Raw genomic sequence first — 114364 nt, forward strand, 5'->3', positions numbered from 1 at the left:
GTCGTGCACTGCGGGCACGGCGTCGAGCACATTGAAGAACTCGCGCAGCCGCGGAGCTTCCATGAACACGTTGTTGATGAAGCTGACCACCTGCTCGAGCTTCTGGATCAGCAGCGTCGCGAAGCTCACGAACATCACGATCTCGCCGACCGAGGTCAGGCCCTGGTCGTGCAACGCGATGCCGAGGGTGAAGATCGCGAGCACTGTGATGGTGGTGGAGGCGCGCGTGATCACCGTGACCAGCGCCCACCACGACAACACCGGCATCTGCGCGGCCAGCAGCTCGTCGGCGACCGAGCGCAGCCCTTTGACCTCGGATTCGACGCGCACGAAGCTCTGCACCAGCGCGACGTTGCCGAGCGCATCCGACGCGCGCGCGGAGAGCTCGCTGTAGTGCTCCTCGACCGCCATCTGCATGCCGAAGGTCCTGCGCACCACGAAGGTGGTCAGCGCCGTGAAGACGATGCAGAGCACGAACAAGAGGATCGCCAGCCGCCAGTTCAGGTAGAGCGACAACGGCAGCAGCACCAGGACCGAAAGGATCGCGGCAAAATGCTCGCGGAAAAAGCCGAGCCACAGCCGCCACAGCGCGTCCGTGCCGTTCAGCATGACCTTCATCAGCCGGCCGGAATGGGTGCCGGAGTGGAAGGTCAAGGGCAGCTGCAGGATGTGCTCGAAATAGTCGGTCAGCACCGCCTGGCGCTGGCGATGCGAGAGCCGGTCGGCCTGCAAGGCCACCAGCGCGCTGCAGACGATGGTGAACAGTCCGAACGCGACCCAGGCGACCAGGAACGGCCAGGCCGAGCTCGAGCCGGCCACGGTCTTGCCCGAGAGCACGTCGACGATCCGGCCGAACAGCACGGGCTCGGCGAACTGGGATGCCGCCAGCAGGAGGTTGGCGACCGCGAGCAGCCAGCCCAGCCGTGCCTCCTTGCCGAGCAACTCGAGAACGCGGGTGTAGAGTCGGAGGATGAACATGCGGGCGGGGGACTCGGTGACGGCGGAGCCCACATTCTAAGCAGGGACCGCCGCGAGATACAGCGCAAGCTTTCAGTTTTGCTCAGTTGATCAGCCGCTCTGGCAGCGGCGGCAGGAACTGGCCATCGAAGACGTCGCGAGCCGTCGGCCGTTTGCGGAATTTGAAGTCCTGCGCGATCTGATCGATCGAACGTTCCAGGCGCGCCGGCTCGACGCCGCCGAGGCCGTTGCGCTTGACCTCGTCGGTCAGGATGTTGTCGGCAAGGACCGCGTGCAGGCGCTTCAGCTCCAAATTGCGATCGCCGTCGTCGATGCGGCTCGCGGCCTCCTCCGCCGCACGCGCCGGCTCCCTGGCCGTCGCTGTGATGCCCGCGATCAAGGCGCGGATGAAGCCCTTCACGGCGTCCGGCTTCGCTGCGGCGAAGGCGGTGTTGGCCACTACGGCAAAGCCGTAGGCCTCACAGCCGTAGTCCGCATAGCGCAGCACCACGAGATCGGCTTCGGGCACGCCGCGATCGCGCAGGTTCACCGCCGAGAGGTAGCTGAGGCCGGCGACGGCATCGACCTGTCCCGCGGACAGGATCGGCTCGCGCACCGCGGCACTGATCTTGTGGAATTTGACGTGCGATGCCTTGATGCCGTTCTGCTGCGCCAGCGCCGGCCACAGCCGCATCGACAGATCGCCGTCGGCAACGCCGACGGTCTTGCCGTCGAGGTCGGGCAGGAGACGGATGCCGCGGCTCTTGCGCGCGACGATCGCGTAAGGCGCGCGGTCGAACAGCACGAACACGGCCTTGACCGGCGCCGCGGCGTCCTTGTCACGAAAGCGTATCAGCTCGTTGATGTCGACGAGCGCGAGCTCGCTGTCGCCTTTGGCGAGCCGTGTGAGCGCCTCCGGCGACCCGCTCGCGCCGTTGAAGGACACGTTGAGATGCTCGGCGCCGAACCTGCCGTCCTTCGCCGCAAGGAAGAATGGCGCCATGCTCGCATCGATGGGACGGTCGAAGGTGAAATGGATGGCAGTCGAGGGAGTGTCGCTCCCGGCCGCAATGGCTTCGCGCACCGTCGATACCGCGAACGCGATTGCAAGGGCCAGCAGGCACTGAAGGGCGATCGTCTTGAATCCGGACATCGGTCGCGCCGGCCCCGCATTGTTATGGTTTCGTGACGCTTGCAGCGCCGGCCTGCGACGAACGTGCGCGCGCGAACATGAACGGCGGATGAGCGGGCTTGCGGCATCGTTACGCAACCCCGTTCAGCTTGTGTTGGGGTTGGGGAACCTACTTAGGTGGTGAGTGTTTGACAGACATCAGCCTGTCGTCAGGCACAATCCGAGGTCCCAAGGAGGGTCCAGATCATGTTTGACAGCCTTTCGAAGTTCGTCGGCCGCAAGGCCGTTCTGGCCACGGCCGCCGTGGTGGCCCTGACTGCGGCTGCACCCAGCGCCTCTTACGCGGGCGGTCGTCATTGGCATGGCGGTGGTGGCGGCGCCGCTGCTGCCGCGATGTTCGGCCTCGCCGCGACCGGCCTCGCGATCGCAGCCAGCCGCAATGCCTACGCCTATGATCCGGGTCCGGTTTACTATTACGAGGGCGGCCCGGCCTATTACAGCGGCCCCGGCTATGGTTCCTATTATTACGACTCGGGCAACCGCTACACCTATGGCGGCTACAAGAACCCCTGTGCCCACGGCTATTCCGGCTACAGCTGCTATTGACCGATCGGCCATTCTGATCGACGAACAGGCCGTCGCTTGCCGCGGCGGCCTGTTTTTTGCTTATCTTGTCGCGTGTTAACACGCCGGCCATTTGTTTCGAGTAGTTTTGCGTACCATGAGTGATTCGCTTGAGCGGCTATATCTGGCTGTGCTCGCGGCCAGAGACCTTGATCCGGCAACATCGCGCACGGCCCGGCTGTTTCAGCGTGGGCCCTCAAAAATGGCAAAGAAGCTGGCCGAAGAGGCCATCGAAGTCGTCATCGATGCGGTCAATGGCGATAGCGAGGCCGTGATCCGGGAAAGCGCGGATCTGCTCTACAATCTCACCGTGCTGTGGGCTTCGGCCGGCGTACGCCCCGAGGACGTCTGGCGGGAAATGACGCGGCGGGAGGACATGCTCGGAATTGCCGAGAAACTGCCGAAGGCGCCGGCGAAATTGCCCAAAGTTGCGTCACCGCGCATGGCCTCGCGGCGGCCTATTGTCGCGCTCGACGGCCGCGCCGCGCGCAAGCGCCACTAGAAACGTCACAAATCGCTCAAAAACTGGCGATGGACAAATCCGTCCCATGGTGCTTCATCGCGGCGCCATGCTGAAACGTATCTACGACTGGTGCATCGACGCCGCCCACAAGCCCTACGCGCTCTGGATCATGGGCATCGTCTCCTTCGCCGAAAGCTCCTTCTTTCCGGTCCCGCCGGATGTGATGCTGATTCCGATGTCGCTGGCGCGTCCGCAGCGCGCCTGGCTCTACGCGGCGGTCTGCACCGTGACCTCGGTGCTCGGCGGCGTCGTCGGCTACGCCATCGGCGCGCTGCTGTTCGACTCGGTCGGCCAGTGGCTGATCCAGGTCTACGGCCTCGCCGACAAGGTCGACGCCTTCCGCGCCTCCTATGCGGAATGGGGTGCGGTCATCATCCTGCTCAAAGGACTGACGCCGATCCCCTACAAGCTCGTCACCATCACCTCGGGCTTTGCCGGCTACAACATCCTCCTGTTCGTCCTGTGCTCGATCGTCGCGCGCGGCGGACGCTTCTTCGTCGTCGCGATCCTGCTCAACCGCTACGGCGACTGGATCCGGGTCAGGATCGAGCGGCATCTCGGATTGTGGGTCGCGCTCGGCGCGATCGTGCTGGTGCTCGGCTTCGTTATCGCCATCAAGCTGATCTAGAGCCGCGGCGCTTTGCCGCCGCGCCGGCTTCGGCTACGGTTGTCGTCATGATGGTTCGATCCGGCAATCCGGCGGCGCGGCATGGGACGCTGATGTCGACAGCACTGCTGGTGCTGCTCGCTGCCGGAGGGACGGCCCGGCCGCAATCCGCCGCGCCGGCGCTCGGCCTTCAGCAGCAGGGGGCGCAGGCCGGCCCGTCGCCATCGACGCCCGCTCCCTCGGCGCCGCCCGCGCGCGAGGAGAATCCCGGGCTGATCAACGAAATGGGCAAGCTGTTCGACAAGCTGCCTTCGATCCTGCCGCCGATCAAAAGCCCCAGTGAAACCATGGACGACCTGTCGCGGCTGGCCAAGCCCTCGACCATGGTGTCGGGGCGCGTGATCTGTCCGGTCTCTGCGAACGGCGCGCCCGACTGCAAGCAGGCGGCCGACCAGCTCTGCCAGGGCAAGGGCTACAAGGAAGGCAAGAGCCTGAACGCCGACTCCGCGGAAAAATGCTCGGCCAAGGTCCTGATCCCGGGCCGGCAACGTAAACCGGACGACTGCCGCACCGACACTTTCGTGACCAGCGCGCTGTGCCAGAACTGAAGGCCGGCGCGCGAGAACCAAGGAGCGCCCATGAGCCGCACGGAGCAGGACTTCCTCGGACAGCGTGAGATCGCCGACGACATCTATTACGGTGTCCAGACCATCCGGGGTAAGGAGAACTTCCACATCACCGGCATTCCGATGAACCAGGAGCCTTACTTCGTGAAGGCGCTTGGTTACGTCAAGAAGGCCGCCGCGATGGCCAATCGCGACCTCGGCGCGATCGATGCCAAGGTCGCGGACGCCATCATCCTCGGCTGCGACCGCGTCATCGCGGGCGACATGATGGATCAGTTCGTCACCGATTTCATCCAGGGCGGTGCCGGCACGTCGACCAACATGAACGCCAACGAGGTGATCGCCAACCTCGCGCTGGAATCGCTCGGCTTTGCCAAGGGCGACTACCAGCACGTCAGTCCGAACGATCACGTCAACTACGGCCAGTCGACCAACGACACCTATCCGACCGCCTTTCGGCTGGCCCTGATCCTGCGGCTCGAGAGCTACATGACTGCGTTGCGCCAGCTCCAGGAAGCCTTCTTCGCCAAGGGGCGCGAGTTCGACCGGGTCCTGAAGATGGGCCGCACTCATCTGCAGGACGCGGTGCCGATGTCGCTCGGCGCCGAATTCCGGGGCTGGGGCACCACGATCGGCGAGGAGGTCGACCGCATCTCTGAAGCGCGCGCGCTGCTGCGCGAGATCAATCTCGGCGCCACCGCGATCGGCACCTCCGTCACGGCGGCGGTCGGTTATCCCAAGCTCGCCGTCCGGCACCTCAGTGCGCTCACCGGCGTCGATTTCATCCTCGCCGGCGATCTCGTCGAGGCGACCTCCGACACCGGCGCCTATGTGCAGCTCTCCGGCGTCCTCAAGCGCACGGCCAGCAAGCTGACGAAAATCTGCAACGACATCCGCCTGCTCGCCTCGGGCCCGCGCGCCGGCTTCAACGAGATCAACCTGCCGCAGCTTCAGCCGGGCTCCTCGATCATGCCCGGCAAGGTCAATCCGGTCATTCCCGAAGTCGTGAACCAGACCAGCTTCCTCGTCATCGGCCTCGATACCACGGTGACGCTGGCGGCAAGCGCCGGCCAGCTCCAGCTCAACGTGATGGAGCCGGTGATCTCGTTCGCGCTGTTCTTCTCGATCCGCACCATGGAGCGCGCGGTCAACAGCCTGCGCGAGAATTGCGTCGTCGGCATCACCGCCAACGAGGAGCACACCCGCAACATGGTGCTGAACTCGCTCGGCATCGTCACGGTGCTGAAGCCGCTGCTCGGCTACAAGCAATGCGCCGAGATCGCGCGCGAAGGCTACAAGAGCGGCAAGTCGCTGCACCAGATCGTCGTGGTCGAACGCAAGCTGTTGACGCAGGAGAAGTGGGACGAGATGTTCTCGTTCGAGCGGCTGATCAACCCGGATTTGATCGGGTAGGCGGTCGCTGTCATTCCGGGGCGCGCGAAGCGCGAGCCCGGAATCCATTTCGCCGCGCGTGCTGACGCCCGATGGTTTCCGGGCTCGACGCTCCGCCTCGCCCCGGAATGACGGGTGAGGAATTCCGCTGCTTGGAATTGCGGCAATGGCCTCCGCTGCGGCGCCAAAACGCAATACTTGACAGTGGAAAGATTGCCTTGTTGGTATGGCTCCCAACTTCAATTTGACCGGCTGAGAGGATCGTACCGCAATGTCCATGCCTGCCTTGTTCAAGGGGCGCCTGTCGATCCCCGTGATCGGCTCGCCGCTCTTCATCATCTCGGTGCCCGATCTCGTGATCGCGCAGTGCAAGGCGGGTGTGGTCGGCTCGTTTCCGGCGCTGAATGCGCGGCCGCCGGAGCTGCTGGACGAATGGCTGGCGCGGATCACCGAAGAGCTCGCGGCCTATGACCGCGCCCATCCCGACAGGCCGTCGGCGCCGTTTGCGGTGAACCAGATCGTGCACAAGTCGAACAACCGGCTCGACCACGACATGCAGCTCTGCGCCAAGTACAAGGTGCCGATGATCATCTCCTCGCTCGGCGCCCGCGAGGAGCTGAACCAGGCCGTGCACGGCTGGGGCGGCATCGTCTTCCACGACGTGATCAACCAGAAATTCGCGCACAAGGCGGTCGAGAAGGGCGCCGACGGCCTGATCCTGGTCGCGGCCGGCGCCGGCGGCCATGCCGGCACCATCTCGCCGCTGGCCTTCGTGGCCGAGACGCGAAAATGGTTCGACGGTCCGATCGCGCTGTCGGGTGCGATCGGCAACGGCAAGGCGATCCGCGCCGCGCGCATCCTGGGGGCAGACTTCGCCTATATCGGTTCGGCCTTCATCGCGACCAGGGAGGCCAATGCGGTCGAGAAGTACAAGGAGATGATCGCGGGCTCGAGCGCCGACGACATCGTCTATTCCAATCTCTTCACCGGCGTGCACGGCAATTATCTGAAGCCCTCGATCCTGGCCGCAGGCATGGATCCCGACGATCTGCCGACGTCCGATCCCTCCAAGATGAACTTCGGCACCGACGCCTCCGGCGAGCGCGCCAAGCCGAAGGCCTGGAAGGAGATCTGGGGAAGCGGCCAGGGCATCGGCAGCATCGACAAGGTCGTGCCGGCGGCCGAGCTGATCGCGCGCTTCAAGAAGGAATACGACGAAGCGATCGATCCGCCGTTGTGATCGCACCCAGATCGAGTGCTGCATGCCCCCCATCTACCGCGTCGACGGCAACGACGTCGTCACCAGCCCCGATGCAGCCGGCCCCTGGGATCGGCGCATGCAGCACGGCTCGGCACCGGCATCGCTGGTGACTTGGGCGGCTGAGCGCATCCCTGCGGCGGTGCCGATGGATGTCGCGCGCGTGACCATCGATCTGATGCGCCCGGTGCCGGTGGCGCCGCTCACGATCGCGACCGAGGTCTTGCGCGAGGGCCGCAAGATCCAGCTCTGCGGGATCAAGCTGCTCGCCGACGGCGTGCAGGTGGTCGGCGCCACCGTGCTCAAAATCAGGCGCCAGGCGCTGACGCTGCCCGACGAGGTCGAGGAACTTCCGGTCACGTTGCCTTCGCCGGAGGATTCGTTGGTCGAGGACGGTCACGCCGCCACCAGCCCGTTCGTGCGATCGGTCTCGATGCGAGCCGCGCGCGGCCGCTTCGGCCGGGCCGGCGCCGGCGCGATCTGGTTTCGCGTCGACCATCCGCTGATCGAAGGCGAGGCCGTCTCGCAGGCGATGCGCGCCGTGGTCGCCGCCGATTTCTCCAACGGCACCGCCTCGACGCTCGATTTTCGCGCCTGGACCTACATCAACGCCGACCTCACCGTGAGCTTTGCGCGCCAGCCGGTGGGCGAGTGGATTTTGCTCGACGGTGATTCCTGGATCGGCCCCGACGGCGCGGGCCTTGCGATGTCACGCCTCGCCGACCGTCAGGGCTATTTCGGCCGCGCAGTGCAGAGCCTCGTGATCGAGAAGCGGTGAGAGGCGCTATGTGCGATCAGCCGGGCGATGACACCGATCGTGTGAGAGTTCGCGCATCGCGGGATTGAACGGCAGACTTCCGCCGCCGCGGAAGGGATGCAAGGTCGTGTTCGACCAGGGCATCCTGCCAGTTCACACACTGTAGAAGATCTTGATCCCCCACAGCACCACGATGATGGCCGTGATCAACGTGATCGCGGCGACTGCACTTTCCAGGGAAGCGACTCTCATTTCACTCTCCGCTTCCCAGCCCCGTCAGCGGTCTAGTTGATTCCCTGATTCGCCGGCAATTGCGCGGGCATCGCCGTCGCAGACTCCGTTGCGGGCTGTGGTGCCGAAGCAACAACGACACCGTAGAATTCCGGGGTATTTACCCCACCATCCGGTCCCGCCCGCTCCAGAAGCCCGCACGCAGCGCCTTCTTGTCGACCTTGCCGACGCCGGTCATCGGCAATTGCTTGACGAACTGGATCTGCTTGGGCGCATGCGCCGAGCCCTTTCGCGTCTTGACCAGGTTGATCAGCTCGTCCGGATCGGGCTTCGTCCCTTCGCGCGGGACGACGATGGCGGTGACGGCTTCGCCCCACTTCTCGTCGGGAATGCCGACGACCGCGACCATCGCCACGTCCGCGTGCTGCGACAGCACGTCCTCGACCTCGCGCGGGAAGATGTTGAAGCCGCCCGTGACGATCATGTCCTTCTTGCGGTCGAGGATGAACATGTAGCCGCACTCGTCCTGGCGCGCGATGTCGCCGGTGTGGACCCAGCCGTTCTTCAGCGTCTCGGCGGTGATGTCGGGCCGCTTCCAGTACGCCGCCATCACATGCGGCGCGCGCACGCAGATCTCGCCGGCCTCGCCCGTCTTCACCTCCTGGTCGTTGTCGTCGAGGATCTTGACTTCGCAGGCCGCGATCGGGAAGCCGCAGGACAGGAACAGCTGCGGCCGCTTGGGATCGTGATCGGCCTTGCGCAGCACCGAGACGGGATAGCATTCGGTCTGTCCGTAGAGCTGCGAGAACACAGGGCCGATGCGTTCGATGCCCTCCAGCAGTCGGCTCGGCGACATCGCGGAGGCGCCATAGAGCACAAGCTCGAGCGAGGAGAGGTCGGTCTTGCCGAGCGCGGGCTGATCGAGCAGCACATAGATCATGGTCGGAACGAACAGCGTGAAGTTGATGCGCTCGCGTGCGATCGTTGACAGCACGGCTTCGGGATCGAAGCCTTTCAGCATGTGTACGGTGCCGCCGCGCATCAGGGTCGGCAGCACCTTCGTGCCCGCGACATGGCTGATCGGCGCGACCGTGAGGTAGCGCGCAGCCTCGGGGATCTCGAAGTCGGCCAGGATCGCGCCGGCGGCGCCGGCATTTTCGCGGTGATAGCGCAGCGCGCCCTTGGATTTTCCGGTGGTGCCGCCGGTGTAGTTCAGTGTGGCGAGATCGTCGGAGCCGGCGAGGCACTGTGCGCTGGCGTGGCCCGCACTCTCGACCGCGGCCAGCAGATCGACGCCGTAGCCGGCCGGTCCCATGGTGAAGACCGCCTTGAGCCGGCCGGCCCTCGCGGCGAGCTCGCCGCCGCGGTCGCGGAAGGCGGCCGCATCCACCACCAGCATCTCGGCTTCGGAATCCTCGAGCTGAAACAGCTGGTCCTCCAGCGAGCCCAGAGGGTGGAGCCAGGTGATGCAGAGGCGGGCCAATTGGGCGGCGACGCCGGCGCACCAGCTGTCGGCGCGGTTCGCGGTGAGGAAGGCTACGCGGGAGCCGGGCTGCAAGCCGAGCCGCATGAACACGCCCTGGATCCGTCCGATCAGGTCGATGGCCCCGCGATAGCTCAGCGATCCCTCGGGCCAGGCGAAAGCAATGCGGTCGGGATAGCGCGACAGCGCCCGTAGCGTCTGCGCACAAGCCGGGGATGATGCGTGGAGCGGATCAGGCATATGTTTCCTCGTTGCTTTGTCACCGGCTTGTGGCGTGCCAATGTTGCTGACGACGCTAGCACAGGGACTGCGGGAGGAAACCACAAAGCCCGCGCGAGGGAGGCATGCATGCCATCGGATAGACTGCAACGCTTCCGCGATCGTCTTGCTCTGCCGCTGATCGCGGCGCCGATGTTTCTGGTATCGGGCGTCGAGCTCATGATCGCAGCCTGCCGCAACGGAGTGATCGGCAGCTTTCCCACAGCGAATTGCCGTGGCGCGGAACAGCTCGATGAATGGCTCACCGAAATCAAGCTGCGGCTGCGGCAGCATGAAGATCAAACCGGGCGAAAGGCAGCGCCACTTTGCCCGAACTTGATCGTCCACCGCTCCAATGCGCGGCTGGAGCAGGATCTCGCCGTGCTGCTGCGGCACAAGCCGGAGATCGTCATTACGTCGGTCGGCTCGCCGGCGCCAGTCTTGAAGCCGCTGCACGACGCCGGCGCGCTGGTGCTGGCGGACGTGGCCTCGATCCGCCATGCCGAACGCGCCGCGGAAGCGGGGGCGGACGGGCTGGTCCTGCTCACTGCCGGTGCCGGCGGCCAGACCGGCTGGCTCAACCCGTTCGCCTTCGTCCGTGCGGTGCGCGCATTCTACGACGGCATCATCGTGCTCGCGGGCGGAATCAGCGACGGTCGCGCGCTGCGTGCCGCCGAAGTGCTCGGCTGCGATCTCGCCTATATGGGCACGAAGTTCATCGCGACGCGTGAGAGCATGGCGGACGAGCGTCACAAGCAGATGCTGGTCGAGAGCAGCGCCGACGACATCTTGCTCACCACCGCGTTCACGGGCTTGCAGACCAGCATGCTGAGGCCATCGATCGCGGCCGCCGGGCTCGATCCCGACAATCTGCCGGCGCGCGGCGCGATCAATATCACTGAGGATATCGACGTCGCCGCCCGCGACAGCCGCCCCAAGCGCTGGCGCGATATCTGGAGCGGCGGGCATTCGACCTCGGGTGTCACCGACGTGCTCGCGGTCGAGGATCTCGTTGCGCAGACCATCGCCGAATATCGGGAGGCGGGTGGGCGGTAGCGTCGTCGCCTCTCCCACAGGGGATCGGGCAGGGTTAATCCCGCATCCATCCGGCCCATCCCACTTAACGGCGGATTAACCATCGCCAGCCAAGAATCCCTCTTGTGGCCGCCAATCAGGACGAGAGGGACAGGCGATGGACTTCAATTATCTCAACGGCAAAACGGCTGCGACCCTGGACGAGATCCGCGTCCGCGTCGCCCATGCGCTGGCCCGCCACCCGCTGTGCCGCAACGTCCGGTTTGACATCGTCAGCGTCCCCCGGACCCGCCGCGGCGGCAATTGGACGGTGACGCTGCAATCGGTCGAGCCGCGCGCGGTCTGGGAAGCCTCGGAGATCGTCGCCGACATCCAGGATGCCTATGACCTTGCGGCAGCAGCCTGATTTCGTTGGGGGTTTCCGGGCGATGTCGCCTTAGTCCGCGCGATTGCCGCTGCAATGGCACGGTTCAGCCTTAATTATCGCCCAGTTTCCGAGCAGTGATCACGTGGACTTGAAGTCGGACGCGGAGAGACGTTTGTCCAAAGCCATCACCATCGTCGCGCTGACCTGTTTCCTCGTCCTCGGCGCCGCCACCACCGCCATCCTCGGCCGCGACAGCGTTCCCAGCGTCAGCGCCGAGATGATCGCCGAGACGCCCCCAGCCAAGCCGCTCGCAACCAACCGCGCCGCCAAGGCCGACCGTCTGGTTCCGACGCTCGCGCTGGCCTCGGCCGCGATCGAGCCGGTCCAGGTTGCCGCCGACAAGCTGGCGCAGGCACCGGTCTTGACCGAGCCGCTGCGTCAGGCCTTCGCCGCCGCCACGCCATCCGATTTCCCGATGCCGAAGCCGAGCGCGCACGAGGCGCCCGCCGCGACCGAGGTTCCGGCCATCGAAGTTCCAGCCAAGCCGAAAGTCGTCGCCAAGCCGCAGCCGCAAAAATCCTATTCGCTGCTGTCCGACGTGCAGATCGCGGGCATCAGGGATCGCCTGAAACTCTCCTCGTCCCAGGAATATTACTGGCCCTCGGTCGAGACAGCGCTGCGCAACGTCGCCCGCAAGATCCAGGCGAACAGGCTGTCGAATCCCAATGCGCCGCCCAGCGCGCAGATCGATCCGAATTGCGACGAGGTGCAGCAGCTGAAGTCGGCCGCGATGCCGCTGTTGTTCCAGCTTCGCGACGACCAGAAGGAAGAAGTGCGCAAGCTCGCCCGTCTCATCGGGCTCGAGAAGGTCGCGCAGCAGATCTGAATGAACGCGGTTCCTCGTCGAGGAGCCGCGGCTTGTCAGGAACATCCGGCAATCCCCACGCGTTGCCCGCTCCGAAAGGGAGTGGATGAATGCGCGCTTCGACAGCCTATTTTGTCGGTGCCGGAACCATCGTCGCGGCCATCGCCATTGGTCTCGGTGGCGGCATTGTTGCCGGCAACATCATGAATCCGGTTGCGTCCAAGCAGGGGCCCGATACCAGCAAGGTGGCGCAGCGCGCAGCAACTCCCACGCCGGCGCGCACCAATGCTCCCTCCGAGCGCGTGAACTATCTCACCGGCTCGCAAGCCTTTGGCGCGATGATCGCCGCGCCCGCGCAGGCCGAAGCAAAGCCTGAAGCGGCAAAGCCCGACACCCAAACCACGCAGGCGAATGTCGCACCGGCGCCGCAGCCCTCCCAAGCCGCTGCAGTCGAGCCGCCCAAGCCCGCCGCTGCGCAACAGGCCGCAAAGCCTGCCGAGCAGCAGGCCTCGACCGAGCCATCGGCCTCGTTGAACAACGCTTATGCCAAGGCGAGGGATTCCGATCTGAAGCGCGCCGCGTCCGAACGGCGCCGCGCCGAGCGTCGCGAACGGTGGGGCGAGCGCCGCCAATATTACGAGTCCCGCGAGCCGCGCGGCATGCGCGACCGCACCGATTGGGATGACGTCGCGCGCAACATCCGCGAGGATTCCGATGCGCGCGATGCCGGGAGCCGGCCGCGCGGCGGCTTCTCCCAGTTCAGGCTGTTCGGGCCTGACGACGATTAGCCTGACGCTGCGATCGTGGCTGCAAACGGAGCAGCCGCGCCGGCATCCTGGCGCGACCGTCACGCCAATCCGGCGCGCCGCAGCCCTTCGAGATAATGCGCAAGATCGTCTTCCCGCAGCATCGGCAGCTCGCGCGTGATCCAGGCAAGCGAGACCTCGGGCTGGGCGCGGCGCAGGCCTTCCAGGGCGGATGCCGCGAGGGCGGGATCGCCGAGCATGCCGGCGGCGGCCGTCAGCACGCGGTGGGCGCCGACGAAATCCCCGCGCTGGCGCATCGATTCCCGAGCCATCTGCACGGCGCCCGCGTAGTCGCGGCCGACGAACCGGGCATAAGCCGCAACCCCGCAATAGATTGCCGCGAGCGGGTCGCGCGGGCTCAGCCGCAGCGCGCGGCGGGCGGCGGCATCGCCGTCCTGCCATCGTCCGGCATAGCACAGCGTCACGCCGTGAAAGGCATGCGCCATCGCGAAATTCGGATTGAGCCGCAAGGCCAGCTCGAATTCAGCCAGCGCGTCGTCGAACCGACGGCGGAACAGGTAGGTGTAAGCAAGGCCGTGATGGGCCCAGGCATCCTCGCGATCGGCCTCCACCGCAGCGAGCGCCGCACGTTCGGCGACCGGCACGGTGGCAGCCATGTCGGCCCAGCCCATATGCGCGCCGAAGATATGGCTGGTGGCGAGCAGGCCGAGCGCCTTGCCATAGGCGGGATCGACCGCCACCGCTTCTTCCAGCAGCTTCTGCGCGGCGGCGTTGTCCTCGCGGGTGATGCGCCAATAATGCGACAGCGCGCGCATCACGAGGTCCCATGCATCCAGGCTGCCCGGCGGCTTCTGCTGGGCCCGGAAGCTTTCGGCGGCATAGAGCTGCGGCTCGATGGCGGCGACAATCGCTTCCGTGATCTCGTCCTGCACGGCGAAGATGTCGGCGAGCTCCCGGTCGTAGCGTTCGGCCCAGAGATGGCTGCCGGTCGAGACGTCGTTGAGCTGGGCCGAGATGCGCACCCGTTCGCCGCTCCGCCGCACGCTGCCCTCGACCACGTAGCGCACCCCGAGCTCACGCGCGACCTCGTGGATGTGCACGGCGCGGCCCTTGTAGACGAAGGAGGAGTTGCGCGCGATGACGAAGAACCAGCGCAGCTTCGACAGCGCCGTGATGATGTCCTCGCTGATACCGTCGGAGAAATAATCCTGCTGGACCTCGCCGCTCATATTGGTGAAGGGCAGCACGGCGATCGCGGGCCGCTCCGGCAGCGCGAAGGTGGCCTGGGACGGGCCGATCCGGACCGGCTCCGGCGCGACCGCGCCGATTTGTGTCTGGACGTCGCCGACGAAGCGAAAACCCTTGCGGGTGATGGTGCGGATCAGCGACTGACTCGCGCCATCGTCGCCTATCGCCTTGCGCGCCGCGTTGATCCGGCTGGTCAGGGTGGATTCGGAGACGCTGCGCCCGTGCCAGATCTTGTCGATCAGCTCGTCCTTGCTGACGACCCGGTCGCGGTTCTGCATGAGGTGGACGACGAGGTCGAAAACCTGCGGCTCCACGGCAATGGGAACCTGCTCGCGGCTCAGCTCGCGCCGGTCGGTATCGAGAAGGTGGTCCCGGAACAGAAACTGCACGTCGAAAACTCGGGCCTCATTGCGAAATCGGGCAAACAAACAAAATGAAATTTGGGTCGAAAGATCGTGTGTCTGCCGAAGGGGGCGTTTGGTTCATCGCAATCGCGTGATGGCAGCCATGTGGTTTTCCGAGGGGAATACATCCGCAGCTCGAATGTTGCAGTCGGGGCCGCCGAGATCTCCCACCGCGATCAACCCGTCATGCTGAGGTGCGAGGTGCAGGCTGTGAACCAGCCTCCGAGGCCTCCGCCTCGCTCCGGCACCTCAGGATCACGGGCGATGGCGCGCGCTTGCCGGGCAGGACGAATGTGTGGCGAAGCTGCGAATGTCCATTGCCGAGCTGCGCGGCCTGCGTAAGCTGTCGCCCACACAAAACACCAATCACAAAGAATCGCCCATGCCTGCTTTCCCTGCCGCCACCACTGTGATCGACTCCCTGCTGTTTCGCGACGCCTTCGGCGCGCCTGAGATGCGCGAGGTGTTCTCGGACGTCGCGACGGTCGCACGCTATGCCGAGGTCGAGGTGGCGCTGGCGAAGGCGGAGGCGAAGTGCGGTGTGATCCCACAGGAGGCGGCCGCAGCGATCGCGGCGCGAACCGACATCGGCGCGCTCGACTTCGATCTGCTCAGGCAGGAGACCGATGTCGTCGGCTACCCGATCCTGCCTTTGGTGCATCAGATGGTGAAGCAATGCGGCGAGGCGGGCCGCTACGTGCATTGGGGCGCCACCACGCAGGACATCATGGACACCGCCGTGGTGCTGCAACTGCGCGCCGCGCTCGAGATCGTCGAACGTGACATCGCCGAGCTGCGCAAGATCCTCGCCGATCTGTCGAAGCGTCATCGCGACACTGCGATGGCGGGTCGCACCCATCTGCAGCAGGCGCTGCCGGTGACCTTCGGCTACAAGACCGCGATCTGGCTCGCGATGTTCGATCGCCACGCCGAGCGGCTGGTGCAGCTAAAGCCGCGTGTGCTGGTCGGCCAGTTCGCCGGTGCGGCCGGTACGCTGGCTTCGCTCGGCGACCGGGGGTTCGAGGTGCAGGAGGCGCTCTGTGCCGAGCTGAAGCTCGGCGTTCCCGCCTCGACCTGGCACGTCGCGCGCGACGGCTTTGCCGAAGCCGTGAACTTCCTTGCTCTCGTCACCGGCTCTCTCGGCAAGATCGCGCTCGACATCATGATCATGGCCTCGACCGAATTCGCCGAGGTCTATGAGCCTTTCGTCAAGGGGCGCGGCGCCTCCTCGACCATGCCGCAGAAGCGCAATCCGATCTCCTCGGAGCTGATGCTTGCGGCCTCCAAGGCGGTGCGCCAGCACGCCGGCCTGATGCTCGACGCCATGGTGCAGGATTTCGAGCGTGCCACCGGCCCCTGGCACGCGGAATGGATGGCGATTCCCGAAAGCTTCGTGCTGGCCGCCGGCGCGCTGCACCAGGCGAAGTTCGCGCTCGCAGGCCTCATCGTGGACGAGGCGAAGATGAACGACAATCTCGCCATCAGCCGCGGCCTGATTGTGGCCGAAGCGGTCATGATGGGCCTCGCCCCGCAGATCGGCCGGCAGGAGGCGCACGACGTCGTTTACGACGCCTGCCGTCAGGCCAACGAGAAGGGAATGAGCCTTGCTGACGCGCTATCCGCAGATTCACGGATATCGAGCCGCATCGATCGTGCCACAATCGAGGTGCTCACTTCACCGAAAAATTACCTCGGCCTTGCGCCCGCCATGGTCGACCGGGTGCTGGCATCGGCAACGCGTTGAAAACCAAAATGCGTGAAACTGCGTATCTTTCCAAGGGCGCAAGACGCTCGCATACTTGTGCCCCGCGATGTTAGACTTAAATTGAATGAGCGACTTTCGGCAGAGGGCCCGGCATGACTGATCAACGCATTCCTTCCACCCCCATCGATCCGGCGAAGCTCGACCGGCTGGCCGAGGTGGCGGTGAAAGTGGGCCTGGGCTTGCGGCCGGGACAGGATCTGCTTCTGACGGCGCCCGCGATCGCGCTGCCGCTGGTGCGGCGGATCGCCGTGCATGCCTACAAGGCCGGCGCCGGCCTCGTGACGCCGATCCTGTCGGACGAGGAGATGACGCTGGCGCGCTACCGCCACGGCCACGACAACAGTTTCGATCGTGCCGCCGGCTGGCTCTACGAGGGCATGGCCAAGGCGTTCTCCGACAACACTGCACGGCTCGCCATCGTCGGCGACAACCCGATGTTGCTATCGGGCGAGGATCCTTCCAAGGTGGCGCGCGCCAGCAAGGCCAATTCGATGGCCTATCAGCCTGCGCTGGAGAAGATCGTCAATTTCGACACCAACTGGAATATCATCGCCTATCCGAGCGCGTCCTGGGCGAAGCTGGTGTTCCCGAACGATCCCGAGGACGTTGCGGTCGGCAAGCTCGCAGACGCGATTTTCGCCGCGTCCCGTGTCGATCGCGAGGACGCGATCAGCAATTGGGCGAGCCACAATGCGGTGTTGCGCGAGCGCACCAACTGGCTCAACGGCCAGCGTTTCCGCGCGCTTCAGTACTCGGGTCCCGGCACCGATCTCACCATCGGCCTTGCCGACGGCCACGAATGGGAAGGCGGCGCCTCGCTGTCCAAGAACGGCATCAGCTGCAACGCCAATATCCCGACCGAAGAGGTCTTCACCACGCCGCATTGCCGCCGCGTCTACGGCCACGTCGTGAGCTCGAAGCCGCTGTCCTATCAGGGCACGCTGATCGACAACATCGCGGTGCGGTTCGAGGACGGCAAGATCGTCGACGCCAAGGCCTCGCGCGGCGCCGAGGTGCTGAACAAGGTGCTCGATACCGATGAGGGCGCGCGGCGCCTCGGCGAGGTGGCCTTGGTGCCGCATTCCTCGCCGATCTCGCAGAGCGGGCTGTTGTTCTACAACACGCTGTTCGACGAGAACGCCGCCTCGCACATCGCGCTCGGCCAGTGCTATTCGAAATGCTTCATCAACGGTGCCCAGCTCACGCCACAGCAGATCGCGGCGCAAGGCGGCAACCAGAGCCTGATCCATATTGATTGGATGATCGGCTCGGCCGAGACCGACATCGACGGCATCTTGGCCGACGGCAGCAAGGTGCCCGTCTTCCGCAAGGGCGAATGGGCGAAGTCGTAATCTAGATTTTGGTCCAATAGGCAGCCCAGGATGTGGTCAACCTCTCCCCGCTGGGGAGAGGTGAACGTCTTCGCGACAGCCTTCCCCCTCACGCCGCCGCGGTGCGCAGGGTCGGGCTATGTCGATGCTGAAGCGGTTGAACAGCGTCGTGAACGGGCTGCCGTCGGTGGCCCGCACGATCGCGTCGGACGCCGCCACCGCCTCGTAGAGCGCGCCAACCGGATCGTCCGCCTCCGCCAGGGCGAGCGCGCCGCGGATCTGTTCGCGGGCCTCGCTGACGTCATCCTCGTCTTGGAGCCTTGCCTCCAGCGCATCCGCCGCACGGCGCATCTCTGCAAGGTCGCCGCCCCCGGAGAATTTGAGGATGTCGCGCCAGTAGGGACGGGCAGAGATAAGCTGGATCAATGCATCGAAACTTTCCGCGATGATGCCCGCGCGGCCCTCTGACGAGACATAGAGCACATTCTGCGACGGCAGCAGCACGAACGCGCTGCCGGAGCCGTCACTGCCGATGTGCCGCGGGCTTTCGATGCCGTCGATGGTGAACCAGGGCTCCTCGTCCGGTTCGAAGGAGACGTCGAGACTGCGGAGCCTGGCGACGACCTCGCTGTTGGCTGTCAGAATCTCCGGCGTGAGGGGCATCGGTGCGGCTCCTTCTCAAGACTTCGCGCACTTTGTCGCACCCCGGACAAGCTAGGTTCATGTGTGCGAATTCGCAGAGGAAATCGTGACGTTAACCGTAACGCATCCGCAACTCGGGGCCGATTGTCGAGTGCCATGTAAGAAAGAATTAAAAGCAGCCTACTAGCGTCCCAACTTCTTTCGAAGCAATCCGGGCCGAGACCCGGCCATTCATACTTATATCTTCTGGGGAAGCAGATGTCGCGCACATTGATTGAAATCGGTAGTTGCAATGTGGACCTCGAGCTGCGGCCGATCGAGCCGTCCTGGATCATCGAGGGCAATCCGGTATCCCGCTCCCGCGTCCTGTCGACCAGCGCCGACGGCACCGCGCAGACGATCATCTGGCACTGCACCGAAGGCCGCTTCAACTGGTACTACGACATCGACGAGACGATCATGATCATGGAAGGATCGATCGTGCTCGAGAGCGACGGCATGCCGCCCAAGCGCTACGGCCCCGGCGACGTCATTTTCTTCCGCGACGGCGCGCATGCCAAATGGCATGTCGAAGGCCATGTCAAGAAGATCGCCTTCTGCCGCAAGACCAATCCGGTGATCATCGGTTTCCTGATCCGCGTCGTCAACAAGCTGAAGAAGATGTTCGCCTCCACCGGCGAGCGCCGTCCGGCCTCGCTGATGGGCGCCGGCTAAGCGGACACCAGGGTTTCAAGGACGCTTCCCAGCGGCCACGACGAAGAGGGGTCGGGATCAAGGTCCCGGCCCCTCTTTTCATCATGACGGCAGCTCGAGCCGGTAGACGTCGATCGCGGTCTGCGAGAATAACGCCGTCTTGTCGGCCTCGCTCACCTTTGAGGTGATGCGCTTGAAGGCGTTGAAGATCACCTGGTAGCTGCACTGGCCCTTGTCCGGGGGGAAATTGCTTTCGAACATCGCGCGCTTCGGGCCGAACGCCTCGATGCAGGTCTCGACATAGGGCCGCCAGGCCGCGGCAAGCTCCTCGGATGTCGGCGGCCTCTCGCGCAAATGGAAGTCGTAGCCAAGCAGGCACATCGCGAGACCACCGAGCTTCACCACCACATTTTCGCATGTCGCGATCTCCCGGATCGAGGCGCGCCATTGCGCAAACACCTCCTCGCGCCGGCCCGCGAAGCGGCCGGTTCCGACCGGGCCGCCGCAATGGTCGAGCACAATCCTGGTGTCGGGGAAGGCGCGCGCCAGCGCCGTGAGCTCGCCGATCTGCGGATGGAACAGCCAGGCATCGAAGCTGAGCTTGAGGGGGGCGAGGCAGGCAAAGCCTTTGCGGAAGGTCGGGTCCTGCAACAATCCCTTCGGCCTGTTCGCATACATGCCGGCGACGACAGGATCTTCATCCCAGGCCGAGGAATGCCTGATGCCGCGAAAGCGGCCGTTGCCTGCGGCGATCTCGGCTTCCAGCACGCCCTTTGCAGCGTCGCCGAGCAGCAGATTGGCATGGCCGACGATGCCGGCGCAGATCGCGGCCTTGCCGTATCCACCGCTCGCACTCATGGCGGCGACGCCGTTGGCGAACTCGACCTCGCCCACGGGGCGGAATGATTCCGGCCCATGCGCGCGATACATTGAACGGCAGTCGACATAGACGGTGGCGATGACGTTGTGACCGGAGGCGATGTCGGCGGCCATCTCCTCGATCAGATAGCGGTGCCCGCGATTCCACAGATGATGATGGGGATCGACGATCGGCCGCAAGGGATCGATGATCTCCTCCCGATGCAGCGCGAGCCAGTCCTCACGTGGATCGACGAACAGCCCGCTCGTGTTGGCGGGCACACCGCTTGCTGCCATCGGCCTTCGCTCCCTGATGTTCTGTGTCGGGAGCCTAGCACCTCATTTCCGCATGCAGCAGCGCGCCTTGCGCAACCGCACCCATCATCACGAGCAATGCGGTATGTTCGTCAGCCCGTCCGCCGTCTCGCTCTCACTTCAACCATCAACCGCCAGTCCGCTGCCGCGGCCGGCTTGACCTCCCCACGCCAGAGGAAGGAGTCGCCGGTGATCTCCGTGAAGCTCCAGCGCGTCAGCTCGCCGGATTCGGTCGTGCCTTCCTGCACGATGTCCTCGCCGCGAGGACGGCCGATCTGCTGCCGGAACACGCGGCGGCCCGGATCGAACCAGGAAATCCGCCACGCATCCAAGGCCGGATCGTAGACGCGCAGCGTCGTGCCGTACCAATTTCCGGCGATTGGAAAGGCTGCGCTGCCCGCTGGCCGGGGAATGATCCAGACGTCCTGCACCGCACGGCCTTCCAGCACCCAGCCGAAATGGATTTCGCCCGGCGCGGTGTGGCTTCTGCCGTCCGGTCCAAAGGCGGTGATCTCGGCGTCCCAGTCGCCGACGAAACGGCCGTAGAGCCGGAGCGCGGCCGCGTGCTCGGGATGCGGTGCGCTGGCGTGAAGAAGTCTCGCAAAGTCGTTCATGTTGCTCTCCTGCTGCGGAGGATTCAGCACGGATGAGCCGCGGGCGACTTGGAGAAAATTGCCGTCGCTCGTCAGGTCTTGCTCAGCGACAGATGTCTCATGGGACGATCGGCCTCCGCCTGCGTCGACCGATTGCTCGAGCTCTCAGCACGCCAGATGGCGACAACGGCGACAATGACGAGACTCGCGCCCACCAGCATCATGCGAGAGAACGGCTCTCCGAGCACGAGAGTGCCGAGCAGCACCGCGATGACCGGATTGACGAATGTGTAGGTCGAGACCAGGGAGGTCGAGACATTCTCGAGCAGCCAATTGTAGGCGGCGAAGCCGATCACGCTGCCGGAGACGATCAGCCAAAGTGCTGATGCAACGGACGTCATCGAGACCTCGCTCGGTCTAAAACTCTCCAGCTCCCCCGTGAGCCAGCTGATCGCGAACAACACGGCACCGCCGACCGATAGCTGCATGCCCGACAGCGCGATCGCGGATGCTTGATGCGACATGCCGCGCGACAGCACGGTGCCGATCGACCACGACAGCGCCGCAGCGAGCAGCCAGACGATCGGAAGCATGCTGATTCCGGCCTGCTCGGCGTTCTGCCATGCCACGAGCCCGACGCCCACGAAGCCGGGGACGAGCGCGAGCAGCGCGATCGGCCGCGGGCGCTGATCGCCCGGAAAGAGCGTGTCCGCCAGCAGGATCCAGAACGGAATCGTGGCGAGCACGATGGCGGCCACGCCGGACGGAACCGATTGCTGTGCGAAGGCGAGAACGCCGTGGCAGCCGACGAAGAAGAGCAGCCCGCAAAGGCCTGCCTGCAACCATGTCCGGCCCGGGGCATTCGCGACATGCCTGCCGCTCAAGGCGAGCAAGATCATGCCGCCGCATAACGATCGAACTGCCATCAGCAGAAACGGCGGTATCGATTGCAGGCCCAGAGTGATGGCGAAATAGGTGGAACCCCACAGGAGATAGATGGCTGCAAACGAGCCGATGACCAGGAACCGTCTGCTCATGATTGCTCCGACTGAGGTGGGTCTTGGAGCAACCAAGTCGTTGACGGGTGATGCGTTCCGGTTCTGAGTCAGACCCCGTCGAGGATGATCACCGTCGGCTTGGTCGGCAGCGTATCCCGCGACATCCGGAACGAGCGTTCGACGCGCCGGTCGATCTCGAACTGCTGGCCGATCCGGCGCATGAAGTCCTCGAGCGGGGTGGCGAAGCGGTGCATCGGCAGCACCACCGAGGCGCGCAGGCGCTTGGTGATGTCGGAGATGCCTTCGAGCGTCATGGTATAGGTGCCGTCGATCGGCACCATCACGATGTCGAGCCGTCCGATCTGGGCGAAATGGCTGTCGTCGAGCTTGTGATGGAGGTGGCCGAGATGGCCGATGCAGAGGCCGGCCGCCTCGAAGATGAAGATGGAATTGCCGTCGCGGATCATGTCCGCGCCGGCATCGTCGCCGAAATAGCGGCGGATGTCGGTGGTGACGTTGCGGATGAAGGTATCGCTGATGCGCTGCGACACGATCGCCGGCTTGCCGTCCTCGCTCCAGCCATGCAGCACGTGGGGAATGCGCTTGTCCGGAAAGAGAGTGTAATGGGTGCTGTGCGCCCGGTTCATGGTGACGACATCGGGCAGTCGCCCGACCTGATAGGCGCCGCTATAGTCGGTCGCGATGCGCAAGCCGGCGGGCGTGTCGATGAAATAAGTGGAGTGGCCGGCATAGGTGATCTCGACCTCGGCCGCAGCTGCAGCCTGCCTGAAGACGACCGGCATGATCCGCGGCGCCGCATTGGCCATCGCCAGGCATTCGCTGCGCAGTGGCTGCTGGGCCAGGGCAGGGGTCAGGAATGCGCCGAACAGCGCGATAGCCGCCAAAACCAGTTGCCGCATGGATCCGTCCCCGATGACTTCACAGCGAAGTCTAGCGTGCAATGCGGAGCCTCGCCAATGGGGGGCGATCAACAGCGCGTCAGTGTCGCACCTATTGCTCGCGCTTCGGGCTGAACTTCCAGGTGACCGCGACGAGGCCTGCGGTGATCAGGCCGCTGATGAGGCCGGCCAGGGGCAGGGCGAGCAGCAGTGCGGCACTGGCGGCCCAGCCGATCGAGGAGAAGGCCTCGGCGAAGGTTGCAAGCCGCGAAGACGTCTGGCGGCGTCGGAATTGGCTACGCCTTGCCTGCACCCGGAACCAGAGCTGGATCGCGGTCGCCGAGGCCGCGCTGATGACGATCGCACCCGCGCTGATTGCGGCCTGGGATGGCGAGGCAAAGGCCAGCGCCGCGAGCAGAGGAGCGAAGATCGCGGTGATCCCGATCAGCACCACCTCGATCTTGGCACGGATGATGCCGGACGGCATCAAGGGCGCGGTCGCGACCAAGTCGGGCGCGTCCTCGCCCGAGATCGTCAGCCAGGCGAGCCCGCCGGCTAGCTGTCCGGCCGCCATCACGATGACGGGTGTGATCAGTGTCAGCGCCGCGGAGCTGTCGGCGAAATTGCGCCAGAGCAGGAGCGCCGGCGGCACCAGATAGAGCAGCTGCATCAAGGTCTGGGAGATCAGCCATGGATCGCGCCACAGCAGCATGAATTCCTTGCGACGCAGCGCCTGCTGGCGCGATCCGCCGCGGAACGGGCGCTCCTTGGCACGGACGCGGCCGGACGTGGCGTAGGCCGCCGCATCGATCGCGGTGTCGGCAAATTGGTGCGAGAAGATCGCCATCACGCCGCCGAGCATGACCAGAGCGAGCGCGAGAAGCAGCGCCAGCGCCTCGCTGTCGCCCATCGCTGCCCGCGCCGGCCACCACCAGATGCTGTCGACGTCGGGGGCGTAGGCGGCAACGCTGCCCGAGGTCAGGATGGTGAAGCGCGACAGCGTGCCGTAGGACATGATCGCGGCGACCTGAAGCGCGATCACGAAACCCGCACCGATGATGGCGGCGAGGATCTGTGCGATCAGGCGCGTCCGCGCCGGGCCGATCAACCGGAACAGGAGAATGGTAACGGCGATCGCGATCGCCGCCGCGGACAGGCCCATCGCAATGACGACGCCGAAGGCCGCCAGCCAGCGCGCGCCGCCGCCGATCACCAGAACGTCGATGAAGGGCGTCGAGAACAGCAGCGCCAGCACGGTGACGGTCAGCGCGATCGCGGCGATGCGGACCGAGAACAGATTGGCCAGCCGCGCCGGCGAGGACATGATCAGGTCGAGATCGGCGCGGGCATAGAATACCCGCGTCACGGATTCGATCGCCTGCGACAGCATCAAGGTCCAGGCGAGAAAGATCGTCGCCGAAATCACGATCAGAGAGGATTTGTCGAGCGGCAGCTGCAGGTCGGCGAAACGGCCGATCACCGCCCAGGCCGGCAGGTGGAGCAGCGCGGCGAAGCACATGAGGCCGATCATTGCGGCGCGCGCCCGTTTGCGCCGCCCGCCCGTCATCATGGCCAGCCATTCGCGCCAGGCGAGCCGCAGCTCGTGGCGGGCAAACCAGGACAGCGCGCTGGCCGAGCTCATGCCGCTTCCTGAAGCGTCACCAGCGCGATGAAGAGGTCTTCCAGGCTGGTGTCGGCATGGCCGTTCTGGTGGCGCAGCTCGGTGAGCGTGCCTTCCGCGACCAGGCGGCCGGAGGCGATCACGCCGATGCGGTCGGCCATGCGCTCGGCGACTTCGAGGATATGCGTGGTCATGATGACGGTGCAGCCGGCGCGGACGCGCGCGCTGAGCAGGCCCTTCACATGGCGGGCCGAGACCGCATCGAGCCCCGTCAAGGGTTCATCGAGGATGATGAGGCGGGGATCGTGCACCAGCGCCCCTGCGAGAGCGACCTTCTGGCGCATGCCCTTGGAAAAGCCTTCGCAGCGCTCGTGGCGGTGCGCCTCGAGGCCGAGCGAATCGAGCAGTTCCTCGGCGGCCGGTTGCGCGATCGACGGCGCGATGCCCCAGAGGCCCGCGACGAATTCGAGATATTCGAGCGGGGTGAGCTTGTCGTAGATCATGGGCTCGTCGGAGACCCAGGCCATCACCTGCTTGGCGGCGACGGGGTCTTGGAGCGCATCGATGCCGAAGATCGAGACGGCGCCGGCATCGGGCCTGAGCAGGCCCGCAACCATGCGTAAAGTGGTGGTCTTGCCGGCGCCATTGGGGCCGACCAGCGCGTAGAATTCGCCGGCGTGAATGGTGAGATCGAGGCTGTCGACCGCCAGACGGTCAAAACGCTTCGTTAACCCTCGGACTTCCAGGGCCGAGTTGTCCGGCTTCATGACGGCCACACCATCCGGTTTGCATCGCCCGCGACCATGACCCGAAGATGTTTCGGCACCGTGAATCGCACTGCCGCAAATTCCGTCAACCGGATTGGACTAAAGGCAAGGCATCCCGACAAGTCACCGTTTGTTGACAGCGCGCGGGCGTTCAGGCTGAATTGATTCCGGACAAATGGCGCGAACGCGGCGAAACGACTGCGTAGCGACTGGACACAAGATGCGGCAAGGCGGCCTCGAAGAACGCCGGTTGCATCGGGGAGGACGCGCGTCAATGCTGGATTTCGTTCAGCAGCTGGTCAGCGGTGTTGCGCTCGGCTGCGTCTACGGCCTGATCGCGCTCGGCTTCGTGCTCGTCTACAAGGCCACCGAAGTCGTCAATTTTGCCCAGGGCGATCTGATGATGCTGGGCGGTTTCTTCGCCTTCACCTTCATCGGCATGATGGGCCTGAACTACTGGATCGGCTTCGCCGGTGCGGTGGCCGCCATGGCGTTGTTCGGGATGCTGGCCGAGCGCGTGGTCGTGCGGCCGATCCTCGGCTATCCCCAGTTCTCCATCATCATGGTCACGATCGGTCTCGGCTATTTTCTGCGTTCGGTCGCCGGGATGATCTGGGGCACCGACGACCTGAAGATCGAGACGCCGTTCAGCCAGGGCGTGCTGCGCATGGGCTCGCTGGTGCTCGCCTACGACAAGCTCTCGGTGATCGCAGCGACGATGATCCTGTGCACCCTGCTCTGGCTGTTCTTCAACAAGACCACGCTCGGCACCGCGATGCGCGCCAGCTCCGAGAACATGTTGGCAGCCTATTACATGGGCATTCCGGTCAAGCGCGTGGTGGCGGTGGTCTGGGCGATCAGCGCGGCGGTCGCGACCTGCGCCGGCGTGCTGCTGGCGCCGATCACCTTCATCCACTCCAATGTCGGCCTCGTGCTCGGCCTGAAGGCGTTTCCCGCCGCCGTGCTCGGCGGTTTCGGCTCGATCCCGGGCGCGGTGGTCGGCGGCGTCCTGATCGGCGTGATCGAGAGCATGGCCGGCTTTTACCTGCCCGAGGGCTGGAAGGACGCCGCGCCTTACATCGTGCTGCTCACCGTGCTGCTGCTGAAGCCCGAGGGCCTGTTCGGCCTCCACGTCCGCAAGAAGGTCTGAACGCCATGCGCTTCCTGTTCAAGACCGACTACGAGGACGACATCAAGCTGTTCCCGCATTCGGGCTACGTCGTCACCTACGGCGTCCTGCTCGCGCTGCTGCTGATCGCGCCCCACGTGCTCTCCAGCTACCTGATGAGCCAGCTCGTCTTCGTCTGCATCTATGCGATCGTCGGCGTGGCGCTGCTGATCCTGACCGGCTTCACCGGCCAGGCCTCGCTTGGGCACGCGGCGTTCCTCGCGATCGGCGCCTACACGGCGGCGTACTTGCAGAAATACAACGTGCCGTTCCCCGTCTACTTCCTCGCCGCCGGGCTGTTGACCGGCATCATCGGCGCGATGGTCGGCTTTCCGGCGCTGCGCCTCACCGGCATCTATCTCGTCATCGCCACCATCTCGTTTGCCCTCATCGTGGAGGAGATCCTGGCGCGGTGGGAAAGCGTTACCCACGGTAACGAGGGCATGCGGGTCAAGACGCTGTCGCTGCTCGGCGTCGCCGTGCCGCGCGACAGCCCGACCTTCTATTACCTCTGCCTCGCCGTGCTGGTGCTGACCATCGTCGGCACGCTCAATCTGCTGCGTTCGCCGACGGGCCGCGCCTTCGTCGCGATCCGCGATTCCGAGACGGCGGCGCGCAGCATGGGCGTCAATGTCGCGCTCTACAAGGTGAAATCGTTCGCGATCTCGGCTGCGATCACCGGCTTTGCCGGCGTCCTGTTTGCGCACAAGCTCTCCTTCATCTCGCCGGAGATGTTCACGCTTCAGCTCTCGATCGAGTTCATCATCGTGATCCTGATCGGCGGCACCTTCAGCCTGCACGGCGCCGTGCTCGGCGCGATCTTCATCGTGATGATCGACCCGTTCCTCACCTATCTCAAGGACGACATGCCCGGCATCATCGCCGGCATTGCCGCGACATTCGGCGCCGGCACGGCGACTGCGGGCAATATCGAGGCGAAGGTCGCGGCCTTCGCCTCGCTCAACGGCCTGAAGGGCGCGATCTACGGCATCATCATCGTGCTGTTCGTGCTGTTCGAGCCGCTCGGGCTCTACGGCCGCTGGCTCAAGATCAAGCTCTTCTTCCAACTGTTCCCGCTCTACAAGCGCGCCACCTTCAAGCGGCAGAAGATCTACGTGAAGTCGGAGCGCAATCGATGAGCTATTTTCGCGCCGAGAACCTGTCGCTGCATTTCGGCGGCCTCAAGGCGGTCGATGCGGTCTCGTTCGCGGTGGAGAAGGGCGAGATCCTCTCGATCATCGGGCCGAACGGAGCCGGCAAGAGCTCGATCTTCAACCTGATCTCGCGGATCTACCGGCCGACCTCGGGCCGCATCTTCTTCGAGGACCAGGACATCACCGAGCAGCCGCCATACGACATCGCCAAGCTCGGCATCGCCCGTACCTTCCAGAACATCGAGCTGTTCGAGAACGCGACCGTGCTGTCGAACCTTCTGGTCGGCCGCCACCGCCATTCGACCACGCAGCTGTGGCAGGAGCTCTTGTTCCTGCCGAGCGTGCGGGCCAACGAAAAGGTTCACCGCCGCCGGGTCGAGCAGGTCATCGAATTCCTCGACCTCGAACCCTATCGCGACAAGCTGATCTCGGGCCTGCCTTACGGCGTGCGCAAGGTGATCGAGCTGGCGCGCGCGCTGTGCTCGGAGCCGAAGCTGATCCTGCTGGACGAGCCGTCCTCGGGTCTCAACGTGGAGGAGACCGGCGATATGTCGTTCTGGATTCGGGACATGAGAACCGAGCTCGGCATCACGGTGCTGATGGTCGAGCACGACATGTCGCTGGTCAACCGGGTCTCCGATCGCGTCATCGCACTGAACTACGGAAGGGTGCTGGCGATGGGCTCGCCCGCTGAAGTGCAGCAGCACCCCGACGTCGTCGCCGCGTATCTGGGAGCCTGACCGATGGATGCCGCTGCGCCCCAGGATATCATCCTCAAGCTCTCCAACATCGAGAGCTATTACGGGCCGATCATGGCGATCCGCGGCATCTCGCTGGAGGTGCCGCGCGGGCGCATCGTCACGCTGCTCGGGGCCAACGGGGCCGGCAAGACCACCGTGCTAAAGACCATCTCCGGCATCCTCGATCCGCAGAAGGGCGCGATCGAATTCATGGGCAAGCCGATCCAGCGCATGGAGGCCGACCGCATCGTGCGGCTCGGCCTCAGCCACGTGCCGGAGGGGCGCGAGGTGTTCCCGTTCCTTTCGGTGCGCGAGAACCTGATGATGGGTGCCTATCCGCGCAAGGATCGGGACGGCGTCGCGGAGGATATGGAGCGCGTCTACGGCTATTTCCCGCGCCTGAAGGAGCGCATCAACCAGCCGGCGGGCCAGCTCTCCGGAGGCGAGCAGCAGATGCTCGCGATCGGGCGCGCGCTGATGAACCGGCCGACGCTGCTCTTGCTCGACGAGCCATCGCTCGGCCTGTCGCCGCTGCTGGTGAAGGAGATCTTCACCATCATCCGCCGGGTCAACGAGGAGCAGGGCATGTCGATCCTGCTGGTCGAGCAGAATGCCAAGGTGGCGCTGGAAACCGCCCATTACGGCTATGTGCTGGAAATCGGCCGTATCGTGATGAACGATACCTGCGACCGCTTGATGCATTCCCAGGACATCCAGGAATTCTACCTTGGCGCCAAGGAAGCGGGCGCGCGCGGCGAGCGGCGCTGGAAAAAGAAGAAGACGTGGCGGTGAGGACGAGCTGGCAGTAAGATGAGCTTGCCCAACGTTGAGCAAAGACCGGCCGGCAAGGCAGGCAGCGGACGGAAGGCGACAAGGAGGAGAGGCGCATGGCCCGACCGGCGGTGCTGACGGTCGCTGATACGATCGCGAAGAGCTTCTTGTGCGCCGCCGAGACGCGGGGCGACAGGCCGGCGATCCGCGAGAAGAAGTTCGGTATCTGGCAGCCGACGAGCTGGCGAGAATGGCTGGAGATCTCGAAGGAGATCGCCTACGCGCTCCGCGCCGTCGGCTTCATGCCCGGCGAGGTCGCTTCCATCATCGCCAATGCCGTACCCGAATGGGTCTACGCCGACATGGGCATATTGTGCGCCGGCGGCGTCTCTAGCGGAATCTATCCGACCGATTCTTCATCCCAGGTCGAGTATCTCGTCAACGATTCCGCCACGAAGGTGATCTTCGCCGAGGACGAGGAGCAGCTCGACAAGATTCTCACCTGCCGCTCGCGTTGCCCGAGCTTGCAGAAGATTATCGTGTTCGACATGGAAGGCCTCAGCGGCTTCTCGGATGACATGGTGATGTCGCTGGACGAGTTTCGTGCGCTCGGCCGCAACCACATGGTCGGCCGCGAAGCGCTGTGGCAGGAGATGATCGACAGCCGCAGCGTCGGCGATCTCGCGGTCCTCGTCTATACGTCCGGCACGACCGGTCCGCCCAAGGGTGCGATGCACGCCAATCGCAGCGTCACCCACCAGATGCGGCACGCCAACGACTTCATCCCGGCGCGGGAGGACGAGGACCGCCTGGTCTTCCTGCCGCTCTGCCACGTCGCGGAGCGTATCGGCGGCTATTACATCTCGGTCGCGCTCGGCTCGGTGATGAATTTTGCCGAGAGCCCGGAAACCGTGCCTGATAATCTGCGCGAGGTGCAGCCGACCGCGTTTCTGGCCGTGCCACGCGTCTGGGAAAAATTCTATTCCGCCATCACCATCGCGCTGAAGGATGCAACGCCGCTGCAGCAATGGGTCTATCGCCGCGCCATCGGCATCGGCTACCGCATGGTCGATTGCCGGCTCGAGGGCAGGGCGGTGCCGCTATCGTTGCGCATCGCCAACCGCATCGCCTACCTGGTCGCGTTCCGCAACATCCGCCGCATGATCGGGCTCGACCGCTGCCGCATCGCGTTCACCGGCGCAGCCCCGATCGCACCGGAGCTGATCCGCTGGTATCTGGCGCTCGGCATCGACATGCACGAGGTCTACGGTCAGACCGAGAATTGCGGGGTCGCAACCATGATGCCCGCGGACAAGATCAAGCTCGGCTCGGTCGGCACCGCGGTGCCCTGGGGCGAGGTCGCGCTTTCGCCCGCCGGCGAGATCCTGATCAAGGGCGACTTCCTGTTCATGGGCTATCTGAACCAGCCGGAAAAGACTGCAGAGACGATCGACTCTCGCGGCTGGCTGCACACCGGCGACGTCGGCACCATCGACAATGAGGGCTTCGTCCGCATCACCGACCGGATGAAGGACATCATCATCACCTCCGGCGGCAAGAACATCACGCCGTCCGAGATCGAGAACCAGCTCAAGTTCTCGCCCTACATCTCGGACGCGGTCGTGATCGGCGACAAGCGGCCTTATCTCACCTGCCTCGTGATGATCGACCAGGAGAATGTCGAGAAGTTCGCCCAGGATCACGACATACCATTCACCAATTATGCCAGCCTGTGCCGGGCGAGGGAGATCCAGGACCTGATCGGGCGCGAGATCGAGCAGGTCAACGGCAATTTTGCCCGCGTCGAGACCATCAAGAGGTTCTACCTGATCGAGCGCCAGCTCACTCCGGAGGACGAGGAGCTGACGCCGACCATGAAGTTGAAACGCGGCTTCGTGAACAAGCGCTACGCCGCCGAAATCGAGGCGATGTATCGCGAGCGTGCGGTGGCGTGACGAGTCGGTCCATTTCGAGAAAGCGAAGGAGCTGTGGCCCCGCCCTTCGTGCAATACGGGCCTTTAGGAGAGGAGACCTCAATGTCGAAATCGTTCAGCGCATTCGGCCTTGCTGTGGGTGCCGTGGTGCTCACCTGTCTGCCGGCCGCAGCGCAAACCAAGGTCACCAACGAGGGCATCTCGGCAACCGAGATCGTCATCGGCACTCACCAGGATCTATCGGGTCCGATCAAGGGGTGGGGCGTTCCGGTCGCGAACGGCATGAAGATGGCGGCCGAGGAGATCAATGCGGCCGGCGGAATTCACGGCCGCAAGATCCGGCTGGTCGTCGAGGACAGCGGCTACGATCCGAAAAAGGCCGTGCTGGCGTCGCAAAAGCTGATCGAGCGCGACAAGATCTTCGCGATGGTGGGACCGATGGGATCGCCCACGGTGCTCGCCGCGCAGGACATCCTGTTCGATGCCGGTGTCCTGCAGCTCTTTCCGCTGACGGCGGCCGAGTTCACCTTCAAGTTCGATCCGGCCAAGCCGCAGGAGCGCCTGAAGTTCAACAATTTGCTGCCCTACGTCGAGAGCACGCGGGCTGCGGTGAAATACATGATCGAGTGGAAGGGCTTCAAGAAGCCCTGCATCATGCATCAGGACGACGAGTACGGTAAGAACGTGCTCGACGGCTTCAACCAGCAGCTCACCGCCATGAAGGCGCAGCCGGCCTCGATCACGAGCTACAAGCGCGGCGCTTCCGATTTCAGCGCGCAGATCGCCAAGATGAAGTCAGATGGCTGCGACCTCGTCGTGCTCGGCACCGTGCTGCGCGAAACCATCGGGGCGATGACCGAAGCCAAGAAGCTCGGCTGGGACGTCACTTTCCTCGGGGCCACCCCCACCAACGTGATGGAGGTTCCTGCGCTGGGCAAGGAGGCGGTCGAAGGGCTCTACGCCGCCAGCGGCTTCGAGATTCCTTATGAGGACACCGCCAAGGGCAAGGTGAAGGATTGGCTCGTCAACTACAAGAAGATGTTCAACGCCGACGCCAACACGCAAGCCATCATCGGCTACAATGCCATGATGACGTTTGCGTTCTACGCGAACAAGGCGGGCAAGGATCTCACCGGGCAGAAGATGCTGGACGCGCTCGAGTCGGGCGAGAAATTCCTCGACATCTTCAACTCGCCGCCCACCAAGTTCTCCAAGACCGACCACCTTGCCAATACCATCACCCAGGTGCAGCAGGTCAAGGGCGGCCGCTGGGTGCTGGTGAAGGACAATCTGATGTTTTGATCTCTCGCGAGCGACCGGTGCACCTTCTCCCCTTGTGGGAGAGGGTGGGCGGCGCGGAGAGAGGCCTACGATCCCCCGCCTACGGTCCCCGAATTCACCGGGGCGAGCTCGTCTTCCCGGCAGCGCCAGCCGTCGGCGGCTTTGACGAAGGCGAAGGTTCGCTGGATCCTCAGCCGGCGCGAGACGTTGAAGACGTCTGCCGAGCGCGTCTTGTTGCCGGCACCCTGCTGCGGCCGACCCGTCGTGGCGTCCCAGCAGGTGCCGGTGCAGATGGAGGCGATCCTGCTGCACACGGTGAAGGGAGCGAGCACGGCCATTTCGATTTCGCCCGTGACCTGTGCCTCCTGGTCGGTCACCTGGCTGTCGAGCGCATAGACGCGGTTGATGCGCAGGAAGTTGCCGCAGGAATTGGCCGCATGAATCCGCGCGGCGCAGAAATCGACGGCGTCGGCGTCGGGGATGCGGGCCGCGACCTGCCGGCCGAACACCTTTTTGGGATCGCCTTTCGCGGCGCGGATTTCGTCGGCCTTGCGCTTCAAATGGTCGGAGAGACAGTCCTCCGCGGATTCCAGCTCTTGCAGCGGCACGTTCTCCTTGCCGACCAGATTGCATTTGCGGTCGCGCTCGCGCGTCCACCGTCCATATTCGGCGAAGGCAAAGCGTGCCGCAGTCGGGTCCAATTTGCCTATCAGGCCGAGCACCTGGCCGTTGAGCTCGGTTTCGGCAAGCGTCAGCGAGGGGTCTGCGCAGATCACCGCGCCCGCAGCAGTGTTGGCCGCAAGGCAGTCGAAATCCGGATCGCGAACGATCGCGGCCCGCTCCTCGGTGACCTTGAGCAGGCACGCCTTGACCGCCTCGAATTGGTCGGGGCGGATCGCGGTCTGGCCGACGATGCCGCAGCTGAGGTTGCGTTGGCGGACCCAGATCGCATTCTCCTCGATAGCGGGCAGGCGATCCGGCAGGCGGGCGAGCCGCGCCTCGATCGCGATGCTCAGCTTCTCGGCGGCGGCGGCAAGCGCGGCATCACCGCAGAACAATTGGTTGCCGGGGTCGCGAATCAGCTGGCAGTTGTTCCTGGCAAACAGCGGCAGCCTGTCGGCGATCGCGCGCTCGGATTGCGCGGACGCGGGCACCGCCGGCAATGCCAGCAGCGCAAGCACGGACAGCACGATGAATCGCATTCCAAGTCGCCCCCGCACGGAAGGCGCCATGCTAGCGCCTGGTCTTGCGCGGTGAAATGGGTTTGTGGGGACGAGCAGTGGAAGGTCTGTAGCCCGGATGGAGCGCAAGCTTAATCCGGGGCCGGTGCGAGTGGTAAGAGTCCCGGGTTTCGCTGCGCTTCATCCAGGCTACGAGCGATCAACGCGCCTCCGCGGCCGCCATCGAGACCTGCACCGGCTCGTCGACATATTTCAGCACGGCCGACTGGTGGAGCACGAACACTGGCTGATAGCTCCGCGTCGCGTCGTCCCTGACCATCGCCATGCGGCGATTGTCCAGCATCAGCCATTGGCCGTCGAGCTTTGCCGCGGCAATTGCGTGCGCCTCGCCGGCCCTGACGTCGCGCACCACGACGATGCGGAGGTCTTCAGAGGCAATTCCCGCCAGCCGCAGCGCGGCCAGCTTGGCGATGGCATAGTCCTCGCAATCGCCGGTCCCGCGCGCGAAGGTCGAAAGCGGCGAGCTCCAGACGTCGTCGGTGCCGTCATTGGCGGCATGGATGGCGAGATTGATGGCGCGGTTGACCTCGCCGAGCCGCGCACGGCCGTCGCGGGCGCGGGCGTGGTCGACGATGGCGAGCAGCTCGAGCGCCGCCGGTGAAGCGCAATTGTCCCGGTCGCCGTCGCACAGCGCGAGCTGCACCATCTCGTCGTCGAGCTTGTCCTTCAGCGCGGACCATCTCTGCTGCAGGCCACCGGACGAGATGGCGAAGGCGAACACGCCGAACGGTTCGGCGGATTTGCGCACGAGGACGCCGGCGCCGGGCGACAGCAGCGTGCCGGCGCGAAGCTCGGCGGCCGATCCGAGCAGGATCAAGCCGCACATGACAAGGATTGCGCGCCAGGCGCGCGAGCGAGCAGCGGTCTCCATCTGACATCCCCTTCCCGGGCTTCACGAGATCCCCCTCGATCTGGACGTGCCGGGCTTTGTTACTTTCGCGGAGATAGTGCGAGACGGGCCGTTTTGTTCTGCTTAACGCGGCCGGCAGGGGTTTTAAAACCGGGTGACAGGCTGAACCGGACCCGCTCGAGTTGCGTAAAATTTTACGATTCGGGGCCTAGGAGGGGTCTCGCCGCGCAAGGGAACCGATTGCAGGCACAAGTTGTGCGGGCCGCCGATTCTGGCACTTATGGCTAACGGCCCGCTATTTCACGGGTTCTGTTAGTTAGGTCACAGAATTAATGCCGTATTTGCCGCAGGATGTTGCAGGGCGTCACGAACAAAAGATAACGCAAGTATCTATTCTGCGGGTTTACTTGAGAGAACTTGGGGGGGAGGGGAATGAGCTCATCTAAGCTTATTTCGACTTGGAAATTCATGAAATATGACTTCCATTCCCCTGGGAGGGCGTCGCGCCGCGCTGGCTCTTACGACCAAGTGATGCGAAATCACACAAGCAATAGATGGTTTCGCTAAGGACTTGGTAATGCTAAGCAAGCTTAGGCGGTCGATACTTACTTAGATTTTAACCCTTTTTACGGTGCCCGGTTGAATTACGCTGGCAAATTTGACGCCGCGACGTCTTTGGACGGCCAGGGTTCCAGCTCGCCCGCCTTTGCCGATTCCTTTACCGCCAAGCCCTTCATTGCCAAGGCGCACGGCCTCGTGCCTGACGGCGCATTCGTCGTTCCCGACCCCCATCTGATCTTCAACGGCGAGTTCAAGCGTGCCGGGCTCGACCTCGTGTTGTCCCACGACGGTCATGAGTTTGTCGTTCACGATTATTTCAGGGGCGATAAGCGCGCCGCGCTCGCTTCGCCCGACGGCGCCCACCTCAGCGGCGACGTCGTCAACGCCCTCACCGGCCATGTCCAGGTTGCCCAGGCCGCGCCCGGTGCCGGTGCGGGCCAGGTCATCGGTCACGTCACCAAGCTCGTGGGCAGCGCGACCGCGATCCGCAACGGCGTCTCGGTCATCCTGAATAATGGCGACAACGTCGAGAAGGGCGACGTGGTCTCGACCGGCTCCGACTCGACGCTCGGCATCACCTTCATCGACGGCACCGTGTTCGGCCTGTCCTCCAACGCGCGGATGGTGCTGAACGAGATGGTCTACGACCCCAACGGGTCGAACAATTCCTCGCTGCTCAGCCTCGTCGCGGGCACCATCACCTTCGTCGCTGGCGAAACCGCCAAGCGCGGCGACATGAAGGTCGACACGCCGGTCGCCACCATGGGCATCCGCGGCACGGCGGTGCTCACCCAGATCAACTTCGTCGTTCCCGCCGGCGGCGGCGATCCGCAGCCGCAGGCGAGCTTCCAGGTGCTGGTCGAGCCGAACGGCACGACCGGCTCCTACATCCTGTTCGACAAGGTCACGCTGCTGCCGATCGCGACGGTCAACCAGGCCGGCCAGATGATCCAGATCAGCGGGGGCAACGTCTCGATCACCAATGCACTGATGTCGCCGGAGGTGCAGAAGCTGATCACGGATGTGTTCACGCTGAAGTTCACCGACAACAACACCAACACCAAGCTGACCACGAACTACACCGATACGATCACGCCGTTCGGCTATGACGTGTTGCTCAAATCGTCGTCCGGCCCCACCGCCACCGCGACATTCGTCAATCTCAATCCGCAGACGCAGGAAAGCCCCAACACGCCGACGCCGACGGTCGGCCGCATTCCCGGTCAGCCGACCGTGCAAAGCTTCGACCTCGGCGGCAACGTGAAGACGGCGTTCGTGCTGACCGAACGGGCGGACACCACCGGCGATACGCGCGCCGACACGATTTCCGGATTGATCAGATTCCTCGATCAAAACCTCGGCGACCTGCCGACGGTGAGCGTGAGCCTCGCCGAGGCGCCGAACTACGTCTACAAGAATGCCGGCCAGCAGGACGTTACCGGCTCGCTCACCGCGCTGCAGAAGCAGGATATCGTCGCGACGCAGATCCAGATCAGCGTCGTCCCTGACCCCGCCAACAACAACAACGGCTCGGCGGTCTGGACCTACACGATCCCCGACCACGTCTTCGACTTCCTCGCCGCCGGCGAAACCCTGACGCTGACCTACATGGTCCGCGTCGACACCAATTTCATGGTGAACCCCGAGTCCAAGTTCATCCCGATCACCATCACGATCACGGGAACGAACGACAAGCCGACGGTGGCGACATCAGGCGGCACGGTCATCGAGCAGGTCGGCACGGGCAACGAGGCGCTCGACGTCATTACCGGCACGGTCACCTTCACCGACGTCGATCTGACGGACCGGCCGATCGTGAGCGCGGCGCTCTCGTCCACCCAGCCGTTCAAGTACCTCGATGCCGAAGGCAACGATATCACCGCCACGTTGACCCCGGCGCAGCTCGCCGCGATCTCTGCCGTCAAGGTGCCGTTGAGCGTGGTTCAGGGCGCTGGAAACGGCAACAACGGGACGGCCACCTGGACCTACAGTGTTCCCGACCATCTGTTCGACTTCCTTGCCGAGGACGAGAAGCTTATCCTCAACTACGTGGTGCAGGTCGATGACGGTCACGGCGGTGTCGTCAGCACGCCGCTCACGGTGTCCATCGACGGCGCCGACGTCAATGTCGAAGGCACCAACGATGTGCCGACGATCGTCGAGGACGAAACGATCGTCACCGGCGCGGTGACCGAGGATGCGGAAACCCTGACGGCGAACGGCACCATTGCCTTCAACGATCCCGACCTCACGGATACGCACAGTGCGAGCTTCGTCCTGAAGTCGACGACGTCGAACGCGCATCTGCCCGGATTCAACAACGGCACCTCGCATATCGGCACGTTTGCGCTGGGAACGGTGATTCAAAGCCCGGGCGCCAGCTCCCGCGGGTCAGTCGGCTGGACCTTCACGATCGACGACAACGATCCGGTGCTGCAGTCGCTGGCCGAGGGCCAGACCATCACGCAGGTCTACACCATCAAGGTCGACGACCATCACGGCGGGACCGTCACCAAAGACGTCACCGTCACGATCACCGGGACCAACGATGCCCCGACCATCACCAGCGACGAAGACGCGGCAGCGGGGAGCGTTACTGAGGACGCGGGCTTGCCCCTCTCGATCGGCGGCACGTTGGCGATCCAGGATCTGGATCTGATCGACACCCACACGGCGCATGCGGTGTTCACCTCGTCGTCCGTCAGCTCTCCTCTGCCTGGGTTCGGCGCCAACGCGAACATCGGCACGTTTACGATCGATCCGTCGGTCCTGGAATCCAACCTGGACACCAACAACGGCGCGGCGCTCGGCTGGCACTTCACGCTCGACAACAGCAATGCGGTGCTGCAGTCGCTGGCGCAGGGCCAGAGCATCACCCAGGTCTACACCGTCACTTTCACGGACAACCACAACGCGACGGTCACGCAGGAGGTCACGGTTACGATCAACGGCGCCAACGACGCGCCGACGATCATTAGCAGCGCCGCGGATGCCGCCGGAGCCGTGACCGAGGATAGCGCGACGCTGTCGATCGGCGGCACGCTTGAAATCCAGGATCTCGACCTGATCGACACCCACACCGCGCAGGCGGTGTTCAAGGAGTCATCCGTCAGCTCGCCTCTGCCGGGGTTCGGTGCCAACGCGAACATCGGCACCTTCACGATTGATCCGTCGGTGCTCGAATCCAGCACCGATACCAGCAACGGCGCGACGCTGGGCTGGCACTTCAACCTCCACAACAGCAATGCGGTGCTGCAGTCGCTGGCGAAGGGCCAGACCATCACCCAGGTCTACACCGTGACCTTTACCGACAATCACGGTGCCGAGGTCTCGCAGGACGTGACCGTCACCATCACGGGCGTCAACGACGCGCCGACAATCACGAGCGATGCTGCCGCGGCCCAAGGCTCGGTCACTGAAGACGATTGCGGGACGCTGACCACGAGCGGCACGCTGGCGATCCAGGACGTCGACCTGATCGACACCCACTCGGTGCAGTGGTCGTTCAAGTCGTCGTCCGTCAGCACGGAACTGCCCGGCTTCGAGGACGGCAGCACGAACATCGGCACCTTCACGATCGGCACGCTGTCGGAATCCAATACCGACACCAGTGGCGCTGCGACGCTGAACTGGCAGTTCACGTTGGATAATGACAATCCCTTGCTGCAGTCGCTGGCGGAAGGGCAGATCATCACCCAGGTCTACACCGTCACTTTCACCGACAATCACGGTGCCCTAGTTTCCCAGGACGTCACCGTCACCATCACCGGCACCAACGATGAGCCCGCCGTCTCCTATGTGACTTCGGACTACATGAACTTCGACGGCGAGACCATCGCGGTCGGCGAGGTGCCGACGGTCGCCTCCGACGACGTGACATTGGACGGATGGGTGAACTGGAACGGAGACGCTGCACCCGACGGCCAGGTCTTGTTCTACAACGGCAATACCTCGAGCGCCGGGTTCGGTCTCATCGGCACAGTCGTCGCCGGCAAGCTGGAGATCGAGATCCTCGAGGGAGGCGTCGAGATCCAGGATACCGGCTTCGCGCTGACGGCAGGGCAATGGCACAACCTCGCCTTGACCCGCGACGACGGCATATTCACGCTCTATGTCGACGGGAACGCCGTTTATTCCGGTAGCGGGACTGTCAACTCGATCGGGAGTGGTCAGGACCCGTCCTACATGATGATCGGGGCGGCGAGCGACAGGAACGCCCCAGGCTTCGGGGCGCAAGGCTTCACCGGGTCGATCGCCGATGTCAGCGTCTGGACCACAGCGCTGACGCAGGCGCAGATCCAGTCGATCGATTTCACCGCGCTGACGGGCAGCGAGGCGAACCTTGCGGCATATTATCAACTGAACGACGGCAGCGGGACTACGGCCGCCAATGCAGTCAATCCTGCCAAGAGCCTCGCGATCGAGGGCGATGCGGACTGGGCCAGCGGCACCTCCGGGCCGGGCGGCGCCATTGCTGATCTGATGGAGACCAATGCCGGCCAGCTTGCGCACGGCGTGCTCGTGGTCTCCGACGTCGACGCCACCGATCACGTCACGGTATCAGTCAGTCAGCTGCAGGCCTCGCTCAACGGCGTGCCGCAAACCGGCAATGTCGGCGGGCTGTCGCACGAGGACTTGCTGAACTATTTCGTCGTCCCGTCCGGCGACATTCTGAACGGCACGGCGACCCACGCCCAGTTCACGTGGCAGTTCAATTCGGTCGGGCAGGCCTTCGACTTCCTCGCCGCCGGCCAGACGCTGTCGCTGCAATACACGATCGTTCCGTCGGATGGTCTCGGCGCAGGCACGGGTGCCGTCGTTACCATCAACATCGACGGCACAAACGATGCGCCGACGCTGTCCGACCTTCAGATCGGTCCGCTCGTTGACACCAACGCGGCGGACACCTTCTCCAATTTGACCGGTACGCTGGCGGGAACAGATGTCGATAGCGGCGAGACGGCGACGCTGACCTATGCCGTTCTGAACGCGGATTGTCACGGAACGGCGACGGGTCTGTACGGCGCGCTGACGGTCAACGCCGACGGCAGCTACAGCTACGTTCCCAATGCAGCAGCGATCAACGCGCTGCCGGAAGGATCCTACGCGGATACTTTCACGGTGCGGACCACGGACGCGCATGGTGCGACCGGCACGGCAACGCTCACGGTGGACGTGGCTGGGGCGAACGACGAGAACGACGCTCCCGTGATCGACGTCGATCAAATCAGCGTCGGGCAGGAAGGCGACCAGATCTTCGTTCACGGCATCACGGTCACCGACGCCGACGCTGCCGCCGATGAAATCTTCTCACTCACTGCAGCGGCGGATTCGGGTACATATGTGGACCCTGCATCGACGTCCGATACTTTGGCGGGCATCAATTCGACGCTTCAGACGCTGACATACACTGATCCGAGCCAGAGCGCGGCTGCGACGGACAAGGTCGTGATCACCGTGGCCGACGGCCACGGCGCGACAGATACGGTCAACCTGATCTTCAACCTGAACGAACAAGGCCCGGTGACTCTCGCCAGCACCAACGGCAAGGATGTGCTGTTCGGTACCGGCTATCAGGATCAGTTCGTGTTCGAGGCCAATTCGAACCACGACACGATCCTCGAGTTCGAGCACGGTCAGGACCACATCGACCTGTCGGCCGTTGTGACCACCACCAGCGTTTCCGACTGGATGACCCAGCACGTGGCCGCGTCGGGGACGGATACCCTCATCACGCTCGACGCGGCGAACACCATCCTGGTGAAGGGCGTCAGCCTTCAGGCCTGCGACTTCATCGTGCATTCCTGACGCGCTTGGCCGGCCGATCGCCTGCACAGCCGATCGGAGCTGCCGCTTGCCGCCAAAGCGTGCTATCCAATCACCATGAAACGTCTCAAGATCCTGCGGCGGTGGTTTGCGCGGAAGTTCGGCCTTGCGCGGCTGATCTGCCTTGCGTTGCTGGTCTTGTTCGCGGGCGCGCGCCTGTGGGATCCGCCGCCGATCCAGGAATTGCGGCTGCGCACCTTCGACATGTTTCAATTGATCGATCCGCGCGAGAAGGCGGCGCGGCCGGTCGTCATCGTCGATATCGACGACAAGAGCCTCGCCAGGCTCGGCCAGTGGCCCTGGCCGCGCTCGCGCATCGCCGACATGGTCCAGAACCTCACCAACAGCGGCGCGGTGGCGATCGGCTTCGACGTGGTCTTCTCCGAAGCCGACCGGCTCAACCCGGATCAGGTCGCGAGCCAGATGCGCTATCTCGACGACGCGACCCGCGCCAAGCTGCGTGAGCTGCCGAGCAACGATCAGATCCTCGCCGACGCGATCAAGCGCTCGCTCGTCGTGCTGGGCGAGACCGGGCTTCCGGAGGTCTTGTCCGAGCTCGACAAGTCGCTGCCGTTCACGGGGGTGGCCACGGTGGGGGAAGACGGGGCCGAGCGTTTCCTGTTCGAATTCCCCGGCCTGCTCCGCAATGTGCCGGTCATCGAGAGGGCCGCGGCCGGCCGCGGCCTATTCTCGATCCGGACCGAGCGTGACGGATTGATCCGCCGCGTGCCGATGATCATGCGCGCCCAGGGCAACATCATGCCCTCGCTCAGCCTCGAGATCCTGCGCGTCGTCACGGGCACGCCGACCCTGCTGATCCGTGCCGACAAGACGGGCATCAAGTCGATCCGCCTCAAGGGTTTGGAGGTTCCGACCGACAAGAACGGTCAGCTCTGGGTGCACTATGCCCGCCGGGATCCTTCGATCTACGTCTCCGCGGTCGACGTGCTCGACAATGCGGTGCCGCCCACGAGGTTTGCCGGCAAGCTGGTGCTGGTCGGCACCTCCGCGGGCGGCTTGAACGACATCAAGACCACGCCGGTGTCCCGCGCCATGCCGGGTGTCGAGATCCATGCCCAGGTGCTGGAGGGCGTGCTGAGCCGCGCGGTGATCTCGCAGCCGAACTACGCGCTCGACTTCGAGCTGATTACGGCGCTGGTCATCGGCCTGCTCGTCATCATTTTCACGCCGAATCTCGGACCGGTGCGCCTCGTGCTAGCGGGGGCGACCTTCGCCACCATCCTGGTCGGCGTGTCCTGGTTCTTCTACGCGCAGCACCGCCAGCTCATCGACTTCACCTATCCGCTGCTGTCGACGACCGCAGTCTACCTGACGCTGATCTTCGCCAGCTTCGTGCGCGAGCAGCGCCAGCGCGTGCAGATCCGCGGGCAATTCGCGCAATACATGTCGCCGGTGCTGGTCGAGCAGCTGGCGCAGTCGCCGGAGAAGCTCGTGCTCGGCGGCGAGGAGCGCGAGATGACGATCATGTTCTCCGACGTGCGCGGCTTCACCACGATCTCGGAGAGCTACAAGCACGATCCGCAAGGGCTGATCGCGCTGATGAACCGCTTCCTGACGCCGCTGACCGACGTCATCATCGAGCGCAAGGGTTACATCGACAAGTACATGGGCGACGCCATCATGGCGTTCTGGAACGCGCCGCTCGACGACGCCGAGCACGAGATCAACGCCTGCGAAGCCGCGATCCAGATGCTCGAGCAGATCGACGAGGTCAACAAGGAGCGCGAGCAGGAGGCTGCCGATGGCGGCCACGTCTACATCCCGCTCAATGTCGGCATCGGTCTCAACACCGGCATCGGCGTGGTCGGCAACATGGGGTCCGACCTGAAGAAGAACTATTCGGTGCTCGGCGACAGCGTCAACCTGGCCTCGCGCCTCGAGGGCCAGTCGAAGGCATACGGATTTCCGATCATCGTGGGCTCACGCACGGCACTCGCCGCCAAGGAGAAATTCGCGATCCTCGAGCTCGACTTCATCATGGTCAAGGGCAAGACCGAGCCGGAAGTGATCTACGCCATCGCCGGCCGCGAGGACGTGATGCATTCGGCCGCGTTCCAGCGCCTGCGCAACATCACCATCGAGATGCTCGGCTGCTACCGCAGCCGCGACTGGCAGGGCGCACTGGATGCCATCGAGCGCGGCCGCAAAAGCGAGGACGCCGACACGCTGGAGAAGCTGTTCAGGCTTTACGAGGCGCGAATCAAGGATTTCCAGATCGATCCTCCGCCGGAGGGCTGGACCGGCGCCTATGCCCTGCTGACCAAGTAGTCGTCACGGTCACCGCTCGCGCTGGGTGGGCAGAACAAAGCATGCCTACCATATGCAGGTGCATCGAGGTAAGTATGGCGGTGGGACGGCGCTTGGCGCCTCTGCCAACCAGAAGAATAAGGCGAGCTGAGTGATGGACGCACAAGTGAGACAGAACGACCGCATCGGGGAGCTCGAAGAGCTCCTCAACGAGCGCTACTCCGTTCGCGCATTTCTCCCCAAGGAGGTCGATCGCGCCACCATCGAGCATGTGCTGGCGACCGCGCAGCGCACGGCATCCTGGTGCAACAGCCAGCCCTGGCAGGTCATCATCGCCAGCGGCGAGGCCAAGGAGCGCTTTCGCAAGGCGATCTACGCGGAGGCCTCGAAGGGCCTCGGCGATGACTACGACTTCACGCCACCGCGCGAATATGTCGGGGTCTATCTCGATCGTCGCCGCGAGAGCGGCTTCCAACTCTACAACACGCTCGGCATCGCCCGCGGCGACAAGGCGGCCTATGCCAAGCAGGCGCTGGAGAACTACAATTTCTTCGGCGCACCGCATGTCGCCATCATCCACACCAACGAGCCGCTCGGTATCTACGGTGCGATCGATTGCGGTGCCTATGTCTCCAACTTCGTGCTGGCGGCGCAGGCGCTCGGGCTCGGCACCATTCCGCAGGCCGCGCTGGCGCGGCATTCCGGCCTGATCCGCCGCCACTTCGATCTGCCCGATGACCGCCGCGTCGTCTGCGGGATCTCGTTCGGCTATGCGGACCATGCGCACAAGGTCAACAGCTACCGCACTTCGCGGGCGAGCGTGGCCGAGACCGCAACCTTCGTGGATGTGTGATCGCGACGTGAGCCGGACGCATCGGCGTCAGACGCGCGCGAAGACAGCCGTGAAACCGGCCGTCTTCGTCTTGTTCCGGTGCGATTGACGGCGGCGGTCAGCCGCCGCTGCCGCCGATCACGGCCCGTACGGTCTCGTCAGGCCCAAAATCCTCGGCGCCGTCGACATAGAGCAGCGCGGCGAGCTTCGAGCGCGCGCGGTTCACGCGGCTCTTGATGGTGCCGACTGCGCAGCCGCAGATCGAGGCCGCGTCCTCATAGGAGAAGCCGGACGCGCCGACCAGGATCAAGGCCTCACGCTGATCCTGCGGAAGCTTGTCGAGCGCGGTGCGAAACTCCTCGAATTCGAGGTGCGCATTCTGCGAGGGCTGGGTCTTCAGCGTCTTGGCGTAATTGCCCTCGGCATCTTCGACCTCGCGCCGCCGCTTGCGATAGTCGGACCGGAACAGGTTGCGCAGGATCGTGAATAGCCAGGCCGGCAGGTTGGAGCCGGGCTGGAACGAGTCGATGTTGGCGAGCGCGCGCAGCAGCGTCTCCTGGACCAAATCGTCGGCGCGGTCCGCATTGCCGCTGAGCGAGATGGCGAAGGCGCGCAGACTGGGCACGGCCGCCAAGATGTCGTTACGCAGGGAGTCCGTGAGAGGCATTAATCCCTCCCATTGTTGTTGTCGTTGGATCCGCCCTCATTTTCCACGTGGGGTGACGCTCCCGGTGCATCAAGCTTCTTGATCAGTTCTGCGAACCGATCCGGAACCCCCTGTCGTACGACATCGTCGTACATGGCGCGCAACTGGTGCCCGATCCGGGATTGAATCTCCGGAGTCAGGCCTCCCTTGCCGGGGGTCGTGCTTCTGCTGGCTTGAGACTTGAGATCTTTCATGACCTGTTCCACGTTTCCCCGAGTTAAGTGACTGTAAAATCGAGAAGTTTTCTCAACCGGGAGCCGTTCCCTGGATAGGCACAATTCCAGCTGCGCCAAAAAGTTCCCAGCTCGGCGGAACTTTTGTTGTCGTGAGGCGTAGACAGCCCAGCAGGGGAACCTGGGCCCCCCGCGTGATGCCTGACCTCAGGATTGGACCTCAAGGTTGGCCCGAAGACGAATGGAGTGGGGATGTCCCGTTCACAGGTAGTTGCTGAACACTTGCCGTTGTTGCGCCGGTACGCGCGGGCTCTGACAGGCAGCCAGGCCTCCGGTGACGCCTATGTCGCCGCCATGTTGGAAGCCATGCTGGGCGATCCGTCGGTACTCGACGAGAACCATGGGCCCCGGGCCGGCCTGTTCCGGCTGTTCACCCAGATCTGGAATTCGGTCTCGATCAACGACGATGCCGAGGTGACGACCCTGCCGATGCCGCCGGAACGGCGGCTGTCGAACATCACCCCGCTGCCGCGCCAGGCCTTCCTGCTGCTCTCGCTCGAGGGCTTTTCGGAAGAGGAAGTCGCCTTCATTCTCGGCACCGACGTCGCCGAGACGCGCCGTCTTGCGGATGCGGCCGGACGCGAGATGGCCGCCGAGATCGCCACCGACGTGCTGATCATCGAGGACGAGACCTTCATCGCCATGGACCTCGAGAGCCTGGTGAAGAATCTCGGCCACAACGTCGTCGGCGTCGCGCGCACCCATGCCGACGCGGTGGCGCTGGCCAAGAACAAGCGGCCCGGCCTGATTCTCGCCGATATCCAGCTTGCCGACGGCTCGTCGGGCCTGGACGCCGTCAACGAGCTGCTGCGCACTTTCGAGGTGCCGGTGGTGTTCATCACGGCCTATCCGGAGCGTTTCCTCACCGGCGAGCGTCCCGAGCCGGCGTTCCTGATCTCAAAGCCGTTCCAGCCCGCGATGGTATCGGCGGTGGCGAGCCAGGCCCTGTTCTTCCAGCGCAACTCGCGCAATCGCACGCCCAAAGCGCCTGCGGCGTAAGGAAGACCTATCGAACACGAGGGCGGCGCGTCGCAAGGCGCGCCGTTCACATATGTGGCGGCGGAGCGTCGTCCTGCCCTGCCTCAGCAGCCGCGGCAGATGCCGCGAAGCATCGAGTTCAGTTTTGTATCATCTGGCGCGGGGGATTTCGCACTCAGCTTGGTCTGGCCCCGATCCAGGATTGAAGCAATTTCTCTCCTTGCGGCGACGGCGCCAGGTTAGGCTGCGTCCCGTCGAAAGCTACGAGGACGGTTATTCTCTGCAGGTCGTCCTTTGCCTCGGCGGGCGGTTTCGGGAACGGCACGGATCGCTCGACCATCGCCAACGTCGCGGCGTCCAGCGGCGCGAAGCCCGTGCTTTCCACCAAAGCGCTTGAGATCAATTTGCCCGAGCGATCGACCACGAAGGTGACGCCGGCATCAGCCCTTCGCCCGATCGCCTGCGGTGGAAATACCCTGTTGCGCCAGACATGCTCGGTGATTTCCTTGCGCCAAGCGGTCATGGCCTCGGACTCTGCGAAGCCGGAAGCGGGTGTGCTCAGCACCAGACCGTTGGTCGGCACCTGGAATTGACGGCCCGCGAAGACAATTGGCACCAAGAAATGGAAAGTCTCTTCCTTCAGCTCCGAAGGTGGCTCGGGAAACGGCTGGGAGCGGGCGAGGATCTCCAGCGCAGCATCGTCGAGCAGTCGCGAGCCGCTGCTCGCAGCAAGTCCCCGCGAGACCAATTTGCCGAACCGGTCGATGACGAAGCCCACCTTGGCCTCACCGGTCTGCCCCAGTGCCTGCGCTGGAAATAATCTGCTCTTGGCGATGTGTGCTGACAGCCTCGCCTTCCAGGCCTGGGCACTATCGCTCTGCGTTTCAGTCTGTGCGTACACCGGGAAAGCCGCAAGGAATCCGAGAAATGCGGCCAGCAAGGGAATTTTCATCTGCATGATCCCGGATATTAATCGCCGGTTGGTTGATTGCAAGATTCGTTGCTCGCATCGCGTTTGCTCCGGTCTAGGGTGGTGAACGACCGCGTCCGGCCGCTTGACGCCGTCCAAATTGCCCCGTTGATACGCCGGGCCGATGACGTCCATCGCAGCCCCAAGCCGCCGGAAGGATACGGACCATGCACCATCAACTCCTCGACCGCCTCGCCATCCGCGATCTCGTCGAGAACTGGGCGGTGTGGCGCGATGCCGGCGACTGGGAGCGCTTTGCCACGGTCTGGCACGAAGAAGGCTGGATGTCCGCGACCTGGTTTCAGGGGCCGGCGCGGGATTTCATGCGCGTCAGCCAGGAGGGTTTTGCCAGGGGCGTGCGCATCCTGCATTTCCTCGGCGGCACCAGCATCGATCTTGCGGGTGCGCGAGCGATCGCGCAGACCAAGATGACCATCTCGCAGCGTGGCCTCGTGCACGACGTGCTCTGCGACGTCGTCTGCACCGGACGATTCTACGATTTCCTGGAGAAGCGGGACGACCCATCAGGTATCGGCAAATGGGGCATCGTCCGCCGCCAGCCCATCTACGAGAAGGATCGGATCGACCCGGTCGATCCCGCCGCGACGCTCCGCCTCGACCAGACAGCGCTGGCTGCACTCCCCGAGGGCTACCGCCACCTCGCCTACATGCAGGAGCTGATCGGCTACAAGGTGAAGCGCGACATGCCGGGCCTGATCGGGCCCGAGGTCGAGAAGCTCTATGGCGAGGGCCGGGAGTGGCTGGCAGGAGAAGGCGAAGTAGACCGCGGACGGGCGTGGAGATGAGAGCTGCGGCCGACTTGCCGTCGCTCTCCAAGGTCGTAGTCTCACGTCATATATCTGCCGGCATCAATGTGGATGGTCTGGCCGGTCAAATATTCCGTTTCCATGATCATACGAACCGCCGGCCATATCTCGTCGGGCCGGCCCAAGCGGCCAAGCGGCAGCTGATCCGTCGCATGTACGTGCATCTCACCTATCATGTCGGTCGCGATCAGGGATGGAGCGATCGCGTTCGCCGTGATTCGGTACGATCTCAGGTAAGTGGCGTAATAGTGCATGAGGCCTTCCAGGCCGGCCTTCGAAGCCGCATAGGCCGCGGAGATAACGCCGCCGGTCCGAGCCGCGCCGGACGACATGAAGATGAGACGGCCACCCCGCTCCTTCATATGCTGTATGGCTGCCTGTGACACGAGAAAAGCGGAGGTCAGATTTGTCGCCAGCGTGGCGTTGAAGGTTGCGCCATCCAGCTGCGAGAGCCCGATCCGGTTGCCTACTCCAGCATTGTTGATGACGCAGTCCAACTTGCCGAACTTCTCGATGGCAGCCGCTATCAAATGGTCGGCCTGGACGCCGTCGCTTACGTCCGCCCGGACGGCGAACGCACGTCCACCTGCATCGGCGATTGTTTGAACGATCTGATCCGCGGCTGCTTTGCTGCTGACATAGTTGACGATCACCGGATTGCCGGCGAGCGCGCAATCGAGCGCCAGCTGCCTACCGATGCCCCGCGAAGATCCGGTGATAATGGTGACCTTTCCACTCATCTCAAGCTTCCTGGGTTTGCGCGCAAAAGAACTGCATCGAATGCCGGTTGCCAATTCTAGGCGTCGGAGGAGCGCGCGGGCTTTCGTCGTCCCGACAGGATGCTGAGGAATACGAAAACCAGTTCGGTGACCATATCGTTGTCGTTTGTCGGTGAGTATCTGCCGGTCAGGGCATGCTGGAAGATCAATCTCTGCTGCAGCAATCCGAAGACGCACCGAACTCCCAGGTCGACTTTCGCGTCGATGTCCTCGTCGGTCCGGCCGGGCTTCCGCCGAACGATGGCCGCGAAGCGCAAGGAGACATGACGAGTGAGCTCTGCGGCTCGGTCGTAGATCTCGCGGTCGTTCAGCAGCAATGTGGGCCGAAGCAGATTCTTTCGGCGCGCATAGTGTTTGACCAGGTTGCGAACGAATGTGCGCACCGACTCCTCCAGCGAAAGATTCTCGTGACGCTCGAGTCGGAGGCCCTCGTCGATTCGCGCAATTTGCTGGTCTCTGAAGGACTCGTGCAAGGCGACCAGGATGCTCGTCTTGTCCTTGAAACGGGCATAGATCGAGGCGGGAACGCATCCGGCCTGCGCCGCGATCTGTGGAATGGTAATCTCCTCGAAGGAGCGTCCGTCGAGAAGGTCGTCCAAGGCACGAACGATGTCCTTCAATCGTTGCTCGCTCCGCGCTTGCTTTGGAGCGTTGACGCGATCCAGCTTTCTGATCCAGTTCAGGTCGTCGGTTTCAATCGGCGCCGGAGGCGACTTGGTCGTCTTTTTGGCCACGGAGAGCATCCCCAGTTCAGTTCCCGATTTCTAGCGCCAAGCCCTACCGCCGAGCAAACACTCGTCTTGACAAAAATAGAATTAGAATCTAAATCTAAAACGTGGCCGTGTCGATAGCCGGTCGGAAAGATTGTTGGGATCTGCGTGCCGAGGAAACACCATGGATAAGATCCAAGCCTCACCGGCCGAAATGGGCCTCGATGGGGACAAGCTTGCGCTCCTGCGACAATCCATCGAGCGGGACATCGATGACGGCCTGTCGGACGGGTCGGTCGTCCTGGTCGCGCGACGGGGCCGCGTCGTGATGCACGAGGCCATTGGATATTCCGATAGAGCAAAGAGCCGCACGGCAAAGACGGACGACGTCTTGCCTGTCATGTCATTGACCAAGCAACTGACCGCAGCGCTCGTGTTCCGTTTCATCGATCGCGGCCAGGTGACGTTGACGTCTCGGGTTGCCGAGGTCATCCCCGAGTTCGGACAAAAAGGGAAGGAGCACGTCACGATTCGCGACGTGTTGAGCCATCAGGCCGGGCTGCCCATGCAGCATCCGGTCGAAGACTACAGCCAAGGCAACGAAGCATACGTTGCGAAAATCTGCCAGCTTCCGCACGAGCCCGCTCCGCAAGGCGTGGCGAACTATCATGCTGGAGCGGCGCATGCCGTTCTGGGCGAAGTCGTGAAAAGGATCGACGGCGGCAAGCGGTCGCTAACCCAGCTGATGGCCGAGGAGCTGCTTCAGCCGCTGGGCATGAACGATACCGCCCTGACGCTGAGGGGGCGAGACGATCTCAGCAAGCGAACGGCTCCGATCGCCATGCGCGATGACTCCAAGGAGACCATACCTCAGCGCGACATTGAGAGCATCGCCGAGATATGCACCACGGTGGAGTTTCCGGCCGGTGGAGCTGTGTCGACGGCTTACGATCAGTTTCGCTTCGCGGAAATGTTTCGGTTCGGCGGAAAACTCGACGGTGTGAGACTGCTTTCTCCTGCGATAGTAAGCGCGGCGACGACCATCCAGACGGGCGACAAGCTGAGCGGCCTGTACAAGGCCTCCGCCGAGAACAACTATACCGAGCCGTTCCCCGCGAACATCGGGCTCTCGTTCTATGTGCGCGGCGAAGGAATATTTCTCGCAAGCATGGGCACCCTGAGTTCGCCAAGGACTTTTGGCGGTTCTGGTTTTGGTGGCCAACTCTTCTGGGTCGACCCGGAAAGAGAGCTCACGTTCGTTCATTTGGTCGTCGGATATCCTCAATTGTACAGATCGAGAAAACGGTCGCAGAGGCTGTCGGACCTCGTCATCTCGTCGGTGGCGGCTTGACGCCATGGCGAACGCAGCAGGGGTAGTTGAGACCAACTACCTCGCAGAGCGACGATCAAACGACTAAGGACCTGTGAAAGATGGAGCCTTCATGAAGAGCCTCGGACTTGCAGCCCGCGTCTTCGCGGCCACATTTGCCCTTGCTGTCGGCACTGCCGAAGCACGACCGCTCAATCAGGTGCTGGGCACCTGGCGCATGGCTTCAGCTCAACTCGATCCGGATGGTCGGAATGTCCCGGCCTACGGAGCGAAGCCAAATAGCCTTCTGGTCTTCACCGAAGACATGCACTTCATCGAAGTTCTGACCGACGCTTCGATCCCGAAGTTCGCTTCCAACGTGCGAGGTGGCGGCACCGACGAAGAGAACCGGGCTGCAATGGCGAGCAGCATCGGATTCTTCGGCACGTACACGGTCGATGAGAATGGCGTCTTCAGCGGCAATCGGGTTGAAGGCTCGACATTTCCAAACTGGGTCGGTAGCGAGCGCACGCGAAAGGATCTGAGGCTCGATGTAAACGGAGACCGAATGATCGAGAACTTTCAGCGGCCGGAGGGCACCAAGGTCGTCATCATTTGGGAGCGAGTGCGCTAGAGCGCGCGTCCGCTGATTTCCCGCAAGCCAACGCGGGAAATAGGGCGGGCGTTTCGGCTTCCGATATCTGGTACGGGATCATGGTGTCTCCTATGTCCAACCGCTTCATGGGTCTGGTCCTCGGCCTGACTGCCTCCGTTTTAGGGAGCGCTGCTGCTGCAGCGGCGGACTATCCAGTCAGGCCGATCCGGCTCGTCGTTCCCGCTTCAGCAGGAAGTAGCGCGGACGTGGCAGCGCGTTCGGTTGCCCACAAATTGACATCGGCTCTCGGTCGTTCGGTCTTTGTCGAAAACATCGTTGGTGCTGGAGGCCGCCTTGGCGCGGCCGCCGTTGCGAGAGCGTCGGCTGACGGATACACCCTTCTGTACGGGACTTCGATCACGCAGGCGCTTTATCCCGCGTTGGCCAGCACCATCAACTACGATCCTCTGAAAGACTTCACCCCTCTTGGCCAGACTTTCTGGTTCGCCACGGTACTGGTTTGCAATTCGAGCGTCCCGTTTACCGATCTGCCGGGGCTCATCAAATATGCAATGGAAAATCCCGATCAACTCACGTTCGCGAATTCCGGGATCGGAGGCGGCAATCATTTCAGTACCGAGCTCTTTGCAAAGATGGCCGACATCAAGATCCGGCACATACCGTTTCGCGGCAATGCCCCCGGCATCCATGCGGTTGTCGCCAACGTTGTGAGCTGTACCTCTCAAACGGAGGTCAAATCGTTTGTCGGCCAAGGACAAGTTCGAGCCTTCGCCACGACGGGCAAGCGTCGAGACCCCCGTTTTCCCGATCTTCCAACAGTGGCTGAAGCCGGCGTAGCAGGATACGAAACGTCCTGGTGGCACGCTGTCTATGTGCCGGCGGGTACTCCCTCCGTCATCGTCGAGAAACTTGCAGGTGCCTTGCAAGCCGTGATGCAGGACAGTGACGTGCGAGCGCAGCTGGAAGAGATCGGGCTGGTGGCGCAGTATCGTCCCGCGGAGCAAGTGACTCAGCAGATGTCATCGGATATGGCGAGCTTCAGAAGGATCGCCAAGGAAAGCAACATCAGCCTGGACTGAAATTGCATCGCTTTCGATATCCGCAGTCTCGTCCGAATGGAGGCGCTCTCCGATCTGGAGCGCTCGACATGCGTCACAGGCAGCCTCGAGCAAACGAGAGCTGGCATGCTCGGATGATCACGCACGCGTTACCGAATGCCGCGTGGCCTGCGTCAAAATAATGCACCCAGTGCAGTTTTGTTGACACAAAGAATGCGGACTGTTACCGAATTGGCTTCGGCACAGTGCTGTAGATGCCGAGTGCGGGGACATAGCAGGAGTAATGGTCATGAGAAGCTGGCTCGCTGCTATGGCATTGGCATGTGCCGTCGCGATGGCACTGCCTGAAGGTGCGAATGCACAGAATGCTCAGGCGCAACAAGAGCATGCGGCTTTTCGTGCGGTCGACTTCGATTGGATAGATACGTCTCGAGGTCGCGAAGTTCCTGCTCGCTTGTATTGGCCCACTGAGGCATCGCCGGGCCGGGTGCCACTGATCATCTTCTCGCACGGCATGGGCGGTTCGCGAAACGGCTACACCTACCTCGCTGCCCGGTGGGCCGCCCACGGCATCGCGAGTTTGCATGTCCAGCATATCGGGAGCGATTCCTCTCTCTGGCGTGGAAATCCCTTCGAGCTCGTGGGGCGGCTGCAAGCGGCGACCCGGGATGATGAAGCCGCGGCGCGTGTCAGAGATCTCCGTTTTGCGCTCGACCAAATGCTACTGTTTGCAACCGGTCCGTACGCCCGATTCATCGATACGCGACGTATCGTCGTAGCCGGACATTCCTATGGCGCGAACACCGCGTTGTTGACGGTGGGTGCGCGGGTCATTCGGGATGGTCGTTGGCTCGATTTCCGCGACCGGCGCATCAAGGCAGCCATCGTGATTTCCGCCCCACCATTCTACGGTGAGAAGGATTTGTCGAGCGTGCTCGCCAACATCGCCGTGCCGACGCTTCACGTGACGGCGACGCAGGACGTCATCAAAATTCCCGGCTTCTATTCGGCTGCACGCGATCGAGTCGCGATATTCGAGGCGATCGCCAATCGGCGCAAGCTCCTGGTCATGTTCCGAGGGGGATCCCATAGCATGTTTACGGACCGCGCCCTGACCGGAGGGCCAGGGCTGAATCCGAAGGTCAAGGAGGCCACCGGAGATCTAACGCTTGCATTCCTGGACTATGCATTTGCCGGGGAGTCCAAAGGTTTGGCGCAATGGAGCTTCGACTGGCAGGACATTCTCGCGCAGCCCACAATGCCGAACGCGATCCCGATCTCAGGTGCGACCGCACAGTCGGATCGGCAAGACCATATGCGTGCGACCTCGGCCGAAAGGGGCCGTGCCATAGCCGGTGAACAACAGAGGAATTATCCTCTCCTTGCGGCTGGGGCACGTCAGGCGACCGCAGACATCGACGGGTCGGCATCTGCATTGCGTCGCTGAAGTCCGATGCAGCGTTTCCCGCTCATAGCGGCCTTGTGTCTGCTGACCGCCGGATGCGCGACTGCGCCGCTGAACAGGGCGGGTTCGCTCGCCAGTTATGATGGTCTGACGCCGTCCGACGGTGTTCTGACGAAGTCGATCGTTCGCGTCGACAAGGAGGACGTTCTCGGCGCCAAGACCGTGCGGTTGGTAGAAACCCGCTTTTCGACCAAAGCGGCCGCGGAGGTCTCCTTCTCGCCGGAGCAGCGCAAGATCATCGGCAACGCCATCGACCGCGCTCTGTGCTTCGGACTGAGCGAGCGGTTCGACATTGTCGGCCCAGCGGATCAGGCCGATCTGACCGTTCAAGCCGTCGTCACACATGCGGCGGCGACTGATCCTGCGGCGGCAGGCGCATCCGGTGTCGCGCGGGTGGCGAAAACTGTACTCCTACCCGGTGTGCCGGTACCCGTTCCGCGCATCCCGTTGGGACTTGGCAGCCTTTCGGTCGAAGGTGAGGCGAGGGACAGAAGAGGGAAGCAGAAGGCGGCTATGGTGTGGGGCCGCGGGGCGAATTCTTTCACGAGCTCGCCGCGCGTATCGCCGGACGGCGATGCATACGATCTTTCCACGGCATTTGCCGCCGACTTCAGCAGACTGCTCGTCACGGGCAGTACTCCATTCGGGGCGGCTCCGGCGCTGCCGTCGCTGGACAGCCTGCACGTTTTGCTGGGTGGGGCGCCGAAGCAATCCGCGTGCGAGGCGTTCGGAAGAGCTCCGGGAATTGCCGGGCTCATCGGCCAAGGACTTGGAGCTCCCCCAAGTTGGACCGACAAAGGCGCGGTGCCTCCATCGCCTCCGGCTGCCGCGCCACCTGCCAGCGAGCCTTCGCCCGCGACATGAAGTCGACGATCCGGGCGCAAGCAGTTGCCGCCTGATTCCGCGCCTCAGTTGCAACCCAACCGCGGCATCGCGATCTCGCGATGCCCGCGGGGCCATGCACCCCTATCTGTCCGCCCATTCACGAAAATTTTGGGACGGCCGCGGCAGCGGCTTCCTGGATCGTGTGCCATACCGCCTCGATGTCGCTCGCCTCGGTGGATATCGTGCCGATCGAGACACGAACCATCCAGTGCCCGGCCGCGGTAGCGGGCGTGACATAGGCTTGGCCTGAGGCGTTCACCGCATGCGCCCATGCGCGCGTGAAGTCATCGAGATGATGGGAAGGCACCGACTTCGGGCGGTTCACGATACATACGGTTTGCAGAACGACGGGTGCGATGACGTCCCAGCCCGGTGTTGCTTCGACTTTGGACCGAAGATCTTGGGCCAGGCTAATGTCGCGCCGCAACCTCGCCTGCAACCCGGAGACGCCCTGTTCCCGTATGGCGAACCACAGTTTCATCGCCCTGAATCTCCGTCCGAGCGGAATGCCGGTGTTGCGCAGATTGCGCACCTTCTCGTCGGCCTGAGATTGGAGGAAGCTCGGATCGGCAGACATCACCCTGAGAAGGTGAGGCTCGTCGCGAACGAAATAGAGCGAACAATCGAACGGGACGCCGAGCCATTTATGCGCATTGATAACCACGCTGTCTGCGTCCTCGATGCCTTCCCACATCCACCGTAGCTCGGGCAAGATCATCGCATTCCCGGCCATGGCAGCGTCGATGTGGAGCCACAAACCATGCCTCCGCGCGATGGCAGCGATCTCGGAGACCGGATCAATGGACACGGTCGCGGTCCCGCCGACTGCTGCGACGATCGCGCATGGCTTGAACCCGGCTTTGATATCCGCAAGGATCGCATCTTCGAGCGCCCCTGGACGCATCGCGAAATTGGCGTCGATATCGACCATGCGGACATTCTCACGGCCGAAGCCCGCCAGCAGCGCCGCTTTTTCGACGGAAGAATGAGCGCTCGCCGATGTGTAGATTGTTAGTGGCTTGAGTTCCGCTTGCAGACCCCGGCGGACGAGCGAAAAGCTTGTCGTCTTCTCCCGGGCGCAGAGCAGAGCAACCAAGGTGCTTGTCGACGCAGTGTCGTTGATCACGCCGAACCAGGCCGAAGACAAGCCAACCATCTGCCTGAACCAGTCGACCGTGACCTCCTCAATCTCCGTCACCGCGGGCGATGATTGCCAGGACAGGCCCAGCACCCCAAGTCCGCTGCTCACCAGATCACCAAGGATGCCGGAGCCAAGTGAATTGGAGGGAAAGTAGCCGAAGAACCGCGGGTGTTGCCAATGCGAGATGTTGGGAAGAACCACTGAATCAAGATCAGCGATGATCCCATCGAACCCCTCAGCTTCTACCGGCGGGGAGGCCGGAAGCATCGCTTTCACGTCGCCCGGCTGTGTCGCAGGTTGGACCGGATAGTCGGACATCTTGGCATGATAGTCGGCCAGCCAGTCGATGATCTCATGGCCTCGTTTTCGGAATTCCTCGGGCGTCATTCAGGCCTCTTTGGTCGTTCGCTTCCGGATTGGCCGGGTGTGCGAAGCTATGGGAGAACGTATCTCGGATGGCTCCGCATATCGCAGTGATGGGCATCTGCCAGCGTGATGGCCTGAGGCGCCGAACCTGGGATGCCGCAGACGTGGCCAGCGTGCGAATCCTCACCATCGTCCCGCTACGAAGCACGCTGAATGCGGGGAATAAGGCGAACAGCAAAGTAAGACCGATCCACCTCATCAGTCGACCCGAGAGGAACGCTTGTATCGTGGGGGTCACCTCTTCTTGCAGGAAATCCACCGTCGCAACCAATATTGGCTTCGCGCCGGGGCAAACGAAGCTGCCTGAGACGATGCCGGCCAGATCGATATAGGGGTGGCATGAGATCACGTACAGAAGAGCAGCGATCCCGACATTCGTGAGAATTGGAGATCGGAGGACCTTCACAACGCGTGTGGCGAAACGAGAGGAAATTGGAGCAACGTGGGTTTCTTCGTGTTTCGCGGGATCCGGCGGTCGAATGGACTTCAACGCCTCGGCCGGCCGGTAGGAGCCCCGGGATCGATCGAGCCGCTCGCGCGTTCGGTGTTGAACAATCGTTCCACGTCTTACGGGCACCTCGGTCGACCACACCCGCGCACGTGGCCGAAGGTGGTCGGAGCCGATGTGATGGATCGCGCGCCTGCCGCTGGCAAACGGCCGCTTGGCATCTCGCTCCCGTTCCCCTTGCGGAGCTGCAATATCCGTCCCATCCGGCGTGTCACATGTCATCCGATGACTCCTTGCTCGTCCCCGCGGACGACGGTGGGGATGCCCCGAGAGCGGTCATTTCAGAAATCTCGCACCAAGCGCAACTTATATTGCACTTGGTGTAATATTATTTGGGCGATTTCGTGGCCCGGCCCAGCCGCCGGCCAGCCTGCCGATTGGTGTTGGCAACAAGTCGATTGTTGCGCTTATTTTCTGCTCACGATCGCCGAAGCGAAGCAGCGATCCGGCGGTTTGCAAACAACAGGACCGATGCCGGTGGCGGCGCTGGCGACCGGGACGATCAGCAATCCAATAGCGAGCCCGTGCGGCATCTGCGCATTTGTCGCGGCGTCGCTGATCGAGCCGACGAGCAGTGGCCCGAGTGCCGGGCTGAAAAGGCCCGCCCGATCAAAACGAGGCTGCTAGCCATCGCCTCGTTGCCCTTTCCGGACACCAGATGTGCAGCTCCGAACCCCCAAGGCAGCAGAAATGCGAAAGACAACATGCTCAGCAGCGATAGCTCAAAGAACGCTCTGCAAATTCGCGAAGGATTCGCGGAGATAGGCTGCCGGCGGTCGCCTGCCGTTGTCGTTGCTCCAGGACTCAATCGCCAGCCGAAGCGCTCCGACGGCGACCATGGCGACATATCGAAGAGATTTCCGGCGCTTGGCCTGGGGCCATTTCACGCAAAGGGCTTCGAATATCGCCTGTTCCTGAGCGATATACTTCGCGTGACTCGCGGAAATCAGCGCGGGGCTCGAGCGGATGACCCGGTCGAGGGCAAGACTCTGCTCCGAATTGTAGTTGCCGGTCAGTTTCAGCAAAGCGTTCTTGACGGTATCGATTGGAGATTGATCCGAAGGCTCGGCGATCACCGCAACTCTAATGAGCTGCGTGAAATGGCTTTGCCACGCAAGCAAGATTTCCTCTTTCGACTTGAAGTAATAAAAGAACGTCCTTCGCGAAATGCCTGCCGCCTCCGCGATCGCCTCGAGCGTCGTCTCTTCGTAGCCATTCGTCATGAACAGCTTGAGACCTGCTTCAGCGATCCGAGCCAGCGTCTCACGTCGTTTGCGCTCGCGAAGACCCTCCTCCGCAACTTTGTCGTCCGCTGTTACTTTTGCCGGCAAGGAAAGCCCCATCAAAAAATCGCACCCAGTGCAATATATTACACGCTGCGCAAACAATGTGCAAGAAAAAAGCGATGTGCCTGCCGTGACTTAGGCTGCCTTTGCGATGTGATCGCGACTCTCAACCGGTCGCGGCGCCCGCGGCCAGAGGTCGCGCGGCTTGAGTCCGCGCCGGCCTTGTAATATTGCACATGGTGCAATAAAAAAATACACTTAGTGTAATATATATGCCGTGTGCCCAGCTTAGTCAGGGGAGCCATGCCGGATTGGTCCATCAAAGATATGCCCTCTCAATTGGGGCGGTCAGCCGTCGTCACCGGAACCGGTGGAATTGGCTTTGAAGACGCGTTGGCATTGGCGCGTGCCCGCTGTGAGATCATCATTGCAGGCCGAAGCCTGGAGAAGGGTTCGAGCGCCATTGCACGGATCCGCACGGCGTTCCCCGACGCCAAGATCCGCTTTGAAGAGCTTGACCTCGCGAGCCTGAAATCGGTGAAGGATTTTGGCTCTCGGATGCGAGCCCAACGGTCGAGCCTCGACATGCTCATCAACAACGCCGCCGTCATGGCGCCACCGCTGCGGAAGGCGACGAGCGACGGCTTCGAGCTCCAGTTCGGGACCAACTATCTTGGCCACTTTGCGCTGACGGCGCAGCTCCTTCCGTTGTTGCGCAACGGCAAGGAGCCGCGCGTCGTCAACGTTTCGAGCCTGGCCGCCCGGAGCGGCGTCGTCGACTTCGACGATCTTCAGGCGGAACGCGAGTACAGACCCATGCGGGTTTACAGTCAATCAAAGCTCGCGTGCCTTATGTTCGCGTTCGCGCTTCAGACCAGAAGCGATGTCTCTGGATGGGGAATCAGGAGCATCGCTGCGCACCCCGGCATCGCTCGCACCGAGTTGATTCCAAACGGCGCCGGACCTCGCAGTTTGCAGGGCCTCGCTCGGTCCTTCCTCTGGTTCCTATTCCAATCGCCAGCTCAAGGGGCGCTGCCGACGCTGTTCGCGGCGACGTCTCCGCTCGCCGAACCCGGAGGCTATTACGGTCCGGACAGACTGGGCGAGACGCGGGGCGCGCCGGCAGCCGCGCGAGTGCCTCGGCAAGCCAAAGACGCGGCCGCGTCCGCGCGGCTCTGGGAGCTTTCCGAAAAGCTCACAGGCGTTCGTTTTTCATGAGACGGGGCGCTGTCTCGATTTGCATCGTCGTCTCACTGGCTCTGGGCGGGTGCGGCGCGTCCTTGGTCGGTGCCGATCCCGTCGTATCCAAAGCGAGCCTCGACCAAGCACATGATGTCGCCCGGCCGGAATTGGAGCGCAGTGCGGACTTCGAGAAGATCAGCGTCGAGACCGAGATCCAGGCACCCTTGGCCTCCGTAACGACCTGGTTCGCTGACCGTGGCGCCGCCGCATTCGGCTCGTTCCTCACCGGAACGGACAATGTGCCCGGCGTGGTGAGCACCGAGTCCTTGAGCGGTGGCTGGAGCAAGCCAGGCGACCGCCGGCGAGTCGTATTCTCGGACAACAACAGCGCGCTGGAAGAGATCACGGACCGCAACCCGCAGTTTCTACAGTACCAGGTATGGAATCTTACCAACCGGACCGGGCGCTACATCAGATATGCGGTGAGCGAGCTGGAGCTCATCGGCAACGGCCAAGCGACCCGCGTGCGCTGGACCTATTCGTTCCGGCCCAAGATCTGGCCGGACGGCTATCTCATCCGGCCCTACGTCCAGAACGACTTTCGCAGGTTCATGGAAGTCGGCCTGCAGGCCATGCGAGACAAGGCAGTCACGGACCTCGCTCAAAAGCGAAGCGCACGGTCGTCCTGAGCGCTCTTTTGAGTCTGACCGGGCGATCAACGAGCAGCCTTCCGTTCGTCATATGATCTGGCGCAGCAGATTTGGAGTCCCTGATGCAATGGATCGCCGCCTTCGACTTCGGCATTCGTCTGATCCTCGTGGCCTCTTTGCTCGCGGTCGGCGCGGTCTTCATTTACTGAACGGCCGATCATTGGATCAGGAAGGATGCACCTGCCGATGAACAGGCATCCCGACGGCGCCGCAGGCCTCCGTTTTCCAATGATCAAGACAAAGGCGTGTTTGACCGGACGGCCTTCAAGACGAGTCGACGGAGCCAGGCGTGGCCCGGCTCCGAATGCGTTCGCTCGTGCCATACCATCCGATAATCGAAATTGGGAAGCTCCAAGGGAGGTTCGATCAGGCGAAGCCGCGGGTCACCCGAGAAATTCTCCGCGGCACGGCGTGGGATCGTCAAAATGAGATCGGAGGTCGACGCCACAAGAGCTGCCGTGGCGAAATAGGGTAACCGCACCGCGATGTGCCTGATATGGCCAAGCGTTGCGAGCGCGGTATCGACCGGACCAGCTCTGCCCCCAACCACGGTCACGAGGATGTGGGAGAATGCGACGTAGTCGTCCAGACGCATCCGCCCTGCTTTGGACCGCCTGACGGCGGGGTGGCCGGCGCGTACCAGGCATGCGAAGCGCTCCCGGAAAAGGTCTCGGGTACGAAGGCTGGTTGGGAGCGGGTTATCGCTATAGAGCGCAAGGTCGATGTTCACCTCTCCAAGGCTTCTGAAAGTCTGCGCATCGACGGGCGTGATTTCGAGACTTGTCCTCGGCGCTTCGGAAGTCATGAGATGCGCAAGTCGCGGAAGGATGACCGTCGCACCGTAATCCGTCGTGGCAATACGAAAGACGCGCTCACTCGAGGTCGGGTCGAACTCGGACCGGTTGGCGAGCACGTCGCTGACTCCCGCCAGAGCCTTCTGTATCGGTTCGAGAAGTTCGCCGCCGCGGACGGTGGGCCGCATTGTCGTTCCAGCTTTCACGAGCAGCGCATCGTCAAAAACCCGGCGCAGCTTCGCCAATGCTCTGCTGACGGCGGGCTGACTCATTTGGCTCCGTTCTGCAGTCTTGGTGACGCTGCGAGTTTCGAGCAGCGTCTTCAAGATCACCAACAGGTTGAGATCGACGCGATAGAGGATGTCATCGGTTGACGGACGATCCACGGGCTCCTCATCGAAGGGTCGGCTTTTGATCCGCGTTTTCCAGTTAGTGAATAACGTTTATCGCGGTGGGCCACTTTCTGCAATTCGTCGCATCCCCTAGGTTCGAGGCGTCTCAGCCGCCCGGATAGCGTCTCCGGCGCTCGGCAATTCGAATGACAGAAGGAGTTTGTCTTGAGCGCCTACTCGATCAACCGCCGCAAGATCATGCTGACCGCTGCTGCGGCGCTCCCGGCATTGGGAATTGGCGGTGGTGCCGAGGCGGCAGCACTGGGCACCACGGCGAACAATGCCGGATTCTATCGATTTCGGGTCGGGGACATCCAGGCGACCGTGCTCAGCGACGGGCTTCTTTCTGGCCCGCCCAGGATCTACGCCAACGATGCGCCGGAAATGGAGCTTCAGGAGGCACTGATCCGCGCATTCCTCCCTACGGACGTGATGACGCTCAATCTCAACACGCTTCTGATCGAGACGGGCGGCCGTCGCGTTCTCATCGAGGCTGGCGCAGCGCAGACGATGGGACCGAACGGTGGGCGAGTGTTTGGCAACCTCGCGGCTGTCGGCCTGAAGCCGGAGGATATCGATGTCGTCGTCGTCTCGCACACGCATCCGGACCATGTCGGTAATCTACGAAACGCCAACGGCGGCAAATCATTCCCGCGTGCAACGGTGTATCTGCCCGAAGCCGATTGGAATTTCTTCGTCCGCGGCGAGCCCGATCTTTCATACATGCCTGTAAATGCGGAATTCCGCCGACGATTCGGTGAGGCCATCAAGCGCAGCGTGGAACCGATTGCGACCGATGCCGTGTTGTATCAGGCCGGAACGGAGATCGTGCCCGGGTTGACCACGTTGGCAGCACACGGGCATACGCCTGGAATGGCGACGTTCCTCGTTCATTCAGGAGCAAGCCAGCTCTTGCTGACGGCCGATCTCGCATATCATCCGGTCGTCAATGTGGATCGAAATTGGCGGCCGGGCCCCGATCGTGACAAGGATGCCGCGTTGCAGTCGCGCCGCCGTATTTTCGACCGCGCGGCAGCGGACAAGCTTCTCGTCCTGGGATTCCATTACCCCTTCCCCGGTCTTGGCCGAATACTGAAAACCGACGGCGGCTACGCCTGGGTTCCTGCGAATTGGCAGTTCGACTAGTTTCGGAGGAGCCGCTGCTCCCGGGGCGTGCCGGGCCAAGGTGGCGGATGGTGGGGTGGTGAAACAATGGGACGAATGTCCGGCAGATAAAAGTAAGGCGCGACTGGCATCACCACAGTCGCGCCCTACGTCGCCGGCTTATGGGGCAGGGGGGAATAGCCGGCTGCTGAGACGACTCCTGTGCGCGAAAGTCGTTCCACGGCTCGCGAAATATTTTGCCGGTCTGCTGCATTTTTCGCACACGGTTAAGTGATCGTAGTTGTCGAGAACCCCCGATCCTGCGGCGGCGTTGTTCCCGTGCCCGCCATGGGGCGAGGGATCGACAGCCATGTCACAGATTCAAAAGGTTTTTTTAAGCGCAATTGCGGTCGTCGCCACCCTCGGTGCCGTGCAGCTGGCCTCTGGGCACGATCTCGCAGACCGCTGGCAGGCGGTCGCCGACATCCCTAGCCACAGTTCCAGCGTCGCGGTGGGCCACAACGTCAACCGCACCGCCAAGGCAGACCGGCTCGCCGACATTAAGCCGGCAGCTGTTCCCACCCGCACGGTCTCGATGCGGCTGAATGACCTCGCCGACACGTCCGTTCTGCTGCGGGTTCCCGCGGTCATCGAGACCGGCAATGCCAAGACGCCCGTGCTGCTCCAGAACCAGAAGAAGCCTCGCAACAAGCCCACGATCGCCTGTGAGCCGATGGTCAGCTCGCTGACCGAGGTCGCGAGGCTGCTTCAGCCCGGCCGCTGCGTGACCTGACCCCACCCGCCAGGGGTGGCCTGGCGGACCCAGCCTTCACATCCTCTTGATCCGCCGTTGCCTCGCGCTATATCCGGGTTCCCTCCCTTTGTTTGACCGGGTAAGCGCATGACGACGTCAGATACGGCTGTGCATACGCAGCCTTTCCAGGCCGAAGTTTCCGAACTGCTGCACCTGATGGTGCACTCCGTCTATTCGGAAACCGACATCTTCCTCCGCGAGCTCATCTCGAACGCCTCCGATGCCTGCGACAAGCTGCGCTACGAGGCCATCGCCAGTCCCGCCCTGCTGGGCGAAGGCGACGCACTCAAGATCCGCATCATCCCGAACAAGACGGCCAAGACGCTCACGATCGCCGACAACGGCATCGGCATGGAGCGGCAGGAGCTGATCGACCATCTCGGCACCATCGCCCGCTCCGGCACCAAGGCGTTCGTGTCGAAGCTGAAAGAGGCCAAGGACGGGCTCGGCCTGATCGGCCAGTTCGGTGTCGGTTTCTATTCCGCCTTCATGGTCGCCGAGAAGATCGTCGTGATCAGCCGCCGCGCCGGCGAGAGCGATGTCTGGACCTGGACGTCCTCCGGCGGCTCCGGCTTCGAGATCGCCCGTGCCAGCGACGAGGAAGCGGCGCGCCTGACGCGCGGCACCGAGATCGTCCTGCACTTGAAGGACGACGCCAAGAAATATCTCGAGACCTACGAGATCGAGCGTATCGTCACCGCCTATTCCGACAACATCCTGTTTCCAATTGAGCTCGTGCCCGAAGACGGCGAGCCGCGCCAGATCAATTCGGCGAGCGCGTTGTGGCAGCGCTCCAAATCCGAGCTCACGGCTGACGATTACAAGAAGGCCTATCAGCAGATCGCCTCTGCCTTCGACGATCCCGCGATGACGCTGCACTACCGCGCGGAAGGACGTTACTCCTACGCCGTGCTGCTGTTCGCGCCCTCGACCAAGCCGTTCGACCTGTTCGAGCCGAACCGCAAGGGCCGCGTGAAGCTCTACGTCCGGCGCGTCTTCATCACCGACGATGCCGACCTCTTACCGGGGTACCTGCGCTTCATCCGCGGCGTGGTCGACAGCGAGGATCTTCCGCTCAACATTTCGCGCGAGATGCTCCAGAACAATCCGCAGCTGGCGCAGATCCGCAAGGCGGTGGCGACGCGTGTGTTGTCCGAGCTCGAAAGCCTTGCCGAGAAGGACTCGGAGAACTTTGCCAAGATCTGGGACGCCTTCGGCGCGGTGCTGAAGGAGGGCATCTACGAGGATTTCGAACGGCGCGAAAAGCTGCTGGGGCTGTCGCGCTTCACCACCACCTCGGGCGAGAAGCGGTCGCTGAAGCAGGTCGTCGCCGATTTCAAGCCGAACCAGACCGAGATCTATTATCTCGTCGGCGACAGCATCGAGCGGCTGAAATCCAATCCGCGGCTGGAAGCTGCGACCGCGCGCGGCATCGAGGTGCTGCTGCTGTCGGATCCCGTCGACGCGTTCTGGACCTCGATGCCCTCGGATTTCGAAGGCAAGCCGCTGAAGTCGCTGAGCCAGGGCGATCTCAATCTCGATTTGATTCCGCGTATCGACGATAAGGACGAGGCGAAGACGGACGAGCCGGCTGCGGACGAAGCGGCCACCATCGCCGTGATCAAGGCCGCGCTGGGCGAGCGCGTCAGCGACGTCAAGGTCTCGACGCGCCTGACCAGCTCGGCCTCCTGCCTCGTCGCTGACAGCCAGGGCCCGAGCCGCGAGCTCGAGCGCATCTTGTCGCAGCAGAACCGCGGCATGAAGACCAAGCCGATCCTCGAGATCAATTTGCGCCATCCGCTGGTCACCGCAGTCACCAAGGCGCAGGCTGGCTCGACAGTCGTCGACGATCTCAGCCTGCTCCTGCTCGAGCAGGCGCAGATCCTGGACGGCGAATTGCCGGAAGACCCGGCGGCGTTCGCGGCACGGCTGAACCGGCTGGTGTTGCAGGGGCTCGGCGGCTAGCGCTGCCTCGCAGCATCATTCGGACCGCCAGGTTGTCAGACGCTCATCGCGCAACGCCTTTGGCGCTGCGCGTCCCACTCACCTTGACGTCATCAGGTCTCAGGAACAGTCGCGGACGACGAGATGTTGTGTCATATGGAGCGGCGTCACCAATTCGAGGATTTCCCCATGCGCTCGTCATTCCTCACTCTTACCGCGATCTTCACGCTGCTGGGCGCGGCGGATGCCAGCGCGCAGAAATATGATCCGGCCTATCCCGTCTGCATGCACCGCTACGTCGGTGGCGGCCCTGGTGGCGGAGGCAGTGACTATTTCGACTGCTCGTTCACCTCGTTGGAGCAGTGCCGCGCCACGGCCTCGGGCCTTGCTGCGACCTGCGACCTCAATCCCTATTACGCCTTCAACGAGTCGCCGCCGCCGCGCCGGCGTCCCAAGAAGGTGCACTGAGGCGCAGTGAAATAAGTCTTGATCGCAGCGAAGGAGGTGCGCTCCCTCTCTCGCTTGCGGGAGAGGGTTTGGGGAGAGGGTGCTTCCGCAATGGGACTCTCCCCAAGAGGCGAAAGCCCCCACCCGGCGCTTCGACCTCGGTTGCAGGCTGCCGAGAACAGTTAATCGCGCCCTAACCGGGTTTTACCTTGTCTCTTAACGCCTGGGTCAGGGCGCGCGGGCTAAACTGCCGGAAACCGCAGATCGCCCGAAAGAGTGAACAATATGACCACCGGCGTCATCGAGCAGCCGAAAGCCGCACGCGCACCGTCGGCTTCCAAGATCTGGTTGAGGGCGATCGAGCTCACCGCGCGGATCGAAACGCTGCCGGGCCGCCTGTTAGCCGACGTCGTTGACGATTGGGCGCAGCGCCAGCCGAACCGCGTTGCCCTGGTGGCAGACGAGGCAAGTCTCGATTACGAGGGCCTCTCGAAGAGAATCAATCGCTACGCCCGCTGGGCGCGCTCGGTCGGCCTGTCCAAGGGCGATACCGTTGCGCTGATCATGCCGAACGGCATCGACTATGTCGCGGCCTGGCTCGGCATCAGTCGCGTCGGCGGCGTGGTCGCACTGATCAACACCAAGCTCGTCGGGCAATCGCTCGCGCACTGCCTCGACGTCGCAATGCCCTCGCATGTCATCGTTGCGCATGAGCTGACGGGGATGCTGGACAGCGCGGCGCCTCATCTGAAGACGGCGACAAAAGTCTGGGCGCATGGCGATAGCCGCAGCGAACTTGCCATCGATGTCGCGCTTGCCGTTCTCGACGACGCCCCGCTTACGCCCGACGAGCACGGCGATGTCACGATCGATGATCGTGCGCTGCTGATCTACACCTCCGGCACCACTGGCCTGCCGAAAGCGGCCAGCATCAGCCACCGCCGCATCCTCAATTGGGGCTTTTGGTTCGCCGGCCTCACCGGCGCGACGCCGCAGGATCGACTCTACGATTGTCTGCCGCTGTTCCATTCGGTCGGCGGCATCGTCGCGCCGTGCAGCATGCTAGCCGCCGGCGGTTCGGTGGTGATCGCCGAGAAATTCTCGGCCTCGCATTTCTGGTCCGACATCGTCCGGCACGACTGCACGCTGTTTCAATATATCGGCGAGCTCTGCCGTTACCTGCTCAAGGCCGCACCCTCGGAATATGAGAACCGGCACCGCCTGCGGCTCGCCTGCGGCAACGGGCTGCGCGGCGATATCTGGGAGGATTTCCAGGCGCGTTTCGCCATTCCACGCATCCTCGAATTCTACGCCGCGACCGAAGGCAATTTCTCGCTGTTCAACGTCGAGGGACAGCCGGGCGCGATCGGCCGCATCCCGCCGCTGCTCGCGCACCGCTTTCCTGCCAGCCTGGTCAAGCTCGACCCCGATAGCGGCGCGCCGCTGCGCAATGCCGAAGGCTTTTGCATCGCCTGCAGCCGCGGCGAGGCCGGCGAAGCCATCGGCCGCATCGGCACCGCGGACGAGGGCGGTGGGCGCTTCGAGGGCTACACCGATGCCGGTGAGACCGAGAAGAAGATTCTGCGCGACGTCTTCGTCAAGGGCGATGCCTGGTTCCGTACCGGCGATCTGATGCGGATGGACGACAAGGGATTCTTCCATTTCGTCGATCGTATCGGCGACACGTTCCGCTGGAAGGGCGAGAATGTCGCGACCTCGGAGGTGAACGATGCCGTGCGCGATTTCACCGGCGTTGTCGATGCCACCACCTATGGCGTCAGCATTCCCGGCGCCGACGGCCGGGCCGGGATGAGCGCGATCGTCGTGAACGAGGGCTTTGACATCACGGCGCTGCCCGCCCATCTCGCACAGCGCCTGCCGGTCTACGCCCGCCCGCTCTTCATCCGCATCTCGCGCGAGCTCGACGCCACCGAGACCTTCAAGCAGAAGAAGGGCGAGCTCGCCCGCGAGGGATTTGACCCGGCCGCGATCTCCGATCCGCTGTTCATGCTCGACCCGACATCCGGCGCGTACGTCGCGCTGGACACGGAGACGTATGCGGCCATCTCGTGCGGCACGATCAGGCTGTAGGGCAACCAAAATCGAGAGATAGGTCCAATTTTATCTGAATTGTCCAAGAAGCCATTTACTTCTGTCGGGTAAACAGACCGCGATGGGGAGGCGGTCAGCAAGAGCCGCCGCAACAACGAAATCGATAACAAAGCGAGCCAGCCATGTCGGTAAGGTCAAAGGTCATTGAAGCGATCCAGCAGATCGCAAAGGAGCAGCACGTCACGCTTCCCGCTCTCTCGGACGATCTGTCCCTGCACGAGACGGGCTTCGACTCGCTCGCCTTCGCCATCCTGGTCGCTCGCCTCGAGGACGAGACCGGCGTCGATCCCTTCACCATTTCCGAGGACGCAGCGTTCCCCGCCACGGTGGGCGATTTCGTGCGGGCCTACGAAAATGTCCCCGCGTGAGATCTTTGCACTTCGCGACCATCTCGGCGCGGAGCTGAAAGGCCGCACCATCTCCGATGCGCATGATGTCGTGTCGCTGACCGACATCCTGTCGCAGACGGTCTTGGGCGGACGGCTGCACGAGCTGTCCGGCCGCGCCGTGCTGCTCATGCTGTCGGACCAGCTCCGGTCCGGTCTTGCCATGATCGAGCTCGACGGCATCGCCCGCCGCATGCTGCTGTGTTCGCCCGATCTCAATCCGGCGCATCTCGACACCTTGATCGCGGATGCCGGGATCGATGCCGTCGTGACCGACGAGCCCGACCGCTGGGCGGCGTCCGGTGTGCCGCTGGTCGTCACCGCGGAATTGCCGCTTCAAGCCTCCGCGCCGGCCAAGACCGAGCGCGGCACCGAATGGCTGATGTTGACTTCGGGCACCTCGGGCGTGCCCAAGATCGCCGGCCATACGCTGGAAGCCTTGACCGGTGCGATCGTCGCCGAAGGCCCATCGCGCGGACCTGCGCCGGTCTGGGCAACATTCTACGACATCCGCCGCTATGGCGGCCTGCAAATCTTTCTCCGCGCCATCCTCTCAGGCGGCTCGTTGGTGCTGTCCGATCCCCATGAGGCGCTCGCCGATCACGTCGCGCGGCTGAAGGCGCGCGCTGTTTCGCATATCTCCGGCACGCCTTCGCATTGGCGCAAGCTCCTGATGAGCGGCTCGGCCGCGCAGTTCGCCCCGGCTTACGTCCGTCTCTCCGGCGAGATCGCCGACCAGGCCGTGCTCGACGGCCTGAAAGCGGCATTCCCCAATGCGTCCGTCGGCCATGCCTATGCCTCGACCGAGGCCGGCGTCGGCTTCGCCGTCAATGACGGGCTGGAAGGCTTTCCGGCCGACTATCTCGGCAACCGCAACGGCGTCGAGATGAAGGTCGTCGACGGCTCGCTGCGTATCCGCTCAACGCGCACGGCCCATGCCTATATCGGGCGCAATGCGGCGTCGCTCACCGACGACGACGGCTTCGTCGACAGCGGCGACATCGTCGAGCTGCGCGGCAACCGCTATTATTTCGTCGGTCGTCGTGGCGGCATCATCAACATCGGCGGACTGAAGGTCCACCCCGAGGAGATCGAGGCCGTGATCAACCGCCATCCGGATGTACGGATGTCGCGCGCGAAGTCGCGCAAGAGCCCGATCACCGGCGGCATCGTCGCCGCGGACGTGATCCTCGCCGAGGGCACCGATCCGGCGCGCGCGAAAGAGATCCGCGACCAGATCCTGGATCTGTGCCGTGCTCAGCTCGCATCCCACAAGGTGCCGGCGGTGCTCCGCTTCGTCGAGGCGCTCGACGTCACCCCGGCCGGAAAACTGGCGCGCACCGATGCATAACGTTCTCGTCACCGGCGGCAGCCGCGGCATCGGACTTGCGATCGGCAAGCGCCTGGTCGCTGCCGGCTTCAACGTCATCGCGGCGGCGCGGCGCGAGAGCGACGAGCTCAAGGCGGCCATCGCAGCCGCCGACGGGCGCCTGCATTTCCGCGCCTGCGATCTTGCCGTGATCGATGCAGTCCCGGCCTTCGCAAAGCTCGTGCGCGACGAATTCGGCCCGATCTACGGCCTCGTCAACAATGCCGGTCTCGGCACCGAAGGCCTGCTGGCCACCATGCACAATTCCGAGATCGAGGCGCTGGTGCAGCTCAACGTGCTGTCGCCGATCATCCTCACCAAATATGTGGCGCGCCAGATGATGGCCGACGGCGCCGGCCGCATCATCAACATCTCCTCGATCATCGCGACGACAGGCTATAACGGCCTGTCCGTCTACGGCGCGACCAAGGCCGCCGCGACCGGCTTCACCCGCTCGCTGGCCCGTGAGGTCGGCAAGCTCGGCATTACCGTGAACGCGATCGCGCCCGGCTTCATCGACACCGAGCTCACGCACAATCTCTCCGAGGAAGGCCGCAAGCGCATTGCGGGCCGCAGCGCGCTGCGCCGGCTGCCGGAGACGGACGACGTCGCGCGCATGGTGGAATACCTTTTGGGCGAAGGCGGCCGCAACGTCACCGGCACCGTGTTCACCATCGATGCCGGGAACACGGCGTAGACGGAACCCGGCTGCCACAATTGCGTTGATTGTGCGCAATGACAGCCAGCCGGATTTGGTCCTAAGATGCCCCGCAATCGATTGGGTTACGTCAATCGATCTGCCCTAACCGAAGGGGAGCAGTCGATGGCCACTTCAAACATGACCGCTTCAAGCCGGGCCCTGAAAGAGCCGGTGCGTGTGAAGTCGGATGAGGTTCGCTGCCCGCCGATGTCGCATCAGAATTCCGGCGATCACGGCCACGAGGCGTATCCGCAGCAGTTCGTGCGCCTGATCGGCTGCCACGACGTCCCTGCATCTCAGCTGCGCAAGCGTCAGGACGAGAAGCTGCACTAGCCGCTCACCGCCGCTGCTTCGGCAGGTCTATCCGCTCGTGTGAAGATTCCGGCGGTCCTTCGGTGAGGCGGCGGCTGCGGCGCTCGCGCATGGCAGAGTCCTTGCTGTTGAAGTCGGACATCTCGATTTTCCCATGCAACCCCTTGGGGTCGCCCGACGATAGCTGCTCTCCCCCCGGTGATCGTTTGATGCCGATCAATGTCCCGCCGCGGCATTGCAAGCCGGCCGCATCTTGTTGTCCGGGCCGCTTTCGGCCAATGATCGAAAGGGGGCGCGAGCCAGCGAACCCGGATCGATCCTGCCACGTATCTTGTTTCGCATTTCAACCGTCCGGCAATCCCGATGAGTTCAGGCGAGTCCTTCTATGGCGGCATTCCCGTCTTCCGAGGCTTCACCAGCCTGATGGACCCTGCGCTCTATGCGCCGCTGCCGGACGACTGGAGCATCGGTGTTGCCGATATCGTCGATTCGACCAAGGCGATCGCCGCGCAGCGCTACAAGGCGGTGAACATGGCCGGCGCCGCCGTGATCGCGGCGGTGACCAATGCGTTGGAGGGACGGGAATTTCCCTTCGTGTTCGGCGGCGACGGCGCCAGCTTCGCGGTGGCGCCAGACGACGTCGAGCTTGCTCGCCAGGCGCTGGCTGCGACCGCGACCTGGGTGCGCGAAGGCCTCGATCTGACCCTGCGCGTCGCCTTGGTGCCGGTCAGCGCCATTCGCGCACACGGCCTCGATGTGCGCGTCGCCCGGTTCGGGCCGTCGGCCAACCTGTCCTATGCGATGTTTTCGGGCGGCGGGCTCGCGTGGGCCGACGCCGCGATGAAGCGCGGCGAGTTTGCCGTCGAGGAGGCGCCTGCCGGCACGCAGCCGGACCTTTCGGGCCTGTCGTGTCGTTTCGAGGTGATGCCGGCGGCGCGCGGCCTGATCCTGTCGGTGCTGGTGATGCCGGCGCGCGGCGTCGATCCGCAGGCCTTCCGCAAGGTGATCGAGGACATCATTCATCTCGTCGAGCGCAGCCCGGAAGGCGGCCGGCCGGTGCCGCCGCAGGGGCCCCCGCTAAAATGGCCGCCGCAGGGCGTGGAATTCGAGGCCCGCACCAGGCGCGGGGGTCCGCTGTTCGCGCGCAGAGCCAGCGTACTGGCCTATACGCTGTTCGCCTATTTCATCATGCGCTTCGACATCAAGATCGGCGGTTTCGTGCCCAGCCTCTACAAGCGGCAGGTGGTCGAGAACTCGGACTTCCGCAAATACGACGACGGCCTGCGCATGATTCTGGACTGCACGCCGCAGCTCGAGCGCGCGTTGAACGATCGTCTCAAAGCCGCTGCGCGCGACGGCATCGTTCGCTACGGCCTCTACCAGCAGGACGCTGCGATGATGACCTGCTTCGCGCCGTCGGCGCTGCGCAGCGATCACGTCCATTTCATCGACGGCGCGCGCGGCGGCTATGCCTCGGCGGCGACGGCGTTGAAGGCGATGATGGCAGCGGGTTAGCGCCCCGCGCGCGTCCAGGTCTCACCGCCGCAGAGCGCGCCGACGCAGCCTTCGACCCGCAGCGCGTCCGCGCCAGTCAGGCTGATGTTGCTCGCATAGGTGCTGCCGTCGTCGGCATTGTAGATCTGGCCCGACCATTTGTTCGGTCCCGCCGGCTCCATGCCGCTGAACAATGGCAGGCCGATCATCGGACGCCTGGCGAGCGCGGGATTGGGATTCTTGCTGTCGGTGGCGGGCTGCCCGGTCGCGCTGTCCATGGGCTCGCGCAGCCAGACGATGTGGCCGCAAATGCCGCCGCCGCATTTACTGATCTTGACGCGCGCGTCGCCCGCCTGGGTGAGCCAGGTCCCGTCGGCGCTCTGCGCATGGACGGAAGGCGCACTGATCAGCGCAGCCAGAATAACGGTGAGAGCGGCGAATCTGAATGTCATGGAGAGGAGCCCCGGAATGGAGGCGCCTCCATAGCAGCAAATCGAGCGCGCGCAACGCCCGCGGGAATCACATTTCCGAGCTTAACTGCCCGCGCACTTGCCTGCGATCATTTGCCCCAGCGCGCGAAGGCGACCGAGGCGGCGGTCGAGAGCCCGAACACGACCATGGCGCCGCCGACCAGCGCGAACAGGGTCCAGGCCGGCGCCTGCGCGGTCATCAGTCCGATGCCGCCGATCGCAACGATCAGAAGCCGTGCCGTGGAGGCGAGCACGGGCCCGCCGACGCGTGCGGCCCCTTGCGAGGAGAAGTAAAGCGACACGCCCATGCCGAAGAACACGAAGGCGGGACCGGCCCAGTGGAAATAGCTGTGCGCGGCGGCGGTGACGCCGGGATCGCGGGTGAAAAGCCCCACCCACAGTGACGGCGCGAGCGCAACGACCAGGCCGATCAGGCCGACCGTGAGTCCTGAGGCCGCAGCCGCGGTCCAGGCCACGCGCCGTGCGCGCTTCACATGCCCGGCGCCGATCGCCATGCCGACCATCGGCACCGAGGCGATACCGAAGGCGAAGGTGATCGGGATCAGCAGAAATTCCAGCCGCGAGCCGATGCCGTAGCCCGCCAGCATCTCGGTGCCGAAGGTCGCGAGGATCTTCGTGAAGATCAGAATGGTGAGCACGGTCTGGAGCGGCGACAGGCAGGCCACCGCGCCCACTTTGAGAATGTCCAGGAACATCGCGCGCTCGAAATGGAAGGAGCGGAGATTGAGCGGCAGCCGGCTGCGGCCTGACATCAGATACCAGAGGAAGAACAGCGCCGCGCAGCTGAACGCGATCAGCTGGCCGCTCGCCACGCCCGGCATGCCGAATTGCGGCACTCCGAACAGGCCGAGCCCCAGCGTGCCGCCGAGCACGATCTGCAGCACGCTCGCCCCGATCAGAACCATCGAAGGCAGGCGCATGTCGCCGGTGCCGCGGATCACCGATGCCAGCGTGTTGACGAGCCAGATCGCGACCGCGCCGGAGAACAGCACCTGCGAATAGCTGCTGGCCTCCTCGAGTACGCGCTCGCGTCCGCCGAGCAGCGCGAAGAAGGAGCGGCCGAACGCGAGCATCATCACCGTGAAGAACAGCCCGCCGCACAGGCCGATGATGGCGGCATGCAGCGCCAGCGTCGCGGCGCGGTTGCGATCCCCTGCGCCGAGGGCGCGGCTGATTGCGGAGGAGACGCCGCCGCCCATCGCGCCTGCGCTCATCATCTGCGTCAGCATCGCGAACGGAAACACCAGCGCGATCGCAGCGAGCGGGATGGTGCCGAGCCGGCCGATATAGGAGGTCTCGGCCACCGCGACCAGCGTGCTGCCGACCATCGCGATCATGTTGGGGATCGCGAGCCGCAGCAGCGTCGGCAGGATCGGCGCGGTCAGGAGGCTCGCGATGGGGGAGGCGACCGGCGCAACCGGCGGGACGGCATCTGCGGGGGCGTCGATCGTCATGTTCACCGGGCGGAAAATTAAATGATGACCGACATATTATAAGAGAATGAGGTGGCCGGCGCAGCCCTGGCTCACGCAGGGCTCACCACGGCAGGCCGCATAGGTCGATGGTGCCCAGCGTCGGCGCGCGCACGATGTGGAAGACATAGGGCGCCATGTAGGTGAACCGGATCCGCCCTTCCGGCTGCTCGCAATAGACCTCGCCTTTGAACGGCAGCCAGCTCCGGGCCTCGTAGAACGCGAAATTGTGCGGCTCGCAGAACAGTAGGGCGAACCGAACCGCCTCGTTGGCGCGCATGGTATGCACCGCCGCGTCGATCGCCACGGTCGCATAGCCACGGCCGCGCTGGTCCTCGCGCGTGGAGACGCCGCCGATGCCGCCGACATGAACCTTCTGTCCATTCCAGGTGATGGTGCGGAAGTAGATGCCGACATGGCAGACGAGACCATCCTCGGGCGTCTCGACCAGCACGCGGAGATCGGCATTGGCCCATTTGACATGAGCCCAAGGCTTGCCTGCGACCAACTGCGGTGCCCAGACCGCCTGAAGGAGCGGCTCGGCCGTCGGCCACGAGGCGTCGCCGTTCAATATGTCGATCTCGATGCTCATGGCGTCGTCCTCCATAGCTCCGCTTCGTGGCGCGTTTGTTCTGTCTTAAGCGCCTCAAAGGCAATGATATTTTACAGCGAACCGCAGGTCTGATCGACGGCGGCCGGTTGCGGGGAATTTGTGCATTCAGGCAGGACGCGCCAAGTCACGCCTTTTCGCAAATTCTGAGGTATTTAATGGCGGCGGAACCTTCTATAAGGGGTGACCGTTAGAACTCGTTCCCCACCAGTTGCGGACAAGAAGCCATGACCTTTACGCTGCCCCCACTTCCTTACGCCTATGACGCCCTCGGCCAGTACATGTCGAAGGAGACGCTGGAATATCACCACGACAAGCATCATCAGGCCTACGTCACCAACGGCAACAACGCGCTTAAGGGGACCGAATGGGAAGGCAAATCCCTTGAAGAGATCGTCAAGGGCTCGTTCGGCAAGAATCCCGCGGTGTTCAACAACGCCGGCCAGCACTACAACCACATCCACTTCTGGAGCTGGATGAAGCCCAATGGCGGCGGCACCAAGCTGCCGGGCAAGCTCGAGAAGAAGATCAACGAGGACCTCGGCGGCTTCGAGAAGTTCAAGACCGACTTCCAGGCGGCCGGCGTCGGCCAGTTCGGCTCCGGCTGGTGCTGGCTCCAGGTCAAGAACGGCAAGCTCGAGATCTCCAAGACCCCGAACGGCGAGAATCCGCTGGTGCACGGCGCCACCCCGATCCTCGGCTGCGACGTCTGGGAGCACTCCTACTACATCGACTATCGCAACCGCCGTCCCGATTATCTCAAGGCGTTCGTCGAGAACCTCGTGAACTGGGAATACGTGGAGTCCCTGTTCGAGAAGGCGTGACGATGTCATTCCGGGGCGCGCGAAGCGCGAGCCCGGAATCCATTTGTCTGCTGAGGTTGACGCCCGATGGATTCCGGGCTCGGCGCTGGCGCGCCGCCTCGGAATGACAAGATCAAAGGCGGTCGCACCAAGCGGCCGCCTTTTTGCTGTGCGGAATTGCCCTGCGCGGCGCGCGCATGGGTCTGTCGTCACACCATTTGCATCGCGTCGGCGGCGCCCTTAATCAGGACGCGCATCACCCCTCGAGCGACCCAGCCCGTTGTCAGAACCTTCCCCGAACAATCCGGCGCCTGGCGGCGACGCGGAATCCGAGCCGCGGCCGGGCCGGGTCCGCAAGCCGATCGGCTGGTCGACCATCATCATCGCAGCTCTGGTGGCGGTGAGTGCTGCACTGGTCTGGCGGCGGGACGGCACTGACGGCGTTCTGGACATCCTCACCCACGATCTCTCGTTGTTCTCGGGCATTCTGCCGCGCGTGCTCGCCGGCTGCCTGCTCGGGGCGTTCATCTCCGAGATTCTGCCGCACGAAAAAGTCTCGCGCTCGCTCGGGCCGAAATCCGGCCTGATGGGCCTGCTGATTGGCACCGCCTTCGGCGCAATTCTGCCCGGCGGTCCCTTCACCGCCTATCCGGTGGCGAGCGCGCTGCTCGCGGTCGGCGCCGATTTCGGCGCCACCATCGCCATGGTCGTGAGCTGGACGCTGATCGGCTATGGCCGGGCGGTCGCCTGGGAAATCCCGATCATGGGCACCGATTTCACGCTGTGGCGGATCGTGATCTCGCTGCCGCTGCCGGTGCTCGCCGGCGCCCTCGGCCGCTTCGTTTACGTCAGGCTCTATTCGAAGCCGCTCGCGAAGGACGACGAGAGTTGAGCGCAGCGCTTCTGATCGACATCCTGCTGTGGGGCTCGGTGCTCGGCGTCGGGATGATCGCCTTTCGCCGTGGGCGCCCGGTGTTCGTGGCCTCGCTGCGCGAGGGCACGATGGATTTCGTCAACATCGTGCCGCGGATTGCGCTGGGCGTGATCGGCTCCGGCTACATCGCCGCGATCATCCCGCAGGAGGTGATCACCGGCTGGCTCGGCCCGGATAGCGGCTGGCTCGGGGTTGCGACCGCCGTGGTCGCCGGCGCCGCCACGCCCGGGGGCCCCGTGGTCGGCTTCTCCATCGGCGCGGTGGCGCTGAAGTCGGGCGGCGGGGTGCCGCAGGTCGTCGCCTATGTCGTCGCCTGGGCGCTGTTCGCCTTCCAGCGGGTGATCCTGTGGGAAATCCCGTTCATGCCCGCCCGTTTCGTCTGGTTCCGCTGCGCCGTCTCGGTGCCTTTCCCGTTCGTGGCGGCGGCGATCGCCATGTTGATCGGCAAGCCCTGAGCCGGGATGTCAGTCCGGCCGTGGACAGGGGTAATGTTATAATATAACGTCCACAAATGGCTCCCGCCGCGTCCCACGCCCACCAGCACGACCATGCTCATGGCCATTCCCATGGTCACGGCCATGGACACTCGCACGGGCACGATCACGCTCACGCCCATGTCCATGATGCGGCCTCGCCGCATCCGGCCCAGGCCGCGCCCTGGTCGATCCTGCGCATGACCATGGCTGGCCGTCTCGCGGCCGCGCTCGCCGTCTGTGCCGTGCTGTGGGGCATCGTCTTTCTGGCGATGAGGTGAAGATGCCAGCGCTGCACTTTCACAATCTCACGCTCGGCTATGACCGGCACCCCGCCGTGCATCATCTCAGCGGCGAGGTCGCGCCGGGCGCGCTGGTCGCGGTGATCGGCCCGAACGGCGCCGGCAAGTCGACGCTGTTGCGCGGCATCGTCGGCATCCTGAGGCCGCTCGACGGCACGATCCATCTCGGCGGGCTCGACGCCCGCGACATCGCTTATCTGCCCCAGAGCGCGGAGATCGACCGCAGCTTCCCGATTTCGGTGTTCGATTTCGTTGGCACCGGGCTGTGGCGTGGCACAGGCCTGTTCGGCGGCATCGGCAAGGCCGCGCGCGACAAGATTCTCCGGGCAATCGGAGCCGTTGGCCTCAGCGGTTTCGAGAACCGCCCGATCGGCACGCTCTCCGGCGGTCAGATGCAGCGCGTGCTGTTCGCCCGTGTGCTGCTCCAGGATGCCAGCCTGATCGTACTCGACGAGCCCTTCAACGCCATCGACAGCAAGACCACTACTGATCTGCTCGCGCTGGTGAGGCGCTGGCACGGCGAGGGTCGCACCGTGCTCGCCGCACTGCACGACATGGAGATGGTGCGCAATCATTTCACCGAAACGCTGGTGCTGGCGCGCGGCCCGGTCGCGTGGGGACCCACGGCGGAGGTGCTGACGCCGGAAAACCTGCTGGTCGCGATGCGGATGTGCGAGGCCTTCGACGACAGCGCGGCGGCCTGCGCGGCCGATGATGTCAGTTCGCGGGCGGCCTGATATCCGATGCTCTATGACGCGCTGATCGGTCCGTTCACCGAATTCGAGTTCATGCGGCGCGCGCTCGCCGCGGTGATCGCGCTGGCGCTGGCGGGGGCGCCGATCGGCGTGTTCCTGATGCTGCGCCGGATGAGCCTTGTCGGCGACGCCATGGCGCATGCGATCCTGCCCGGCGCCGCAATCGGTTTCCTGCTTTCCGGCCTCAATCTGTTCGCGATGACCGCTGGCGGCCTGATCGCCGGCTTTGCCGTCGCGATCCTCGCTGGCGTGGTCGCACGCTCGACCGGGCTGAAGGAGGACGCCTCGCTCGCCACCTTCTATCTCGCTTCGCTTGCGCTCGGCGTCACCATCGTCTCGATCAGGGGCACCAACATCGATCTCCTGCACGTGCTGTTCGGCAACATCCTCGCGATGGACGATCAGACGCTGTTGGTGGTGGCTTTCAACGCCACGATCACGCTGCTGGTGCTCGCGGTGATCTACCGCCCGCTGGTGATCGAGAGCGTCGATCCGCTGTTCCTGCGCACCGTGAGCCGCGCCGGCGGCCCCGCCCATCTCGCCTTCCTCGCGCTGGTCGTCATCAACCTCGTCAACGGCTTTCAGGCGCTGGGCACGCTGCTGGCGGTGGGCCTGATGATCCTGCCCGCCGGCATCGCAAGGTTCTGGTCGCGCGATCTCACCGCGATGATCTGCATCGCCGTCATGGCTGCTGGGGTCTCCGGCTATGCCGGCCTCGTGCTCTCATTCCAGACCCGCGTGCCCTCGGGCCCCGCGATCATTCTGGTGGCGACAGTGCTCTACATCATCTCCATCCTGTTCGGCCGCGTCGGCGGCATCGTCCGGCAGCTGTTTCCCGGCCGGCATCTGGAAGCATGACGATGCGGCTCATCCTGGTCTTTGCACTGTTGCTGATCGCCTCGCCGCTGCGGGCCGCGGAGCGGCTCGACGTCGTCGCGAGCTTCTCGATCCTCGGCGATTTCGTCCGCAATGTCGGTGGTGACCGCGTCAACCTGACGACGCTGGTCGGGCCCGACAGCGACGTCCACGTCTATACGCCGGCCCCTAGCGATGCGAAGCGGGTCGCGGCGGCGAAGCTCGTCATCGTCAACGGGCTCGGGCTGGAGGGCTGGCTGCCGCGCCTCGTGCAATCCGCAGGGAGCAAGGCCAAGGTGATCACCGCAACCGCCGGCATCGCGCCGCTGAAGCTGGGCGCGGCCGCTGATCCCCACGCCTGGCAGTCCATCCCGAACGCCAGGATCTACGTCACCGACATTGCGAGCGCGCTCGCCGCGGCCGCTCCTGACGATGCGGAGTTCTTCCGCGCCCAGGCGAAGACCTATCTGGAAAAGCTCGAAACACTGGACCGCGAGGTCCGCGACGCCGTCGCAAAAATCCCGCCGGAGCGGCGCAAGGTGATCTCCACCCATGACGCCTTCGGCTATTTTTCCGCCGAGTACGGTATCCGGTTCATCGCCCCCCGGGGCGTCTCCACGGAAACCGAGCCGAGCGCGCGCGATATCGCCGCCATCATCGGCCAGATCAAGGCTCAGAAAATCCCGGCCGTGTTCCTTGAAAATATCAGCGACGATCGCCTGATCCGGCGGATCGCCGCCGAGACCGGCGCCAGGGTCGGTGGGACCCTGGTTTCGGACGGTTTGACCGGCGAAAAGGGGCCTGCACCCACTTACATTGACATGGTCAGGCACAATATAAAGGCCCTGACCAGCGCGCTTGACCATTAGGGCAGGGGCCACCCCGCCTCGCGTCGCGCGAAAAAGCCTTGAAGTCCGGAGTTGTTATGTCTGACGCGACCTCTCAGAAGATTCCCGTGACCGTGCTGACCGGCTATCTCGGCGCCGGCAAGACCACGCTGCTCAACCGCATCCTGTCGGAGAACCACGGCAAGAAATACGCCGTCATCGTCAACGAATTCGGCGAGATCGGCATCGACAACGACCTCATCATCGGCGCCGACGAGGAAGTGTTCGAGATGAACAACGGCTGCATCTGCTGCACCGTACGCGGCGACCTCGTCCGCATCATGGACGGCCTGATGAAGCGCAAGGGCAAGTTCGACGCCATCATCGTCGAGACCACCGGCCTCGCTGATCCCGCGCCGGTCGCGCAGACCTTCTTCGTCGACGAGGACGTGCAGAAAAACGCCCGGCTCGATGCGGTCGTGACGGTCGCCGACGCCAAATGGCTGTCCGACCGGCTCAAGGATGCACCCGAGGCCAAGAACCAGATCGCCTTTGCCGACGTCATCGTTCTGAACAAGACCGACCTCGTCAACAAGGGCGAGCTCGCCGAGGTCGAGGCCCGTATCCGCGGCATCAATCCGTATGCGAAGCTGCATCGCACCGAGCGCTGCGCGGTGGCGCTGGCCGACGTGCTCGACCGCGGCGCGTTCGATCTCGATCGCATCCTCGACATCGAGCCGGCTTTCCTGGAGGCCGACGATCATGACCACGATCATGATCATCACCATCACCACAGCCACGATCACCATCACCATGATCACGGCCTGAAGCACTATCACGACGAGGAGATGCAGTCGCTCTCGCTCAAGACCGACAAGCCGCTCGATCCCAACGTGTTCATGCCCTGGCTGCAGAACCTGGTGCAGGTCGAGGGCGGCAAGATCCTGCGCTCCAAGGGCATCCTCGCCTTCCACGACGACGACGACCGCTACGTCTTCCAGGGCGTCCACATGATGCTGGAGGGCAACCACCAGCGGAAGTGGAAGGAGGGCGAGCCGCGCGAGAGTCGCCTCGTCTTCATCGGCCGCGAATTGCCCGAAGAGGCGATCCGCAAGGGTTTCGAGAGCTGCATCGTCTCGTGATGAAAGAGTTTACGCCCGCGCCCGAGTCCGCTTCGATCGTTTCCGTCACCGACCGCGTCAAGCCTGTTACGCTCGGCATGGCAGTGACCTCGGTGCATTTCCTGAAGGATCGCGCCGCCTTCGTCGGCGGCGAGGAGAACGTCGCATTCGTCGATGCCAATTGCGAGATCACCACGGTTGCCGTGCATAGCGGCGGCATTCTCTCGACCGTCTCCGACGGCAAGCGCCTCGTCATGGGCGGCGACGACGGCAAGGTCGTCTCGCTTGATGCCAAGGGCGAGGTGACGCTGCTCGCCACCGATCCCAAGCGGCGCTGGATCGACGCGGTGGCGCTGCACGCCGACGGCGCCTTCGCCTGGTCGGCCGGCAAGACCGCGACCGTCAAGAGCGGCAAGGCCGAGGAGAAGTTGATCGACGTGCCCTCGACCGTCGGCGGCCTTGCCTTCGCGCCGAAGGGCCTGCGGCTCGCTATCGCGCATTACAACGGCGTGACGCTGTGGTTTCCGAACATGGCGGGATCGGCCGAATTCCTGCCCTGGGCCGGCTCGCATCACGCGGTCACCTTCAGCCCCGACAACAAATTCCTGGTCACCGCGATGCACGAGCCGGCGCTGCACGGCTGGCGGCTCGCCGACAACAGGCACATGCGCATGACCGGCTATCCCGGCCGCGTGCGCTCGATGTCGTGGAGCGCCGGCGGCAAGGGGCTGGCGACCTCGGGCGCCGACACGGTGATCATCTGGCCGTTCGGCAGCAAGGACGGTCCGATGGGCAAGGAGCCCGCGATGCTCGCGCCGCTGCAGGCGCGCGTCTCCGCGGTCGCCTGTCATCCCAAGAACGACATCCTCGCCGCCGGTTACAGCGATGGTACGGTGCTGATGGTCCGGCTGGAGGATGGCGCGGAGATCCTGGTCCGCCGCAACGGCACGCCGCCCGTGGCCGCGATCGGCTGGAATGCGAAGGGCACGCTGCTGGCTTTTGCCGACGAAAATGGGGACGGCGGTCTGCTCGAGCTTTAATCTGTCATGGTTCCCGCCGTATAGGGGACCATGCGATTTCTAACGACGTTCCAGCTTGCCGACTTCGGCGACACCCTGGTCAGCCTGATCACGGCTTTCGTGCTGGGCACACTGATTGGCGCCGAACGGCAATATCGCCAGCGCACCGCGGGGCTGCGCACCAACGTGCTGGTCGCAGTGGGCGCCGCCGCCTTCGTCGATCTCGCCATGCATCTGGACGGTGCCGAGGGTGCGGTCCGCGTGATCGCCTATGTCGTCTCAGGCATCGGCTTCCTGGGGGCCGGCGTCATCATGAAGCAGGGCATGGACGTGCGCGGGCTCAACACCGCGGCGACCCTGTGGGCCTCGGCCGCGGTCGGCTCCTGCGCCGGCGCCGACATGGTCGCGCAGGCGGCCGCGCTGACCGTCTTCGTCATCGCCGGCAACACCATGCTGCGCCCGCTGGTCAACGCCATCAACCGCATCCCGCTGAACGAGAAGGCGCTGGAGGCGACCTACTATTTCAAGCTCGCGGTTGCGGCCGACGCCTTGCCCGACATGCGCGACCGCCTCGTCGACAAGCTCGAAGCGGCGAAATACGCGGTGGCCGACATCGAGGTCGCCGAGATCAGCGAGGGCATTCTGGAGATCGCCGCCAAGCTGGTTGCGTCTGCGGTCGACCCGAACGAGCTGAACGCGGTAGCGACCGATCTGCAGCATCTGCCGGGCGTGCGGCATGCAACCTGGGAAGTCAGCACGACGGAGTAGCGCGGCGTTTTGGCGCGTGCCGGTGGGTTCCGCGCGTTTTCGGTTCCGGAACCGGCGCGCCCCAGTTTCGTTGATCCCGTGGACAAAGGCGGTGATCGACATGCCCGGCCGAGATGACAAGCGTAGACTGAAGCTCCACCTGACAATCGGCGCTGCAATGTTCGCAGCAGGCGTTGCGGTGTCGGTGATGTCACTGGCGCAAATCCGCGCCGAAAGCCGGATGCAGCTCGCGCAGGCGACGCCCCCGCTTCAGGGCACCCCGTCCGACGAGCAGAGCAAGGTGCCCGCGGAGGCCAAGCCCGGCGGCGACCGGCCGACGACGCCGGCCCCCGAGCCGGCACGGCCGGAGTCGCAGACGCAGGGCGCGGCGACCAAGCCAGCGCTGCCGCCAGCGCCGGCCGAGAAGATCGCGCCGCCGCTCGAGAAGAAGTAGTTTTTCCGGTCGTTCCGGGGCGCGCGAAGCGCGAACCCGGAATCCATTTACCCGCAGAATCTGCCGCCCGATGGATTCCGGGCTCGCGCCAAGTGGCGCGCCCCGGAATGACGGGCGGAGAGAGCCCCGCCTCACCGCACCAGGATATTCCGGAACTGCCAGGGATCGCTGGTGTCGATATCTTCCGGGAACAGTCCCGGACGATCCGTCAACGGGGTCCAGTCGGTATAAAACCCCTTCACCGGGCCGAGATAGGGTAGCTGAATTTCGAGCAGGCGCTCGAAATCCATCTCGTCGGCTTCGACGATGCCTTCGTTCGGGTTCTCCAGCGCCCAGACCATGCCGCCGAGCACGGCGGAGGTCACTTGCAGCGCGGTGGCGTTCTGGTACGGCGCGAGCTCGCGGGTCTCCTCGATGGAGAGCTGCGAGCCGTACCAATAGGCGTTCTTGTCATGGCCGAACAGCAGCACGCCGAGCTCATCGATGCCGTCGATGATTTCGTCCTCTTCGAGGATGTGGTGCTTCTCCTGCATCTTGCCGGCACGGCCGAACATTTCATGCAGCGACAGCACGGCATCGTCGGCCGGATGGTAGGCGTAGTGGCAGGTCGGCCGGTAGATCGCCTTGCCCGAGGCGTCGCGTACGGTGAAGTAATCGGCGATCGAGATCGATTCGTTGTGGGTGACGAGGAAGCCGTACTGGGCGCCGCGGGTCGGGCACCAGGTGCGCACGCGCGTGTTGGCGCCGGGCTGCATCAGATAGACGGCAGCGCCGCAGCCGGCTTCATGAGTGTGCGCATTCTCGGGCATCCATTTCTCGTGGGTGCCCCAGCCGAGCTCGGATGGCTGCATGCCTTCCGACAGGAAGCCTTCCACCGACCAGGTGTTGACGAAGACGTCCGGCTCCTTCGGCTTTTTCGAGCGCTGGGTGTCGCGCTCGGCGATGTGGATGCCCTTGATGCCGGCCTGCCGCATCAAATCCGCCCATTCGCCTTTGGTCTTCGGCCTGGGTGCATTGAGCTTCAGGTCGGCGGCGACATTGAGCAGCGCCTGCTTGACGAAGAAGGAGACCATGCCGGGATTGGCGCCGCAGCAGGACACGGCCGTGGTCGAGCCCGCCGGGCGGGCCTTCTTGGCGGCCAGCGTCGTTTCGCGCAGCGCGTAGTTGGAGCGTGCTTCGGGCCCCTTCGAGGAATCGAAATAGAAGCCGAGCCAGGGCTCGTTGACGGTGTCGATGTAGAGCGCGCCGAGCTCGTTGCAGAGCTCCATGATGTCGGTCGAGCCGGTGTCGACCGACAGATTGACGCAAAAGCCCTGGCCGCCGCCCTCGGTGAGCAGCGGGGTCAGCACCTCGCGGTAATTGTCCTTGGTCAGGCCCTTCTGGATGAAGCGGACATTGTGCTTCTCGCAAAGCGCCTTGCGGCCCTCGTCCTTGGGATCGAGCACGGTGATGCGCGACTTGTCGTAGTCGAGATGCCGCTCGATCAGGGGCAGCGTGCCTTTGCCGATGGAGCCGAAGCCGACCATGACGATGGGACCGGTGATCTTCGCGTAGATCTGCGAGGGAGGGCTCATGGGATGGGTTCTCCGGAACGTGCTGGCAGTGAGGGATGGATCAGGCGCTGCGGCGCTTGTCAGATGCTGCGGCGCTTTTTTAGACGCCGCGGCGCTTGGCGGTCACTTCGATCTCGACCTTCATCTCGGGCCTGGCGAGGGCGCTGACGACCAGCAAGGTCGCCGCCGGCCTGATGTCGCCGAGGACCTCGCCGCAGACGGCGAAATGGGTATCGATGTACTTCGCGTCGGTCACGTAATAGGTCGCACGGACGATATCGGCCATCTCGAATCCGCCCTCCTTCAGGGCGGCGGCGATGGTCTTGAAGCAGTTGCGTGACTGGCTCGTGACATCGGCCGGCATCGTCATCGTGCTGTAGTCATAGCCGGTGGTTCCCGCGACGAAGGCGAACTCGCCGTCGATCACGGCGCGGCTGTAGCCGACGGTCTTCTCGAGCGGGGAGCCGGTGGAGATCAGGCGACGGGACATGGTCATGGGCCTCGACTGAAGGGGGGGTTCGCGGGGTTAAAGGGCGTTTCCGGCGCCTGCGCAACCCCCAAAGGAACGAGCCTCGCGCAGGCGCGGCAGGGCGTTGCCGCTCGATGCGGCTGCGGTCGTCGCTACGCCAGCGATCCCTCAGGCCGCGTGCGCCTCAGGCGCGCGAACCGACCTCCGTTTGGGCAGGGCTGCGCCGGTCGGGACGATCATCCCGGCGGCGCCCTCGAGCGCGCCCTCGGTGAACTCGATCGCCAGCAGGCGGTCGCGCTCGAACGGGCCGGGCAGCCACAGCTCGGGGGTCTTCTCGGCTGTGAAGCCGAAGCGGGCGTAATAGGGGGCATCGCCGAGCAGGATCACGGCGTCATGCCCGCGCGCCCGGGCGGCAGCCAGCGCTTGTTGCATCAGCGCGGCGCCGATCCCGAGCTCGCGGCAGGCAGGGTCGACCGCCAGCGGTCCGAGGACCAGAGCGGGCCTGCCTCCGGCGCTGACATGCCACAGCCGCACGGTTCCCACGAGCTTGCCCTCGCGCATCGCCGACAGGGCAAGGCCTGCAGCGGGCGCGCGTCCGTCGCGCAGGCGCTGACAGGTGCGGCCGTGGCGAGTCTCGCCAAAGCAGGCATCGAGCAGCGCTTCGCGCGTCGCGACGTCGGCAGCACGTTCCGCACGGATCACGAACGGAGCGGCTTTCGAGGTGAGGGCAATTTGCGGCTTCCGAGGAGCAGTCATGGCACATCAGTCCCCGCTTGAACCGGCGTGCGCACAGCACGCCTGTCCAAGACGTCGTCAGAAATCGAGATGTGAGGGAGGAGCCGGCAAGCCGGCTCCCGGGTTCATCAGGCCTCAGATCAAGAGGCAGATCAGATGTGATACGTCCGCAGCGGCGGGATGCCGTTGAACGCCACCGACGAGTAGGTCGACGTATAGGCCCCGGTGCCTTCGATCAGCACCTTGTCGCCGATCTCGAGCGTGACCGGGAGCGGATACGGGTTCTTCTCGTACAGCACGTCGGCGCTGTCGCAGGTCGGACCTGCGAGCACGCACGGGGTCATGTCCGCGCCGTCGTGACGGGTGCGGATGGCGTAGCGGATCGACTCGTCCATGGTCTCGGCGAGACCGCCGAACTTGCCGATGTCCAGGTAGACCCAGCGCACCTCGTCCTCGTCGCTCTTCTTCGAGATGAGCACGACCTCGGATTCGATGACGCCGGCGTTGCCCACCATGCCGCGGCCCGGCTCGATGATGGTCTCCGGGATCTGGTTGCCGAAGTGCTTGCGCAGCGCGCGGAAGATCGAGCGGCCGTAGGTGACCACCGGCGGCACGTCCTTCAGGTACTTGGTCGGGAAGCCGCCGCCCATGTTGACCATGGATAGGTTGATGCCGCGCTCGGCGCAGTCGCGGAACACCTGCGAGGCCATCGCCAGCGCACGGTCCCATGCCTTCACCTTGCGCTGCTGCGAGCCGACATGGAAGGAGATGCCGCACGGCTCCAGGCCCAGGCGCTTGGCGAGGTCGAGCACCTCGACCGCCATCTCCGGGTCGCAGCCGAACTTGCGCGACAGCGGCCACTCGGCGCCGGCGCAGTCATAGAGGATGCGGCAGAACACCTTCGCACCGGGGGCGGCACGGGCGATCTTCTCCACCTCGGCGGCGCAATCGACCGCGAACAGGCGAATGCCGAGCGCGAAGGCGCGCGCGATGTCACGCTCCTTCTTGATCGTGTTGCCGAAGGAGATGCGGTCGGGCGTCGCACCCGCAGCCAGCGCCATCTCGATCTCGGCGACCGTGGCGGTGTCGAAGCAGGAGCCCATGGAGGCGAGCAGGGACAGCACTTCCGGCGCCGGGTTCGCCTTGACGGCATAGAACACGCGGCTGTCGGGCAGCGCCTTGGCGAAGCTCTGGTAATTGTCGCGCACGACCTCGAGGTCGACGACGAGGCACGGCTCGGTGTCGAGGCCTTCGTTGCGGCGGTTGCGCAGGAATTCCTGGATACGTTCGGTCATGGCACTCTCCAACGGTCCCAGCGACGGGAGCCGTATCAACGTGACGTCTGATGAGAGTGCCTCGGCCGCATCGCGCGATGGAGGCGCGCTGAGGCCAAAAAACTCAAACCAGACTGTGCTGCCGTGGATTGGTTGGGAGAGTTTCCCGCCCGCTCACCTGGCAATGAAGGACAAGCCTTTTCAGTAGCCCGCGCCGGCGTTGGACTGCCGGTAGAGACCAAAAAAGCCCGATCCGTCGTTGCTTTAAGTCGCGTCCCCCGTTGAGAGCGAGGTGCGCCGGTTCGCCTCCGGCTGCCAGTCACGGTTGCAAAGAGTGAAGTCACCTTCGACATGGCATCTCTTTGAGAGAGATGCTGGGCGCTCCGGGTTTGCTTCGGTCGCTCGACGTTTCAGTCTCGACTTCCGCACTTCCGAAGAGCCCCTCGGCTTCTTCACCCCTTGGCGGCTGTCCGGCCTCTTGTCCGGATACCTACCGACTGACACACGACCACAGGCACGTGCGAAATTGGGCAAGTCCGCACATAAGCGTTTTGACTCTGGTTCGCAAGAATTTTTTTAGGCTGCGGACAGGATTGCCTAACATCTGCTTGCGCACTGTTGCGCGAGCGACGCGGAAGATGAACGCGCGTTAAGTTTTCGCCACGCTGCGCCTGCTGCCCACGCGCGAGACGCGTCAGCCGCGCTTGGTGAAGGGCTCGATGCGCTGAGCGCCGCGGATGAAGGCGGTCATCACGAGCACGCCGAGTGCGAACAGCACGGCCTGCAGGATATGGGCGCCTTGGTCGCCGAGCCCGAACAGGATCGCGAGTGCCCAGCCGCCGGCAAAGGCCGCGCCGAACACCTCCGCGCCGATCAGGATGGCGGCGCTGATGACGGTGATGACGCTGGGCCAGACGATCTGGCGGGTCGATGAAGAAGGCGCGTTCATGGCTTCAGGGGATCCTGGCTTCGAGGGCCGCAATCTCCCCGAAAAGGCGGCCGGGAGCAAGGGCAAACGGCCCAAAAAAGCCCCACGCGTGCTATAGCTGGCCGCAACGATCGAGCCACGAAATCCGGGACTTGTGATGTCAGAACCCCGCCAAATTACGGACGCCGAGACCAATCCGCTGCTGAAGGCTTGGGTGACGCCGTTCGCGACCCCGCCCTTCGACGAGATCAAGCCGGAGCATTTCCTGCCGGCCTTCGAGCAGGCCTTCGCCGATCATTCCGCCGAGATCGCGGCGATCACCAACGATCCGGCGGCGCCCGACTTCGCCAACACCATCACGGCGCTGGAGCGCTCGGGCAAGCTCCTGAGCAAGGTCGCGGCGGTCTTCTACGACCTCGTCTCGGCGCATTCCAACCCGGCCATCCTGGAGATCGACAAGGAAGTCTCCTTGCGGATGGCGCGGCACTGGAATCCGATCATGATGAACGCCGTGCTGTTCGGTCGCATCGCCCATCTGCACGAGAACCGCGCGGGTCTCGGTCTCACGCCCGAGCAGCTCCGCCTCTTGGAGCGCACCTACACCCGCTTCCACCGCGCCGGCGCTGGTCTCTCGGAGGAGGCCAAGACCCGGATGGCCGAGATCAACGAGCGGCTGGCCCAGCTCGGCACCGGCTTCAGCCACCATCTGCTCGGCGACGAGCAGGACTGGTTTCTGGAGCTCGGGGAGTCCGACCGCCAGGGCCTGCCGGAGAGCTTCGTCGCCAGCGCCAAGGCTGCGGCAGAAGAGCGCGGCATGGCAGGCAAGGCCATCGTCACGCTGTCGCGCTCCTCGGTCGAGACGTTCCTGAAGAGCTCCGCCCGGCGTGACCTCCGCGAGAAGGTCTACAAGGCCTTCATCGCGCGCGGCGACAACGGCAACGCCAATGACAACAATGCGACCATCGTCGAGATCCTGAAGCTGCGCGAGGAGAGCGCCAGGCTCCTGGGCTATCCGACTTACGCCGCCTATCGGCTCGAGGACTCCATGGCCAAGACGCCGGACGCGGTGCGCGGCCTGTTGGAACGGGTCTGGAAGCCGGCCCGCGCCCGTGCGCTTGCCGACCGCGACGAGATGCAGGCGCTGATCACGGAGGAGGGCGGCAATTTCAAGCTCGCTCCCTGGGACTGGCGCTTCTACGCCGAGAAGCTGCGTCTGCAGCGCGCCAATTTCGACGATTCCGCGATCAAGCCGTATCTCGGCCTCGACAACATGATCGCCGCCGCCTTCGACTGCGCCACGCGCTTGTTCGGCGTCACCTTCGAGGAGCGCAAGGACGTTCCGGTCTGGCACCCGGACGTCCGGGTCTGGGAGATGAAGGACAGGGGCGGCAAGCACAAGGCGCTGTTCTATGGCGACTACTTCGCCCGGCCGTCCAAGCGCTCCGGCGCCTGGATGACCTCGCTGCGCGACCAGCAGAAGCTCGACGGCGACGTCGCGCCGCTGGTTCTCAACATCTGCAATTTCGCCAAGGGCGCCGGCGGCGAGCCGTCGCTGCTGTCGCCCGACGATGCCCGCACCCTGTTCCACGAATTCGGCCACGGCTTGCACGGCATGCTCTCCAACGTGACCTATCCCTCGCTGTCGGGCACCTCCGTGTTCACCGACTTCGTCGAGCTGCCGTCGCAGCTCTACGAGCACTGGCAGGAGCGGCCCGAGGTGCTGCAGAAGTTCGCCCGCCACTACCAGACTGGCGAGCCGCTGCCGGACGACCTGCTGCAACGCTTCCTCGCCGCGCGAAAATTCAACCAGGGCTTTGCCACGGTCGAGTTCGTCTCCTCGGCGCTGGTTGACCTGGAATTCCACACCCAGCCGGCCGCCGCCGCGCAGGATGTCCGCGCCTTCGAGCGACGCGAGCTGGAGAAGATCGGCATGCCCGAGGAGATCGCGCTGCGTCACCGGCCCACGCAATTCGGCCACATCTTCACCGGCGACCACTACGCCGCCGGCTATTACAGCTACATGTGGTCGGAGGTGATGGACGCCGATGCCTTCGGCGCCTTCGAGGAGGCCGGCGACATCTTCGATCCCGCCGTGGCCAAGCGCCTGCACGACGACATCTATTCGTCGGGCGGGTCGGTCGATCCGGAAGCCGCCTACGAGGCGTTCCGCGGCCGCCCGCCGGAGCCGGATGCGCTGCTCCGCCGCCGCGGCCTGCTCGAAGACGCCAGGGCGGCCTGATGAGCATGCGCGCCCTGTTCGGATGCCTGCTCGCCGCCGCGATGACGCTCGTATCAGGGGCAGCGAGCGCACATCCGCATGTATGGATCACCGCGACCAGCGAGCTGCTCTATGCCGCCGACGGCAGCATCACCGGCGTGCGCCATGCCTGGACCTTCGACGACATGTTCTCGGCCTATGCGGTGCAGGGGCTCGAGAGCAAGACCAAGGGCGCCTACACCAGCGAGGAGCTCAAGCCGCTGGCGCAGACCAATGTCGAGTCGCTGAAGGAATACGCTTACTTCACCTTTGCGCGAGCCGACGGCAAGAAGGAGCGGTTCCAGGAGCCGGTCGACTATTTCCTCGACTACAAGGATACGGTGCTGACCCTGCACTTCACCTTGCCGCTGAAGAACCCGGTCAAGCCCAGGCAGCTGGTGCTCGAAGTGTTCGACCGCTCCTTCTTCATCGACTTCCAGATGGCCAAGGACAGTCCGGTCAAGCTGGTTGGTGCGCCCGCTGGGTGCCAGATGAAGCTGGAGCGGCCGAACGATGGCACCGCGAGCGCGCAGAAGCTCAACGAGCAGACCTTCCTGAACGGCGAGAACTCGAATTTCGGCATGATGTTCGCCAACAAGATCACGGTGGATTGCCCTTGAAGCCGCAACTCTCTCCGCTCGCACGCGGGCTGCTCGCCTCTGCCGCTGTGCTGCTGGTCGTGGCCGTGACTGATGCGGCGCTTCACGATCTCCTCGCGCAAAACCCGTTCGGCGCGCCGCGACCGGCGCAGGCGGCCGAGCCCGAAGCGAGCGGCCTGATCGGCTGGCTGCTGGCCAAGCAGTCGGAATTCTATCGCCAGATGTCGTCGACGATCCGTGCCGCGAAGTCCGACGGCTCGGCGGTGTGGACGCTGCTCTTCATCTCGTTCGCCTATGGCATCTTCCACGCCGCCGGTCCCGGCCACGGCAAGGCGGTGATCGCCTCCTATCTGGTCGCCAACCGCGAGACGGCGCGGCGCGGCATCGCGCTGTCCTTTGCCTCGGCCCTGATGCAGTCGCTGGTCGCGATCCTCATCGTCGGCATCTCGGCCTGGGTGCTGAATGCGACGGCCAAGACGATGTGCAAGGCGGAAGGCGTGATCGAGATTGCGAGCTACGCCCTGATCGCGCTGTTCGGCCTGCGCCTGGTCTGGGTCAAGGGCCGCACCTTCATCGGCGCACTTCAGGCCACCCAGCCGGTGCCGGCGATGGCGGGCGTGCCGCACCACCATGATCACGATCATCACCATCACCATGATGCGCACGATCATCATCAGCATGACCACGGCCATGATCACCACCATGGCCACGGCCGCGCTCACCATGATCACAGGCACGACCACGTCCATGACGAGCATTGCGGCCATTCCCACGGACCCACGCCAAGCGAACTCGCCGGCCCCGGCGGCTGGCGGCGCGGCTTCGCTGCGATCCTGACCGTCGGCATCCGCCCCTGCTCGGGCGCGATCCTGGTCCTGGTGTTCGCGCTGGCGCAGGGCCTGTTCTGGGCAGGGATCGCCGCGACCTTCCTGATGGGGTTGGGCACCGCGATCACGGTGGCGGCCATTGCTGTCGTCGCCGTCTCCGCTAAGGACATCGCCGCCCGCCTCAGCGCCGGACGCGACGGCGGTGGCGCGCTGTTTATGCGCGGCATCGAGTTCGGCGCCGCGGGTCTGGTCCTGCTGTTCGGCGTCGGCCTCCTGTTCGGCTACATCGCCGCCGAACGGACCACGTGTTTTTGAGGCGATAGATGTCGCGCGAAAACTTCTGGTTCTTCCATCCGTTCCGGGTGCGCTATTCCGAGATCGACGGCCAGGGCGTCGTCTTCAACGCGCATTATTTGACCTATTTCGACACCACCATCACCGAGTATTTCCGCGCGCTGGGCTTCGACCAATATGCGGATGCGCAGGCGAGCGGCATCGATTTCCACGTCGTCAAGTCGCTGATCGAATACAAGGCGCCTGTCAGGTTCGACTGGGAGCTCGACGTCGGCGCGCGCGTGGCGCGGATCGGCAATTCGAGCCTCGTCTTCGAGCTCGCCATCTTCCGCAAGGGCGGCGCCGACGCGCTGGTGACGGGCGAGATCGTGTGGGTCTATACGGACCAGAACACCCATCGCCCGGTCACGATCCCGGGATCAATGCGGGCACTGATCGCGACGCGGGAGCGCCACCTCTCGGCTTGAGGCCACTCACACCGGCAGAAACCGCTTCAACGCCGGCATGAAGAAGATGCCGAGATTGATCGCAAAGCCGATGCTCCAGAGGATCGAGCGCAGCGTCGGGCGGTTGCCGAGATAGGTCAGCACATAGGCGATCCGCACGATCAGGAACAGCGCCGCCAGCTCGTCGATCAGCCGCTGCGGCGCTTCCCTGAATTCGGCGAGCAGCACCGCGAACGCAAAGAACGGAAACGTCTCGATGCCGTTCTGGTGCGCGCCGAGCGCGCGTTGCGACAGCGCATCCTCATAGAAGGCGGGGTCGCGCGGCCGGGAATTATCGAAGCGGCGAAACCTGATCCATTTGACCGAGACGATCGTCGACAGATAGAGCAGCAGCGCCCCGAAGACGCACCATTCCGCGAGTGTCATCCTGCCTCCCCCGCTTGGGTGCGACCCTAGCGAACCCCGGCTCATCTTGACAAGTTCGGACCAACGCGCGACCCAACCAGTCATGAACAGCGTCCTCCCCCTCGAGACCGCGAAACCGGCCACCCGATCCGCCCTGCCGCGCGTCGGCGTGCTCCTGATCAATCTCGGAACGCCCGATACGGCCGATGCTCCGGGCGTGCGGGTCTACCTCAAGGAGTTCCTCAGCGACGCCCGCGTCATCGAGGATCAGGGCCTGATCTGGAAGCTGGTGCTGAACGGGATCATTCTGCGCAGCCGTCCGCGCACCAAGGCGCTCGACTACCAGAAGATCTGGAACAATGAGCGGAACGAGTCGCCGCTGAAAACCATCACGCGCTCGCAAAGCGACAAGCTCGCGGCCGCCTTGTCGGACCGCGACAACGTCGTCGTGGATTGGGCGATGCGCTACGGCAATCCGTCGATCAAGTCGGGCATCGACGCGCTGATCGCGAAGGGCTGCGCGCGTATCCTGGCCGTGCCGCTCTATCCGCAATATTCGGCCTCGACCTCGGCGACCGTCTGCGACGAAGTCTTCCGCGTGCTCGCGCAGCTGCGGAACCAGCCGACTCTGCGGGTGACGCCGCCTTATTACGTGGACGAAGCCTATATCGAGGCGCTCGCCGCCTCGATCGAGGGCCATCTGGCGACGCTGTCCTTCAAGCCGGAGCTGATCGTGGCATCCTTCCACGGCATGCCGAAAGCCTATGTCGACAAGGGCGATCCCTATCAGCAGCACTGCATCGCGACGACCGAGGCGCTGCGCCGCCGGCTCGGCATGGACGAGACCAAGCTGCTGCTGACCTTCCAGTCGCGCTTCGGCAACGATGAGTGGCTGCAGCCCTATACCGACAAGACCATGGAGCGGCTTGCCAAAGAGGGCGTGCGCCGCATCGCGGTGGTGACGCCGGGCTTTTCCGCCGACTGCCTGGAGACGCTGGAGGAGATCGCGCAGGAGAACGCGGAGATCTTCAAGCACAATGGCGGCGAGCAGTTTTCCGCGATCCCCTGCCTCAACGACAGCGGACCGGGCATGGACGTGATCCGCACCCTGGTGCTGCGCGAGCTCCAGGGCTGGATCTGATGGGCGTCTCATGAACCGCCGCCGGTGCCTGGCGCTTCTTGGGATGCTCGCGGCGCTGCCGGCCCCGGCCCTGGCGCAGCAGCCGAACGCGACACGGCGGCTCGGCGTGCTCTCGGTCACGGCTGCTGCTGATGCGATCGGCCAGACGCGCAGCATGGCCCTGGTCGAAGCGCTCGCCGGCCAGGGCTGGAAGGAGCGCGACAATCTCAAGATCGATTGGCGCAACGGCGGCGGCGACCGCGCACGCATCGCGCAGTTCGCCGACGAGCTGATCGCGCTCAAGCCCGACATCCTGCTTGCGGTCGGCACGCCCTCGGTCGAAGAGCTGCGCCGGCGCACCACGACGATCCCGATCGTGTTCGCCGTCGTCACCGATCCCGTCGGCCAGGGCTTTGTCGAAAACCTCGCGCATCCCGGCGGCAACCTCACCGGCTTTACCGATTACGATGGTCCGCTGGCCGGCAAATGGCTGGAGATGCTGACGCAGGTCACGCCGAAGGTGTCCCGCGTTGCGGTCGTCTTCAATCCCGCCACCGCGCCGTTCGCGCCCCTGATGCTGCGCACCATCGAGGACGCCGCACGGACGCTGCGCCTGACGGTCGAGCCAGCACCCGTCCATGACGCCGTCTCGATCGCAGCGCTGGCTTCCAGGCAAGACGGCGCCATCCTGGTCCTGCCGGATTTCTTCACCATGGCCAACCGCGCGCAACTGCTCTCGGCGATCGCACAGGCGCGTGTGCCCGCGGTATTCTGGAGCCGGACGTTCGTCGATGAGGGTGGGCTGATGTCCTACAGCACCGACAGCGTCGAGCAGCTCCGCCGCGCCGCGGACTATATCGACCGGATCCTGAAGGGCGCACGGCCGGCCGACCTGCCGGTGCAGAATCCCACCAAGTTTGAGCTGGTGATCAACCTGAAGGCGGCGAGAGCGCTCGGCGTCACGCTTTCCCCGGGCCTGCTTGCAATTGCGAATGACGTGATCGAATGAACCCGTCCGTGACGGACGCCTCGCCCGAATTCGTTAAATTCAAATTCCGCCGCTAGGCCTTGCCCGCGCGCTTTCAAGAGTCTGTCGCAAATACATATCGCGACCGTTCTCTTGCTGTGCGTCTTGTGTGGAATTGCTCCGATACCGACGTGAATTGCGGCCGCTGAACCGGTAGGATCGTGATCCCGACCAATGACAGCGCCGGAAAGGGCTTTTTCCTGACTTCTTGTCCCGGCTTGGAGGAGATATGAGCGGCTTCGACATTTTCGCGATTGTTCTGGTGTTGCTCGTCATCGTCACGCTGGTCGCCGGCGTGAAGACGGTGCCGCAGGGCTACGACTGGACCATCGAGCGGTTCGGCAAGTACACCCAGACGCTGAGCCCCGGGCTCAATTTGATCGTGCCCTATTTCGATCGCGTCGGGCGCAAGATCAACATGATGGAGCAGGTGATCGACATTCCCGAACAGGAGGTGATCACCAAGGACAACGCCACTGTGACGGTGGATGGCGTCGCCTTCTATCAGGTGTTCGATGCCGCCAAGGCGAGCTACGAGGTTGCCAATCTGAACCAGGGGATCACGGTGCTGACCATGACCAATATCCGCTCGGTGATGGGCTCGATGGACCTCGACCAGGTGCTGTCGCACCGCGACGAGATCAACGAGCGCCTGCTCCGCGTGGTCGACGCCGCGGTCTCGCCCTGGGGCGTCAAGGTCAACCGCATCGAGATCAAGGACATCGTACCGCCCGCCGACCTGGTCGAAGCCATGGGCCGACAGATGAAGGCCGAGCGCGTCAAGCGCGCCGACATCCTCGCCGCCGAAGGCCAGCGCCAGTCCGAGATCCTGCGCGCCGAGGGCGCCAAGCAGGGCCAGATCCTCCAGGCCGAAGGCCGCCGTGAGGCCGCCTTCCGCGATGCCGAGGCGCGCGAGCGGTCGGCGGAAGCCGAGGCCAAGGCCACGCAAATGGTCAGCGAGGCCATCGCCAAGGGCGATGTCGCTGCGCTAAACTATTTTATCGCCGACAAGTATATCAAGGCATTCGGGCAACTCGCCGACTCGCCGAACCAGAAGGTCATCATGCTTCCGGTCGAAGCGATGAGCATGCTGGGCTCGCTCGCCGGCATCGGCGAAATTGCGAAGGCCACGTTCGGCGAAGGCGCGGCGACCGCCGCCCGCCGCGGCGGCTCGGTACCGACGACTGGCAGCACGCCGCCGGCGGTGCCGCCGCGGCAGGGATAGTGACGGGCGCATGACCTTCCGATGAGGACTTGCGCCAATTGATAGGGGTCGTGTCATGACCGACATGTTCGTATCGCTCGGCAACTGGAACTGGCTGATCTTCGGCTTCATCCTGATGGCGCTGGAGGTGCTGGCGCCGGGCATCTTCCTGTTCTGGCTTGGGCTCGCAGCGTTGCTGGTCGGCCTGATCTCGTTCGCTGTTGCCATTTCCTGGCAGATCCAGCTCGTGATGTTCGCGATCTTTGCCGCCGCGGCCGTGCCGGTCTGGCGCCGTCTCGCCAAGCCGAAGCCGGACGCCAGCGCCAGCCCGTTCCTCAACAAGCGCAGCGAAGCCTTGCTCGGCCGTGAGTTCACGCTGGAGAAGCCGATCATCGACGGCACCGGCACCGTGCGAATCGGCGACACGGTGTGGCGCGTGGCCGGGCCCGATACGCCGGCCGGCACGCGGGTGAAGGTGGTACAGGTCGACGGCGCGAACCTGACGGTCGCCGCGGCGTAGCTGCTTTTTCCCTCTCCCCTTCTTGTGGGAGAGGGTGGCTCGCCGCGTAGCGGCGAGACGGGTGAGGGGTTTGTCTCCTCGATCGCTGAGCCGAGCTTTGAGGAGGCAAACCCCTCATCCGGCGCTTCGCGCCACCTTCTCCCACAAGGGGAAAAGGAAGATTGGAGCACGCAGTGGGTTTCGTTGCATCTCACCTCCTCCACCGCTCCGCAAACCTGTGCAGCGGCATGAAGGTCTCGCACAATTCCCGGCCCAGCGGCGTCAGTCCGTAACCTCCACCGTCGCCGAGCTCCACGAAGCCCGCTTCCCGCAGCTCCGTCAGCCGGGCCTGCAGCACCGTGGGCGAAGCCTCGTCGCAGGCGCTGCGCAGGGCGCGCGAGGTGAGGGGCTCTCCGCGCAACTCCCACAGGATTCGCAAGGCCCAGCGCCGGCCGAGCAGGTCGAGCAATGCCATGATCGGCCGCCCGGTGTGCGAGCCGCGGACGCTGCGTGTCCGCGATCCAGCCTGCTTCGCCATTGCCGCCTCTTGCGTTTTGCTACAGATAATGTAGCGTGCTGCTACGATAAATGTAGCATAGAGAATCGGCTATGTCCGAAGCCAGGCCGCGCATCGCGCCGCTCTCGCCGCCTTATCCCCCGCAGATCCAGGCGCAGTTCGATCGCATCATGCGCGGTGCGCCGCCGCTGGTGCTGTTCCGGGTGATGGCGGGCCATGGCCGGGCCTGGGACAAGTTTCGCGCCGGCGGGCTGCTTGATCCGGGGCCGCTCTCGCTGCGTCAGCGTGAGATCGTCATCGACCGCACCTGTGCGCTGAACGGATGCGAATACGAATGGGGCGTGCATGTCGCGATCTTCGCCGGGCCGGCGAAGCTCACCCCGGAGGAAGTGCGTGCGACGGCGCTGGGTGATGCGAATTCGCCCCTTTGGTCGCCGGCCGAGCAGGCGCTGATCGCAGCCGTGGACGCGCTGCATCATCGCGCGACGTTGAGCGACGACGAATTCGCCGCGCTCTCCGCGCATTACGACGAAGCGCAGATACTGGAAATCATGTTGCTGTGCGGCTTCTATCGCACGGTGTCGTATCTGGCGAACGGGCTGCGCTTGCCGCTGGAGCAGAACGCGGCGCGGTTTCCGGAATAAGTCTCTCCTGTCGTTGCGAGCGCAGCGAAGCAATCCAGAATCTTTCCGCGGAGGCAGTCTGGATTGCTGCGCTGCGCTCGCAATGACGGGGAGAGAGGCGTGCCAGACTCTCCCTCCGTCATTCCGGGGCGCGACGAAGTCGCGAGGCCGGAATCCATACTCACGATCGGTGGTTATGGATTCTGGGCTCGCGCCAAGTGGCGCGCCCCGGAATGACGGCCGCGAGGGACCGCGTGCCCTACGCCACGCCCGCGCGCAGCAGATCGTGCAGGTGCACGATCCCCACCACCTTGTTCGCTTCCGTCACCAACAGCGAGGTGATCTTGCGGGTGTTCAGCACCTCGATCATCTCGGTCGCGAGCATCGAGGGCGGCACGGTCTTGGGCTGCTTCGTCATGATCTCGTCGACAGTCACGGTCAGAAGGTCAGGCCGCATGTGGCGGCGCAGATCGCCGTCGGTGATGATGCCGACGGCCTCGCCCGCATCGTTGACGATGCAGACGCACCCCAAACCTTTCGCCGACATCTCGACCACGGCTTCCGACATCTCGGTTCCGAGTGGCTTGAGCGGAATCTCAGCGCCCGTACGCATGTAGTCGCGGACGAATTTCAGCATCGCACCCAGCTTGCCGCCGGGGTGGAAATGCGCGAACTCCAGCGCGGTGAAGCCGCGTCCCTCCAGCAGCGCGATCGCGAGCGCGTCGCCGATCGCGGCCTGCATCAGCGTCGAGGTGGTCGGCGCCAGATTGTGCGGGCAGGCCTCGCGCGCCTTGGGCAGCTCGATCACGAGGTCGGCGGCCTGGCCGAGCGAGGACGAAGCGTTCGAGGTCACCGCGATCATCGGGATCGCAAAGCGCGCCGAATAGTTCACGAGGTTCTTCATCTCCGGCTGCTCGCCGGACCAGGACAGTGCCATGATGACGTCGTCGGGCGTGATCATGCCGAGGTCGCCATGACCGGCTTCGGCGGCGTGCACGAAGAAGGAAGGCGTGCCGGTCGAGGCCAGCGTCGCGGCGATCTTGCGGCCCATATGGCCTGACTTGCCGAGCCCGGTGACGATGACGCGGCCCTTGGCATTGCGGATCAGCTCGACGGCCTTGGCGAAGGGCTCGCCAAGCGGGCCGCGCAGCGCGGCGGCGAGCGCATTGATGCCGCCGCTCTCCGTCTCCAGGGTGCGGAGCGCGGATTCGACGCTGTCGGGAATGGAGCCGGATGATTGGGTCATCAGCGGTTTCGAGCTCGGCATGATCTGGTCCAGGGAGAGGGGCGTTCGCCCATTGGCGCCTGCTTAGCACGCCCCGATCAGCGAGGCGACGCGCGCCCGTACGCCCTCAACCGGTCATTAACCATAATTGTTTTAACTCCATTAACGATGGTTCCCGCCAGCCGGCGGGGATGATCGAGAAAGTGTTTGATTTCGTTGGGGTAATTCCATCGTGGGGTCGTCTCCAGGCAGGGGCCGGAGCACTGTCGCGCATTTCCTGCGCGCGGCTTTGCCGTGCCTGGTGCTGACCACCCTCGCAAGCAGCCCGGCGGCGGCGCAGAGCCTGACGCCCGACCTGTTCAATCCCAACCGCGGCGCCTTCGCCTCGCCTGACACGCTGCCGACCCGCCGCACCGCCGGCGTGCCCCAGGCGCCTTCCGACGCCTTGCCGAAACTGCCTGATCCCAACGCCGACCCGCGCCAGCGCCAGCAGACGCCGGCGAGCTCGCGTGTCGGTCAGGTCCCGACCTACGGCCTGCCGGCCGCCACCGGCGCGAGCGGCTCCGGCTACGATTCGCTCAACCGCAAGCGCCAGCAGCCCAAGCTCTATCCGGGCCAGCCGAAGCCGAAGCGCGCCGGTCCCGGCTCGCCGCCGCCCGCAACGCCGGCCACGACCCTGGGCCCGCCGCGCATCGCGCCGCCGCCCTCGGAGACCGCGCACAAGGCGCCGGTGCCGGCGGCGATGGCCGGCAACGTGCCCGGCCAGCCGCTGCGCCGCCGTCTCAGGGCCGATGACGATCCGTTCGGCGCGGTCGGCGATTACGCCGGCAGCTTCCTGATCAAGGGCGGGCTCGAGCTCTCCGCCGGCTACGACAGCAATCCGACGCGCCTCAACAGGCCGGTCGGTTCGCCCGCCTATGTCATCGCGCCCGATCTGCTCGTGGTGTCCGATTGGGAGCGCCACGCACTGGTCGCCGATCTGCGCGGCTCGTTCTCGGGCTACACCAACGACATGCCGGCGACGATCAACGGCTTCGCCTCGCCATCGCCGGTCGAGGCCAATCGTCCCGATTTCAACGGCCATGTCGACGGCCGGCTCGACGTCACCCGCGACTTCAAGCTTCTCTCGCAGCTGCGCCTGCGGCTCGCCACCGACAATCCCGGCAGCCCCAACGTGCAGGCCGGCCTGCAGCGATATCCGGTCTACGCCGCCTATGGCACGACGCTCGGCTTCGACCAGACCTTCAACCGCTTCCAGGTCGCCGCCGGCGCCACGATCGATCGCACCGCCTACACCGATTCCAAGCTCACCGACGGCTCGACCTTCAGCAACGACGACCGCAACTTCAATCAATATGGCGGCGTCGGCCGCTTCTCCTACGACCTCAAGCCCGGCCTGAAGCCCTTCGTCGAGATCCAGGGCGACAGGCGCGTCCACGACCAGGCCGCCGACCGCAACGGCTATTTCCGCGATTCGAACGGCGGCTATGCCAAGGTCGGCTCGTCCTTCGAGTTCTCGCGCATCCTCACCGGCGAGATCTCGGTCGGCTATTCCGCGCGCAGCTACACCGATCCGCGCCTCAGCCAGCTCGCGGGCTTCCTCACCACGGGCTCGCTGATCTGGAGCGCCAGCGGCCTCACCACGGTGAAGTTCTTCACCGACACGCAGATCTCGGAGACCACGGTCCCCGGCTCATCCGGCGTCTTGGTCCGCACCTATTCAGCCGAAGTCGACCACGACTTCCGCCGCTGGCTCACTGCGGTCGGCAAGTTCACCTACGGCACGCTCGACTACCAGGGCCAGAACCGCAACGACAAGACCTACTCGTTCGAAAGCAACCTGATCTACAAGCTCAACCGCAACATCTGGGTGAAGGGCACGCTGCGCCACGACATCCTGAATTCGAGCCAGCCCGGATCGAGCTCGCAGGGCACGGTGGTGCTGCTGGGCGTGAGGCTGCAGAATTGAGAGCGGCTTGCGCCGAGCGCATTCAGAGCGATTACGATGCGAGGCACCGCTCTCTCTATCGTCCTTCCGGGGCGCGCGAAGCGCGAACCCGGAATCCATTTATCCAGCAACCTTGACGCCCGATGGATTCCGGGTTCGCGCAAAGTGCGCGCCCCGGAATGACCAACTCTACCGCGGCAGATCCGTCTTCCCCATCAGGAACGTGTCGATCGAGCGCGCGCACAACCGGCCCTCGCGGATCGCCCAGACCACCAGCGACTGGCCTCTCCGCATGTCGCCGGCGGTGAACACGTTCGGGCGCGAGGTCTGGTAGTCCAGCGTGTTGGCCTTGACGTTGCCGCGCGGGTCGAGCTCGACCGCGAGCAGCTTGAGCAGGCCCTCGTGCACGGGGTGGACGAAGCCCATCGCGAGCAGGACCAGCTCGGCATCGAGCTCGAACTCGGTGCCGGCGATCGGCTTGAACTTGTCGTCGACGCGGACGCAGTGCAGCTTCTTGACCTGGCCGTTCTCGCCGGAAAACTTCTGGGTCAGTACGGCGTATTCGCGCACCGCGCCTTCGGCCTGGCTCGAAGAGGTCCGCATCTTCAGCGGCCAGTTCGGCCAGGTCAGGCCCTTGTTCTCGCGCTCGGGGGGAGCGGGCATGATCTCGAGCTGGGTCACTGAGAGCGCGCCCTGGCGCAGCGAGGTGCCGATGCAGTCGCTTCCGGTGTCGCCGCCGCCGATGACGACGACATGCTTGCCGCCGGCCAGGATCTCCTGGACGCCGCCGAGCGGTTCCTCGGAGACGCGGCGGTTCTGCTGCGGCAGGAAGTCCATGGCGTAATGGATGCCGGCGAGCTCGCGGCCGGGGATCGGCAGGTCGCGCGGGGCCTCCGCGCCGCCGGTCAGCGCCACGGCGTCGTACTCGTTGAGCATCTCGCGCGGATCGACGTTGCCCTCGGCCCCGACATGGCTGTTGCAGTGGAAGGTGACGCCTTCGGCTTCCATCTGCTTGACGCGGCGGTCGATGACGCCCTTCTCCATCTTGAAGTCGGGAATGCCGTAACGCAGCAGGCCGCCGGCCTTGGCGAACTTCTCGTAGACGTGGACGTCGTGGCCGGCGCGCGCCAGCTGCTGCGCGCAGGCCATGCCGGCGGGACCCGAGCCGATCACGGCGACCTTCTTGCCGGTCTTCTCCGCGGCGACTTCAGGCTTGAGCCAGCCATTGTCCCAGGCGCGGTCGACGATCGCGCATTCGATGGTCTTGATGGTGACGGGGTTGTCGTCGATGTTGAGCGTGCAGGACGCCTCGCACGGCGCCGGGCAGATGCGCCCGGTGAACTCCGGGAAATTGTTGGTCGAGTGCAGGTTGCGCGATGCCTCTTCCCAATTGCCCTGATAGACGAGGTCGTTCCAGTCGGGAATCTGGTTGTTGACCGGGCAGCCCGGCGTGCCCGGCGCGACCGAGCCGGTGCCGTGGCAATAGGGAATGCCGCAGTTCATGCAGCGCGCGGCCTGATCGCGCACCTCCTTCTCGGAGAGCGGAACGACGAATTCCTTGTAATGCTTCACGCGCTCGGCGACCGGGGTGTACTTGCGGTCGTGCCGTTCGATTTCCAGAAAACCCGTGATCTTGCCCATTAAACCCGAAGTCCCTGCCGCTTAAGTTCTTTGTTCTCTCTCTCCTCATCCTGAGGAGCGGCGCGCTCTTCGCGCCGCGTCTCCAAGGATGAAGGCCCGGATGGCTGTCTCATGGTTCGAGACGGCGCTTCGCGCCTCCTCACCATGAGGGCTTTTCTTACGCCCCGATCGCGATTTTCGGCTCGGCGTCCGCGTTGGCGGCCATCTCGCGCAGCGCGCGCCGGTACTCGACCGGCATCACCTTGCGGAATTTGGGCAGCCAGTCCTTCCAATTGGCGAGGATCTCGGCGGCACGCTTGGAGCCGGTCGCCTTGGCGTGGCGCGAGATCAGGACGTGCAGCCGCTCGACGTCGGAGGCGAGCAGATTCTTGAACACGTCGACCCGGCCATGCGCCTCGAGGTCGCCGGCGTGGTGATAGGTACCGGCGTTGATCAGCTCCTCCGACAGCACCGGCTCGAGCTCGACCATGCTGAGGTTGCACAGCCTGTCGAAGTCGCCGGCCTCGTCGAGCACGTAGGCGATACCGCCGGACATGCCGGCCGCGAAGTTGCGCCCGGTCTTGCCAAGCACGACCACGATGCCGCCGGTCATGTATTCGCAGCAATGATCGCCGGCGCCCTCGACCACGGCGATCGCGCCCGAGTTACGCACCGCAAAACGCTCGCCGGCGATGCCGCGGAAGTAGCACTCGCCCTCGATCGCGCCGTACATCACGGTGTTGCCGACGATGATGCTCTCTTCCGGCACGATGGCCGAGTTCCTCGGCGGCTTGACGATGATCTTGCCGCCCGAGAGGCCCTTGCCGACATAGTCGTTGCCTTCACCTTCGAGCTCGAAGGTGACGCCGTGGGCGAGCCAGGCGCCGAAGGCCTGACCTGCGGTGCCCGTGAGGCTGACATGGATGGTGTCGTGCGGCAGGCCGGCATGGCCGTAGATCTTGGCGACCGCGCCGGACAGCATCGCGCCTGCGGAGCGGTTGGTGCTGTTGATGGCGGCCTCGATCTTCACCGGCGCGCCGCGGTCGAGCGCTGCTTGCGCCTTCTCGATCAGCGTGCGGTCGAGCACCGCCTCCAGATGATGGTTCTGGCGCTCGGAGTGATAGATCTTCTGGCCCTTCTCTTCCTTCTGCTTGACGAAGAGCTTGGAGAAGTCGAGGCCCTTGGCCTTCCAATGCGCGACCAGCTTGGTCTGGTCGAGCAGCTGCACCTGGCCGACCATCTCGTTGAAGGTGCGGAAGCCGAGCGAAGCCATGATCTCGCGGACTTCCTCCGCGACGAAGAAGAAGTAGTTGATCACGTGCTCGGGCTGGCCGGTGAAGCGCTTGCGCAGGACGGGGTCCTGGGTCGCGACGCCGACCGGGCAGGTGTTGAGATGGCACTTGCGCATCATGATACAGCCGGCCGCAATCAAGGGAGCGGTGGCGAAGCCGAACTCGTCGGCGCCCAGCAGTGCGCCGATCACGACGTCACGGCCGGTGCGGAAGCCGCCGTCGACCTGGACCACGATGCGGCTGCGCAGCCGCTCGCGCACCAGGGTCTGGTGGGTTTCGGCGAGCCCGATTTCCCACGGCGATCCCGCATGCTTGATCGAGGTCAGGGGCGAAGCACCCGTGCCGCCCTCGAAGCCCGCGATGGTGACATGGTCGGCGCGCGCCTTGGCAACGCCCGCGGCGACAGTGCCGACACCGATCTCGGAGACGAGCTTGACGGAGACGTCGCCCGTCGGGTTGACGTTCTTGAGGTCGTAGATGAGCTGCGCCAGGTCCTCGATCGAATAGATGTCGTGGTGCGGCGGCGGCGAGATCAGGCCGACGCCCGGCGTCGAGTGCCGCACTCTGGCGATGGTCGCGTCGACCTTGTGGCCGGGCAGCTGGCCGCCTTCGCCGGGCTTCGCGCCCTGCGCCATCTTGATCTGCATCATGTCGGAGTTGACGAGATACTCCGTGGTGACGCCGAAGCGGCCCGAGGCGACCTGCTTAATCGCCGAACGCATGGAATCGCCGTTCGGCATCGGCTTGAAGCGGTCGGCTTCCTCGCCGCCTTCGCCGGTGTTCGACTTGCCGCCGATCCGGTTCATGGCGATCGCGAGCGTGGTGTGCGCCTCGCGCGAGATCGAGCCGAAGCTCATCGCACCGGTGGCGAAACGCTTGACGATCTCCTTGGCCGGCTCGACCTGGTCGAGCGGCACGGGCTTGCGCTTCTCCTCCTCCGCGCCCTTGATCCGGAACAGGCCGCGCAGCGTCAGCAGGCGCTCCGACTGTTCGTTGAGGATCTTGGCGAAGGCGCGGTAGCGCTCCTGCGAATTGCCACGCGCGGCGTGCTGCAGCAGCGACACCGACTCCGCGGTCCAGGCATGGTCCTCGCCGCGGCTGCGATAGGCATATTCGCCGCCGACATCGAGCGCGGTCTTGTAGACCTGCGCCTCGCCGAACGCGTCGGCATGACGGCGCACGGCTTCCTCGGCGATCTCGCCAAGGCCGACGCCCTCGACGCGGGTGTGCGTGCCGGCGAAGAACTTGGCGACGAAGTCTGCCTTGAGGCCGACCGCGTCGAAGATCTGCGCGCCGCAATACGACTGGTAGGTCGAGATGCCCATCTTGGACATCACCTTGAGCAGGCCCTTGCCGATCGACTTGATGTAGCGCTTGACGATCTCATAGTCGTCGAGCGAGCCGGGCAGGCGGTCCTTCATCGCGGTGATGGTTTCGAACGCGAGGTAGGGATTGATCGCCTCGGCGCCGTAGCCGGCAAGGCAGGCGAAGTGATGCACTTCACGCGGCTCGCCGGATTCGACGACGAGGCCGACCGAGGTGCGCAGGCCGGTGCGGATCAGGTGATGATGCACGGCGGCGCAGGCCAAAAGCGACGGGATCGGCACGCGGTCGGTGCCGACCATGCGGTCGGACAGGATGATGATGTTGACGCCCTCGCGCACCGCGCTTTCGGCGCGCGCGCAGAGCTCGTCCAGCACCTGGTCCATGCCCGCCGCGCCGAGACCGGCGTGGAAGGTGGTGTCCAGCGTGCGCGACTTGAAGTGCGACTCCGCCACCTCCGAGATCGAGCGGATCTTTTCCAGGTCCGCGTCGGTCAGGATCGGCTGGCGCACTTCGAGGCGCTTGGTCGTGGCCATGCCCTGCAGGTCGAACAGGTTCGGCCGCGGCCCGATGATCGAGACGAGGCTCATCACCAGCTCTTCGCGGATCGGGTCGATCGGAGGGTTGGTGACCTGCGCGAAGTTCTGCTTGAAGTAGGTGAACAGCGGCTTGGCCTTGTCCGACAGCGCCGAGATCGGCGTGTCGTTGCCCATCGAGCCCGCGGCTTCTTCGCCCGTGGCCGCCATCGGCGTCATCAGGATGGTGATGTCTTCCTGGCTGTAGCCGAACGCCTGCTGGCGGTCGAGCAGCGACAGGTTGGAGCGCACGCCCGTGGTCGGCACCTTCGGCAGGTCTTCGAGCACGATCTGGGTCCGCTCCAGCCACTCCTTGTAGGGATGGCTGGCGGCGAGCGAAGCCTTGATCTCGTCGTCCGGAATCAGGCGGCCCTGCTCGAGATCGACCAGCAGCATCTTGCCGGGCTGCAGCCGCCACTTGGTGATGATCTGGTCCTCGGGGATCGTCAGCACGCCCATCTCGGACGCCATGACGATGCGATCGTCCTTGGTGACGAGATAGCGCGCGGGCCGGAGGCCGTTGCGGTCGAGCGTGGCGCCGATCTGGCGGCCGTCGGTGAAGGCGATCGCGGCGGGACCGTCCCACGGCTCCATCAGCGCGGCATGATATTCGTAGAAGGCGCGGCGCTTCTCATCCATCAAGGGATTGCCGGCCCACGCCTCCGGAATCATCATCATGACGGCGTGCGGCAGCGAGTAGCCGCCCTGCACCAGGAATTCGAGCGCGTTGTCGAAGCAGGCGGTGTCCGATTGTCCTTCATAGGAGATCGGCCAAAGCCGGTTGATGTCCTTGCCGTAGAGCTCGGAGCTGACCGAGGCCTGGCGCGCCGCCATCCAGTTGACGTTGCCGCGCAGCGTGTTGATCTCGCCGTTATGCGCGATCATGCGGTAGGGATGCGCCAGCGACCAGGCCGGGAAGGTGTTGGTCGAGAAGCGCTGGTGCACGAGCGCGAGCGCGCTCTCGAAGTCAGCCTCGTGCAGATCGGGATAGTACTTGCCGAGCTGGTCGGCGAGGAACATGCCCTTGTAGATCACGGTGCGGCAGGACATCGAGCACGGGTAATAGCCGGCAAGGCCGCGGTCGCGGCGCTGGTAGATCGCCTGCGAGATCGACTTGCGCAGGATGTAGAGCCGGCGCTCGAACTCGTCCTCGGTCTTGGCGGTGCCGTTGCGGCCGATGAACACCTGCATGCAGGCGGGCTCGGTCGGCTTCACGGTGACGCCCAGCGAGGAATTGTCGGTCGGCACGTCGCGCCAGCCGAGCAGGGTCAGACCTTCTTCCTTGATCTGGTCGGCGACGATGCTCTTGATCACGTTGCGCCAGGCGGTGTCGCGCGGCATGAACAACGCGCCGATGGCGTATTCGCCCGGAGCTGGCAGCGTAAAGCCGAGCTCCGCGGCCTTGCGGCTGAAGAAGGCGTGCGGGATCTGCACCAGAATGCCGGCGCCGTCGCCGGCGCGCGGGTCGGCGCCGACGGCGCCGCGATGCTCGAGGTTGCAGAGGATGCTCAGCGCGTCCGAGACGATCTCGTGCGACTTCTTGCCCTTGATGTTGGCGATGAAGCCGACGCCGCAAGAATCCTTCTCCAGGCTCGGATCGTACAGGCCTTCGGCTTTGGGGCGCGAATTGTGCTCTTGAATCGGTGAGGTGATCGGATCGGTCGTTTTCGAGGCGACCGTCGCCGACAGCTCTTCTGCCACGATGCTTGCGCGCTCGAATTGCGACCCGTTCATTGTTCCTATCCTCTCCATGCGGCAAGCTGCCTCACCGCCATCTTCGGCGCACCTTGGGCGTTCCGCGGCACCCGCCTCTGGGTCACCGCTCGTCCGTTGCGAGCCGCATTTTCTTAAATTCAGGCCTCGGCGTTCTTCGTCCCCGAGAACGGCTTGGCCTGTTGCCTTCTTGGTGCTCGAGAGCACCAACTTTCGTTGCAATCCCTATGCCGGAACCGCAAGCAAAATTGAGACAGTCTTCCTGTCCTAACCATCACCTTGCCAAATTTTTGTCTAGCACACAAGCGCGCGGAAGTCCCGATTCCGCAGAAGTCAATCAATCGCTTTCCAAAAGTTGCGCAGCCCCGGTTTTGAGGCAAACACGCCCTGATCCGGCCCCGCCGGCGCCGAAATCCCCAATGAAGCTTCGGATCAATCCTTCGGAAGGCGCGCCACGCCGCGAGAAGCGAAAGAGGGCGGCCACCGCAAGGCCTGACAGGAGCGTCTGGATCATGAAGTTTTTCACAGGATGTGTGGCCGCCGCCGTGCTGGCGCTGGGTGCCAGTGCGGGGCAGGCCCAGGTTCCCGCGAGCGGTATCGCTCGAGGGGCCGTCATCGCGGTCTCGGATTTCGACGGGCCTTACGCGCCGCCGGAGGCCGCCCCGCCGCCGCGTTATGGCTATGGCTATGGCTACGGCTACGAAGAACGCGGCCCGGCACAGGCCTTGCTGCCGTCGACGGAGGTCTACGCGGTGCTGCGCGAAAACGGCTTCTTGCCGCTCGGTATCCCGCGCCTGCGCGGCAGCGTCTACACCATCGCGGTGATCGACCGAAGCGGCGACGATGGCCGGCTGGTGATCGACGCCCGCGACGGGCGGATCATCCGCTTCATGCCTGCCTCCGACGCCTATGGCATGGCGCCCGCCTATGAGGAACGCGCGGTCGCGCCTTACGGGCCGCAAACCGCACTGCCGCCGCCGACCGTGGTCCGCGGCGGCCCGCCGCGCCCGCCGGCGTCGATCCCGCAAGTGGCAAGCCGCGCCGTGCCGCTACCGAAGGCTGCCCCGCGGCGTGCCGAGACGCCGGTCGCCGCGAAGCCGGCCGAGCCCACCGCGCAGCAGGCTCAGGCCGTGCAGGCCCAGCCGGCGCAGCAAGCCGCCGTGGTGCAAGCCAAGCCGGCCGAGGCCGCCGCGCAAGCAACCGCGCCGACCGTCGGTCAGGCCAGGCCGGCGACCATCCTGCCGACGCAGGACATGCCGGCCGCGCAGGGGCTGGACTAGACGTCAGCAAGCGGAAAGCGCCCGAGAACCTCTCGGGCGCTCTTGCGTGGAATGACTGCTTCAGCTCCGCGGATATCCTGCCGCCTCCAGGATCAGATTCGCCACCTCCTTCGGATGCGACACCAGCGAGAGGTGGCCGGCATCGAGCTCGATCGTGGTGGCGTTCATGCGCTTGGCGAGGAAGCGCTCGAAATCGGGGTTGATCGTGTAGTCGTTCTTCGACACCGCGTACCAGCTCGGCTTGGAGCGCCAGGCCGCCTCCGTGGTGCGGCCGGCGAAGATCGAGGCCGCCGTCGGCCATTGCACGGCGTAGAGCTCCTTGGCCTGCTCCGGCCTCACGCCGTTGGCGAAGTACTTCAGGAAGGCCTCTTCCGAGAGCTTGGTGTAGCCGTCGCGCTCGACGATGCCGGCGCGCGCCGGGCCGGCCGGAAACTGCTTCGAAAGCGCCACGAAATCCTCGTTGGCGTCGGGCGCGCGTGCGGCGACGTAGACGAGGCCGGTGACCTTCGGGTCGGTGCCGACCTGGCTGATCACGGTGCCGCCCCAGGAATGCGCGACCAGCACCGTCGGCCCGTCCTGCTCGGCCAGCGCCCGCATCGTCGCGTCGACGGAATCGGCAAGCGAGGACAGCGGATTCTGCACGGCCGTCACATGCAGGCCTGCAGCCTGCAGGATCGGGATCACCTCCGACCAGCTCGAGCCGTCGGCCCAGGCGCCGTGCACCAGCACGACGTTCTTCGCCTTGACCGTCTGCGGTGTCTGGGCATGAGCGAAGTTGAGGGGAGCGGCCAAAAGGCTCGCGGCGACGAAAAGGCTGCGCCAGAGTGACATGATCTTCATCTTCTCCGTGTTTTTGGTTGGATGTCCAAAGGACGGAGAGCGAGGCGACGGTGTTACGCCTTCACCGTTCTGTGATGCAGTGCAACGAAAAAAACGCCCCGGGGCACCGGGGCGTTTTCGCAAGCTGGAAGTCGCTGGGTTTGGTCGCCTGGCTCAGGCGGCCTGCGCGGCGGAGTTCTCGATCACCTGCGCCTTGGCGCCGGCGTTGATCGCGATCTGGCGCGGCTTCTTGGCCTCGGGAATCTCGCGGACGAGGTCGACGTGAAGCAACCCGTTCTCGAGCGAGGCGTCCTTCACCTGCACGAAGTCGGCAAGCTGGAAGGCGCGCTCGAAGGCACGGGCGGCGATGCCGCGGTAGAGCACTTCGGATTTCGAGTTCTCGTTCGCGACCTTCTCGCCCTTGATCGTCAGCGTGTTTTCCTTGGCGACGATGGAGAGCTCATCCTTGGCAAAGCCCGAAACCGCAACGGTGATGCGGTAGGCGTTCTCGCCGGTGCGCTCGATGTTGTAGGGGGGATAACCGGGGCTGCCGTCGGAGCTGGTCTGGTCGAGCAGGTTGAAGAGACGGTCGAAGCCGACGGTGGAACGATAGAACGGAGTGAGATCGTAGGTACGCATGGTCAAGTCCTCCATTGAGCGACTGTTGGTAACCCGCCCGCCAACCGGGCCGGGCTTTAGTCTGTGTGCAGCCTGATGTTCCGGTTCCGAAACACTGGTAGCGGCCTGCACGAAGGTGATATGGGTGGAACGAGACGGCGTTCAAGAGGGCGGGACAGGCGCCTTTTCGGCGCTTTGGCCCCTTGATTTGCAGCACTTCCCGCCCAAGCACGCCCAATGACGCTGGTCTCGATTCCCGCCAATCCGGTCCCCGAAAACGTCGTCAGCGGTACCATCAAGACCCCTGATGGCGTCGAGCTGCGCTTTGCGCGCTGGGCGCCGCCGGCGAACCGCAAGGGTACGGTCTGCGTCTTCACCGGGCGCAGCGAGCAGATCGAGAAATATTTCGAGACCGTGCGCGACCTGCGTGACCGCGGCTTTGCGGTGGCGATGATCGACTGGCGCGGGCAGGGCCATTCGTCGCGCCGCCTACGCGATCCGCGCAAAGGCTATGTGCGTGACTTCGCCGATTTCGAGATCGACGTCGAGACCTTCGTGCAGCAGGTGGTGCTGCCGGATTGCCCGCCGCCATTCTTCGCGCTCGCCCATTCCATGGGCGGCACGGTGCTGCTGCGGGTGGCGCATGCCGGCAAGCGCTGGTTCGACCGCATGGTGCTGTCTGCGCCGATGATCGACCTGCCCGGGCGCACCACCTCGCTGCCGGTGCGTGCGCTGCTCAAGACGATGCGCCTGCTCGGGCAGGGCGGCCGCTACGTTCCCGGCGGCAGCGACCGCCTCACCGGGCTCGAACCCTTCATCAACAATCCCCTGACCAGCGATCCGATCCGCTATGCGCGCAACGCCGCGATCCTGGAGGAAGACCCGACGCTCGGACTGGCCTCGCCGACGGTCGCCTGGGCCGATACCGCCTTCCGCGCGATGCACACCTTCAAGCGCGTGAACTACCCCTCCCAGATCCGCCAGCCGATCCTGATGCTGGCGGCCTCCAACGATACCGTGGTCTCGACCGCGGCGATCGAGGAATTCGCCTATCATTTGCGCGCCGGCTCCCATCTCGTGATCGCCGGTGCCAAGCACGAGATCCTCCAGGAGCAGGACCGCTACCGCGCGCAGTTCTGGGCCGCCTTCGACGCCTTCGTGCCGGGCACGCCACTGTTCAAGTGAGAAGACGGTGCGCTCCCTCGCCCCGTTCTTACGGGGAGAGGGTTGGGGTGAGGGGCCTCTCTCCGCACGCGAGATCGTCGAGAGACCGGTACCCCCTCACCCGGATCGCAAGAGCGATCCGACCTCTCCCCGCAAGCGGGGAGAGGTGAAAAGCAGCTTACAGCGTCTTCAGATACTCGATCAGGTCGTAGCGCTCGGCGTCGTCCCTGAACATGCGGCCGATGACGCCGGGGCGCTTCGGCTCGCCGTCCTTGCGCTCGAAGGAATGGCCGAGCACGCTGTTGCCCTGGATCGGCTTGCCGTCGGAGCCGGTCGCGGAGAATTCCGTTTCACCGGTCTTGCAGCGCTCGTTGGCGGTGACTGCGAAACCGACGGTGTCGGGGTCGTAGTCGCGGCGGCCCATGCAGAATTTTTGCGGGCGTTCGTTCTGCGGCTTCAGCAGCCAGTACAGCGAAGGCACCGAGCCGTTGTGCAGGTAAGGCGCGGTGGCCCAGATGCCGTTCAAGGGCCGCGCGCGATAGCGCGGGTCAGGCGCCGGATTGAGACAGTTCTTGCGCGCCATATTCCACATTTGCGCCCGTTCGGCCTCCGGGATCTTCTCGTCGTCCATCCATTTGCGGGCGACGAGATCGACCACCGTCATGAGCCCGAGTGCATAGACCATCTCGTTGGGCGATTTGCTGGCGGTCGGGATCTCGCACTGCCACCACGTCTGCAGGTCAGCCGTGTTGACTTTCAGAAAGCCGGGCACGTCGACGGTCCGCTTGCTGAGAACGAGGGACTGCTCGGGATCGGTCTTGATCTCGTCGAGCGGGATGGTCACCGCATTCAGCACCTTGCTGTCGCCGCTCGGCTCCCAGCGCTTCGACGACCAGAAGGCCGGGGTGTTGATGTCAGGCAGATGGCATCCGGAGCACATCTCTGCGTAGATGGCGCGGCCGCGTTCGACCCGATCGGGCTTCAGCTTCCAGGCATCCCCGAGGATGTGCGAGGGCCATTTCGGTGCGAGCAGGCCGCCGAACTTCGGACCATCAGCCGCCTTGAATGGATCGGGGCCTCTGAGCATGTCCTCGATCCAGCCGAGCGTCCTGATGTTCACCGAGGAGCGCCATAGCCTGTCCTGCGGATAGGCGTCGGACAAATTGAGCAGCGCCGTCACGCCGAGGGCTTCGCCGGCGTTGCGGATCAGCGGCTGCTCGATCGAGGCGTCGTACTGGGCGAATTTGAACCAGGGCACTGTCCAGATCGCGGGATAGCTGACCGGCGCGTCCTGGGCGTGCAGGTTCTTCTCGAATCCCTTGACCCCGCTCATTGCAAGGTCCTGCGAAAACACCTGGTTGCCGATGCGGTTGAGGGCATCGAGGCGGCCGAACCCTTCCTCGGTGTCCTGCTGCTGCTTGCCGTCCCAGGTCGTCTTGCCCTCGATCGTCTTCTCGTAGGTCTTGGCCCAGTCGATCAGGAAGCTGCCGATCGTGCTCAGCTTCTGCTTGAGCGCAGCGCGGTCCGCCTTGCTGGCGTCGGGGCCGAGCACGCGATCGGCAAAACGCTGGAAGCGGAACGGGACGTAGAGCGTATAGGCGATCGACAGGCCGGTTGCGAGCTCGAGCTTCTTCAGGTCGGTCATCGCCGGGCCGCCGTCGAAGCGGACGTCGATGCCTTGATAATGGATCTGGCCGGTATGACAGGCGGCGCAGGTCAGCCCGATCATGTCGTCCTCGCGGCGGCTCGTCGCGGGATCGACCACGCCGGTCATGCGCGCGAAGCCGACCGGCAGGCCGTCGACATTCTCCGCCGACGTCCAGCGCGTCGACCAGTCCGATGCTTGCGTGGTCTCGTAGACATTGGCGTAGCCGAAGCGGCGCAGCGTCGCCGTGTCGGTCTGGATCGTCTGCGGGCTCGGGATGAAGCCAAAGCGTTCGAGATAGGCGCTGTCCTTGATCAGGCCCGGTTTGGAGAACAGGTGGAGCCGCGGCTGCTCCAGCGCCACGAACCACTCATAGGGCACCGGGAACGTCGCGGTGCCCTGGCTGGCGTGGTGGAACCAGTGTCGGTCCTTGAGCGACCAGTTTTGCTCGAGCCAATATGCAGCCTTGGTTTCGGGCATCGCCGGCAGGGGCGGCGGCAGGAGATTCACCAGCACGCCCTTCTGCGGCAGCATGGCACGAACCTGGTTGGGGAATTCGGCGACCGCGACCAGGGCGGCGAGGCCGAGGCCGATGACGAACGCCGTGAGTGCGACCGCCCAGCGAAAGCGGAGCTGACAGGACGACAGCAGCGGCTGCGATGCGATCCGCTGATTGATGCGGTCGGGGAATTGGCGCTGTTCGAACAGCGTGCGCACGTCGGCCACGCTGAGATAGCGCTCTTCGCCCTGCTTGCCCTTGCCGATGATCTTCAAAAGTATGGGCCATTCGAACTTCATCAGCAGCGGGTAGTACCAGCGAGCGGCGCTGCCGGCGCGCTCGAGGTTGTCGCGCATGAAGGTCTTGATTTCCGCGGCGTTGAGGCCGGGCTCGCTGCTGCCGGTGTTCGGGTCGGTGTAGCTTCGGCCGAAGCTCGCGAGCCGCGCGATCTCGTCCTCGTCGACCTTGCCGTCGACGCCGAGGATGCGCGAGCCGGCGCCGCGCTTGTCCAGCGGGCCGCCGCGCAGCGCGTCGAGCTGCGCGCCCGAAAAGATGCTCTTCAGAATGTGCTTGACGCCGTTGGCGATCATCGCGACGCCGCGGACCTGGATGCGGGCCGAGACCTTCTTCACCCCCGTCTCACCAGTCGCATTGGCGATGGTCTGCGACAGCGTGTTGAGCGGGACGGTGCCGCCCTCGACGAAGCCCTCGCCGACGAGGCCGCGCAGGAACGGGCAGGGATTGTTCGGCGAGACTTGAATTGAAGGGGCGAAGGGCGGTTTCGAAACGGGGTCGTGCATGGCCCTAATCCTGAAAACAGCGAATCGTGGAAATCAGCCGCGCCGTTAGAGCGCGGAAAGTCCTAACAAACCGACAGCACGATATACTACTTCAGCGTGTGACGAAGTGTGGCCCATTTCACTGTCGTGTCAACAAGGAGCAGGCGCTCGCACCGGAACCACGTCGGGCCTGCGGCCCTTTGGTTCAGGATTCGGCGGCCCGTTTCACGTCGCTCTGCACCAGCGTCAGCTTGCCGAGTGGCACGCCGGCCTTCAGCAGCCCCTCGCGATAATGGGCGATATCCTCGGGCCGCTTCCAGTGGAAGTTGCGGAAGTGCCTGTCGACGTTCAGCGTTGGATAATTTGCCATCAGCACGCTCACGGCTTCGCTGGCCTCGTCGCTTCGCCCGAGCTGCGCCAGCGCCGCGGCGCGGATCGCCAGCGCCTGCATGTGATTCGGGTTGATGTAGAGCTGCTCGCGGGCCCACGACAGGGTCGCGTCATATTGGCGCAACAAATAATGGCTGAACGCGTTCAGCGCCGCCCATTGGTAGCGCGGGTCGCTGTTGTCGCGCTGCGACGCCATCGAGAACAGCTCGATCGCCTCGCGATGCTCGCCGATCATGAAATGGCAGATGCCAAGCACGCCGCGCGCGCCATTGTCGTAAGGGTTGAGCGCGACCGCGCGCTTGGCGGCGTCCATTGCCGCCTCGTGATGCCCCTCCAGCGAATGGGCCCAGGACAGGATCGAGAACGCGAAGGAGGAGCGCGGGTCGAGCCGCACGCTGGTCTCGGCGAGGTTCATCGCCTCGGCCCACATCTCGCGCGTGCCCTTGACCCAGCCGAACTGGATGCTCTGGATCTGGATCGTGGCGAGATAGGCATGCGCGATTGACAATTTGGGATCGAGCCGGATGGCCTCGCG

104 protein-coding genes (2 of these 104 running past the window's edge) are annotated in these 114364 nt (G+C 64.3%); 65 read left to right on the forward strand and 39 right to left on the reverse strand.

The window, feature by feature from the left end:
- Together P0R31_RS17625 and P0R31_RS17630 are read right to left on the reverse strand one after the other, a co-directional pair.
- Nucleotides 1-978, reverse strand: the 5' portion of a protein-coding gene (locus tag P0R31_RS17625) for a glucan ABC transporter ATP-binding protein/ permease (RefSeq protein ID WP_275515157.1). It extends 819 nt beyond the left edge of the window; the window shows 978 of its 1797 coding nt (coding positions 1-978); the start codon lies at nt 976-978; the stop codon falls past the left edge of the window.
- Between the two features lie 82 nt (nt 979-1060).
- Entirely contained in the window at nt 1061-2110 is a 1050-nt protein-coding gene (locus P0R31_RS17630; protein ID WP_275515158.1) for an ABC transporter substrate-binding protein, read from the reverse strand.
- A gap of 225 nt (nt 2111-2335) precedes the next feature.
- Between P0R31_RS17630 and P0R31_RS17635 the strand changes: the two genes are divergently transcribed.
- From P0R31_RS17635 to P0R31_RS17665, 7 genes are all read left to right on the forward strand, one after another.
- Nucleotides 2336-2695 (forward strand): hypothetical protein, encoded by a 360-nt coding sequence (locus tag P0R31_RS17635; RefSeq protein WP_275515159.1) that lies wholly within the window; start codon nt 2336-2338, stop codon nt 2693-2695.
- A 115-nt stretch (nt 2696-2810) separates the two neighbouring features.
- A complete protein-coding gene (gene hisE / locus P0R31_RS17640; RefSeq protein WP_275515160.1) occupies nt 2811-3215 on the forward strand; it encodes a phosphoribosyl-ATP diphosphatase in 405 nt (134 codons plus the stop codon).
- A gap of 46 nt (nt 3216-3261) precedes the next feature.
- On the forward strand, nt 3262-3864 hold the full coding sequence (locus tag P0R31_RS17645; RefSeq protein ID WP_275515162.1) for a YqaA family protein: 603 nt from the start codon (nt 3262-3264) through the stop codon (nt 3862-3864).
- A gap of 47 nt (nt 3865-3911) precedes the next feature.
- Nucleotides 3912-4451: a hypothetical protein gene (locus P0R31_RS17650; protein ID WP_275515163.1), complete on the forward strand. Its 540-nt coding sequence runs from the start codon at nt 3912-3914 to the stop codon at nt 4449-4451.
- Nucleotides 4452-4481: 30 nt separating this feature from the next.
- Nucleotides 4482-5882: an aspartate ammonia-lyase gene (locus P0R31_RS17655; RefSeq protein WP_275515164.1), complete on the forward strand. Its 1401-nt coding sequence runs from the start codon at nt 4482-4484 to the stop codon at nt 5880-5882.
- Nucleotides 5883-6132: 250 nt separating this feature from the next.
- Nucleotides 6133-7101: an NAD(P)H-dependent flavin oxidoreductase gene (locus P0R31_RS17660; RefSeq protein WP_275515165.1), complete on the forward strand. Its 969-nt coding sequence runs from the start codon at nt 6133-6135 to the stop codon at nt 7099-7101.
- Nucleotides 7102-7123: 22 nt separating this feature from the next.
- Nucleotides 7124-7897 carry a thioesterase family protein gene (locus P0R31_RS17665; protein ID WP_275515166.1) on the forward strand — a complete coding sequence of 258 codons (774 nt, stop codon included), beginning with the start codon at nt 7124-7126 and terminating at the stop codon, nt 7895-7897.
- A 370-nt stretch (nt 7898-8267) separates the two neighbouring features.
- Here the strand turns inward: P0R31_RS17665 and P0R31_RS17670 are convergent, their stop codons facing one another.
- Entirely contained in the window at nt 8268-9830 is a 1563-nt protein-coding gene (locus P0R31_RS17670; RefSeq protein WP_275515167.1) for an AMP-binding protein, read from the reverse strand.
- A 108-nt stretch (nt 9831-9938) separates the two neighbouring features.
- Between P0R31_RS17670 and P0R31_RS17675 the strand changes: the two genes are divergently transcribed.
- The 4 genes from P0R31_RS17675 (at nt 9939) to P0R31_RS17690 (ending at nt 12903) form a co-directional block, all read left to right on the forward strand.
- On the forward strand, nt 9939-10904 hold the full coding sequence (locus tag P0R31_RS17675; protein ID WP_225156687.1) for an NAD(P)H-dependent flavin oxidoreductase: 966 nt from the start codon (nt 9939-9941) through the stop codon (nt 10902-10904).
- 136 nt (nt 10905-11040) lie between these two features.
- Nucleotides 11041-11289 (forward strand): hypothetical protein, encoded by a 249-nt coding sequence (locus P0R31_RS17680; RefSeq protein WP_036021252.1) that lies wholly within the window; start codon nt 11041-11043, stop codon nt 11287-11289.
- A 133-nt stretch (nt 11290-11422) separates the two neighbouring features.
- The gene (locus P0R31_RS17685; RefSeq protein WP_275515171.1) at nt 11423-12136 is read left to right on the forward strand and encodes a hypothetical protein; all 714 of its coding nucleotides are present in this window, start codon (nt 11423-11425) and stop codon (nt 12134-12136) included.
- A gap of 89 nt (nt 12137-12225) precedes the next feature.
- Entirely contained in the window at nt 12226-12903 is a 678-nt protein-coding gene (locus P0R31_RS17690) for a hypothetical protein (protein WP_275515172.1), read from the forward strand.
- 59 nt (nt 12904-12962) lie between these two features.
- Here P0R31_RS17690 and P0R31_RS17695 read toward each other — a convergent pair whose 3' ends face one another.
- The gene (locus P0R31_RS17695; RefSeq protein WP_275515173.1) at nt 12963-14519 is read right to left on the reverse strand and encodes a winged helix-turn-helix domain-containing tetratricopeptide repeat protein; all 1557 of its coding nucleotides are present in this window, start codon (nt 14517-14519) and stop codon (nt 12963-12965) included.
- A gap of 397 nt (nt 14520-14916) precedes the next feature.
- Between P0R31_RS17695 and P0R31_RS17700 the strand changes: the two genes are divergently transcribed.
- Complete coding sequence (locus tag P0R31_RS17700; RefSeq protein WP_275515174.1) at nt 14917-16278, forward strand: class-II fumarase/aspartase family protein; 1362 nt, start codon at nt 14917-14919, stop codon at nt 16276-16278.
- A 113-nt stretch (nt 16279-16391) separates the two neighbouring features.
- Nucleotides 16392-17651, forward strand: a complete 1260-nt coding sequence (locus P0R31_RS17705; RefSeq protein WP_275515176.1) for an aminopeptidase — start codon at nt 16392-16394, stop codon at nt 17649-17651.
- Nucleotides 17652-17687: 36 nt separating this feature from the next.
- Here P0R31_RS17705 and P0R31_RS17710 read toward each other — a convergent pair whose 3' ends face one another.
- Nucleotides 17688-18293 carry a hypothetical protein gene (locus P0R31_RS17710; RefSeq protein ID WP_275515177.1) on the reverse strand — a complete coding sequence of 202 codons (606 nt, stop codon included), beginning with the start codon at nt 18291-18293 and terminating at the stop codon, nt 17688-17690.
- 237 nt (nt 18294-18530) lie between these two features.
- On the opposite strand from P0R31_RS17710, the gene P0R31_RS17715 reads away from it, so the two are divergent.
- Entirely contained in the window at nt 18531-18986 is a 456-nt protein-coding gene (locus tag P0R31_RS17715) for a cupin domain-containing protein (RefSeq protein ID WP_275515178.1), read from the forward strand.
- 81 nt (nt 18987-19067) lie between these two features.
- Here the strand turns inward: P0R31_RS17715 and P0R31_RS17720 are convergent, their stop codons facing one another.
- The 6 genes from P0R31_RS17720 to P0R31_RS17745 form a co-directional block, all read right to left on the reverse strand.
- Nucleotides 19068-20120 (reverse strand): amidohydrolase family protein, encoded by a 1053-nt coding sequence (locus P0R31_RS17720; RefSeq protein ID WP_275515179.1) that lies wholly within the window; start codon nt 20118-20120, stop codon nt 19068-19070.
- Nucleotides 20121-20230: 110 nt separating this feature from the next.
- A complete protein-coding gene (locus tag P0R31_RS17725; RefSeq protein ID WP_275515180.1) occupies nt 20231-20752 on the reverse strand; it encodes a hypothetical protein in 522 nt (173 codons plus the stop codon).
- 71 nt (nt 20753-20823) lie between these two features.
- Entirely contained in the window at nt 20824-21768 is a 945-nt protein-coding gene (locus tag P0R31_RS17730; protein ID WP_275515181.1) for an EamA family transporter, read from the reverse strand.
- A 68-nt stretch (nt 21769-21836) separates the two neighbouring features.
- Nucleotides 21837-22649 (reverse strand): MBL fold metallo-hydrolase, encoded by an 813-nt coding sequence (locus P0R31_RS17735; protein WP_275515183.1) that lies wholly within the window; start codon nt 22647-22649, stop codon nt 21837-21839.
- 91 nt (nt 22650-22740) lie between these two features.
- Nucleotides 22741-24270 (reverse strand): permease, encoded by a 1530-nt coding sequence (locus P0R31_RS17740; protein WP_275515184.1) that lies wholly within the window; start codon nt 24268-24270, stop codon nt 22741-22743.
- Nucleotides 24267-25016, reverse strand: a complete 750-nt coding sequence (locus P0R31_RS17745; RefSeq protein WP_275515186.1) for an ABC transporter ATP-binding protein — start codon at nt 25014-25016, stop codon at nt 24267-24269. Before P0R31_RS17745 ends, P0R31_RS17740 begins: the two co-directional genes overlap by 4 nt.
- 274 nt (nt 25017-25290) lie before the next feature.
- Between P0R31_RS17745 and P0R31_RS17750 the strand changes: the two genes are divergently transcribed.
- The 6 genes from P0R31_RS17750 to P0R31_RS17775 all read left to right on the forward strand — a co-directional run bounded on the left by P0R31_RS17750 (nt 25291) and on the right by P0R31_RS17775 (nt 32085).
- A complete protein-coding gene (locus P0R31_RS17750) occupies nt 25291-26166 on the forward strand; it encodes a branched-chain amino acid ABC transporter permease (protein ID WP_036021277.1) in 876 nt (291 codons plus the stop codon).
- Between the two features lie 5 nt (nt 26167-26171).
- Entirely contained in the window at nt 26172-27323 is a 1152-nt protein-coding gene (locus P0R31_RS17755; protein WP_157283002.1) for a branched-chain amino acid ABC transporter permease, read from the forward strand.
- Entirely contained in the window at nt 27320-28078 is a 759-nt protein-coding gene (locus P0R31_RS17760; protein ID WP_035997604.1) for an ABC transporter ATP-binding protein, read from the forward strand. The genes P0R31_RS17755 and P0R31_RS17760 overlap by 4 nt, the downstream gene beginning before the upstream one ends.
- Nucleotides 28079-28081: 3 nt before the next feature.
- The gene (locus tag P0R31_RS17765) at nt 28082-28870 is read left to right on the forward strand and encodes an ABC transporter ATP-binding protein (protein WP_035997607.1); all 789 of its coding nucleotides are present in this window, start codon (nt 28082-28084) and stop codon (nt 28868-28870) included.
- Nucleotides 28871-28965: 95 nt separating this feature from the next.
- On the forward strand, nt 28966-30804 hold the full coding sequence (locus tag P0R31_RS17770) for an AMP-dependent synthetase/ligase (RefSeq protein ID WP_275515188.1): 1839 nt from the start codon (nt 28966-28968) through the stop codon (nt 30802-30804).
- An 81-nt stretch (nt 30805-30885) separates the two neighbouring features.
- Nucleotides 30886-32085, forward strand: coding sequence for an ABC transporter substrate-binding protein (locus P0R31_RS17775; RefSeq protein WP_275515190.1), 1200 nt, complete (start codon nt 30886-30888; stop codon nt 32083-32085).
- A gap of 65 nt (nt 32086-32150) precedes the next feature.
- On the opposite strand, the gene P0R31_RS17780 is transcribed toward P0R31_RS17775, so the two are convergent.
- Nucleotides 32151-33266: a lysozyme inhibitor LprI family protein gene (locus tag P0R31_RS17780; protein WP_275515191.1), complete on the reverse strand. Its 1116-nt coding sequence runs from the start codon at nt 33264-33266 to the stop codon at nt 32151-32153.
- Nucleotides 33267-33444: 178 nt separating this feature from the next.
- Entirely contained in the window at nt 33445-34176 is a 732-nt protein-coding gene (locus P0R31_RS17785; RefSeq protein ID WP_275515192.1) for a transglutaminase-like cysteine peptidase, read from the reverse strand.
- Nucleotides 34177-34794: 618 nt separating this feature from the next.
- On the opposite strand from P0R31_RS17785, the gene P0R31_RS17790 reads away from it, so the two are divergent.
- The 3 genes from P0R31_RS17790 to P0R31_RS17800 all read left to right on the forward strand — a co-directional run bounded on the left by P0R31_RS17790 (nt 34795) and on the right by P0R31_RS17800 (nt 43663).
- The gene (locus P0R31_RS17790; RefSeq protein ID WP_430516837.1) at nt 34795-40524 is read left to right on the forward strand and encodes a VCBS domain-containing protein; all 5730 of its coding nucleotides are present in this window, start codon (nt 34795-34797) and stop codon (nt 40522-40524) included.
- 75 nt (nt 40525-40599) lie between these two features.
- Nucleotides 40600-42831, forward strand: coding sequence for a CHASE2 domain-containing protein (locus tag P0R31_RS17795; protein WP_275515194.1), 2232 nt, complete (start codon nt 40600-40602; stop codon nt 42829-42831).
- 133 nt (nt 42832-42964) lie between these two features.
- Nucleotides 42965-43663 (forward strand): nitroreductase, encoded by a 699-nt coding sequence (locus P0R31_RS17800; protein WP_275515195.1) that lies wholly within the window; start codon nt 42965-42967, stop codon nt 43661-43663.
- A 97-nt stretch (nt 43664-43760) separates the two neighbouring features.
- Here the strand turns inward: P0R31_RS17800 and P0R31_RS17805 are convergent, their stop codons facing one another.
- Both P0R31_RS17805 and P0R31_RS17810 read right to left on the reverse strand, forming a co-directional pair.
- Nucleotides 43761-44309 carry a sigma-70 family RNA polymerase sigma factor gene (locus P0R31_RS17805; RefSeq protein ID WP_018316216.1) on the reverse strand — a complete coding sequence of 183 codons (549 nt, stop codon included), beginning with the start codon at nt 44307-44309 and terminating at the stop codon, nt 43761-43763.
- Nucleotides 44309-44542: a NepR family anti-sigma factor gene (locus P0R31_RS17810; RefSeq protein ID WP_025032292.1), complete on the reverse strand. Its 234-nt coding sequence runs from the start codon at nt 44540-44542 to the stop codon at nt 44309-44311. The genes P0R31_RS17805 and P0R31_RS17810 overlap by 1 nt, the downstream gene beginning before the upstream one ends.
- Nucleotides 44543-44773: 231 nt before the next feature.
- Here P0R31_RS17810 and P0R31_RS17815 point away from each other — a divergent pair, with 231 nt between their 5' ends.
- A complete protein-coding gene (locus tag P0R31_RS17815) occupies nt 44774-45580 on the forward strand; it encodes a response regulator (RefSeq protein ID WP_035997648.1) in 807 nt (268 codons plus the stop codon).
- Nucleotides 45581-45734: 154 nt separating this feature from the next.
- On the opposite strand, the gene P0R31_RS17820 is transcribed toward P0R31_RS17815, so the two are convergent.
- Nucleotides 45735-46664 carry an energy transducer TonB family protein gene (locus P0R31_RS17820; protein WP_275515197.1) on the reverse strand — a complete coding sequence of 310 codons (930 nt, stop codon included), beginning with the start codon at nt 46662-46664 and terminating at the stop codon, nt 45735-45737.
- 32 nt (nt 46665-46696) lie between these two features.
- On the opposite strand from P0R31_RS17820, the gene P0R31_RS17825 reads away from it, so the two are divergent.
- The gene (locus tag P0R31_RS17825) at nt 46697-47335 is read left to right on the forward strand and encodes a nuclear transport factor 2 family protein (protein ID WP_275515199.1); all 639 of its coding nucleotides are present in this window, start codon (nt 46697-46699) and stop codon (nt 47333-47335) included.
- 41 nt (nt 47336-47376) lie between these two features.
- Here the strand turns inward: P0R31_RS17825 and P0R31_RS17830 are convergent, their stop codons facing one another.
- Nucleotides 47377-48096 carry an SDR family NAD(P)-dependent oxidoreductase gene (locus P0R31_RS17830; RefSeq protein ID WP_275515201.1) on the reverse strand — a complete coding sequence of 240 codons (720 nt, stop codon included), beginning with the start codon at nt 48094-48096 and terminating at the stop codon, nt 47377-47379.
- A 56-nt stretch (nt 48097-48152) separates the two neighbouring features.
- Nucleotides 48153-48869, reverse strand: coding sequence for a TetR/AcrR family transcriptional regulator (locus P0R31_RS17835; protein ID WP_275515202.1), 717 nt, complete (start codon nt 48867-48869; stop codon nt 48153-48155).
- A 160-nt stretch (nt 48870-49029) separates the two neighbouring features.
- Here P0R31_RS17835 and P0R31_RS17840 point away from each other — a divergent pair, with 160 nt between their 5' ends.
- The 5 genes from P0R31_RS17840 (at nt 49030) to P0R31_RS17860 (ending at nt 54157) form a co-directional block, all read left to right on the forward strand.
- Nucleotides 49030-50196, forward strand: a complete 1167-nt coding sequence (locus P0R31_RS17840) for a serine hydrolase domain-containing protein (protein ID WP_275515203.1) — start codon at nt 49030-49032, stop codon at nt 50194-50196.
- Between the two features lie 91 nt (nt 50197-50287).
- The gene (locus P0R31_RS17845) at nt 50288-50788 is read left to right on the forward strand and encodes a lipocalin-like domain-containing protein (RefSeq protein ID WP_275515204.1); all 501 of its coding nucleotides are present in this window, start codon (nt 50288-50290) and stop codon (nt 50786-50788) included.
- 92 nt (nt 50789-50880) lie between these two features.
- A complete protein-coding gene (locus P0R31_RS17850; protein ID WP_275515205.1) occupies nt 50881-51849 on the forward strand; it encodes a Bug family tripartite tricarboxylate transporter substrate binding protein in 969 nt (322 codons plus the stop codon).
- 268 nt (nt 51850-52117) lie between these two features.
- On the forward strand, nt 52118-53275 hold the full coding sequence (locus P0R31_RS17855; RefSeq protein WP_275515207.1) for an alpha/beta hydrolase family protein: 1158 nt from the start codon (nt 52118-52120) through the stop codon (nt 53273-53275).
- A gap of 6 nt (nt 53276-53281) precedes the next feature.
- Nucleotides 53282-54157, forward strand: a complete 876-nt coding sequence (locus P0R31_RS17860) for a DUF3313 domain-containing protein (RefSeq protein WP_275515208.1) — start codon at nt 53282-53284, stop codon at nt 54155-54157.
- Between the two features lie 118 nt (nt 54158-54275).
- Here P0R31_RS17860 and P0R31_RS17865 read toward each other — a convergent pair whose 3' ends face one another.
- Together P0R31_RS17865 and P0R31_RS17870 are read right to left on the reverse strand one after the other, a co-directional pair.
- Nucleotides 54276-55706, reverse strand: a complete 1431-nt coding sequence (locus P0R31_RS17865; RefSeq protein WP_275515210.1) for a pyridoxal phosphate-dependent decarboxylase family protein — start codon at nt 55704-55706, stop codon at nt 54276-54278.
- 1269 nt (nt 55707-56975) lie between these two features.
- Entirely contained in the window at nt 56976-57596 is a 621-nt protein-coding gene (locus tag P0R31_RS17870) for a TetR/AcrR family transcriptional regulator (protein ID WP_275515211.1), read from the reverse strand.
- 246 nt (nt 57597-57842) lie between these two features.
- Here P0R31_RS17870 and P0R31_RS17875 point away from each other — a divergent pair, with 246 nt between their 5' ends.
- Nucleotides 57843-58757, forward strand: coding sequence for an SDR family oxidoreductase (locus tag P0R31_RS17875; RefSeq protein WP_275515212.1), 915 nt, complete (start codon nt 57843-57845; stop codon nt 58755-58757).
- Between the two features lie 62 nt (nt 58758-58819).
- Nucleotides 58820-59410 (forward strand): SRPBCC family protein, encoded by a 591-nt coding sequence (locus P0R31_RS17880; protein WP_275515214.1) that lies wholly within the window; start codon nt 58820-58822, stop codon nt 59408-59410.
- A 253-nt stretch (nt 59411-59663) separates the two neighbouring features.
- Here P0R31_RS17880 and P0R31_RS17885 read toward each other — a convergent pair whose 3' ends face one another.
- Nucleotides 59664-60611 (reverse strand): LysR family transcriptional regulator, encoded by a 948-nt coding sequence (locus P0R31_RS17885; RefSeq protein WP_275515216.1) that lies wholly within the window; start codon nt 60609-60611, stop codon nt 59664-59666.
- Between the two features lie 204 nt (nt 60612-60815).
- On the opposite strand from P0R31_RS17885, the gene P0R31_RS17890 reads away from it, so the two are divergent.
- From P0R31_RS17890 to P0R31_RS17935, 10 genes are all read left to right on the forward strand, one after another.
- On the forward strand, nt 60816-61763 hold the full coding sequence (locus P0R31_RS17890; RefSeq protein WP_275515299.1) for an MBL fold metallo-hydrolase: 948 nt from the start codon (nt 60816-60818) through the stop codon (nt 61761-61763).
- 328 nt (nt 61764-62091) lie between these two features.
- A complete protein-coding gene (locus tag P0R31_RS17895) occupies nt 62092-62514 on the forward strand; it encodes a hypothetical protein (protein ID WP_275515217.1) in 423 nt (140 codons plus the stop codon).
- 108 nt (nt 62515-62622) lie between these two features.
- The gene (htpG, locus tag P0R31_RS17900) at nt 62623-64500 is read left to right on the forward strand and encodes a molecular chaperone HtpG (RefSeq protein ID WP_275515218.1); all 1878 of its coding nucleotides are present in this window, start codon (nt 62623-62625) and stop codon (nt 64498-64500) included.
- A gap of 168 nt (nt 64501-64668) precedes the next feature.
- Nucleotides 64669-64947 carry a DUF3551 domain-containing protein gene (locus tag P0R31_RS17905; protein ID WP_275515219.1) on the forward strand — a complete coding sequence of 93 codons (279 nt, stop codon included), beginning with the start codon at nt 64669-64671 and terminating at the stop codon, nt 64945-64947.
- Between the two features lie 255 nt (nt 64948-65202).
- A complete protein-coding gene (locus tag P0R31_RS17910) occupies nt 65203-67017 on the forward strand; it encodes a long-chain-acyl-CoA synthetase (protein ID WP_275515221.1) in 1815 nt (604 codons plus the stop codon).
- A gap of 143 nt (nt 67018-67160) precedes the next feature.
- The gene (locus tag P0R31_RS17915; protein ID WP_015688794.1) at nt 67161-67406 is read left to right on the forward strand and encodes an acyl carrier protein; all 246 of its coding nucleotides are present in this window, start codon (nt 67161-67163) and stop codon (nt 67404-67406) included.
- Nucleotides 67393-68775 (forward strand): class I adenylate-forming enzyme family protein, encoded by a 1383-nt coding sequence (locus tag P0R31_RS17920; RefSeq protein ID WP_275515223.1) that lies wholly within the window; start codon nt 67393-67395, stop codon nt 68773-68775. The genes P0R31_RS17915 and P0R31_RS17920 overlap by 14 nt, the downstream gene beginning before the upstream one ends.
- On the forward strand, nt 68768-69490 hold the full coding sequence (locus P0R31_RS17925; protein ID WP_275515224.1) for an SDR family NAD(P)-dependent oxidoreductase: 723 nt from the start codon (nt 68768-68770) through the stop codon (nt 69488-69490). The genes P0R31_RS17920 and P0R31_RS17925 overlap by 8 nt, the downstream gene beginning before the upstream one ends.
- Nucleotides 69491-69616: 126 nt before the next feature.
- Entirely contained in the window at nt 69617-69826 is a 210-nt protein-coding gene (locus tag P0R31_RS17930; RefSeq protein WP_275515225.1) for a hypothetical protein, read from the forward strand.
- A gap of 342 nt (nt 69827-70168) precedes the next feature.
- Entirely contained in the window at nt 70169-71320 is a 1152-nt protein-coding gene (locus tag P0R31_RS17935) for a DUF3095 domain-containing protein (protein ID WP_275515226.1), read from the forward strand.
- Here P0R31_RS17935 and P0R31_RS17940 read toward each other — a convergent pair.
- The 3 genes from P0R31_RS17940 to P0R31_RS17950 form a co-directional block, all read right to left on the reverse strand.
- Nucleotides 71317-71751 (reverse strand): DUF2147 domain-containing protein, encoded by a 435-nt coding sequence (locus tag P0R31_RS17940; protein WP_275515227.1) that lies wholly within the window; start codon nt 71749-71751, stop codon nt 71317-71319. The two genes, P0R31_RS17935 and P0R31_RS17940, sit on opposite strands and share 4 nt — an antisense overlap.
- Before the next feature lie 107 nt (nt 71752-71858).
- On the reverse strand, nt 71859-73244 hold the full coding sequence (locus tag P0R31_RS17945; RefSeq protein WP_275515229.1) for an MATE family efflux transporter: 1386 nt from the start codon (nt 73242-73244) through the stop codon (nt 71859-71861).
- Between the two features lie 82 nt (nt 73245-73326).
- Nucleotides 73327-73854: a GNAT family N-acetyltransferase gene (locus P0R31_RS17950; protein ID WP_275515230.1), complete on the reverse strand. Its 528-nt coding sequence runs from the start codon at nt 73852-73854 to the stop codon at nt 73327-73329.
- Nucleotides 73855-74099: 245 nt separating this feature from the next.
- On the opposite strand from P0R31_RS17950, the gene P0R31_RS17955 reads away from it, so the two are divergent.
- The 11 genes from P0R31_RS17955 to P0R31_RS18005 all read left to right on the forward strand — a co-directional run bounded on the left by P0R31_RS17955 (nt 74100) and on the right by P0R31_RS18005 (nt 82162).
- A complete protein-coding gene (locus P0R31_RS17955) occupies nt 74100-74696 on the forward strand; it encodes a superoxide dismutase (RefSeq protein WP_027573470.1) in 597 nt (198 codons plus the stop codon).
- Between the two features lie 259 nt (nt 74697-74955).
- Nucleotides 74956-75567 carry a permease gene (locus tag P0R31_RS17960; RefSeq protein ID WP_275515231.1) on the forward strand — a complete coding sequence of 204 codons (612 nt, stop codon included), beginning with the start codon at nt 74956-74958 and terminating at the stop codon, nt 75565-75567.
- A complete protein-coding gene (locus P0R31_RS17965) occupies nt 75564-76064 on the forward strand; it encodes a hypothetical protein (RefSeq protein WP_275515232.1) in 501 nt (166 codons plus the stop codon). Before P0R31_RS17960 ends, P0R31_RS17965 begins: the two co-directional genes overlap by 4 nt.
- A 56-nt stretch (nt 76065-76120) precedes the next feature.
- Entirely contained in the window at nt 76121-76363 is a 243-nt protein-coding gene (locus P0R31_RS17970; RefSeq protein WP_275515234.1) for a hypothetical protein, read from the forward strand.
- A 2-nt stretch (nt 76364-76365) separates the two neighbouring features.
- Nucleotides 76366-77121, forward strand: a complete 756-nt coding sequence (locus P0R31_RS17975; RefSeq protein WP_275515235.1) for a metal ABC transporter ATP-binding protein — start codon at nt 76366-76368, stop codon at nt 77119-77121.
- Nucleotides 77122-77127: 6 nt separating this feature from the next.
- Entirely contained in the window at nt 77128-77997 is an 870-nt protein-coding gene (locus tag P0R31_RS17980; RefSeq protein WP_275515237.1) for a metal ABC transporter permease, read from the forward strand.
- A gap of 2 nt (nt 77998-77999) precedes the next feature.
- Nucleotides 78000-78863, forward strand: a complete 864-nt coding sequence (locus tag P0R31_RS17985; RefSeq protein WP_275515300.1) for a metal ABC transporter solute-binding protein, Zn/Mn family — start codon at nt 78000-78002, stop codon at nt 78861-78863.
- Between the two features lie 56 nt (nt 78864-78919).
- Nucleotides 78920-79963 carry a CobW family GTP-binding protein gene (locus tag P0R31_RS17990; RefSeq protein WP_275515238.1) on the forward strand — a complete coding sequence of 348 codons (1044 nt, stop codon included), beginning with the start codon at nt 78920-78922 and terminating at the stop codon, nt 79961-79963.
- Nucleotides 79963-80982: a WD40 repeat domain-containing protein gene (locus P0R31_RS17995; RefSeq protein WP_275515302.1), complete on the forward strand. Its 1020-nt coding sequence runs from the start codon at nt 79963-79965 to the stop codon at nt 80980-80982. Before P0R31_RS17990 ends, P0R31_RS17995 begins: the two co-directional genes overlap by 1 nt.
- A gap of 30 nt (nt 80983-81012) precedes the next feature.
- Nucleotides 81013-81729 (forward strand): MgtC/SapB family protein, encoded by a 717-nt coding sequence (locus tag P0R31_RS18000; RefSeq protein ID WP_275515240.1) that lies wholly within the window; start codon nt 81013-81015, stop codon nt 81727-81729.
- 100 nt (nt 81730-81829) lie between these two features.
- Complete coding sequence (locus P0R31_RS18005) at nt 81830-82162, forward strand: hypothetical protein (protein WP_275515241.1); 333 nt, start codon at nt 81830-81832, stop codon at nt 82160-82162.
- A 131-nt stretch (nt 82163-82293) separates the two neighbouring features.
- On the opposite strand, the gene P0R31_RS18010 is transcribed toward P0R31_RS18005, so the two are convergent.
- The 5 genes from P0R31_RS18010 to P0R31_RS18030 all read right to left on the reverse strand — a co-directional run bounded on the left by P0R31_RS18010 (nt 82294) and on the right by P0R31_RS18030 (nt 87142).
- Entirely contained in the window at nt 82294-83736 is a 1443-nt protein-coding gene (locus P0R31_RS18010; RefSeq protein WP_275515242.1) for a homospermidine synthase, read from the reverse strand.
- A gap of 79 nt (nt 83737-83815) precedes the next feature.
- Nucleotides 83816-84205, reverse strand: a complete 390-nt coding sequence (locus tag P0R31_RS18015; RefSeq protein WP_275515303.1) for a RidA family protein — start codon at nt 84203-84205, stop codon at nt 83816-83818.
- A gap of 147 nt (nt 84206-84352) precedes the next feature.
- Nucleotides 84353-84940: a GNAT family N-acetyltransferase gene (locus P0R31_RS18020; RefSeq protein ID WP_275515244.1), complete on the reverse strand. Its 588-nt coding sequence runs from the start codon at nt 84938-84940 to the stop codon at nt 84353-84355.
- A 131-nt stretch (nt 84941-85071) separates the two neighbouring features.
- Nucleotides 85072-86214, reverse strand: a complete 1143-nt coding sequence (locus P0R31_RS18025; protein ID WP_275515247.1) for a type III PLP-dependent enzyme — start codon at nt 86212-86214, stop codon at nt 85072-85074.
- A 673-nt stretch (nt 86215-86887) separates the two neighbouring features.
- Nucleotides 86888-87142, reverse strand: a complete 255-nt coding sequence (locus P0R31_RS18030) for a hypothetical protein (protein WP_275515249.1) — start codon at nt 87140-87142, stop codon at nt 86888-86890.
- A 136-nt stretch (nt 87143-87278) separates the two neighbouring features.
- Here P0R31_RS18030 and P0R31_RS18035 point away from each other — a divergent pair, with 136 nt between their 5' ends.
- Genes P0R31_RS18035 through P0R31_RS18050 form a run of 4 tightly spaced genes read left to right on the forward strand, consistent with a single transcriptional unit; the run spans nt 87279 to nt 91565 of the window.
- Nucleotides 87279-89360 carry a M3 family metallopeptidase gene (locus tag P0R31_RS18035; protein WP_275515251.1) on the forward strand — a complete coding sequence of 694 codons (2082 nt, stop codon included), beginning with the start codon at nt 87279-87281 and terminating at the stop codon, nt 89358-89360.
- Nucleotides 89360-89998, forward strand: coding sequence for a DUF1007 family protein (locus P0R31_RS18040; RefSeq protein ID WP_275515252.1), 639 nt, complete (start codon nt 89360-89362; stop codon nt 89996-89998). The genes P0R31_RS18035 and P0R31_RS18040 overlap by 1 nt, the downstream gene beginning before the upstream one ends.
- Nucleotides 89995-91119, forward strand: coding sequence for a nickel/cobalt transporter (locus P0R31_RS18045; RefSeq protein ID WP_275515254.1), 1125 nt, complete (start codon nt 89995-89997; stop codon nt 91117-91119). Before P0R31_RS18040 ends, P0R31_RS18045 begins: the two co-directional genes overlap by 4 nt.
- 8 nt (nt 91120-91127) lie before the next feature.
- Nucleotides 91128-91565 carry an acyl-CoA thioesterase gene (locus tag P0R31_RS18050; protein ID WP_275515255.1) on the forward strand — a complete coding sequence of 146 codons (438 nt, stop codon included), beginning with the start codon at nt 91128-91130 and terminating at the stop codon, nt 91563-91565.
- Nucleotides 91566-91571: 6 nt separating this feature from the next.
- Here P0R31_RS18050 and P0R31_RS18055 read toward each other — a convergent pair whose 3' ends face one another.
- The gene (locus P0R31_RS18055; protein ID WP_275515257.1) at nt 91572-91970 is read right to left on the reverse strand and encodes an MAPEG family protein; all 399 of its coding nucleotides are present in this window, start codon (nt 91968-91970) and stop codon (nt 91572-91574) included.
- A gap of 82 nt (nt 91971-92052) precedes the next feature.
- On the opposite strand from P0R31_RS18055, the gene hemH reads away from it, so the two are divergent.
- The 4 genes from hemH to P0R31_RS18075 all read left to right on the forward strand — a co-directional run bounded on the left by hemH (nt 92053) and on the right by P0R31_RS18075 (nt 95820).
- Nucleotides 92053-93090 (forward strand): ferrochelatase, encoded by a 1038-nt coding sequence (gene hemH, locus P0R31_RS18060; protein WP_275515259.1) that lies wholly within the window; start codon nt 92053-92055, stop codon nt 93088-93090.
- A gap of 10 nt (nt 93091-93100) precedes the next feature.
- Entirely contained in the window at nt 93101-94078 is a 978-nt protein-coding gene (locus P0R31_RS18065; protein WP_275515261.1) for an ABC transporter substrate-binding protein, read from the forward strand.
- Between the two features lie 247 nt (nt 94079-94325).
- Complete coding sequence (locus P0R31_RS18070) at nt 94326-95321, forward strand: SPFH domain-containing protein (protein WP_275515262.1); 996 nt, start codon at nt 94326-94328, stop codon at nt 95319-95321.
- Between the two features lie 55 nt (nt 95322-95376).
- Nucleotides 95377-95820 carry an NfeD family protein gene (locus P0R31_RS18075; protein ID WP_275515264.1) on the forward strand — a complete coding sequence of 148 codons (444 nt, stop codon included), beginning with the start codon at nt 95377-95379 and terminating at the stop codon, nt 95818-95820.
- Between the two features lie 190 nt (nt 95821-96010).
- Here the strand turns inward: P0R31_RS18075 and P0R31_RS18080 are convergent, their stop codons facing one another.
- Nucleotides 96011-96337 (reverse strand): winged helix-turn-helix transcriptional regulator, encoded by a 327-nt coding sequence (locus tag P0R31_RS18080; protein WP_275515266.1) that lies wholly within the window; start codon nt 96335-96337, stop codon nt 96011-96013.
- A gap of 71 nt (nt 96338-96408) precedes the next feature.
- On the opposite strand from P0R31_RS18080, the gene P0R31_RS18085 reads away from it, so the two are divergent.
- Complete coding sequence (locus tag P0R31_RS18085; RefSeq protein WP_275515268.1) at nt 96409-96960, forward strand: carboxymuconolactone decarboxylase family protein; 552 nt, start codon at nt 96409-96411, stop codon at nt 96958-96960.
- A 238-nt stretch (nt 96961-97198) separates the two neighbouring features.
- Here P0R31_RS18085 and P0R31_RS18090 read toward each other — a convergent pair whose 3' ends face one another.
- A complete protein-coding gene (locus P0R31_RS18090) occupies nt 97199-98206 on the reverse strand; it encodes a KpsF/GutQ family sugar-phosphate isomerase (protein WP_275515270.1) in 1008 nt (335 codons plus the stop codon).
- Nucleotides 98207-98396: 190 nt separating this feature from the next.
- On the opposite strand from P0R31_RS18090, the gene P0R31_RS18095 reads away from it, so the two are divergent.
- Complete coding sequence (locus tag P0R31_RS18095; protein WP_275515272.1) at nt 98397-100133, forward strand: outer membrane beta-barrel protein; 1737 nt, start codon at nt 98397-98399, stop codon at nt 100131-100133.
- Between the two features lie 168 nt (nt 100134-100301).
- Here the strand turns inward: P0R31_RS18095 and P0R31_RS18100 are convergent, their stop codons facing one another.
- From P0R31_RS18100 to P0R31_RS18110, 3 genes are all read right to left on the reverse strand, one after another.
- Nucleotides 100302-101753, reverse strand: a complete 1452-nt coding sequence (locus P0R31_RS18100; RefSeq protein ID WP_275515274.1) for a glutamate synthase subunit beta — start codon at nt 101751-101753, stop codon at nt 100302-100304.
- A 157-nt stretch (nt 101754-101910) separates the two neighbouring features.
- A complete protein-coding gene (gltB, locus tag P0R31_RS18105; protein ID WP_275515276.1) occupies nt 101911-106656 on the reverse strand; it encodes a glutamate synthase large subunit in 4746 nt (1581 codons plus the stop codon).
- A 316-nt stretch (nt 106657-106972) separates the two neighbouring features.
- A complete protein-coding gene (locus P0R31_RS18110) occupies nt 106973-107149 on the reverse strand; it encodes a hypothetical protein (protein ID WP_275515277.1) in 177 nt (58 codons plus the stop codon).
- Here P0R31_RS18110 and P0R31_RS18115 point away from each other — a divergent pair.
- Nucleotides 107148-107915, forward strand: a complete 768-nt coding sequence (locus P0R31_RS18115; protein ID WP_275515279.1) for a hypothetical protein — start codon at nt 107148-107150, stop codon at nt 107913-107915. The genes P0R31_RS18110 and P0R31_RS18115 overlap by 2 nt on opposite strands.
- A 60-nt stretch (nt 107916-107975) precedes the next feature.
- Here the strand turns inward: P0R31_RS18115 and P0R31_RS18120 are convergent, their stop codons facing one another.
- Together P0R31_RS18120 and P0R31_RS18125 are read right to left on the reverse strand one after the other, a co-directional pair.
- On the reverse strand, nt 107976-108746 hold the full coding sequence (locus tag P0R31_RS18120; RefSeq protein ID WP_275515304.1) for an alpha/beta fold hydrolase: 771 nt from the start codon (nt 108744-108746) through the stop codon (nt 107976-107978).
- 162 nt (nt 108747-108908) lie between these two features.
- Complete coding sequence (locus P0R31_RS18125) at nt 108909-109373, reverse strand: Hsp20 family protein (protein ID WP_271545705.1); 465 nt, start codon at nt 109371-109373, stop codon at nt 108909-108911.
- 216 nt (nt 109374-109589) lie between these two features.
- Here P0R31_RS18125 and P0R31_RS18130 point away from each other — a divergent pair, with 216 nt between their 5' ends.
- The gene (locus tag P0R31_RS18130) at nt 109590-110537 is read left to right on the forward strand and encodes an alpha/beta hydrolase (RefSeq protein ID WP_275515280.1); all 948 of its coding nucleotides are present in this window, start codon (nt 109590-109592) and stop codon (nt 110535-110537) included.
- Nucleotides 110538-110694: 157 nt separating this feature from the next.
- Here P0R31_RS18130 and P0R31_RS18135 read toward each other — a convergent pair whose 3' ends face one another.
- Entirely contained in the window at nt 110695-113460 is a 2766-nt protein-coding gene (locus tag P0R31_RS18135; RefSeq protein WP_275515281.1) for a di-heme-cytochrome C peroxidase, read from the reverse strand.
- A 184-nt stretch (nt 113461-113644) separates the two neighbouring features.
- On the reverse strand, nt 113645-114364 hold the 3' portion of the coding sequence (locus tag P0R31_RS18140) for an adenylate/guanylate cyclase domain-containing protein (RefSeq protein ID WP_275515282.1). The gene runs 1077 nt beyond the window's last position; 720 of the gene's 1797 nt are visible here — the last part of the coding sequence; its start codon lies off the right edge, out of view — the gene reads right to left on this strand; the stop codon is at nt 113645-113647.

Origin of the sequence: Bradyrhizobium yuanmingense (genome assembly GCF_029167105.1) — a bacterium.
Classification (GTDB): domain Bacteria; phylum Pseudomonadota; class Alphaproteobacteria; order Rhizobiales; family Xanthobacteraceae; genus Bradyrhizobium; species Bradyrhizobium yuanmingense_A.

Excerpts from the sequence above, each read along its gene's own strand:
- P0R31_RS17630 (WP_275515158.1), bottom strand. The coding sequence starts at position 2,110 with ATGTCCGGATTCAAGACGATCGCCCTTCAGTGCCTGCTGGCCCTTGCA.
- P0R31_RS17635 (WP_275515159.1), top strand. The coding sequence starts at position 2,336 with ATGTTTGACAGCCTTTCGAAGTTCGTCGGCCGCAAGGCCGTTCTGGCC.
- hisE (WP_275515160.1), top strand. The coding sequence starts at position 2,811 with ATGAGTGATTCGCTTGAGCGGCTATATCTGGCTGTGCTCGCGGCCAGA.
- P0R31_RS17645 (WP_275515162.1), top strand. The coding sequence starts at position 3,262 with ATGGTGCTTCATCGCGGCGCCATGCTGAAACGTATCTACGACTGGTGC.
- P0R31_RS17650 (WP_275515163.1), top strand. The coding sequence starts at position 3,912 with ATGATGGTTCGATCCGGCAATCCGGCGGCGCGGCATGGGACGCTGATG.
- P0R31_RS17655 (WP_275515164.1), top strand. The coding sequence starts at position 4,482 with ATGAGCCGCACGGAGCAGGACTTCCTCGGACAGCGTGAGATCGCCGAC.
- P0R31_RS17660 (WP_275515165.1), top strand. The coding sequence starts at position 6,133 with ATGTCCATGCCTGCCTTGTTCAAGGGGCGCCTGTCGATCCCCGTGATC.
- P0R31_RS17665 (WP_275515166.1), top strand. The coding sequence starts at position 7,124 with ATGCCCCCCATCTACCGCGTCGACGGCAACGACGTCGTCACCAGCCCC.
- P0R31_RS17670 (WP_275515167.1), bottom strand. The coding sequence starts at position 9,830 with ATGCCTGATCCGCTCCACGCATCATCCCCGGCTTGTGCGCAGACGCTA.
- P0R31_RS17675 (WP_225156687.1), top strand. The coding sequence starts at position 9,939 with ATGCCATCGGATAGACTGCAACGCTTCCGCGATCGTCTTGCTCTGCCG.
- P0R31_RS17680 (WP_036021252.1), top strand. The coding sequence starts at position 11,041 with ATGGACTTCAATTATCTCAACGGCAAAACGGCTGCGACCCTGGACGAG.
- P0R31_RS17690 (WP_275515172.1), top strand. The coding sequence starts at position 12,226 with ATGCGCGCTTCGACAGCCTATTTTGTCGGTGCCGGAACCATCGTCGCG.
- P0R31_RS17700 (WP_275515174.1), top strand. The coding sequence starts at position 14,917 with ATGCCTGCTTTCCCTGCCGCCACCACTGTGATCGACTCCCTGCTGTTT.
- P0R31_RS17705 (WP_275515176.1), top strand. The coding sequence starts at position 16,392 with ATGACTGATCAACGCATTCCTTCCACCCCCATCGATCCGGCGAAGCTC.
- P0R31_RS17710 (WP_275515177.1), bottom strand. The coding sequence starts at position 18,293 with ATGCCCCTCACGCCGGAGATTCTGACAGCCAACAGCGAGGTCGTCGCC.
- P0R31_RS17715 (WP_275515178.1), top strand. The coding sequence starts at position 18,531 with ATGTCGCGCACATTGATTGAAATCGGTAGTTGCAATGTGGACCTCGAG.
- P0R31_RS17720 (WP_275515179.1), bottom strand. The coding sequence starts at position 20,120 with ATGGCAGCAAGCGGTGTGCCCGCCAACACGAGCGGGCTGTTCGTCGAT.
- P0R31_RS17725 (WP_275515180.1), bottom strand. The coding sequence starts at position 20,752 with ATGAACGACTTTGCGAGACTTCTTCACGCCAGCGCACCGCATCCCGAG.
- P0R31_RS17730 (WP_275515181.1), bottom strand. The coding sequence starts at position 21,768 with ATGAGCAGACGGTTCCTGGTCATCGGCTCGTTTGCAGCCATCTATCTC.
- P0R31_RS17735 (WP_275515183.1), bottom strand. The coding sequence starts at position 22,649 with ATGCGGCAACTGGTTTTGGCGGCTATCGCGCTGTTCGGCGCATTCCTG.
- P0R31_RS17740 (WP_275515184.1), bottom strand. The coding sequence starts at position 24,270 with ATGAGCTCGGCCAGCGCGCTGTCCTGGTTTGCCCGCCACGAGCTGCGG.
- P0R31_RS17745 (WP_275515186.1), bottom strand. The coding sequence starts at position 25,016 with ATGAAGCCGGACAACTCGGCCCTGGAAGTCCGAGGGTTAACGAAGCGT.
- P0R31_RS17750 (WP_036021277.1), top strand. The coding sequence starts at position 25,291 with ATGCTGGATTTCGTTCAGCAGCTGGTCAGCGGTGTTGCGCTCGGCTGC.
- P0R31_RS17755 (WP_157283002.1), top strand. The coding sequence starts at position 26,172 with ATGCGCTTCCTGTTCAAGACCGACTACGAGGACGACATCAAGCTGTTC.
- P0R31_RS17760 (WP_035997604.1), top strand. The coding sequence starts at position 27,320 with ATGAGCTATTTTCGCGCCGAGAACCTGTCGCTGCATTTCGGCGGCCTC.
- P0R31_RS17765 (WP_035997607.1), top strand. The coding sequence starts at position 28,082 with ATGGATGCCGCTGCGCCCCAGGATATCATCCTCAAGCTCTCCAACATC.
- P0R31_RS17770 (WP_275515188.1), top strand. The coding sequence starts at position 28,966 with ATGGCCCGACCGGCGGTGCTGACGGTCGCTGATACGATCGCGAAGAGC.
- P0R31_RS17775 (WP_275515190.1), top strand. The coding sequence starts at position 30,886 with ATGTCGAAATCGTTCAGCGCATTCGGCCTTGCTGTGGGTGCCGTGGTG.
- P0R31_RS17780 (WP_275515191.1), bottom strand. The coding sequence starts at position 33,266 with ATGCGATTCATCGTGCTGTCCGTGCTTGCGCTGCTGGCATTGCCGGCG.
- P0R31_RS17785 (WP_275515192.1), bottom strand. The coding sequence starts at position 34,176 with ATGGAGACCGCTGCTCGCTCGCGCGCCTGGCGCGCAATCCTTGTCATG.
- P0R31_RS17795 (WP_275515194.1), top strand. The coding sequence starts at position 40,600 with ATGAAACGTCTCAAGATCCTGCGGCGGTGGTTTGCGCGGAAGTTCGGC.
- P0R31_RS17800 (WP_275515195.1), top strand. The coding sequence starts at position 42,965 with ATGGACGCACAAGTGAGACAGAACGACCGCATCGGGGAGCTCGAAGAG.
- P0R31_RS17805 (WP_018316216.1), bottom strand. The coding sequence starts at position 44,309 with ATGCCTCTCACGGACTCCCTGCGTAACGACATCTTGGCGGCCGTGCCC.
- P0R31_RS17810 (WP_025032292.1), bottom strand. The coding sequence starts at position 44,542 with ATGAAAGATCTCAAGTCTCAAGCCAGCAGAAGCACGACCCCCGGCAAG.
- P0R31_RS17815 (WP_035997648.1), top strand. The coding sequence starts at position 44,774 with ATGTCCCGTTCACAGGTAGTTGCTGAACACTTGCCGTTGTTGCGCCGG.
- P0R31_RS17820 (WP_275515197.1), bottom strand. The coding sequence starts at position 46,664 with ATGGACGTCATCGGCCCGGCGTATCAACGGGGCAATTTGGACGGCGTC.
- P0R31_RS17825 (WP_275515199.1), top strand. The coding sequence starts at position 46,697 with ATGCACCATCAACTCCTCGACCGCCTCGCCATCCGCGATCTCGTCGAG.
- P0R31_RS17830 (WP_275515201.1), bottom strand. The coding sequence starts at position 48,096 with ATGAGTGGAAAGGTCACCATTATCACCGGATCTTCGCGGGGCATCGGT.
- P0R31_RS17840 (WP_275515203.1), top strand. The coding sequence starts at position 49,030 with ATGGATAAGATCCAAGCCTCACCGGCCGAAATGGGCCTCGATGGGGAC.
- P0R31_RS17845 (WP_275515204.1), top strand. The coding sequence starts at position 50,288 with ATGAAGAGCCTCGGACTTGCAGCCCGCGTCTTCGCGGCCACATTTGCC.
- P0R31_RS17850 (WP_275515205.1), top strand. The coding sequence starts at position 50,881 with ATGTCCAACCGCTTCATGGGTCTGGTCCTCGGCCTGACTGCCTCCGTT.
- P0R31_RS17855 (WP_275515207.1), top strand. The coding sequence starts at position 52,118 with ATGAGAAGCTGGCTCGCTGCTATGGCATTGGCATGTGCCGTCGCGATG.
- P0R31_RS17860 (WP_275515208.1), top strand. The coding sequence starts at position 53,282 with ATGCAGCGTTTCCCGCTCATAGCGGCCTTGTGTCTGCTGACCGCCGGA.
- P0R31_RS17865 (WP_275515210.1), bottom strand. The coding sequence starts at position 55,706 with ATGACGCCCGAGGAATTCCGAAAACGAGGCCATGAGATCATCGACTGG.
- P0R31_RS17870 (WP_275515211.1), bottom strand. The coding sequence starts at position 57,596 with ATGGGGCTTTCCTTGCCGGCAAAAGTAACAGCGGACGACAAAGTTGCG.
- P0R31_RS17875 (WP_275515212.1), top strand. The coding sequence starts at position 57,843 with ATGCCGGATTGGTCCATCAAAGATATGCCCTCTCAATTGGGGCGGTCA.
- P0R31_RS17890 (WP_275515299.1), top strand. The coding sequence starts at position 60,816 with ATGCTGACCGCTGCTGCGGCGCTCCCGGCATTGGGAATTGGCGGTGGT.
- P0R31_RS17895 (WP_275515217.1), top strand. The coding sequence starts at position 62,092 with ATGTCACAGATTCAAAAGGTTTTTTTAAGCGCAATTGCGGTCGTCGCC.
- htpG (WP_275515218.1), top strand. The coding sequence starts at position 62,623 with ATGACGACGTCAGATACGGCTGTGCATACGCAGCCTTTCCAGGCCGAA.
- P0R31_RS17905 (WP_275515219.1), top strand. The coding sequence starts at position 64,669 with ATGCGCTCGTCATTCCTCACTCTTACCGCGATCTTCACGCTGCTGGGC.
- P0R31_RS17915 (WP_015688794.1), top strand. The coding sequence starts at position 67,161 with ATGTCGGTAAGGTCAAAGGTCATTGAAGCGATCCAGCAGATCGCAAAG.
- P0R31_RS17920 (WP_275515223.1), top strand. The coding sequence starts at position 67,393 with ATGTCCCCGCGTGAGATCTTTGCACTTCGCGACCATCTCGGCGCGGAG.
- P0R31_RS17925 (WP_275515224.1), top strand. The coding sequence starts at position 68,768 with ATGCATAACGTTCTCGTCACCGGCGGCAGCCGCGGCATCGGACTTGCG.
- P0R31_RS17930 (WP_275515225.1), top strand. The coding sequence starts at position 69,617 with ATGGCCACTTCAAACATGACCGCTTCAAGCCGGGCCCTGAAAGAGCCG.
- P0R31_RS17935 (WP_275515226.1), top strand. The coding sequence starts at position 70,169 with ATGAGTTCAGGCGAGTCCTTCTATGGCGGCATTCCCGTCTTCCGAGGC.
- P0R31_RS17940 (WP_275515227.1), bottom strand. The coding sequence starts at position 71,751 with ATGACATTCAGATTCGCCGCTCTCACCGTTATTCTGGCTGCGCTGATC.
- P0R31_RS17945 (WP_275515229.1), bottom strand. The coding sequence starts at position 73,244 with ATGACGATCGACGCCCCCGCAGATGCCGTCCCGCCGGTTGCGCCGGTC.
- P0R31_RS17950 (WP_275515230.1), bottom strand. The coding sequence starts at position 73,854 with ATGAGCATCGAGATCGACATATTGAACGGCGACGCCTCGTGGCCGACG.
- P0R31_RS17955 (WP_027573470.1), top strand. The coding sequence starts at position 74,100 with ATGACCTTTACGCTGCCCCCACTTCCTTACGCCTATGACGCCCTCGGC.
- P0R31_RS17970 (WP_275515234.1), top strand. The coding sequence starts at position 76,121 with ATGGCTCCCGCCGCGTCCCACGCCCACCAGCACGACCATGCTCATGGC.
- P0R31_RS17975 (WP_275515235.1), top strand. The coding sequence starts at position 76,366 with ATGCCAGCGCTGCACTTTCACAATCTCACGCTCGGCTATGACCGGCAC.
- P0R31_RS17980 (WP_275515237.1), top strand. The coding sequence starts at position 77,128 with ATGCTCTATGACGCGCTGATCGGTCCGTTCACCGAATTCGAGTTCATG.
- P0R31_RS17985 (WP_275515300.1), top strand. The coding sequence starts at position 78,000 with ATGCGGCTCATCCTGGTCTTTGCACTGTTGCTGATCGCCTCGCCGCTG.
- P0R31_RS17990 (WP_275515238.1), top strand. The coding sequence starts at position 78,920 with ATGTCTGACGCGACCTCTCAGAAGATTCCCGTGACCGTGCTGACCGGC.
- P0R31_RS17995 (WP_275515302.1), top strand. The coding sequence starts at position 79,963 with ATGAAAGAGTTTACGCCCGCGCCCGAGTCCGCTTCGATCGTTTCCGTC.
- P0R31_RS18000 (WP_275515240.1), top strand. The coding sequence starts at position 81,013 with ATGCGATTTCTAACGACGTTCCAGCTTGCCGACTTCGGCGACACCCTG.
- P0R31_RS18005 (WP_275515241.1), top strand. The coding sequence starts at position 81,830 with ATGCCCGGCCGAGATGACAAGCGTAGACTGAAGCTCCACCTGACAATC.
- P0R31_RS18010 (WP_275515242.1), bottom strand. The coding sequence starts at position 83,736 with ATGAGCCCTCCCTCGCAGATCTACGCGAAGATCACCGGTCCCATCGTC.
- P0R31_RS18015 (WP_275515303.1), bottom strand. The coding sequence starts at position 84,205 with ATGTCCCGTCGCCTGATCTCCACCGGCTCCCCGCTCGAGAAGACCGTC.
- P0R31_RS18020 (WP_275515244.1), bottom strand. The coding sequence starts at position 84,940 with ATGACTGCTCCTCGGAAGCCGCAAATTGCCCTCACCTCGAAAGCCGCT.
- P0R31_RS18025 (WP_275515247.1), bottom strand. The coding sequence starts at position 86,214 with ATGACCGAACGTATCCAGGAATTCCTGCGCAACCGCCGCAACGAAGGC.
- P0R31_RS18030 (WP_275515249.1), bottom strand. The coding sequence starts at position 87,142 with ATGAACGCGCCTTCTTCATCGACCCGCCAGATCGTCTGGCCCAGCGTC.
- P0R31_RS18035 (WP_275515251.1), top strand. The coding sequence starts at position 87,279 with ATGTCAGAACCCCGCCAAATTACGGACGCCGAGACCAATCCGCTGCTG.
- P0R31_RS18040 (WP_275515252.1), top strand. The coding sequence starts at position 89,360 with ATGAGCATGCGCGCCCTGTTCGGATGCCTGCTCGCCGCCGCGATGACG.
- P0R31_RS18050 (WP_275515255.1), top strand. The coding sequence starts at position 91,128 with ATGTCGCGCGAAAACTTCTGGTTCTTCCATCCGTTCCGGGTGCGCTAT.
- P0R31_RS18055 (WP_275515257.1), bottom strand. The coding sequence starts at position 91,970 with ATGACACTCGCGGAATGGTGCGTCTTCGGGGCGCTGCTGCTCTATCTG.
- hemH (WP_275515259.1), top strand. The coding sequence starts at position 92,053 with ATGAACAGCGTCCTCCCCCTCGAGACCGCGAAACCGGCCACCCGATCC.
- P0R31_RS18065 (WP_275515261.1), top strand. The coding sequence starts at position 93,101 with ATGAACCGCCGCCGGTGCCTGGCGCTTCTTGGGATGCTCGCGGCGCTG.
- P0R31_RS18070 (WP_275515262.1), top strand. The coding sequence starts at position 94,326 with ATGAGCGGCTTCGACATTTTCGCGATTGTTCTGGTGTTGCTCGTCATC.
- P0R31_RS18075 (WP_275515264.1), top strand. The coding sequence starts at position 95,377 with ATGACCGACATGTTCGTATCGCTCGGCAACTGGAACTGGCTGATCTTC.
- P0R31_RS18080 (WP_275515266.1), bottom strand. The coding sequence starts at position 96,337 with ATGGCGAAGCAGGCTGGATCGCGGACACGCAGCGTCCGCGGCTCGCAC.
- P0R31_RS18085 (WP_275515268.1), top strand. The coding sequence starts at position 96,409 with ATGTCCGAAGCCAGGCCGCGCATCGCGCCGCTCTCGCCGCCTTATCCC.
- P0R31_RS18090 (WP_275515270.1), bottom strand. The coding sequence starts at position 98,206 with ATGCCGAGCTCGAAACCGCTGATGACCCAATCATCCGGCTCCATTCCC.
- P0R31_RS18100 (WP_275515274.1), bottom strand. The coding sequence starts at position 101,753 with ATGGGCAAGATCACGGGTTTTCTGGAAATCGAACGGCACGACCGCAAG.
- gltB (WP_275515276.1), bottom strand. The coding sequence starts at position 106,656 with ATGAACGGGTCGCAATTCGAGCGCGCAAGCATCGTGGCAGAAGAGCTG.
- P0R31_RS18115 (WP_275515279.1), top strand. The coding sequence starts at position 107,148 with ATGAAGTTTTTCACAGGATGTGTGGCCGCCGCCGTGCTGGCGCTGGGT.
- P0R31_RS18110 (WP_275515277.1), bottom strand. The coding sequence starts at position 107,149 with ATGATCCAGACGCTCCTGTCAGGCCTTGCGGTGGCCGCCCTCTTTCGC.
- P0R31_RS18120 (WP_275515304.1), bottom strand. The coding sequence starts at position 108,746 with ATGTCACTCTGGCGCAGCCTTTTCGTCGCCGCGAGCCTTTTGGCCGCT.
- P0R31_RS18125 (WP_271545705.1), bottom strand. The coding sequence starts at position 109,373 with ATGCGTACCTACGATCTCACTCCGTTCTATCGTTCCACCGTCGGCTTC.
- P0R31_RS18130 (WP_275515280.1), top strand. The coding sequence starts at position 109,590 with ATGACGCTGGTCTCGATTCCCGCCAATCCGGTCCCCGAAAACGTCGTC.
- P0R31_RS18135 (WP_275515281.1), bottom strand. The coding sequence starts at position 113,460 with ATGCACGACCCCGTTTCGAAACCGCCCTTCGCCCCTTCAATTCAAGTC.